Below are 115,343 nucleotides of genomic sequence, written 5' to 3' on the forward strand. Positions count from 1 at the left end.
AAAGAGTGTAGGATAAACTAGTCGGCAAAAGAGCCGGAGAGGACATTGAAAACTGAACAGAATCGAAAAGAACACACGTCAATTAATAGATAAAAAGAGAGCAGAAGCCGATAGGCTTTAAAAAGGATAAGACAATGGAGAGTTTGATCCTGGCTCAGGATGAACGCTGGCGGCGTGCCTAATACATGCAAGTCGAACGCGAGCCTTCGGGCTCGAGTGGCGAACGGGTGAGTAATACGTAAGCAACCTGGCCTTTACAGGGGGATAACTGATGGAAACGTCAGCTAAGACCGCATAGGTACAGAGATCGCATGATAACTGTATTAAAAGTGCTACGGGACTGGTAGAGGATGGGCTTACGGCGCATTAGCTTGTTGGAGGGGTAACGGCCCACCAAGGCGACGATGCGTAGCCGACCTGAGAGGGTGACCGGCCACACTGGGACTGAGACACGGCCCAGACTCCTACGGGAGGCAGCAGTAGGGAATTTTCGGCAATGGGGGGAACCCTGACCGAGCAACGCCGCGTGAAGGAAGAAGGAATTCGTTCTGTAAACTTCTGTTATAAAGGAAGAACGGCACATATAGGGAATGATATGTGAGTGACGGTACTTTATGAGGAAGCCACGGCTAACTACGTGCCAGCAGCCGCGGTAATACGTAGGTGGCGAGCGTTATCCGGAATTATTGGGCGTAAAGAGGGAGCAGGCGGCAGCAAGGGTCTGTGGTGAAAGGCTGAAGCTTAACTTCAGTGTGCCAGAGAAACCGGGCAGCTAGAGTGCAGGAGAGGATCGTGGAATTCCATGTGTAGCGGTGAAATGCGTAGATATATGGAGGAACACCAGTGGCGAAGGCGACGATCTGGACTGCAACTGACGCTCAGTCCCGAAAGCGTGGGGAGCAAATAGGATTAGATACCCTAGTAGTCCACGCCGTAAACGATGAGTACTAAGTGTTGGGAGTCAGATCCCAGTGCTGCAGTTAACGCAGTAAGTACTCCGCCTGAGTAGTACGTTCGCAAGAATGAAACTCAAAGGAATTGACGGGGGCCCGCACAAGCGGTGGAGCATGTGGTTTAATTCGAAGCAACGCGAAGAACCTTACCAGGTCTTGACATCCGGATAAAGGCTCCAGAGATGGAGAGATAGATATATCCGAGACAGGTGGTGCATGGTTGTCGTCAGCTCGTGTCGTGAGATGTTGGGTTAAGTCCCGCAACGAGCGCAACCCCTGTTGCTAGTTGCCATCATTAAGTTGGGGACTCTAGCGAGACTGCCGGTGACAAGCCGGAGGAAGGCGGGGATGACGTCAAATCATCATGCCCCTTATGACCTGGGCTACACACGTGCTACAATGGACGGATCAGAGGGAAGCGAAGCCGCGAGGCGGAGCGAAACCCAGAAACCCGTTCTCAGTTCGGATTGCACTCTGCAACTCGAGTGCATGAAGATGGAATCGCTAGTAATCGCGAATCAGAATGTCGCGGTGAATACGTTCTCGGGCCTTGTACACACCGCCCGTCACACCACGAGAGTTGATAACACCCGAAGCCGGTGGCCTAACCGAAAGGGAGGAGCTGTCTAAGGTGGGATTGATGATTGGGGTGAAGTCGTAACAAGGTATCCCTACGGGAACGTGGGGATGGATCACCTCCTTTCTAAGGAGAAAGCAAGTGTGGAGATTCTGTTTAGTTTTGAGTGGACCTTATTGAGGGAAACTCAGGAAGAGATCATTGAAAACTGGATAATAGAAAAGCGAAAGAGAGAAGATCGAGATAAAGAGATATCAAGGTCTTTCTAAGAAAGTCGAAGAAAACTAAGAAACAACGAGAAGAAGTTGAAGATAGAAAGTGATCAAGCGACACCGAAGAAGGTAAAGTAAGAAAGGGCGTATGGCGGATGCCTAGGCACAGAGAGGCGAAGAAGGACGCAGCAAACAGCGAAATGCGACGGGGAGCAGTAAGCATGCCAAGAGCCGTCGATATCCGAATGGGGGAACCCACCCGGGATAGAGACCGGGTATCCTGGAGTGAATAGATAGCTCCAGAGAGGCGAGACTCAGGGAACTGAAACATCTAAGTACCTGAAGGAAGAGAAAATAAAGAAATGATTCCCTAAGTAGCGGCGAGCGAAAGGGGAAGAGCCCAAACCGGCAAGAGCCGGGGTAGTAGGGCTGTCAAAAAAGGGCAAGAAGACATTATAGGCGAACGGAATGGGAAGTCCGGCGAAACAGGGTGACAGCCCCGTAGCCGAAATAGTGAGGAAGTCCGAGACAGTACCTGAGTACGGCGGGACACGAGGAATCCTGTCGGAAACAGCCAGGACCATCTGGCAAGGCTAAATACTACTCTGTGACCGATAGTGAACCAGTACCGTGAGGGAAAGGTGAAAAGAACCCCGGGAGGGGAGTGAAATAGAACCTGAAACCATATGCCTACAAGAAGTTAGAGCCCGTTAAAGGGTGATAGCGTGCCTTTTGTAGAATGAACCGGCGAGTTACGATATGGAGCGAGGTTAAGCAGGATATGCGGAGCCGAAGCGAAAGCGAGTCTTAAGAGGGCGAAAGTTGCATGTCGTAGACCCGAAACCGGGTGATCTAGCCATGGCCAGGTTGAAGTTGGGGTAAAACCCGATGGAGGACCGAACCGACCCCCGTTGAAACGTTGGCGGATGAGCTGTGGCTAGGGGTGAAATTCCAATCGAACCCGGAGATAGCTGGTTCTCCCCGAAATAGCTTTAGGGCTAGCGTCGAGGCAAGTGATGTGAAGGTAGAGCACTGAATATGTGATGGCCCCATCCCGGGGTACTGAATATAATCAAACTCCGAATGACACATAAACATCCTCGGCAGTCAGACAGTGGGTGATAAGGTCCAGTGTCAAGAGGGAAACAGCCCAGACCATCAGCTAAGGTCCCAAAATATATACTAAGTGGAAAAGGATGTGGAGATGTCGAGACAACTAGGAGGTTGGCTCAGAAGCAGCCATCCTTTAAAGAGTGCGTAACAGCTCACTAGTCGAATGACTCTGCGCCGATAATTTACCGGGGCTAAGTATATTACCGAAGCTATGGATTTGCGCAAGCAAGTGGTAGGGGAGCGTTCTATATGCGGCGAAGGCGTACCGGAAGGAGCGCTGGAGCGTATAGAAGAGAGAATGCCGGTGTGAGTAGCGGAACGTGGGTGAGAATCCCACGCACCGAAAACCCAAGGTTTCCAGAGGAAGGTTCGTCCGCTCTGGGTAAGTCGGGACCTAAGGCGAGGCCGAGAGGCGTAGCCGATGGACAACAGGTGGATATTCCTGTACTTACGGTATGAATGAAGGAGTGACGGAGAAGGCTAGGTGATCCTGCTGCTGGAAAAGCAGGTGCAAGCGAGGTAGCTGACAGCCAGGCAAATCCGGCTGTCATAAAGGCGAAGGCGTGATGCGTATGGAAAGCTGCGGCAAGTACAGAAGTCATTGAAGCCAGCTTCCAAGAAAAGCTTCTAGTGCCAATCATACAGTAACCCGTACCGAAAATGGACACACATGGGTGAGGAGAGAATCCTAAGGTGAGCGAGAGAACTATAGCTAAGGAACTCTGCAAAATGACTCCGTAACTTAGGGAGAAGGAGTGCTCATAGAGATATGAGCCGCAGTGAAACGGCCCAAGCGACTGTTTACCAAAAACACAGCTCTATGCTAAGTCGAAAGACGACGTATATGGGGTGACGCCTGCCCGGTGCTGGAAGGTTAAGAGGAAGTGTCAGCGCAAGCGAAGCACAGAATTGAAGCCCCAGTAAACGGCGGCCGTAACTATAACGGTCCTAAGGTAGCGAAATTCCTTGTCAGGTAAGTTCTGACCCGCACGAAAGGCGTAACGATTTGGGCGCTGTCTCAGCTGTAGACTCGGTGAAGTCTTAGTACCTGTGAAGATGCAGGTTACCCGCGACTAGACGGAAAGACCCCATGGAGCTTTACTGCAGCCTGATATTGGACTTTGATGCAGGATGTACAGGATAGGTAGGAGACTGAGAGACATGCACGCCAGTGTGTGAGGAGTCGCTGTTGGGATACTACCCTTTGTGTATTGGAGTTCTAACCGGATGCCATGGAACTGGTGACGGGACAGTGTCAGGTGGGCAGTTTGACTGGGGCGGTCGCCTCCCAAAGAGTAACGGAGGCGCCCAAAGATACCCTCAGCTTGGATGGAAACCAAGCGCAGAGTGCAAAGGCAAAAGGGTGTTTGACTGCGAGACCCACAAGTCGAGCAGGGACGAAAGTCGGGCTTAGTGATCCGGCGGTGCTGAATGGAAAGGCCGTCGCTCAACGGATAAAAGCTACCCTGGGGATAACAGGCTGATCTCCCCCAAGAGTTCACATCGACGGGGAGGTTTGGCACCTCGATGTCGGCTCATCGCATCCTGGAGCTGAAGTCGGTTCCAAGGGTTGGGCTGTTCGCCCATTAAAGCGGTACGCGAGCTGGGTTCAGAACGTCGTGAGACAGTTCGGTCCCTATCTGTCGTGGGCGCAGGAAGTTTGAGAAGAGCTGTCCTTAGTACGAGAGGACCGGGATGGACATATCAATGGTGGACCAGTTGTCACGCCAGTGGCACAGCTGGGTAGCTAAATATGGAAGGGATAAACGCTGAAGGCATCTAAGTGTGAAACCCACTTCAAGATGAGACTTCCCAATACGAAAGTATATAAGACCCCTTAAAGACGATAAGGTAGATAGGTCAGGAGTGCAAGCATGGTGACATGTTCAGCGGACTGATACTAATAGGTCGAAGACTTGACCAGAAGCGGTAGAAACTTGAAAGAGACGAAGAGCTTTGCTATTATCTAGTTTTGAGTGATCTTGAAAAAGACACTTGAAAAAAAGAAGATCTGGTGGCGATAGCATGATGGACACACCTGTACCCATTCCGAACACAGAAGTTAAGCATCATAACGGCGACGATAGTACTTACGTGCAACAATAGCTAGCTGCCGGTTCTTCTTTTTTATTATTAAATTCTATGAGGATAGTGTTATCTGATTACATCATCCTCTTTTTATTTTACTCTTCAAATTATCATATTTTAAAGATGCTTTATCATTAAACTATTTACGTATGTTTTTTGTTGGTATATTATTTAATTGATCATTGATATATATTATTACGTGAAAATGATCGATAAGAAGCGTTGAGTGCGGAAAATATGGCTGTAAAATAGATTTAAATGTATAACTCATATTGGTGCATATAAATTCAACAGCTTCTTTTTCTTTTTTTAAAATATGAAAGAACTAGTCTAAAGTCTTTTTTTGATTTCTAGATCTTATAAGATCAACTATAGTATTGCTTTTTAAATTCATTTATTAAAAGAACTGTTTTGTTAAATAGAATGATGATATAAAAAACTGATGCGCAAATTTTTTATAGTTGTCTAAGAATATGGAGCTATATAGTTTGAGTTTGTTTAGTGTTGCAATAATGGTGGGTTAGTATTCTTATATGAAGCTGGATTTTATGATTCCAGTTCTTACAAATAGATTTTTGGTCTTACATTCTATAATAGGTCCTCTATTAAAAGGACGGTCTAGTAATTTGCTTGTATAACAGCTTTAATTAATAATTAGACAACAGATAGTCAGACAATTACTTTATAACAAAAATGAAAAACAGAGATTTGATAAAATTTTAAAGATTATATACAATGTAATCACGTCAGATTTTATAATACTTTTTACACTATATTCATCTATGTCTTTTGCTAGTGTTTTATCAGCTTAAAGATTCTTTTTAGCTAGGATAAAGGATCCTGGGGATATATTATTTTATCATTGAATACGATGTATTTATGTAATGATAAATTGTCACTTTTTTATGAAAAAATGGTTGTATTTACATATATTAATTGCTTGTAAATTTTGTCGAAATATTTTTATAAATAAATTAAAAAAAGCCTTGCAATAAAGGCTTTTTTTTGCTAAAATACAACCGTTGACGTTGCAAAGAAGTGCAAGGTTGCTGAAACACCGAAAGGCGTTGTCATGAAACGGCATGTTTCAGGGAATTTGCATCGAGTAACTCACATCCTATAAATTGAAAGGAGAAAAAATCATGGCAAATAACAAAATTAGAATCAGATTAAAATCATTTGATCACAAAATTCTAGATAACTCAGCAGAAAAAATTATCGGTGCTGCTAAGAAATCTGGAGCTCAAGTAGTTGGTCCAGTACCACTACCAACAGAAAGAGAAGTTTATACAATCTTAAGAGCAGTTCATAAGTATAAAGATTCTCGTGAACAATTCGAAATTAGAACTCACAAACGTTTAATCGACATTGTGAACCCTACACAAGAAACAGTTGATATTCTAACAAGATTAGAATTACCAAGTGGTGTAGACATTGAAATCAAATTATAAGAAAGGTAAAGGTGTAACTCATGAAAGGAATCTTAGGTCGTAAGATCGGAATGACTCAAGTCTTTACAACTGATGGTGTATTAATTCCTGTAACTGTAGTTGAAGCTACTCCAAACGTAGTATTACAAAAGAAAACAGTTGCTACTGATGGATATGATGCAGTTCAAGTTGGTTTTGAAGACAAGAGAGAAAAATTAGCTAATAAAGCTGAATTAGGTATTGTTAAGAAAGCTAATACAGCTCCTAAGCGCTTCATTAAAGAATTTCGTTTTGACGAAATGATGAGTTATGAAGTTGGAGATAAAATTAGTGTTGATACCTTCGCTGCTGGAGAAGTAGTAGACGTAACTGGTACTTCAAAAGGTAAAGGATATCAAGGTGTAATCAAAAGACATGGACAACATATTGGTCCTAAAGGACATGGTTCTGGAGCGCACAGAATTGTTGGTTCAATGGGTCCAATCGCTCCAAATAGAATTGCTCCAGGTAAAAAATTACCAGGGCAAATGGGACATGTAACTAGAACAGTACAAAACTTAGAAATTGTAGCTGTTGATACAACAAATAATTTATTATTAATCAAAGGTTCTGTTCCTGGACCTAAAAAAGGATTAGTAATCGTTAAATCTGCAATCAAAGGTAACGGTAAAGTTAATGATGTATATGAATTAGTTGATTATACACCAGAAGTTGCAGAAGCAGATGTTACAACTGAAACTCCAGTTGAAGCAGCTGAATAATTTAGGAAGGAGGATTTAATATGCTTAAAGTTAAAGTATATAACCAAGAAGGTGCTGAAGTAAAAGACCTAGAATTAAATGAAGCAGTATTTGGAATCGAACCAAATAATCAAGCAATCTTCGATATGGTCTTATTACAAAGAGCGTCTTTAAGACAAGGTACTCATAAAGTAAAAAACCGTACTGAAGTAAGCGGTGGTGGAAAGAAACCATGGCGTCAAAAAGGTACAGGTAGAGCTAGACAAGGATCAATCAGAGCACCACAATGGCGTGGCGGAGGAGTTGTATTTGGTCCAACACCTAGAAGCTATAAATTCAAAATCAATCGTAAAGTTGGTCGTTTAGCACTTAGATCTGCTTTATCAACAAAAATCATTGATAATGAATTCATGGCATTAGATACAATCAAATTTGATGCACCAAAAACAAAAGAAATGGTGAAAGTATTATCAAATTTAGAAGCACCTGCAAAAACATTAATCGTTATGGATGAAATTGATGAAACAGTTGCAAGAAGTGCAAACAACATCCCAGGTGTTAAATTATTAGATGCAAGACGCGTAAATGTATATGACGTTTTAAACAGCAATAAGTTAATCATGACTGAAGCTGCTATCAAATCTGTTGAGGAGGTACTAGGATAATGGCACACATTACAGATGTATTAAAAAAACCAGTACTTACTGAAAAATCAATGACTCTAAGCGCAGAAGAAAATAAATATACATTCGATGTTGATGTTAATGCTAACAAAATTGAAATTAAACAAGCAGTTGAAGCTATGTTTGGTGTAAAAGTTGAAAGTGTTAATGTTATGAATGTAAAACCTAAGAAAAAAAGAATGGGTCGTTACGAAGGTAAAACAAACCGTAGAAGAAAAGCTATCGTTAAGTTAGCTGAAGGTGAATCAATTAATTATTTCGGTGAAGAATAATAAATGAAAATATTGGAATATATGATTCCAGATAAATTAGGAGGAAACTAAAGATGCCAATTAAAGCATATAAACCGGTGACTAATGGTCGTCGTAATATGACTTCATTAACATTTGAAGAAATTACAGCAAAAAAACCTGAAAAATCTTTAGTTGCAAAAGTTGGTAAAAACGGTGGACGTAATAATCAAGGTGTTATTACAACTCGTCATCACGGTGGAGGTCATAAACGTAAATATCGTATCATTGACTTCAAACGTAATAAAGATGATATCGTTGGTACAGTAGCAACTATCGAATATGATCCAAATAGATCAGCAAACATCGCATTAATTAATTATGCAGATGGTGAAAAAAGATATATCTTAGCTCCAAAAGGGTTAGAAGTTGGAAATAAAATCGTATCTGGTGAACATGCCGATATCAAAGTAGGAAATGCTTTACCAATGGCTAACATGCCTGAAGGTACAGTAATCCATAACATTGAAATGCAACCAGGTAAAGGTGGACAAATCGCACGTTCTGCTGGTGTGTCTGCTCAAATTTTAGGTAAAGAAGACAAATATGTAACTGTAAGACTTGCTTCTGGTGAAGTTCGTAAATTATTAGGTGTATGTAGAGCAACAGTTGGTGTTGTTGGAAACGAAGATCATGGCTTAGTAAATTACGGAAAAGCTGGTCGTATGAGATGGAAAGGTGTTCGTCCTACAGTACGTGGTTCTGTAATGAACCCTAATGATCACCCTCATGGTGGTGGTGAAGGTAGAACTTCAATCGGACGTAAAGCACCAATGACACCTTGGGGTAAAAAAGCTATGGGTGTTAAAACTAGAAAAACTAAAAAAGCGTCTAACAAATTAATTGTTCGTCGTAGAAATTCTAAATAATAAGAGGAGGAAGAAATAATGGCACGTAGTTTAAAAAAGGGACCATTCGTAGATGACCATTTAATGAAAAAAGTTGAAGCATTAAATGCATCAGGAAAAAAAGAAGTTATTAAAACTTGGTCTAGACGTTCAACAATCTTCCCTCAATTTATTGAGCACACATTTGCTGTGTATAACGGAAGAGAACATATCCCAGTTTATGTAACTGAAGATATGGTCGGACATAAATTAGGAGAATTCGCTCCAACAAGAACTTATCATGGTCATGGATCTGATGATAAGAAAGCTGGAAAATAAAGAGAGGAGATTTTAAAACATGGAAGCAAGAGCACAAGCTAAAATGATTCGTGTTTCACCTCAAAAAGCTCGTTTAGTTGTTGACTTAGTAAGAGGTAAGCAAGTTAAAGAAGCACTTGGTATGTTAGAATATGTAAATAAAAGTGCAACTCCTGCAATCATTAAAGTAATTAAATCTGCTGCTCAAAACGCTGTTTATAACGAAGGCGCTGAAGCAGAAAAATTATATATTAAAGAAATCTATGTAGACGAAGGTCCTACATTAAAAAGATTCGCTGCTAGAGCTAAAGGTAGCGGAACAAGAATTTTAAAAAGAACTAGCCACATCACTTGTGTGGTAGAAGAAAGATAGGAGGTTACATAATGGGTCAAAAAGTAAGTCCAGTTGGTTTACGTGTTGGAATCAATCGTGATTGGGATTCAAGATGGTATGCTAACAAGCAAGATTTTGCTAATTTGTTACATGAAGATATCAAAATTCGTGATTACATTTTAAAGAAACTTAAGACTGCATCTGTAGCTAGAGTAGAAATTGAAAGATCTAAAAAAAGAGTTACTATCTTCGTACATACATCAAGACCTGGTGTTGTAATTGGTAAAGATGGTGAATCTGTTGATAAATTAAGAAAAGAAGTAAGCAAAATGGTAAAAGATAAACAAGTGTTTATCAATATCGTTGAAATCAAAAACCCAGATGTTGTTGCTCAATTAGTTGCAAACAACATTGCTGAACAATTAGAAAATCGTGCTTCTTTTAGAACAGTTCAAAAACGTGCTATTCAAAGAGCAATGAGAGCTGGAGCTAAAGGAATTAAAACTAGTGTTTCAGGACGTTTAGGAGGAGCTGATATGGCTCGTGCTGAAGGTTATTCTGAAGGAAATGTCCCTCTTCATACTTTAAGAGCCGATATCGATTATGCTACTGCTGAAGCAGACACTACTTACGGTAAGTTAGGAGTTAAAGTTTGGATTTGTAAGGGTGAAATCCTTCCTGAAAAGAAGAAGGAGGTTAAATAATCATGTTAATGCCTAAAAGAACAAAATATAGAAGACCTCATCGAATTAAATATGAAGGTAAAGCTAAAGGTGGAACTAAAGTATCATTTGGTGAATTTGGTTTACAAGCAGCTGAAGGTGCTTGGATTACATCTCGTCAAATTGAAGCAGCCCGTGTTGCTATCAATCGTCGTATGAACCGTGGTGGACAATTGTGGATTAGAATTTTCCCTCATTTAGCTAAAACTAAAAAACCATTAGAAGTACGTATGGGATCTGGGAAAGGTTCTCCAGAAGAATGGGTAGCAGTTGTTAAAACTGGACGTGTTCTTTTCGAAGTTGCAGGTGTTGATGAAGAACTTGCAAGAGAAGCTTTAAGACTGGCATCTCATAAATTACCTATTAAATGTAAAATCATTGGAAAGGGTGAATAGTTATGACAGTTCAAGAAATGAGAGAATTAGATAACGCTACTTTATTAGATAAAGTAGAAGAATACAAAAAAGAGCTTTTTGGACTTCGTTTCCAACAAGCTACTGGACAGTTAGAAAACACAGCACGTATTAGAACGGTTCGTAAATCTATCGCTAGAATTAAAACAATTATTAGAGAAAGAGAATTGAACCAATAGGAGGAGATACAATGGAAAGAAATAATCGTAAAACGTATACAGGTACAGTTGTATCTACTAAAATGGATAAAACTATTACAGTGCTAGTAGAAACTCATGTTAAACATAAATTATATGGAAAACGTATGAAATCATCTACAAAATTCCATGCACATGATGAAAACAATATTGCTAGCGTAGGTGACACTGTAAAAATCATGTCAACTAGACCATTATCTGCAACAAAACGTTTCCGTTTAGTGGAAATTGTTAAAAAAGCAGAAACAGTTTAATTAAAATAAAACTCTAAAAGGAGGTAACCATAAATGATCCAAAACGAAAGTAGACTTAAAGTCGCTGACAATACTGGTGCTAAAGAAGTATTAGTAATCCGTAATTTAGGTGGATCTAATCGTAAATTTAGTAACATCGGTGATATTGTTGTTGCTACAGTTAAACAAGCCACTCCAGGTGGAACAGTAAAAAAAGGTGAAGTAGTAAAAGCAGTTATCGTAAGAACTAGATATGGAGTTGGTAGAGAAAACGGTTCTTATATCAAATTCGATGATAACGCTTGTGTAATTATAAGAGACGATAAATCTCCAAGAGGAACTCGTATCTTCGGACCAGTTGCAAGAGAGTTAAGAGATGCAGATTTCATGAAAATCGTATCATTAGCTCCAGAAGTATTATAGGAGGAACTTAAACATGAAAATCCGTGTAGGTGATACTGTAGAAGTTATTGCAGGTAAAGATAAAGGAAAACAAGGTGAAGTGTTACAAGTTCTTGCAAAACAAGACAAAGTAATCGTTGAAGGTGTTAATATGGTAACTAAACATATCAAACCTTCACAAGCAGATCCTGAAGGTGGAATTGTAACAAGAGAAGCACCTATTCATGTTTCTAATGTTGCATTCTATGATTCTAAAACAAAAGCGCCAGTTAAACTTGGATATAAATTCATCGAAGAAGATGGTAAAAAAGTAAAAGTTCGAGTTAACAGAAAAACTGGAGCTGAAGTAGATAAAAAGAAAAAGAAAAAATAGTTGGAAGGAGGATATAGAATGAACCGTTTAATGGAACGTTATCAAAACGATGTAGTAAAATCAATGATGGAAAAATTCAATTATTCTTCAAGAATGCAAGCTCCAAAAATTGAAAAAATCGTAATCAACATCGGGGTTGGTGATGCTGTATCTAATTCAAAATTATTAGATGAAGCAGTTAATGAATTAACATTAATTTCTGGGCAAAAACCAATTATTACAAGAGCAAAAAAATCTATCGCTGGATTCAAATTACGTGAAGGTATGCCAATCGGGTGTAAAGTAACTTTACGTGGTGAAAGAATGTATGAATTTTTAGATAAATTAATCAATATCTCATTACCACGAGTAAGAGATTTTAGAGGTGTTTCCAATAACTCATTTGATGGAAGAGGAAATTATACATTAGGTGTTAAAGAACAATTAATTTTCCCTGAAATCAATTTTGATAAAGTAAATAAGTTAAGAGGAATGGATATCGTATTCGTAACTACAGCTAAAACTGACGAAGAAGGTCATGAATTATTAGCTCAATTAGGAATGCCATTCAAGAAATAAGAAGGAGGACCCGCAAAAATATGGCTAAAACATCAATGAAGGTGAAACAACAACGTCCTCAAAAATACAAAGTGCGTGAATACACACGTTGTGAACGTTGTGGAAGACCACATTCAGTTATTAGAAAATTTAGACTTTGTAGAATTTGCTTCCGCGAATTAGCATACAAAGGTGAAATTCCAGGTGTAAAAAAATCAAGCTGGTAATAAATTTTATCCAGATGGAAGGAGGATTAGCAAATGGTCATGACAGATCCAATTGCAGATATGTTAACAAGAATCCGTAATGCAAACAGACAACATCACGATAACGTAATGGTGCCTGCATCAAAATTAAAAGTTGGAATTGCTGAAATTTTGAAAAACGAAGGATTCATTAATGGATATACAGTTGAGGGAGAAGCCCCAATTCAAAATATTAATATTTCTTTAAAATATAGAGGAAATGATAGAGTAATCACTGATTTAAAAAGAATTTCTAAACCAGGGTTACGCGTATATGCTAAAGTAGACGAAATTCCTAAAGTATTAAATGGATTAGGAATCGTAATCTTATCAACTTCTCAAGGGTTAATGACTGACAAAGAAGCTCGTGCTAAAAAAGTTGGTGGAGAGGTTCTAGCATATATTTGGTAATTAAAAATAACAATTCAGGAGGTGCAAACTGATGTCTCGTGTCGGTAATAAAATTATTAATGTACCTGAAGGAGTTACAGTTGATATCGCTGCGGATAACACAGTGACTGTTACAGGAGCAAAAGGGACTTTAGTAAGACAATTTTCACCAGTAATTACAATTAAAAATGAAGATAATGTAATTACTGTTAGTAGAAGTAGTGAACAAAAAACTCACAAACAATTACATGGTACAACAAGAGCATTACTTGCAAACATGATTGAAGGAGTTCATAATGGTTTCAAAAAAGAACTTGAAATCGTTGGGATCGGATACCGTGGACAAATGAAGGGAGATACATTAGTATTAAATGTAGGATTCTCTCATCCAGTTGAAGTTAAAGGTGAAGAAGGAGTTAAAATTGAAACTCCATCTAATACTAAAATCATCGTATCTGGAATCTCTAAAGAACGTGTAGGTCATGTTGCTGCTCAAATTAGAGAAGTTAAAAAACCTGAACCATATAAAGGTAAAGGTATTAGATATAGTGATGAAAGAATCATCAGAAAAGAAGGAAAAACTGCTGGTAAGAAGTAGTTGTGAAAGGAGCAAATTAAGATGTCAAAATTACAATCACGTAATGATGTTCGTTTAAAAAGACATGCTAGAGTTCGTGCTAAAATCAGTGGAACTCCTGAATGTCCACGTTTAAATGTGTTCCGTTCAAATGCTCATATTCATGCGCAAATTATTGATGATGTTAATGGTGTAACTTTAGCTAGTGCATCTAGTGTTAATATGAAATTAGAAAACGGTTCTAACATCGCTGCTGCAACTGCAGTAGGAAAAGCTATTGGCGAAGCAGCTTTAGCTAAAAATATTAAAAAAGTAGTATTTGATCGTGGTGGATATGTTTACCATGGTCGTGTAAAAGCTCTAGCAGATGCAGCTAGAGAAGCGGGATTAGAATTCTAGAAGGAGGTCAACATGGAACAACGTAAACCAAGAAATAATGGACCAAGAAATAACGGACCAAGAAGAGGTCAACGCAATAATGGACCTAGAAGAGAAGAAAAAGAATTTGAAGAACGTGTTGTTACAATTAACCGTGTTACTAAAGTAGTAAAAGGGGGACGTAAATTCCGTTTTGCTGCATTAGTTGTTGTTGGTGATAGAAAAGGACGTGTTGGATTCGGTACTGGTAAAGCTAACGAAGTACCTGATGCAATTAGAAAAGCGTCTGAAAATGCAAAAAGAAATATTATCAATGTACCTTTCGTTCATGGAACTATTCCTCATGAAGTAACTGGTATTTATGGATCAGGTAAAGTATTTATTAAACCTGCTAGCCAAGGTACTGGAATCATCGCAGGTGGTCCTGTTCGTGCGGTTGTTGAGTTAGCTGGATATACAGACATTTTATCAAAATGTATTGGTTCAAGAACTCCAATTAACATGGTTAGAGCTACAATGGAAGGTTTAGCTTCATTAAAAACTGTTAACCAAGTTGCTGAATTAAGAGATAAAAAAGTAGAAGAAATTTTCGGATAGGAGGGCGTAAATAATGGCAAAAACAGTTATGATTACGCTTAAAAAAAGTCCTATTGGTCGTTTACCAAAACAACGGGCTACTCTTAAAGCGTTAGGTTTAACAAAAATTAATAAAACAGTTGAAAAAGAATACAACGAATCTATTCAAGGAATGATTAAGGTTGTTGAACACCTAGTTACAGTAGAAGAAAAATAGGGAGGTGTAAACTAATGAAATTACATGAATTAAAATACACTGAAGGTGCACGTAAAGCAAGAAAACGTGTTGGACGTGGAACTAGTTCTGGTACTGGTAAAACTTCTAGCCGTGGTCAAAAAGGTCAAGGTGCAAGATCTGGTGGTGGAAAGAAACCAGGATTTGAAGGTGGACAAACTCCATTATTCATGCGTTTGCCAAAACGTGGATTTACTAACTTTAACCGGTTAGAATATGCAATTGTTAACTTAGAACAATTAAATAAATTCGAAGATGGGTCAACAGTTAGCCCTACAGATTTAAAAGAAGCTGGATTAATTAAAAAAGAATTAGATGGTGTTAAAATTTTAGGTAACGGAAAATTAGAAAAAGCAATTACTGTTAAAGCTCATAAATTTTCTAAATCAGCTGTTGCCGCAATTGAAGCTGCAGGTGGAAAAACTGAGGTGATCTAAAATGATTACATTTTTAAAAAATGTTTTCAAAAAAGGTGAATTAAGACAAAAAATAATTTTCACTTTAGGTATTCTATTTGTATACCGTTTAGGTGCAGCTATTACTATTCCTAGTGTTACTACAGGAGCTTTAAGTTCAAGTGATGCTACAAATGGAATTTTCGGAATAATGAATCTTCTTGGTGGGGGAACATTAGAAACTTTCTCTTTGTTTTCACTAGGAGTTTCACCTTATATTACTGCTTCAATCATCATCGAGTTATTGTCTATGGATGTTATTCCTGCTCTAACTCGCTGGCGTAAAGAAGGTAATACAGGTAAAAAGAAAAAAGACCGCGTGACTAGATTTGTAACATTATTTTTAGCAGCATTACAAGGTGGTGTATTAACTTACGCATTTGATAATGGCTATGGTATTTTAACAGATTCAAGTATCTGGACTTATATCTATGTCGTTTTAATAATGATGGCTGGAAGTATGTTAGCTGTATGGTTAGGTGATCAAATTACTAATCGTGGAATTGGTAATGGTGTATCATTATTAATTTTTACAGGTATTGTCTCTAGTTTACCAAATAGTTTTATAACAACATTTAATAATTTAGTTGATTTAACTGGTAACGCTGGTGATATTGCATTAGGTATTGCCTGGTATGTATTATTTGTTGTTGTATATTTATCTATCGTTATCTTCGTTGTATTTAATGAAGGTGCAGTTAGAAAAATTCCAATTATTTATGCAACAAGTTCTAATACAACAATGCGTACTAAAGATCAAACACATATGCCAATTAAGATTAATAGTTCAGGAGTTATTCCTGTAATCTTTGCCGCATCAGTGTTGGCAGCGCCTAGAACTATAGTAAGTTTTATGGAAACAAGTGATGTGACAAATTGGATAAATACAATATTTAATTATCAAGAACCGGTAGGATTTATCTTATATATCTTGATGATTATCGGATTTACATTTTTCTATTCTAACTTACAAATTGATGCTGAACAAATTAGTAAAGATTTGAAGAAAAATGGTGGCTCAATTCCTGGAGTTAGAACTGGGACTGATACAATGGTATATATTAAAACAGTATTAAATAGAATTACTGTTGTTGGATCTTTATCATTATGTATCATTGCAGCGATTCCAATTATTACGCCAGTTCTCTGGACGCAAACTGAAAATGCCTCACTTTCGCTTGGAGGTACCGGGTTAATTATCGTAACTGGTGTTGCGTTAGAGACGGTTAAACAAATTAAAACATACATTACAAGAAAAGAATATCATGGTTATATTCGTAGATAGTATAATAAGAAAGAAGGCGTAGATTATGAACATTATTTTAATGGGACCTCCTGGTGCAGGAAAAGGGACTCAAGCGGCAAATTTAGTTAAAGAATATGGATTAACACATATTTCAACTGGAGATATATTTAGAAAAGCACTTAAAGAACAAACGAAATATGGTGTGATTGCTAAATATTTTATGCAATTTGGGCATCTAGTTCCTGATGATTATACTATTCAAATGGTTAGGGAATATTTACAAGAAAATGAATTTCCAAATGGATTCATCCTTGATGGATTCCCACGTACTATTATTCAAGCTCGTGAATTAGAAAGTATTGCTAAAGAATTTGAATTTACAATCGATGCTGTAATTAATTTAGAAATTGAACTTGATCGTTTAATTCCAAGACTTTCTGGAAGAAGAACTTGTAAAGAATGTGGTGCAAGTTATCATATTGAATATAACCCACCTAAACAAGAAGGTATTTGTGATAATTGTGGTGGTGAATTATATCAACGTCCTGATGAAAGCGAAGAAGCTGTTAAAGTCAGACTTGATACTTATGAAAAACAAACTAGTCCATTAATTGATTATTATACAATGAAAGGACAAATCATTAATATTAACGGTGATCAATCTATGGAAGACGTCTTTAAGGATATCAAAGCTAGCCTGGAGGCCAAATAATGATTGTTACTAAAGATCATCGAGAAATTGAACTGATGAAAGAAGCAGGAAGAATTGTTGCGTTAGTACATCAAAAATTAAAAGAAGTGATTGTACCTGGTATTACTACTAAAGAGATTGATGAAATCTGTGAAAAAGTAATTCGTGAAAATAATGCAACTCCTTCATTTCTGCATCTTTATGGATTTCCTAATAGTGTTTGCACTTCAATTAATGAAGTAGTTGTACATGGAATTCCAAGTGATCGTGTTTTAAAAGATGGCGATATTATTTCAGTTGATGTAGGGGCTTGCTTTAAAGGATATCATGGTGATAGTGCGTGGACCTACGCAGTAGGTCAAATTAGTGATGAAGCTAAACATTTAATGGAAGTATGTGAAGCTTCATTATATGAAGGACTAAAACAAGTTAAACCAGGTAATCGTTTATCAGACATTTCTCACGCTATACAAGTATATTTAGAAGATCATGGCTGTTCAACACCACGTGATTATACAGGACATGGAATTGGAACAGCAGTTCACGAAGATCCAAGTGTACCAAATTATGGTAAACCAGGACGTGGACCTAGACTTAAAGCTGGTATGGCACTTGCAATTGAACCAATGGCACATCTTGGTGGATGTGAAACAGAGGTAATGCAAGATGAATGGACAGTTGTAACAAAAGACCGCTCATTAGCGGCTCATTATGAACATACTATTGTCATAACTGACGATGGTTATGAAATCTTGACAAAACTTTAATTAAAGGGAGTTGAAATCAATGGCAAAGAAAGATGATGTTCTTGAAGTAGAAGCAACGGTACTTGAAACATTACCAAACGCGATGTTTAAAGTAGCGTTAGAAAATGGAGTAGAAATCCTTGCTCACGTTTCTGGTAAAATCCGTATGCATTACATTCGCATTTTACCGGGGGACAGGGTTACGGTTGAAATTTCTCCATATGATTTAACACGTGGGCGAATTACATTTAGACATAAATAAAACTTAAATCTTCCCAAAGGAGGTAAACAAGATGAAAGTTAGAGCATCTGTAAAACCAATCTGTGATAAATGCAGAGTAATTAAAAGAAAAGGGCGCGTAATGGTTATTTGCGAAAACCCTAAACATAAACAAAGACAAGGTTAATTAGGAGGAAATTATATGGCTCGTATTGCTGGTGTTGATATCCCTCGTGATAAACGAGTGGTTATCTCATTGACTTATATCTATGGTATCGGTAAACCAACAGCTCAAAAAATCTTAAAAAATGTTGGAATTAGTGAAGATGTCAGAGTTAAAGATTTAACAGAAGATGAAATCGGTAAAATCAGAAAAGAAATCGAATCAATCAAAGTTGAAGGTGATCTTCGTCGTGAAGTAGCTTTAAACATTAAACGTTTAATGGAAATCGGAAGCTACAGAGGAATCCGTCATCGTAGAGGACTTCCTGTTCGTGGTCAAAAAACTAAAACAAATGCTCGTACTCGTAAGGGAAAAGCAAAACCAATCGCAGGAAAGAAAAAATAAAATAGGAGGTTGAATTAAGATGGCAAAAGTTAGACAAACACGTGGTAAAAGACGTGTAAAAAAGAATATTGCAAAAGGTGTAGCACATGTTCATTCAACTTTCAATAACACTATCGTGACTATTACTGATGAACATGGTAATGTAATTACATGGTCTAGTGCTGGAGCTTTAGGTTTCAAAGGTTCTCGTAAATCTACTCCATTTGCAGCACAAATGGCTTCAGAAGCTGCTGCTAAAGCATCAATGGATCATGGTATGAAATCTGTAGATGTTAACGTTAAAGGTCCAGGACCAGGACGTGAAGCTGCAGTTAGAGCTTTACAAGCTGCGGGATTAGAAGTAACTTCTATTACTGACGTTACCCCAATTCCACATAACGGGTGCCGTCCACCAAAACGTCCACGCGGATAATTATTGCATGATCTAATATAGTAATTCCTAGTGAGGAGGAAAATAAATGCAAAAGTTTGAAAAAGCAAATTTTAATATAGCTAATTATGATGAAACAGATAATTATGGTAAGTTTGTCATCGAACCTTTAGAAAGAGGGTTCGGGACAACTTTAGGTAACTCTTTAAGACGTGTTCTTTTATCATCATTACCTGGTTCGGCAATTTATGCAATTAAAGTACAAGGTGCAATTCATGAATTTTCGGCAGTTGATGGTGTTGTAGAAGACGTTACCTCAATTATCTTACGTCTAAAAAAGCTTGTATTTGATGTGGATAGTGATGAATCAGCAACAATGATCATTGATGTTGAAGGACCTGCTACTGTAACAGGTGCTGACATCCAATGTCCTTCTGAAGTAACAATGATTTCTAATGATATGGTAATCGCTCATGTTGCTCAAGGGGCACACTTATATATGGAATTATATGCTAAAAAAGACCGTGGTTATGTAAGTGCTGATCAAAATAAACAAGAAATTAATACAATTGGTATTATTCCAACTGATTCTATTTATTCGCCAATTGAAAGAGTATCTTATGCAGTTGAACCAACTCGTGTTGGTGAAAGTGCAAAATATGATCAATTAACTTTAGAAATTGAAACCAATGGGGCTTTAAAGCCTTATGAAGCTATCTCACTAGCTGCAAAGATTTTGGTGGAACATTTAAATATGTTTGTTGAATTGACTGATATGGCTGTTAACATGGAAGTTATGTCTGAAGCTCAAAGCGATACAACAAATAAAGTTTTAGATATGACAATCGAAGAACTTGATTTATCAGTTCGTTCATATAATTGTTTAAAAAGAGCAGGTATTCAAACTGTTCAAGATCTTGCCGCTAAGTCTGAAGATGATATGATCAAAGTAAGAAACTTAGGTAAGAAATCTTTAAAAGAAGTTAAAGAAAAATTAGTTGAATTAGGGTTAGGGTTTAAACCTATCGATTAATTCGCAATTACTAAGGAAGGAGCGCTAATCTCATGGCTAGAAATAGAAAATTAGGACGTACTTCTGATATTAGAAAATCAATGTTACGTTCTCTTGCAACAGAAGTAATTATGTACGGACAATTAGAAACTACAGTAACAAGAGCAAAAGAAGTTCGTTCAGTAGTTGAAGAATTAATTACTTTAGGTAAACGTGGTGACTTACACGCTAGACGTCAAGCTGCTGCTGTATTACATAATGTAGTTGATGCTGAAACAGGAAAAACAGCTGTACAAAAATTATTTGATGAAGTTGCCCCTAAATATAGCGATGTAAATGGTGGATACACTCGTATCTTAAAAACTTACAATCGTAAAGGTGATAATGCCCCAATGGCAATCATTACTTTAATTTAATAATAAAAGACCTTCGGGTCTTTTTATTTTTACTTGACTAAGTTAACTAATAATAATAGAATGTAAAAAACATGTAATCAAGGTGGTGGACAAATGGAAAAAATCATTGAAATAAAAGATTTGTTTTTCGAATACGATGATGGTTTAAAAACAATAGATCATATTTCTTTTGATATAAAAAAAGGTGACTATGTAGCAATATTAGGGCATAATGGTAGTGGAAAAAGTACAATTGCTAAATTATTGATTGGATTATTAGAAAAAAAAGGTGGCACAATTATTGTTAATGGTATTGAATTAACTCTAGAAAACCTATATAAAGTTCGTGATAATATCGGAATAGTTTTTCAAAATCCAGATAATCAATTTATAGGTGCGACAGTTAGAGATGATATTGCGTTTGGTTTAGAAAATAATTGTGTTCCTCAAGAAGAAATGGATGAAATAATTAATAATTATGCAGCCAAAGTTAAAATGCTTGATTTTTTAGATCATGAACCAACAAAATTATCTGGTGGTCAAAAACAGCGAGTTGCAATTGCCGGAATTCTAGCTATGGCGCCTAGTATAATTATTCTTGACGAAGCCACAAGTATGCTTGATCCTATGGGGCGTCGTGAAATCAATAGTCTAGTTAAAGAATTAAATCAAGAAAAAGACATTACTATTATCTCAATTACTCATGATATTGAAGAAGCTAAAAATGCAGATCAAGTAATTATATTAAATGATGGTAAAATAGTTGCTCAAGGTGAACCTGATAAAATACTTAAAGATGAGACTTCCTTGATTAAATCAGAATTAGATATTCCTTTTGCTTTAAAAGTAGCTAAAGGATTAGAAAAGATAAATATTAAAACAAGTATGTCGTTAAAAAAGGAGGTATTGATTAACGAATTATGTCAGTTACATTCAAAGAAGTAGAACATATTTATAGTCCCAATACCCCTTTTTCTTATCATGCTTTAAAGGGTGTAAATTTGGATATTAAGGATCAAAGTTTTACTGCTATTATTGGTCAAACTGGAAGCGGTAAGAGTACTTTGATACAACATATCAATGCTTTATTGTTACCTACTAATGGTAGCATTAACGTAGAAGAATATTTAATTACTGCTACTCAAAAACCTAGCAAATTAAAACCACTTAGAAAAAAAGCTGGTTTAGTTTTTCAATTCCCTGAGTATCAGTTATTTGAAGAAACAATTGAAAAAGATATTATGTTTGGGCCATTAAATTTTGGTGTTGACGAAAATGAAGCTAAACGAATTGCTAGCCAGGTATTAAACACAGTTGGTTTAGATGATAGTTATTTATCAAAGTCACCATTTGATTTATCTGGAGGGCAAAAAAGAAGAGTAGCTATAGCAGGGATCTTAGCCATGGATCCAGATATTTTAATTCTTGATGAGCCAACAGCTGGATTGGATCCACAAGGTACTAATGAAATGATGAGCTTATTTAAAAAGATTAATGATATGGGTAAAACAATAATTTTAGTAACTCATGATATGAATCACGTATTACAATATTGTGATGAAGTAGTAGTTATGAATCATGGTAAGGTTGAAAAACATGATACAGTGACTAACGTATTTAAAGATAGTGAATATTTAAATGGATTAGGAATCGATTTACCAATTATTACTGATTTTATTATTAAATTGAATCAAGGTGGTTTTAATATTGATACTTCAATTAATAATATTGAAGATTTAGTTGCGGCAATAGGTGGTGAGCTTAATGGATAGTATGACTTTTGGAAAATATATCCCAGTAAATTCACTTATCCATCGCCTTGATCCTCGTTTAAAAATAGGAGCATTATTAATATTTTTAATTGCTGTCTTTTTTGATGCTGGTTTTATTGGTTATGGTATTTTAGCTGTATTTGTTTTACTTGTAGCAATGTTATCAAATATTGCTATTAAACATATTTTAAAAGCAATTAAGCCGATGTTGTTTATGATGTTGTTTTTAATGGTGTTTAATATCTTTTTAGTTAATACTGGAGAAATAGTTTTAACAATAGGTTCATTTAATATTTACTCAGGAGCTTTAATCCAATCAGCATATATATTTATAAGGTTGATTTTAATTATTACGCTTACAACTATTTTAACTTCTTCAACTAAGCCTTTAGATTTAACATTGGGAATAGAAAGTATGTTATTACCATTTAAACGCTTTGGTTTTCCAGCTCATGAACTTGCAATGATGATATCTATTGCTTTGCGTTTCATTCCCGATTTACTAGATGAAGCTAAAAGAATTATGAAAGCTCAGGCTAGTCGTGGAGTTGATTTTAATGAAGGAACAATGAAAGAAAAGATTAAAGCAATTGTTTCTTTAATTATTCCATTATTTATCTCTGCTTTTCAACGCGCTGAAGATTTAGCTAATGCTATGGAAAGTCGTAATTATAATCCAGAAGCACCACGAACTCGCTATAAGTCTTTAAAATGGCAAACTAGTGATACAGTTGCTTTTGTTTTAACTATTGCTGTTTCTGGTTTTGTAATTGCAATGAGTTTTGTTTTATAATGGTACGAGTTAAAGCGACTGTTACTTATGATGGTAGTAAATTTCACGGTTTTCAGGTTCAAAATAATTTAAGAACTGTTCAAGGTGAAATTCAAAAAGCGTTGAAAAATATTTGTAAAGAGAAAATAATTATTCATGGTTCTGGTAGAACTGATGCTAAGGTTCATGGTGTTAAGCAGGTTTTTCATTTCGATACAACAAGCAATTTACCAGAAAAGCAATGGAAAAGAGCTATTAATCATTTTTTACCAAACGATATCTATATTACTGATACTGAATTTGTTTCAGAGGATTTTCATAGTAGATATAGTGCTGTAAAAAAAGAATATCATTATTTATTAAGTACTAATGAGTATAATCCATTTGAAACAAATTATATTTACCAGTATGGACGTCCTTTAGATATTGAATTGATGCAGCAAGCGGCAAAAATCTTTATTGGTGAACATGATTTTGCCTCATTTTGTAGTTATGACCAGTATGGTAATACAATTAGAACTATTTATAAAATTGATATTACTAATGAAAATGGTATCGTTAAATTTATATTAACCGGTAATGGTTTTAGACGTTATATGGTTCGCCATATTGTTGGTGGGTTAATTCAAGTTGGAGCTAAAAGAATCGATCAAGCCCGATTACAAGAGCTATTAGATAGTAAAGGTGAAAAAAAATGTTTATTTAAAGCTAAACCACAAGGTCTATATTTGTACGAGGTATCTTACGATGAAGACTAATTATCATACACATACTTTTCGATGTGGTCATGCTATTGGTGATGAAGAAGAGATGGTCATTTCAGCCCTTAATGAAGGGATTGAAGTTTTAGGCTTTAGTGAACATGTACCTTTACCACATTACCGAAAACATTTATTAAAGGGGATTACTTATACAATTGGTAATTTTCATTCTTTTGGATCAGCTTGTCTATCAATTTTAAAAAATGGGCCAGCAATGCGATTACCATATTCAAAAAAAGATATTCATATTGAAAAAGTTAAAGAGCTAAAGAAAAAATATAAAGATCAGATTACTATTTATCAAGGTTTTGAAGCTGAGTATTTTGAAGAATATTTAGATTATTATCAAGAGCTATTAGATAGTGGTGAAATTGATTATTTAATACTAGGAAATCATTTTGATAAATATTCGGTAGCAACTAAATATTATGGTAAACCGGCGATTAGTGATAAGGAAATAATTTCATATAAAGATAATGTTTTAAAGGCCTTGGATACTGATTTGTTTACATATATTGCTCATCCCGATTTATTTATGATCGGAAAAATCTATTTTGATGAGTTTTGTGAAAATATTACCCGGGAAATTTGTCAAAAAGCCTTGGAAAAAGATGTTCCATTAGAGATAAATGCTGGTGGAATTCGGCGCGGTTATCGTCGTGTTAACGATGAGTTACTATATCCTTACCCTAATTCACATTTTTTTGATATTGTAAGTGAGATGGATTGTAAAGTGATTCTAGGTATCGATGGACATAGTCCTGATCATTTTAATCAAGATGATTTTGAAGCATTAGAAAGATTTGCCTGGCGACATAATTTAAATGTTATTGAACAGCCAGTATTTAAAAAAGGGAAGATTAAGTAATAAGTATCTAAGCGAGAATTGGATACTTATTTTTTTTGTGTATTGGTTTTAAAGTTAGTCAAGACGTGGTAAAATATATTATAAGTAAAGTTAAAATAGGAGGTGAATTCATGGCGCGTGAATGTATTCATAAGTATTTAGAAGAACATCAAAGTAATTATCAGGGTAAATACCGTTGTCATAGTTGTGTTCAAACTAAAAAATTTGAGCATAAGTTTCACTATTATATTCGTGATATTCAATTTCGTGAAATTAATGTTTTTGTAACAGTCGATTATTCTGGTGATGAGGTAAAAACAACTTTTTCTGTAGATTTACACGAACAGGAACAAGAATATATTACTAAAGATGCTTTAAAGCAGATTTTATATTTTAATAAATATAAAACAATTTTACATTGTCATGTATTCCAACATTATATTAATAGTAAAAATACTAATAGCATGTTAGAACCATTAGATTATCGAAATATTCTTGATTACTTAGAATATCATCGAGGTACTAACCAGGAAACTGTTGATGAGTTTTATGAATTTTTCATGCCATACTTAGATCGGTTATTAAGTAATGGTAATTATAAAAAATATATGGATTCAGTCAGTTTATTGTTGGATAAAATACTTTATGAATATGAATGGGATGGGATGACAGCTAAGTATTTAGACACCCAGTACCAATATCATTTATATTATTTTAGATTGATTATTAAAGATGTATTTAAACATTTAGATGGTTTTTATAACACAGTTAAAGAGCCGTTATTAGATGCAATATGGCGTTTGTGTAATTCACAACGATTTGCTTTTGCAATCATGACCGATTTTGGTAATCTGGTTCTTTCTCATTATCGAATTACAAAAGCAATTTTTAATTATATCGATAATCGAATTCATGAAGAAGGGAAAACAAGTAATATTGTTATTCCATATCTAAAAGCTATTTTTGAAAATGATATTGAAGGTTATCAAAATGCGTCCATGGATGTAATTCGTTTTGTAATGAATGATATGCTTACTTTTGCTAATCATGATTTACAATTAGCAATAGGTAATTCAATTGTTCAAAGCGAAGGATATGATTTATTAATTAATTTATTTTCTAAAGATTATAATACATTCGTATTCGTATGTTTTCCAATATCAACTTTTCCACCAGAATATAAAGAAATTATTCGGGAAAATCTGGAAACTGCAATCCGTTTCTACGCTGGAAGAATGGAGCATGATGAATATCGATTAAGTTCTTTTGAACAAGTATGTAATATAAATAGATTATTAATGGAAAATTATAAGGAGTATGGAGGTAAACATGTATAAAAATCAAAAAAGAGTTGTTGCATCATTTGCATTAGTCGCTGGAATTGCCAGTAGTGTTAGTGCTGTAAATGCTTTTGCAAATAGGATGGTTAAAGCAATGGCTTATCGTCATCATAAAGAAGATGATAAACCAAGTATTTTAGAAACCAAATATGCAAGTAAAAATGTTTATTTAAAAAATCGTCAAGGAATACGGTTAAGAGGGATTTTATTAGAAGAACCAAATGCTGAAGTTACCTTAATGATATTACATCCTTTTGCTTTGGAAGCTAAAGATATGACAATGTATGTTCCATATTTTAAAGAACGCTATCCAGATTGGAATATATTATTAGTCGATGCTTGTGGACATGGACAAAGTGATGGTTATATTCGTGGTTTTGGTATTAAAGATGTTCGTGATTTAGTTTGCTGGAATCGATTTATCTTAAAAACATTTGGGAAAGATCATAAAATTGTATTATATGGAAAAGAAACTGGTGCCAATACGATTTTAAAAGCTGCTAGTGAACATTCATTAAAAAATGTTAAAGCAATAATTAGCGATGGAGCTTATACAAGTGTTTATGATATTTTAGGATATCGCTTAATTAAAGACTATAAAGTTCCTAAATTTCCAACGGTTAATTTGATTAAACGTAAAATAAGAAAACAAATTAAGATTGATATTAAAGAAGATTACGTGGAATTAGTTAAACATAATGATATTCCAACATTATATATTCATATGAAAGATGATGATTTTGTACCATTAAAGATGGTATATCCTTTATATAATGCTAATCGTGGTAGTAAAGCATTATTTGTTTTAAAAGAAGAACGTTATTTATATGATTTAAAAGAAACTGATGAATTTAAAAGCACATTAGTTAATTTTATTACTAAATATGTAAAGTAATTAAAAGGAATTATCTTATGGATCTTTGATTTATAAGTATAATAAATAAAAAAGGAGGAGAAAAAAAGATGTATTTTAAAGAAAGCAAAGGATTTCCAAAAGACTTTCTTTGGGGTAGTGCTTCAGCTGCTTATCAGGTAGAAGGTGGCTGGGATGCTGATGGTAAAGGTGTTTCTAACTGGGATAAATTTGTTAGAATTCCTGGAAAAACTTTTAAAGGAACTACTGGTGATAAAGCCGTAGACCATTATCATCGTTATAAAGAAGATGTTGCCTTAATGGCAGAATTAGGCTTAAAAACATATCGTTTTTCAATTGCCTGGACAAGAATCTATCCAAATGGAACAGGTGAAGTAAATGAAGCTGGATTACAATTCTATGATAATTTAATTAATGAATTATTAAAATATGGAATTGAACCAATGGTAACAGTATATCACTGGGATATGCCTCAAGCTTTAGAAGATCGATATCATGGCTGGGAAAATCGTCAAATCGTTGATGATTATGTAAATTATGCTAAGACTTTATTTAAAAGATATGGTGATCGTGTAAAATATTGGATTACAATGAATGAACAAAATATCTTTACCGGTCATGGATGGTTAGAAGGAATGCATCCACCAGGAAAAGTAGATGATATGCAAACATTCTGTCAGGTTAATCATCATGCTAATATGGCACATGCAAAAAGTGTAATTGCTTTAAAAGAAATGTGGCCAGATGCAAAAGTAGGAGCAAGTTTTGCTTACAGCCCAAGTTATGCTATTGACAATAAACCAGAAAACGCTATGGCTAAGGCTGACTATGATGACTTAAAAAATTATTTCTGGATGGACGTATATGCTTATGGACGTTATCCACGAGCTGCCTTAACTTATTTACAGTCACAAGGTATTACAATTAAAATGGAACCTGAAGATCAAGCTATTTTAAAAGAAGCAGCTCAATTAATTGATTTTATGGGTGTTAACTATTATCAAACTACTACAGTTGAATTCAATGATATTGATGGTGTTGGAACAACTCATGAAATGAATAACACTGGTAAAAAAGGTACTGCAACAGTGCAAGGAGTACCTGGATTATATAAAAATCCACCTAATGCTAATTTACCAACTACAGACTGGGATTGGACAATTGATCCAATGGGTCTTAGAATGTGCTGTCGTGAAATTACATCAAGATATGATTTACCAATCGTAATTAGTGAAAACGGATTAGGAGCTTTTGATAAATTGGAAGATGGTAAGGTTCATGATCCATATCGTATTGATTACTTACGTGAACATATTAAGGAACTTAAAAAAGCCTGTGATGATGGTTGTCGAGTATTAGCTTATTGTACATGGTCATATACAGATTTATTAAGCTGGTTAAATGGTTATCAAAAACGCTATGGATTTGTATATGTTGATAGAGAAGAAGACGAAAATAGCGGTACATTAAATCGATATAAAAAAGATTCATATTACTGGTATCAAAAGGTAATTGAAACTAACGGTGAAGAACTATAAAAGGAATAGCTAAGCTATTCCTTTTATGTTTAATCAGATAAATCTTCTCCATTAGAAGCGATAACTTTTTTATACCAATAGAAAGAATCTTTACGATAACGATCTAAAGTTTTTAAATCAAATTCATCACGGTCAACATAAATGAATCCGTAACGTTTAACCATACCTTCATGAGTAGAAATTAAGTCAATTGCAGACCAAGGGCAATATCCCATCATTTCAACACCATCTGTAATAGCTAACTTGATTTGTTCAATATGTTTTCTTAAATATTCAATACGGTATTGATCATGTACTTTACCGTCTTCAGTTAGCTTATCATAAGCTCCAAGACCATTTTCAGTAACAATCATTGGTAAACGATAACGAGAATACATTTCTCTCATAGTTGCTCTAAATCCCATTGGATCAATTTCCCATCCAAAATCAGTATGTGGTAAATTTTCATTAGCAGCACCTAGATAAACACCTGGTTCCATTCTTGTTTTTTGTTGATCATGTCCAAATGTTTCTTCAATATTTTCAGGACACCATTTTACTGTAGCAGTTGAATAGTAGTTGAAACCAATGAAATCAGGATGACCATTAGCTAAAATTTCCATGTCACCTTCTTCAATAACTGGTGTAGCATTACGTTCTTCCATAAATGCCCATGCAAGATTATTGTATTTTCCATATACAGCCATATCTAAGTATAACCAGTTTCTAATTGCATTTAGATTTTGAGCAGCTAATTGATCTTCTGGTTTACAAGAAGCTGGATAAGCTAAAGAAATATTTGGAGCTGGTCCGATTTTACCACCAGGTACCATTTCATGGCATAAAGCCATTGCTTTAGCTTGAGCTACTAACATGTGGTGATTTTGTTGATATAGGCTTTTATATTTATCTGGTCCTGTTAATTTAGTTGTTCCGATAATATCACCAGATAAAATTAAGACGTTTTGTTCATTGATAGTTAACCAGTATTTTACACGGTCACCAAAGTTTTCAAACATAACTTTAGCAAAGTTGACAAACCAGTCAATTGATTCTCTTTTTTCCCAACCTCCTCTTTCTTCTAATGCTTGAGGTAAGTCAAAGTGGAACATAGTAACTAATGGTTCAATGTTATATTTTAAACATTCATTAATTACATTATTATAGAATTCAATTCCTTTAGGATTTACTTCACCAGTTCCATTTGGTAAAATTCTTGACCATGAAATAGAAAAACGATAAGTTTTAAATCCCATTTCAGCCATTAAAGCAATATCTTCTTTATAGCGATGGTAATGATCAGCACATACTGTTAAATCTGAAGTTCCTTCTGGGATTACTTTAACATCTTGTACTGATGGTCCTTTACCATCTTCTAAGTTAGCTCCTTCTACTTGATAAGCAGATGTAGAAGCACCCCATAAAAAATCTTTAGGGAATGGTTTTAAATTTTTATGTAACATATTTTGTATCTCCTCCTTAAGCGATATTATAATCGAAATTAAAAAAAGTAATGGACTTTTCCAGAGAATGAAAAAGAAAATAAAAAGTGCTTTTATAAGCACTTTAGATAACTTGAAATTGTTTCCAGGTTCCTTTTACATATCTAACCATGATAAAGACAGCTTTAATTGCCCAATCGCCAACCATAGCTAAAGTAATACCAATAACTCCTAAATTTAAAGTAATACCAAATAAATATGATAAAATAACGCGGCAAACAACAGTACAGAAAATAGATGTGTACATTGTATATTTAACATCACCACAAGCTCGTAATCCATTAGAAAGAGCAGAAGAAATTGGACATAAGATAGCATTAAAGACATTATGGATCAAACATAAAATAATTACTAACTGAATTGTTTCATTTGGTAAATCATAAAGTATTAAAATAAGTGGTGTAATTGCAAAGAAGACAGCATTCCAGATAGTTCCGCCAATTAAAGTTATTTTAAGTAATTTTTGCATATAATAATTGGCAGCTTCAATATCTTTAGCTCCCATACATTGTCCAATTACAGTAATAAAGGCCGGCCCCATAGCAAGTGAAAATAAGGCAGCCATTGACCAGAAACTTTGAGCAACACCATTAGCAGCAATCTGGCTAGTACCAAATAAAGCAACAATACTGCTTAATACAACTTTAGATATTTGAAACAAACCATTTTCAATACTATTTGGAATAGCAATATTTAATATCCGTTTGATCATAGACTTAGACCATTTAAGAATATCGCTAAGACGAATATATAAAACATTTTTTTTTACTAGAAATCAAAATAAGTAAAACTATAGCTGCTACGGTTCTAGAAATAAGTGATGGATAAGCAACTCCGGCAACTCCAGCATGTAAAACAAAAATTCCAATAGCATTACCAGCAACATTAATAATATTCATTAAAAAAGATACATAAACAACTATATTAGCCTTAGACATACTTCTAAATAACCCAGCGCAGCTATTATATATAGCTAATGCTGGAAATGAAAAAGCAGAAATAATTAAATATGTAAGACAGGCACTCATAACATCACTTTCAACATCACCAAATAATAATGTTAATAGTTGTTCTCTTAAAAGGATGGCAAATAACATTAAGAAAACTGAAATTACAGTAGTAATCATTACTAATTGGCTTGCAGCAAGGTTACCATTTTTTTGATCTTTGTTACCAATATATTGACTAGCAACAACGGCACCGCCTGATGCTAAAGCATTAAAAATATAAAGAAAAACGTTATTAAGCTGATTGACTAAACTAACGCCGGAAACAGCTGCCTCGCCAGCATAACTAACCATTAGAGTGTCGGCAATTCCTACAAGTAGTACTAATAATTGTTCAATAATTAAAGGAATAATTAAATTTTTTAAATTCTTGTTAGTAAATATTTGTCTTTGTTTAGATATTTGTATTTTTGGCTCGATTATATTGATCATTAAATTCCCCCTTTAGTGTAAATTTATCATACATCTTAAAGTAAACTATAAGTCAAGGATAAAAAAAGAGATGATACAAATCATCTCTTAATAATTAATCTGATAAATCTTCTCCATTAGAAGCAATAACTTTTTTATACCAGTAGAAAGAATCTTTACGATAACGATCTAAAGTTTTTAAATCAAATTCATCACGGTCAACATAAATGAATCCATAACGTTTAACCATACCTTCATGAGTAGAAATTAAGTCGATTGCAGACCAAGGGCAATATCCCATCATTTCAACCCCATCAGAAATGGCAAGTTTAATTTGTTCAATATGATCACGTAAATATTTAATACGATATTGGTCATGAACTTTACCATCTTCAGTTAACTTATCATAAGCTCCAAGACCATTTTCAGTAACGATCATTGGTAAACGATAACGAGAATACATTTCTCTCATAGTTGCTCTAAATCCCATAGGGTCAATTTCCCAACCAAATTCAGTTGTTGGTAAATATGGGTTTTTATAACCACGATAGAAACCAGCTTCACCACGTGCAGTTTGTTGGTCAGCACCTGGATCAATTTCTTCAGTTCCATCACTAGCTTCACAAGTTGCAGTATTATAATAGTTAAATCCAATAAAATCAGGATGTCCATTAGCTAATGCTTCCGCATCACCAGGAGCAAAAGTAGGACAAGCATCATGTTCTTCTAAATAAGCCCATACTAAGTTATTATATTTACCATATACAGCCATGTCTAAGTATAACCAGTTTCTAATAGCGTTATAGTTTTGAGCGGCTAAAATATCTTCAGGTTTACAAGATGCAGGATATACTAGTGAAATATTTGGAGCTGGACCAATTTTAGCTCCAGGAAGCATTTCATGACATAATGCCATTGCTTTAGCTTGAGCTACTAACATATGATGGTTTTGTTGATAAACTTCTTTAGTAACATTTGTACATCCTTCAGGAATTGAAAGAGTACCAATTACTGGACCAACTAATGTTAACATATTTTGTTCATTGATAGTTAACCAGTATTTTACACGGTCACCAAAGTTTTCAAACATAACTTTAGCAAAGTTGACAAACCAGTCAACTGATTCTGGATTAGACCAGCTTCCTCTTTCATCTAATGCAGCAGGCATATCGAAGTGGAACATAGTTACTAATGGCTCGATGTTATATTTTAAACATTCATTAATAACATTATTATAGTATTCGATACCTTTTGGATTAACTTCTCCAGTACCTTGAGGTAAGATTCTTGTCCAGGCAATTGAAAAACGATAAGTTTTAAATCCCATTTCAGCCATTAAAGCAATATCTTCTTTATAACGATGATAATGATCAGCACATACTGTTAAATCTGAAGTTCCTTCAGGTACTTTTTTAACATCTTGGCATGATGGCCCTTTACCATCTTCTAAGTTAGCTCCTTCTACTTGGTAAGCTGATGTAGAAGCACCCCATAAAAAATCTTTAGGGAATGGTTTTAATTTTTTGTGTAACATCTTTTTTATTTTCCTCCTCATTATTTATGTCATATAGATTAATTATACTTTAAACTAAAAATAATTGAAACCGTTTTACAAAATATGAAAACTAAGACTTTAATAAGATAGCTTACCAATTTAGACAAATTATGTACTCATCAATCTGTATACTATTTAAAGCATAAACTATTTATCTTTACATATATATAAATAGTTAATGTGTTTAGGTACAAAGGAGGACATAAAATGCATTTAAAACCATTATTTCTACTATTATCAATAGATTTAGGTTTATTAGCATTAACAATAACAATTAGATTTTTTATTTATCCAATTTATTGCTGGAGTAAAGTTAAAATAAAGGAAAAGAAAAATCATGAAATAGAAAAGACTATTGAAATAAAAAAAGAAGAATTACAAGTATCTAAACAACATAAATTAATTCTAAAAAAATGAAGGGAGTTATTTGAATGTGTAATTTACAGGTTAAAAAGCAGTATTTTGATAAAATCTGTAATGGTAGTATAAAACACTTAATTGTTTGTAAAGAAGAAGGTATCCAAGTAGGCGATTGTATTTCTTTGTGGACTCATGATCATCATCGTTGTATTGTAAAAGTTGAATATATTGATTGCGAAGGGTCACAGTTAGCTGAGGATTATTGTATTGTAAAAGTTGAAAAAGTATAAAAAGCCCTTATTGAAGGGCTTCCCATTGTTCTAATAAATCATTTAACTGGTTTTCTAGATCAGTTATTTGATCACTAATCTGATTATATTTTTGATAATCGTTAACAACTTCGTCGCTATGTAATTCATTAGTAAGATCATTGATTTGTTGTTCTAAAGTAGAAATTTGATTTTCTACTTTTTTTATTTTATTTTGCTGTTTACGATACATAGCATTTTGCTGTTTCATATTGAGATAATCAGTATTTTCTTTTTTTACTGGTTTTATGGCTATTTTATGACTGATATATAAATCATAATTACCATCATAACTAATTGCTTTATTATTAGTAAGTTCAATAACCCTAGTAGCTACTTTATTTATAAAATAGCGGTCATGGCTAATAAAGAAGATTGTTCCTTCAAATTGATTTAAAGCATCTTCAAGTACCTCTTTTGAAGCAATATCTAGATGGTTGGTTGGTTCATCGAGAATTAAAAAGTTTGCTTGTTTCAATAAAATGCTAGTTAAAACAACACGGCTTTTTTCACCACCTGATAATAAAGATATTTCTTTAAAAACATCTTCACCTTTAAAATTAAATAACGCTAAACTGTTTCTAATTTCAGTGTTGGTCATATTTGGGAAATTATCACTAATTTCATCAAAAATAGTTTTATTTAAAGATAAGGTACTATGTTCTTGATCATAATAAGCTACATCTACTTTACTACCAAATTTAATTTTTCCCTGGTAGGGGATAATTTGATTTAATATTGTTTTAAATAATGTTGTTTTTCCAATCCCGTTATCACCAACTAAGGCTACTCGTTCTTGTTTTTTGATATCAATATTGATGTTTTGAAATAATGGTTCTTCAAATCTTACTGCTAAATCTTCTATTTTCAAGACATCAAAACCAGATTCACGTTTAGGTTTAAAATTAATAGTAATTGTATCTGGTAAGTTTTCTGGTTTTTCAATTAATTCCATCTTAGCTAATTGTTTTTCTTTAGATTCAGCTCGTTTAACTTGTTTTTCACGATTATATGATTTTAAAGTATCAATACTTTCTTGAATCCGTTTGATTTCTCGCTGTTGATTAATATAGTGTTTTAAATCAATAGCTCGTTGTTGTTTTTTTAATGATGAATATTCATCATATTTACATTTATATGTTTTTGCTTTACCATTTTCAATTTCAACGATTTTGTTAGAAATCTGATCAATAAAATAACGGTCGTGACTAACAACGACAATTGCATTAGGATAACTTTTTAAATAGTTTTCTAAAAAAGTAATTGCACTATTATCTAAATGGTTAGTTGGTTCATCTAATAATAACAGCTTTGGCTCTTGTAACAATATTTTCGCTAAAGCTAGTCGCGTTTTTTGACCACCAGATAGTATTTTAACTGGATCATCAAATTCATCTTCACTAAATCCTAATCCTTTTAAAACACCAGTGACCTTACTTGGATAACTATAACCGTTTTGATCATTAAATTGTTGCATTAAACGGTCATATTCTTCTAAAATCTGTTTACTGTGGTTATCAGCCATTATTGCTTCTAACTCTCTTAATCGCTCTTCAATTACCATTAAAGGTTTAAAAACATCCAAAGCACTTTGATAAACAGTACTGTTGATATCTAAATCATGCTGTTGTTTTAAATACCCTAAAGTTAAATCTTTGTTACTAAAAAGATTACCGCCATCATATTCTTCTTCACCAGCTATTATTTTTAAAATAGTAGTTTTACCAGCGCCATTGACCCCAATAATAGCAATTTTATCATGATTATCAACTTTAAATGTAATATCTTTTAATAATGGTATTCCTTGAAAAGATTTTTTTATATTCGAACATTCTATCAACATATTTATCACCGCTAGTAATTCTAACATATTTTAATAATTATTTATAGTCAACATCACTAGCTAAATCATTAGATTTAATAAGATCTTCTAAAGTATATGTTTCTAAATAATCATTAATAAGTTTATTTAATCCTTCATAAAAAGAAATTGTAGGACAAGATTTAAAGCGAGGACATTTATTTACTGGATCTTCTAAGCATGTAACACAGGCAATCGGTCCTTCAAGAACAGTTAAAATATCTTTTGCAGTATATTCACTAGGCTTTTTAGTAAGTGAATAACCCCCATGAGAACCACGAGTACTTTTAATTAATTTATGTTTAGTTAGTGGTTTTACAATCTGTTCCAAATATTTAATGGAAATATCCTGTCTTTTAGAAATATCTTTTAAAGAAATGTTTCCTTCATCTTGATGAATTGCCAGATCAATCATTAAACGTAAAGCATAGCGACCCCTAGTTGAAATTTTCATGCTTAATCACCTCAAATTCAATATATCATGATTATTATCATTTGTCATGACTGCTTTTAGATTTATAAAAATTAAGAAATAAATGTCTTAAAAAAGTGTCTTTTATAATTGTATTATAGCCATTATGTAAATAATAAATATATGATTAATTATTATTAAAATATCTTCTTTTAAAATTTTGTTTTAAGGGTTGTAATAAATATTGTTTTTTTGTATAATTGTATGCAACATTGAATGATTGGGGGTATAATCGTTATGGGTATGAATTTAGCATACAAAATTTTAAGCAGTAAACTTAAAGACGGAAAATTAGTTCCCGGAGAACAAATTGGAATTCAAATAGATCAAACATTGACTCAAGACTCGACTGGGACAATGGCATATTTACAATTAGAAGCGATGAATATTAAGCGTGTTGCAGTTGAAAAAGCAGTGGCTTATATTGATCATAATATGTTACAAACTGGATTTGAAAATATGGATGATCATGAGTTTATTCGTAGTGTAGCCAAAAAACATGGAATCACTTTTTCAAAACCAGGTAATGGTGTATGCCATCAATTACAGTTAGAAAATTTCGCAAAACCAGGTAAGACATTAGTTGGTTCTGATTCACATACACCAACTTGTGGTGCCATGGCAATGATTGCCATTGGTGCAGGTGGTCTAGATGTTGCAGTGGCAATGGCAACTGGAAAATATTATTTACAATGTCCAAGTGTGGTTAAGGTTAACTTAACCGGTACTAAAACACCATGGGTTAGTGCTAAAGATATTATCTTATATATATTAAAGCAGTTAACAGTTAAAGGTGGGGTCAATAAAATTATTGAATATACAGGTGATGGAATTGCATCTCTTTCTTTAACCGATCGAGCTACTATTTGTAATATGGGGGCAGAACTTGGAGCAACTACTTCAATTTTCCCAACCGATGAGCGAACTAAAGAATATTTGATTCAACAAGGTAGAGAAGAAGATTATATTGAAATGAAAGCTGATGAAGATGCAACATATGATCAAGAATTAACAGTTGATTTAAGTACATTAGTGCCAATGACTGCTAAGCCACATAGTCCTGATGCGGTAGTACCAGTTCAAGAATTAGAAGGAATGAAAATTAATCAGGTTGTAATTGGAAGCTGTACTAATTCATCATTTGCCGATATGATGAAAGCGGCTAAGATTTTAAAAGGTCATAAAGTAGCTGATCATGTGTCGTTAGTTATTGCACCAGGATCTAGTTCAATTTTAGCAATGTTATCAAAAAATGGTGCTTTAGCTGATATGATTCAAGCTGGTGCTAGAATTTTAGAATGTGGTTGTGGTCCTTGTATTGGTATGGGACAAGCACCACTTTCAAAAGGGGTTTCTTTAAGAACGATTAATCGTAACTTTAAAGGACGTTCTGGTACTAATGATGCTAGTGTTTATTTAGTATCACCAGAAATAGCTGCTTTAAGTGCTATTAAAGGATATTTATCACAAGAATTTGAAGATGATATGTATTTAGATGAAGTACCAAATACACCTTTTATTAAAAATCAGAATTTCTTTATTGACGAATATGATGAAAATAATGTAGTTTATATGGGGCCTAATATTAAGCCGGTTCCTCGTGGTGAAAAGATTAGCGATGAAATTAGTGGTAAAGTTGTATTAAAAGTTGGTGATAATATTTCTACTGACCATATTGTTCCTTCAGATAGTAAGTTGTTACCATATCGTTCAAATGTACCACATCTAGCTAAATATTCATTTAGTAAAGTAGATCCAGAATTTTATGATCGTGCTATAAAAAATAATGGTGGTTTTATTGTCGGTGGCGATAATTATGGTCAAGGAAGTTCTCGTGAACATGCGGCTTTAGTTCCTAATTATTTAAAAATAAAAGCTATTTTTGCAGTATCATTTGCACGTATCCATCGCTCTAATTTAATAAATAATGGTATTTTACCATTAGTAATTGAAGCTAAGGATCAAGATTTCTTTAATGATCACGATACTTATAAAATTGTTAATATTAAAGAAGTTGTAGCTAATAATGGTTTTGTTAAAGTAATTAATGAAACAACTAATGATTATATTGAAGCCAAATTAACACTATCACCTCGTGAAAAGGTAATGATTAATTATGGTGGGTTATTAAATGCAATTAAAGAATTAGGTGGTGATTTTTAATGAAGGCAGTTTTAATTCCTGGTGATGGAATTGGTAAAGAGATTTCTAAAAGTGTTGTTGATGTAAGTAAAGCGATGAATTTAGATATCGAATGGTTAGAATACCAGGCTGGTGCTGAATATGCTGCTAAAAATAAAGAGGTTTTTGAACCTGGTTTAGTTGATGCCATTAAAAAATATAAATGGGCTTTAAAAGGACCTACTGCAACACCAATAGGAACGGGATTTAGAAGTGTAAATGTTGCTTTAAGACAACAGTTTGCAACTTATGCAAATGTTAGACCAATCAAATCTTTTAAAGGAATTGATTCACGTTATGAAAATATTGATTTAGTAATCATTCGTGAAAATACAGAAGATTTATATAAAGGGATTGAATATATGATTAATCCTGATATGGCCAACGGTGTTAAGTTAATTACTCGCGGTGCTAGTGAAAAAATATGCCGTTATGCTTTTGAGTATGCTAAAAATAATGGACGAAAAAAAGTCACTGCAATTCATAAAGCTAATATTATGAAATATACTGATGGATTATTTTTAGAAGCTTTTAGAGATGTAGCTAAAGATTATCCAGAAATTGAAACCCAAGAAGTGATAGTCGATAATATGTGTATGCAATTAGTTATTCGTCCAGAAACGTTTGATGTATTAGTAGCACCAAATTTATATGGTGATATCGTATCTGATTTATGTGCAGGATTAGTAGGTGGATTAGGTTTTGCTCCTAGTGGTAATATTGGTGATGAGTATCAAATCTATGAAGCGGTTCATGGTAGTGCGCCTGATATTGCTGGTAAAGGAATTGCCAATCCAAGTGCTTTATTATTAGCTTTTGCATTAATGCTTGAAGCGTTAGGGAAATTAGAAGAGGCAAATAAATTGCGGGATGCTTTAGCTGCAGTTGTTGCTGATAAGAAAGTAATTACTCCTGATATTGGCGGTAAGGCAACAACAGAGCAATTTACAGCAGCAATAATTGAAAAGTTGAGGTAAGTTATGGCAAAGAATATCTTAGAAAATACGGGACATGGTTCGTTAGGGAATAAGATTTTTAATGTTTTAAGAGATAAAATATTAAATGAAGAATATGTTAAAGGACAAAAGTTAAATGAGGTAGCATTAGCTAAACAGTTAAATATTTCCAGAACACCAATTAGAGAGGCTTTAAAACAATTAGAGTTAGAAGGGTTAGTAAAAAGTATTCCTAATAAAGGTGTTTATGTACTAGGGTTTTCACATCGAGATATTGATGATATGTTAGAAATTCGATATGCCTTAGAAGGTTTAGCTATACAATTAGCAATTGAAAGAATAAATGATGAGCAGTTAGAAAAGATCAAAGAAGTTTATGATTTAATGGAATTTTATGCTGGTAAAAATGATCAGGAAAAATTCAATGAACTTAATATTGCTTTTCATGAAGCAATCTACTGCTGTACACAATCGAAATACTTTGAACAATTACTATCAGATATAAATTATTATATTCATGTAACTTCAAGACATTCGATCAAACAGCCTGATCGTTTAATTTCAGCAGCTCAGGAACATCGCGAAATTTATGAAGCAATTGTTGCTCGTGATAAAGAATTAGCTAAAGAAAAGATTCAAAAGCATATTCGTAAAACTCAAATGTTAGTACGAACTTATTATGAAAATAAAGCTAAGGAAGAAAATGTAAGTGAAGAATAAGTAAGACGATAAGGTCTTACTTATTTTTATAATAAAAAGTGGTATGAGCTGACCCATAGGGTCGAGTTCACTACCACTCTTTAATAATTCCTTTAATTAATGTTGCAAAGTTTTTTTCTGATTTTTCGGCAATTTCAATTACTTCATCATGACTTAGTTCTTGGCTTGATAATCCTGCAGCTTTATTAGTGATTAATGAGATGCCTAAAGTTTTCATATTACAATGACGGGCTACAATAGCTTCAGGAATTGTTGACATTCCTACAGCATCAGCACCTAAAACTTTTAAAGCTCTAATTTCAGCTGGTGTTTCATACATTGGCCCTTGGCAATAAGCATAAACACCATCTTTTAAAATAATATCATTTTCATCAGCTACTTTATGAGCAAGTTCACCAATTTCTTCATTATAAGCTTCACACATATCAGGGAAGCGAGGACCAAATTCGTCTAAATTAGGACCTCTTAATGGACTATCCATAAATAGACTAATATGATCTTTAATCAACATTAATTGACCAGGATTTAAGTCTTCACGAATACCGCCACATGCATTTGTTAAGATTAAATTTTCAATACCTAATCTTTTAAAGACTCTAATTGGTAAAGTGACAATTTGCATATCATTTCCTTCATAATAATGGAAGCGGCCTTTCATGGCTATGACAGTTTTACCTTCTAATGAACCAATAACTAATTTACCAATATGGCCTTTTAAATTAGTTAAAGGAAAGTGGGGGATATCGCGGTAATCCAATTCAATTGGGTTTTTGATTTCATCAACTAGATGCCCTAAACCAGAGCCTAAAATAATCGCAAGATCAATTTTACCATGATATTGCGACTTGATGTAATCAGTAGCTTCATTGATTTTAATGTGCATACATTATACCTCCTGCTTTCAATTATAGCATAAACTTATTAAATGTATTATAATGAAAGTACAAAAAACTAAAGATTATTGGTTTTTAAAATAATAATGGCTTTAAAATACTAAAATATGGTTTACATTAAGTAGTTATAATCGTTTTTAGTTTTTTTAACATAAGGAGTGATAATATGGATCGATCAACTTATCAATTAAATCAAACAAAACTACGTGATAGCAAAGTATTTCGTGATGCGATTCATAATTATATCCATGTTGACCAGCCAGTTATTTTAGATTTAATAAATTCTAAAGAAATGCAACGTCTTAGAAGAATAAAACAATTAGGTGGTGTTCATCAGGTTTATCAAAGTGCTGAGCATTCACGCTTTTGTCATTCATTAGGTGTTTATTATGTCGTAAGAAAAATGATATTCAATAGTGCTATTGGTCAGGCACTATGCGATTATGATAAATTAGTAGTCATGTGTGCAGCTTTATTACATGATATTGGTCATGGACCTTTTTCACATTGTTTTGAAGAAGTATATCAAATAAAACATGAAGACTATACAGTTAAAATAATCAATGGTCAAAGCGAGGTCCATCAAATCCTGGAAAATTTTAATAAAGGTTTTGCTAAAGAGGTAAGTAGTGTTATTGAAAAAAGACACCCTAATAAGATTTTGGTTCAAATGGTATCCAGTCAGTTAGATGGAGATCGAATGGATTATTTACTTAGGGATTCTTATTTTACCGGAACTACTTATGGCCATTTTGATATGGCTAGGATCTTAAGGGTGATGCAAGTATATGATGGAAAAATTGTATTTAAAGAAGCTGGAGTTCAAGCTATCGAAAATTATATCTTAGCGCGCTATCATATGTATTGGCAAGTATATTATCATCCAACAAGTCGCAGTTATGAACAACTATTGATGAGTATTTTTAGAAGAATCAAAGATCTTTATGATTCTGGTTATCAATTTGGTGATATTAACTATTTATTGCCTTTTTTAAAAGGAAATGTTAGTGAACAAGATTATGTTAAATTAGATGAAAGTATCATATTATATTATTTTATGGTATTTAGTGAGGGTAAAGATACTATTTTAGCGGATTTGTGTAATCGTTTTTTAAATCGGAAATTATTTAGTTATCGTGATTATAATAATGAAGATGATTTATGTGATGTAAAAGATTATGTTTTAAAGTGTGGTTATGATCTGCGGTATTATCTTGTTTTTGATGATCAAAAACAAATACCATATCTTTATTATGGTAATAGTGATGATATAAGTGAAATTGAAATTCTAGTTGATGGTAAACTAAAATTTTTACCCGAGGTTTCAGAAATTGTAGGGGCAATAATTAAATCAAAAAATAATAAAGATGATCGTAAAATATTTTATCCCGAAGTATAAACTTCGGGATATTTATTATTCCTTTTTAAACCAGTAGACTAAACCATTTTCATCATTTTCACCAGTTAGTGGATTTATGGCGATTTGTTGTAAAGAAGAAGTTGGCTGATACCAGTTAACTTCCTTGATTTTATTAGTGTATTGTAAAACATCAACGACGGTTTTTTTGGCGACTGTTTTATCATTAGTCGTAGTCATTTTACGATTATCATCATAACCTACCCAGCTAGCAACTAATACTTCAGGATTATAAGCGACCGCTAAATTATCAACATCGGTACTCCCAGTTTTACAAGCATTAATATTATCTAATTGATAACCAGCCATCGTAGCTTGTAAGTAGGTACTAAAAGTATCATTAAAAGTAGAAGTTAATAGTTGTGATAAAACAAGACAAGTATCCTGATTAAGCATTTTTTGATCTTCACGTTCGTGTTCATATAATACTTCACCGGCAGCGTTAGTAATTTTTTCAATCATATATATATGATTATAGGTTCCTTCGCTAGCAAGACAGTTATACATATTAGCTAGATTGTAAATATTAGTATTTAAGGTTCCCAGGGCTAGAGAAGCATTAGCTTCAACATTGTCGATACCAAATTTTTTAATTAAGGCGGCTAAATTCTCTTCTCCTAAAAATAAATGGGTTTTAACAGCATAGATATTATCAGATACTGCAATAGCCTGAGCAAGAGTAATATCATCATAAGCATATTTGTCATTAAAATTACCAGGACTATAGGTAGTATTATCATCAAGTTTAAAAGTTGTTGGCTCACATAAAAAAGTGGTTGTTGGGGTAAAGCCGTTTTCTAATGCTAGATAATAAAGCAATGGTTTAATTGTACTGCCGATTTGTCGATTGGTCTGGGTAGCTCGGTTATACTGTGATTGAGCATAATCTTTACCACCAATTAAAGCTAGTACTTTACTAGTATAAGGCTCAACAACAATACTAGCGGTTTCTACTTCACTATCTTGAGTGTATTCTTTAGCACTTTTAGTGATTATATCTTGATAGCCTTGATCAAAGGTAGTATAAACATTTAATCCTTGATTTAAATAAGTATTATTATAGAAACCAAGTGCTTCCAATTCTTCGATAACGGCATCTTTATAATAATTATTATCAATATTTTCATCAACTTGGTGTTCTTTAGCTAAGTTTAAATCACTATTTAAAACTCGCTGTTTTTCATTTTCCGTAATATTACCACAATCAATTAACGCATCTAAGACTAAACTTTGTCTTTTTCTAGCGGCAGTTTCATCATTTAAAGGCGAATAATAAGTTGGTCCATTAATTACTCCTGCCAACATGCTGCTTTCATTTAAATCAAGATTTTTAGCACTTTTACCATAGAAATACTGTGCAGCATTTTCAATGCCATAGATACCATGGCCAAAATAAACATTATTTACATATCCTTCAAGAATTTCATCTTTAGTTAAATGAGTTTCCAATTGCATTGTTAAAAAGGCTTCTTTTATTTTTCTAGACCAGGACTTTTCGTTTGTTAAATAGAGCAAACGTGCATATTGTTGAGTAATTGTACTTGCTCCTTGGGATTTATCCTGATTGATTAAATTAACTTTTATTGCTCTTGCAATACCAATTGGATCAAAACCACGATGTTGATAGAAATGCTGATCTTCAATAGCAACAATACTTTCTAAAAAATAATCACTGACGTTATCTAAAGTAACATAATGACCGGCATAATCATTAATAGATTGATAGAAAATATCTTGATTGTCGTCATAGAGTTTTAAGTATCGATTTTTATTTAAATCTGGTTCACCCATACAGTATGCAACTAAATAAAGTGAGAGAACAAAGGTAACTAAACTAGCAGCTATGATTACAAAGATTTTTATGACTTTTTTCATTTATTTGATCACCAAAAGTATTCTTGACGCTTTTGTGTTATAATATGCACTGATTAAATAGAAAAGAAAGATGGGATACGATGAAAAAATTAATTAAATTAAATTATCATAGTGTTTTTAAATATGAAAATGATAAAGAATCATTTAAGTATAATGGTGCTGCTTTTTTAGAAGAGTTAGATGATAAGACGATTATTAGTTATGAAGATAAAACTAAAATTAAATTTATTTTAAAAAAGGATGAAGTTTTTTTACATAATGATGCAAGTGTTTTGCACTTACATAAAAATCGAGTTATACTAAACCATTATCAAACAGAATATGGTATTTTAAAACTACAAACAAGATTAATTAATTATGAATATGATAATACTATCAAAATAAAGTATGCTTTATATGATGGTATGAATTTAATAAGTGAGGTTTATATTGTATTGAATTATCAGATTTTGGAGAATTAGAAATGAAAATTTTAAAGCTTTTACAAAATCGAATCTTTGTATCGGTTACCTTAATATTATTACAGATTATTTTAATTTTTTTATTCATGCAGTTTATCTTTTTAGATGCTAAGGCATTAAGATTTTGTTCGATGATTATTAGTGCTTTAGTAACGTTATATATTATTAATAAAGATGACGATGATCCTAATTATAAAATAATCTGGTTAATTCCTATTTTGGTTTTTCCCGTTTTTGGTGGTTTATTGTATTTAGTTTTTGGTAATAAAAAACCGGCTAAAAAATTACAGGAAGCATATCGAAAACAAGATCAAGCGGTTAAACCATATCGTTATTTTAATGAAGTTCATAAAACAATTGGTGATGAGGTAGTTAGGGGCCAAGTAAATTATATTGTTGATGAGCAGTTTCCGGTTTATAAAAATAGTGAGGTAAAGTATTATTCTTTAGGTGACAACGCCTTTCCTGATTTATTAGATGAATTAAAAAAAGCCAAGTATTTTATTTTTATGGAGTACTTTATTGTCGAAGAAGGGGAAATGTTTAATCAGGTATTAGAAATCTTAAAGCAAAAAGTTAAAGAGGGTGTCGAAGTTCGTTTTATGTATGATGATATGGGTTCTTTAACGATGCTGCCATATCACTATTATAAAAAACTAGAAGAATATGGTATTAAATGTATTGCGTTTAACCATGTTGTACCGTTACTTTCTATTGTAATGAACAATCGTGACCACCGTAAAATTACGGTTATTGATGGAAATGTAGGTTTTAATGGTGGTTTTAATTTAGCGGATGAGTATATTAATGCTAAAGTTAAATATGGTCATTGGAAAGATACTGGTGTTATGATTAAAGGTGAAGCAGTCTGGAATTTAACACTAATGTTTTTAACGACCTGGAATGCTTCATTAAATCAAACCGAAGAGTATGATCGTTATCATCCACGTCATTATCCTTTGCCTGATATTAAACCAAGCGGATATATTTTACCATATGGTGATTCACCGCTTGATGATAAGCCGGTTGGTAAAAATGTGTATTTAAATATTATCAATCAAGCTCAGCGCTACTTATATATTTATACCCCTTATTTAATTATTAATGATGAGTTAAAAAATGCATTATGCTTAGCGGTATTACGTGGTGTTGATGTTCGAATTGTTACCCCAGGGATCCCGGATAAAAAAACGGTATTTAAAGTAACTCGTTCTTATTATGAGCCTTTAGTATTAGGCGGTGTTAAAATATATGAGTATACTCCTGGTTTTATGCATGGTAAAAATTTTGTTTGCGATGATAAGATTGCTACCGTAGGTACTATTAATTTAGATTATCGTAGCTTGTATTTACATTTTGAATGTGGTGTATATATGTATGATGTTGCGGCCATTAAGGATATTAAAGAAGATTTTTTAAATACAATTGAACTTAGTAAAGAAATTACTTATGATGATGTTTTAAGAGGCCGATTTAGAGGCTGGTTTGAAGCAATATTAAGATTATTTGCACCATTATTATAAATGGATTAGTTAATAATAGGAAGAATTGAAAAAGTGTTCAATTCTTTTTATTTGGGTGTTTAAAAATTACTCTTGATTAATTTTATTTCAATGATATTATTTTACAGTAGATTTGTGATAAAATTTTTTAAAAACATTGACTTAATGAGGGTTTAATGGTAATTTAATGAAGATATGTAAAAAGATTAAAGGAGGACAATAATGGCAGTTAATAAAATAGAAGCAACTTTAAAAGAAACGTTGAAACAAGCGATAATTTCGTGTGGTTTTGTTGAAGAATATGATCAAAATAGTATTGTAATTGAAATTCCTAAAGATAAAGCTCATGGGGACTATTCAACAAATTTAGCGATGCAATTAACAAAATTATTAAAACGCAATCCACGACAAATTGCTCAAGAAATAGTAGATGCAATTGATAAAGATAAAGCTCAAATTGAAAAAATTGAAATTGCTGGACCGGGGTTTATTAATCTGTTTTTAGCTAAAGATGCGATGACATCAATAATAAAAGAAGTTTTAACAGAAAAAGAAGCTTATGGTAGAAGCAATTATGGAAATGGAACTAAATATAATGTTGAATTTGTATCTGCCAACCCAACAGGAGATTTACATTTAGGACATGCTAAAGGAGCAGCGGTTGGAGATAGTATTTGTAGAATCATGTCGGCTGCTGGCTATGATGTAACTAGAGAATATTATATCAATGATGCTGGTAATCAGATTTATAATTTAGCGTTATCTTTATATGCTCGTTATCGTCAAGCTTTTAATCTAGAAGCACAAATGCCTGAAGATGGTTATTATGGTCAAGATGTTAAAGATATTGCCGTAAAGATAAAAGAAAGCGAAGGCGATAAGTATTTAAATATGCCAGAAGATGAAGCGATTGCTTTCTTTAGAAAAAAAGGAACTGAATATGAATTACAAAAAATCAAAGATATTTTAAAACAATTTAGAGTATCATTTGATGTTTGGTTTTCAGAAACTTCATTATATGAAGATAATTGCGTTGTTCCAACTGTCGAAAAATTAAAAGCAGCTGGATATACTTATGAAAGTGATGGTGCTTTATGGTTTAAATCAACTGAATTTGGGGATGATAAAGACCGTGTTTTAATAAAAAGTGATGGCAGCTATACATATTTAACACCAGATATTGCTTATCATTTAAATAAACTTGATCGTGGATATGAATATTTAGTAGACTTATTTGGTGCTGATCATCATGGTTATATTAATCGAATGAAAGCCGCTATTCAAGCATTAGGATATAATGCTGATCAATTAAATATTGATATTATTCAAATGGTTAGAATGATGAATAATGGTGAACCAGTTAAAATGTCTAAAAGGACTGGTAATGCGGTAACGATTCAAGACTTAATTGATGAAATTGGTGTTGATGCTACACGTTATTTCTTTGTATCTAAAGCAGCAAATACAACTTTTGATTTTGACCTTGCCCTTGCAAAATCTAAGTCAAATGAAAATCCAGTATATTATGCTCAATATGCTCATGCTAGAATGTGTTCAATTAAAGCTCAAGCAGCTAAATTGAATTTAGAATATAGTGATCATTATGAATTGCTTGTAAATCCAAAGGAAATTGAACTTGTTAAGCATATTAATGAATTTAGAAACATAGTTATAGATAGTGCGGTAAATAGAACACCACATAAAATTGCAAATTATATTCAACGTTTAGCACAATTATTCCATAGTTTCTATAATGAATGTTATGTAATCGATAAAGATAATCTTGAATTAAGTAAACAGAGATTAGCATTGGTAGAAGCTAGTAGAGTTACACTTGCAAATGCATTAAACTTAATTGGTGTTAGCGCTCCAGAAAAGATGTAGGAGGATAGGTTAAATGGATAGTATGGATAAATATCGTGATATGTCAATGGTAGATGTTGCTTTTGAATTAATGTCAAAGAAAAAATCTGCAGTTAACTTCTTTAAGTTATGGGAAGAAGTTTGTCAGATGAAAAAATTTGATGAACAGCAACAAGCAGATAAAGAATCATTATTTTATACAAATATTACTTTAGATGGTCGTTTTATTACTGTAGGAGAAAATGCCTGGGATTTAAGAAGCCGTCATAAATTTAGTGATGTTCATATCGATATGAATGATATTTATAGCGATGATGAAGAAGATGATTCTGAAGAACCAGAAGATGATGTTGATTCTACAATTGAAGATGATTATAACTAGGGATTGAAGACAGATAAGAAAATAATTTCTTATCTGTTTTTTTAAATGCTATAATATAATTAAAAAGGAGGAACGAAAAATGAAGTATTCACAAAACAGGAAAGAATATCATCTTGATATTAAAAAAGGTGATGTTGGAAAATATGTTATCTTACCAGGAGATCCTAAACGCTGTCAAAAAATTGCCCAGTATTTTGATGATCCTCAATTAATAGCAGATAATCGTGAATATGTAACTTATACAGGATATCTCGATGGCATTAAAGTAAGTGTTACTTCAACTGGTATCGGTGGACCATCAACTGCGATTGCTATTGAAGAGTTAGTTAAATCAGGAGCAGATACCTTTATTAGAGTCGGGACATGTGGCGGTATGGAAATAGATGTAAAAAGCGGTGATATTGTTATTGCTTCTGGGGCTATTAGACAAGAAGGGACTAGTAAAGAATATGCACCAATTGAATTTCCAGCTGTTGGTAACTACACTATAATTAATGCTCTAGTAGATAGTGCTAAAAAAATGAAGAATATTAATTATCATGTTGGTGTTGTTCAATCTAAAGATTCTTTTTATGGACAGCATGATCCTTCAAGCAAGCCAGTAAGTTATGAATTAGAAAATAAATGGGAAGCCTGGTTAAGATTAGGGACATTGGCTTCAGAAATGGAAACAGCGGCTTTATACACAGTTTCTAGTTATTTAAAAGTTCGTAGTGCTACTGTACTTTTAGTTGTGGCTAATCAAGAACGAGAAAAAAAAGGATTAGATAATCCGGTTGTTCGTGATACTGATAAAGCTATTAAAGTAGCTATCGAAGCAATTAAATTATTAATTAAGCAAGATAAATTGGAGAGTGAATAATGATTCGAGAAGTAAAAGCTAGTGATTATCCAGCGATTGCGAAAGTTATGATGCGTGCTTTTGCTAATCCACCATGGAATGAAGATTGGGACTATTCAAGAGCGTATCAACGAATAGAACAACTAGATGATGGTAAGTATACTAGATGTTATGTTTATGAAGAAAATGAAAAAATCATCGGTGTTTTATGTGGAAAGTTAATTACTTATGTTAATGATTTAGAATTGATGATAGAGGATTGTTATATTGATCCTGATTATCAACGATTAGGAATTGGTGGTAAGTTGATGCAAGGAGTTGTTGATAGATTAAAAGAAGTAGATGCTTTTACCCTGCTTACTGGTCAAGGATTTTATAGTGTTGATTTTTATTTAAAAAATGGTTTTAAAATTGATAATAACTTAGTTTTAATGCGTAAAGAGTTAAAATAAATGCCATGGGGTTACCATGGCATAAATGTTTTTAAAGATGCTAGTAAAGTTAACCGATTATTTCATCTATCAAACCGTATTCTAAAGCTTCTATAGGTTCTAAGAAAAAATCACGGTCAGTATCAGCTTTAATTTTAGCTAAAGGCTGGTTAGTGTTTTGACTAAGAATTTTATTTAATTTTTCTTTTTGTTTTAAAATTCGCTTAGCGCTAATTTCGATATCGCTTGCTTGACCTTCATAAGCGCCTAGTGGCTGATGAATCATGATTTCACTATTTGGCAGACTACATCTTTTTCCTTTAGCACCGGCACTAAGTAAAAAAGCGGCCATACTAGCTGCCATTCCAATAACGATTGTAGATACATCACATTTAATAAAATTCATTGTATCATAGATAGCAAACCCAGCATTGATACTACCGCCTGGTGAGTTAATATACATATATATATCAGCAGTGTTATCAAGCGATTCTAAATATAATAGCTGTCCTACGATACTGCTTGCCATTTTATCATCAATGGTGCCAGTTAAAAGTATTATTCGATCTTCTAAAAGACGAGAATATATATCATAAGCATATTCACGCTGATTTGTTTTTTCAATTACTGTTGGGACTAAGTGCATTATTTAACCTCCTGTAATAAAGTATAGTTATTTAATTAGTAATTATTCATTTTTAATAAAGATTTTGATTAAGATTATTATTAATATTAAGTTTTTTATAAAATTTTGTAAGTTTTGAAAAAAAGATAGCAAAGATTAATTTTTGCTAAGAAAAAATTTTAACGAAACCCCTTTCACTGGTTGCTTTTCTTTAATTTCTGGAATATAATAATACCATAAAAGAACATTCAAGGAGGAATAAAAAGAATGGCAGTAAAAGTAGCAATTAATGGATTTGGACGTATTGGACGTCTTGCATTCAGACAAATGTTTGGTGCTGAAGGATATGAAGTTGTAGCAATCAACGACTTAACTGATCCTAAAATGTTAGCACACTTATTAAAATATGATTCAGCACAAGGTAAATATGCTTTAGCAGACACAGTAGAAGCTAAAGAATCTTCAATCGTAGTAGATGGAAAAGAAATCGAAATCTACAAAGAAGCAGATGCTTCTAAATTACCTTGGGGAGAATTAGGAGTAGACGTAGTATTAGAATGTACTGGTTTCTATACTTCTAAAGCTAAATCTCAAGCTCATATCGATGCAGGAGCTAAAAAAGTTGTTATTTCTGCACCAGCAGGAAATGACTTACCAACAGTAGTATTCGGTGTAAACGAAGGTACATTAACTGCTGATGATACTATTATCTCTGCAGCATCTTGTACAACTAACTGTTTAGCACCTATGGCTAACGCTTTAAATAAATTAGCTCCAATTAAATCTGGTATCATGTTAACAGTACATGCTTACACTGGTGACCAAATGGTATTAGATGGACCTCATAGAAAAGGTGACTTAAGAAGAGCTCGTGCAGCAGCTGTAAATATCGTGCCTAACTCAACTGGTGCAGCTAAAGCTATCGGATTAGTTATCCCTGAATTAAATGGAAAATTAATCGGTTCAGCTCAACGTGTACCTGTTCCTACAGGATCAACTACAATCTTAACTTCAGTTGTTGAAGGTGAAGTAACAGTTGAACAAGTTAACGAAGCTATGAAAGCAGCAGTAACTCCATCATTTGGATATACTGAAGAACAATTAGTATCTTCTGATATTATCGGAATGACTTATGGTTCATTATTTGATGCAACTCAAACTATGGTTAAAGCATTAGATAACGGAACTACTGAAGTTCAAACAGTTGCTTGGTATGACAACGAAAATTCATATACTTCTAACATGGTTAGAACTATCAAATATTTCGCTGAATTAACAAAATAATTAATTGAAACTTAATGCAAAGGCTGGTCGTTAGATCAGCCTTTTTCGTGGAGGTTAATAGGATGATTAAAAAAGTTGGAATTGTGGGCATGGGTGCTTTAGGATTGATGTATGGTAACTGGATCAAAGAAAATAATACTGATGTTGTAGTTGACTATATCATGGATAGTAAACGGCTAAAGCGTAACCAGGAAAAGACTTTTAGTATTAATGGAAATGTCGTTAACTGTAATATGATTGATGCTAATTTAGCCACTTGCTATGATTTATTAATTGTAGCGGTCAAAGCACCAGCTTTACAAAGTGCTTTGAAAGTAATGGAAAATGCAGTAGATAAAAATACAACAATCATCTCAGTGCTAAATGGAATAACAAGTGAAAAGATTATTGGTCAAAGATATAATGAACAGCAGGTTTTATATGCAATCGCTCAAGGAATGGATGCAGTAAAATTACAAACTGATTTAACTTATTCAACTAGAGGACATTTATTAATTGGAATAAAGGATGATAGCCAAAATGATAGATTAGAAGAATTAGCTTCATTTTTTGATCAATGTAAAATAGACTATTTTATCAAAGAAGATATATTGCATCATCTTTGGGCTAAATTTATGTTGAATGTTGGCATTAATCAAACATGTATGGTTTATAATACTAATTATGGTGGGGCTTTATTGCCAGGAAAAGCACATGAAACATTAATTAAAGCAATGCAAGAAGTAATCGAGTTATCTAGTTATGAAGGGATAGATTTAAGTGAAAAAGATTTAAATTTTTATTTGGATTTATTAGCTACCTTAGATCCTAATGGTTTACCTTCAATGGCCCAGGATGCTAAAAACAGGCGTTATAGTGAAGTAGAATTATTTTCAGGGACAGTAATTAAACTTGCTAGTAAACATCGCTTAGAAGTACCAATTAATCGTTTTTTGTATCAGCGGATAAAGGAAATTGAAAGTGAATATTAATTTTAACTAAGCATCGGTAATATTAACTGATGCTTTTATCATATTATAATGTTAGTTATTGAGATGATTATGTGTTATAATAGCTTATATGTCTAAAAATGCATTATTGTTCACTTTGATAGTTTTAATAAAACAATAGGCAGGGAACATATCAGGGAGAAACTTTAAACAGTTTGTGAAAGTGGCGGTGAATTAAAATGAGAATTATAAAGGTATTTAATAATAATAGTGTAGCAGCACTGTCTAATGAGTTAGGCGATATTATTGTAACTGGCTCAGGAGTTGGTTTTCAAAAGAAAATTGGGGATTTAGTTGATGAAAATAAAATTGAAAAAACTTATTTGTTTAAAGGTAAGGATCAAGAAAAATTAACAAAAGATATTGAAAATATGGCCCCTATTTATTATGAGATAACTAATAAAATTGTAAGTAAGGCTAATAAAGAGTTAGAAACAAAATTTTATGGTGAGATTTTTTTGGCGATAAGTGATCATATTGCTTTTGCGATAAAAAGAATTAGAGAAAATATCAATCTTCCTAATATTATTTTAAATGATATTAAAGCGTTGTATAAAAAAGAGTATCAAATAGGATTGTGGGCTCTTGATTATATTGAAAAGAAAACTAAAGTACGTTTGGAAGAGTCAGAAGCTGGATATATTGCTTTATATCTGGTTAATTTTTCAATGAGTGATAAAACTAATAATGTAGCTCAGGTTGTTACGTTAACTAAAGAGGTTTTAAGTATTATCAAAGAAACTATGGGAGTTGACTTTGAAGAAGATTCTATGAGTTATGCTCGAATAAGTATTCATTTAAAGTATCTAGCGGAACGTATTTTTCATGATGTAAAAGGTAATAGCAAAGATACAACCGCTAATATTCGCAAAATGTTAAAAGAAAATGAACGTTTAGCATTATGCATTGAAAAAATTGTAGCAATGATCAAGCAATGTTACAATTATGAATTATCGCCTGATGAACAGACTTTTTTAGCAATTCATATCAAAAATAATGCTGGAATATAAAAAATATGTTTGTTGACTAATGAAATTTGATTTGCTATAATTTTCAAAGAAAAGGATTGTTACTTTAAGTAGGCAAGACCAAATACAAAGTAAGTATGTTGAGACATGCTCTTTTGTGTTTGGTCTTTTCTTATGTTTTGTAACGATTCAAAAATTGAGAAAGGGACAATGGGAAAATGAAACTAAAAAAGAAAAGTTTGGCAGCGGTGTTAACATTTACCATACTATTCAGTTCACTTTTTAGCATTATTCCAGTAAAAGCAGAAGTAACAGATGGGACTAATTTAGCATTAAATAAAACAGTTACTGTTTCTGCTGAATATGGAGGTAATTTAGCTAAAGAGTATTTGACTGATGGTGATGAAGAAACACGCTGGTCAACCGAAGCAGACGTAACTCAATGGGCTTATGTCGATTTAGGTCAAGAGTTCGAAATGAACAAATTCCAAATGATTTGGGAAAGTGATAGCGTTTATGCTAAAGATTATAACATTTACGTATCTAATAATGTTGATGACTGGGGTGAACCAGTTATAACAAAAACAGATAATAACACAAAGACAAGTGAAGATATCTTAACTACAAAAGTAAGTGGAAGATACGTTAAGTTAGAAATTACTAGAATGCAAGGCTATCCAAATGTATCTTGTCGTGAATTTAAGATTTTCAATACTGATGAAAAATATCAAGATCCGACAACTAATGTTGCTTTAAATAAAACAGCGGTGGCTAGCTCTCAAGAAGCTGATAGTGTAAAAGCAGCTAATGCAGTTGATGGTGATACTACTTCAGGATCATCACGCTGGGGAAGTGCTATTGGTAATGGACCAGATTGGATCTATGTTGATTTAGGAGAATCTTTAAATGTTAATGTTGTTAAAGTTTTCTGGGAAAACCGTAAAGCAACAGCTTATAAGATTCAAATTGCTAATACCGAAAGTAGACCAAGTGAAGGTGATTGGCAAACAGTAAAAGAATTTTCTGATCATCCAGCATCAATTGATGAAAAAATTGTTTTAGATCAAGTATATAAAGCTCGCTATGTTCGTTTATATATTGATTCTCATACTTCACAAGATCCAGATGGTGGTGTTGCATGGAATACTGTTTCTATTTATGAATTAGAAGTATATGGTGGTAATCCAGATACTAAACCGCCTATTAGTGAAGTATTAAATGGTATTGAAGTTAAAACACCTGAAAAAGGTGATCAAAAATTAGAGGTAACTTTACCTGAAATTGAAGGTTATACAGTATCATATAACGGAACTGATTTTGAACAAGTTGTTGATGATGATTTGACTATCTATCAGCCAGTTGTTGATAAAGATGTCAAAGTTTCTTTCAAAGTTACAGATACTGATACAAATGATTATCGTTTTAAAGAAGTAAACGTAACGATACCAGGTAAGTATAGCAGTGATGAAAGTGATAATAGTGCTCCTAATGTTTTACCAGAGCTTGCTGAATGGAAAGGCGGTAATGGTGACTTTGTAATTGATGGAAGTACTAAGATTGTTTATCAAGATGATGCTTTAAAAGCTACTGCTGAAGCTTTAGCAAATGATTATGAAGAATTAACTGATAAGTCTTTAGAAGTTACTAAAGGTACAGCGGATAATGGAGATATTTCATTAGCATTAACATCTGATAAATCTCAAGGTTTACAAGATGAAGGATATTTAATGGAAATCTCAAATAATTCAGTTGCTATAACGGCACAAACAACAACAGGAGCTTATTGGGCAACTCGAACTATATTACAAAGCGTAAAACAAACAGGTGATATTCCTTGTGGAATTACTCGTGATTATCCTTTATATGAAATTAGAGGATTTATTTTAGATGTTGGTCGTAAAACATTTACGATGGACTTTTTAAAACAAGTAGTAAAACAAATGTCTTGGTATAAGATGAATGATTTCCAAGTACATTTAAATGATAACTTAATTCCAATTGAAAATTTAGAAGATCCAATGACTGCTTATTCAGCATTTAGATTAGAGTCTGATGTTAAAAAAGGTGGTAATGGTGGTTTAAATCAACAAGATTTAACAAGTACTGATTTATTCTATACTAAAGAAGAGTTTAAATCATTTATTAAAGAATCAAGAACATATGGTGTCAATATTGTACCAGAAATTGATACTCCAGCGCATTCTTTAGCTTTAACAAAAGTAAGACCTGACTTACGTCATGGTACTAATGGTCGTGAAAATGATCATTTAGCTTTACGAGATAAATATGATGAATCATTAAGTTTTGTTCAAAGTATTTTTGACGAATATATGAAAACAGATGATCCAGTATTCGATCAACAAACAACAGTACATGTTGGTGCTGATGAGTATAACGCTGATAAAGAATCTTATCGTAAATTCTCTGATGATATGTTGAAATATGTTCAAGATACTGGTAGAACAGCGCGTATTTGGGGAAGTTTAACACAATGTTCTGGAACTACTCCAGTTAGAAGCGAAAATGTTCAAATGAATTTATGGAACTTTGGTTATGCAAATATGGATCAAATGTATGAACAAGGTTATGATTTAATTAACTGTAATGATGGTAACTATTATATCGTACCAAATGCTGGTTACTACTATGATCGTTTAAATGATAGTACGCTTTATAATTTACCAATCAATAGTATTGGTGGTGTAACTATCCCAGCTGGTGATGAACAAATGATCGGTGGGGCTTTTGCAGTATGGAATGATATGACTGATTATTTAGAAAATGGTATTAGTCAATATGATGTTTATGATCGTATTGAAAATGCGATTCCATTATTTGGGGCTAAATTATGGGGTATCAATGATAACTCATTAGAAGAAGCTAATCAAATAAGAAATCAATTAGGTAGGGCACCAGGAACTAATTTTGATTATCAAGTTCCAACTGATGAAAATGGTGTTATTGCTCATTATAAATTAGATGATTTAAGTGGTTTAACAGCAGGTACTAACGCTGATATTACAAGTGTAGATGGTCGTAATGCTTTACAATTAAATGGTAAAGAAAGTTATGTAACATCTCCAATTGTAACTGCTGGTTTAGGTAATGATCTAAGAGTTAAAGTTAAAAGAACTTCTTCAAGTAGTGATGAGCAAATTTTATTTGAAAGTGATTATGGTTCAATTAAAGCAATTCAAAAAGATACTGGAAAAGTTGGATTTAGCCGTGAAGGTCGTGACTATTCATTTAGCTATGAACTACCAGTTAATGAATGGGTTGAGTTAGAATTTAAAAATGAAATAAATGTCACAAAACTATATGTTAATGGTCAGCTTATCGATACTTTGGGTGATGATGAACAAGTTGAAGGACGTCCATTAGTGGCAACAACTATGTTCCCACTTGAAAGAATTGGAAGTCAAAGTAATGCTTTTGTTGGATATGTTGATGATATTCGTTTATCAACAGAAAAAGAATTTAATTCAACAATGTCATTAGATTATGCAATGATTACAGCTCAATCAATTTTAGAAAATACTGAAAATGATGAGTTGCAAGCATTAGTTGCTGAAGGTAAAAAAGTAATCGATCAATTTGCACCAGAAGCAGCAGTTATTACAGATTTAACTACTAAGATAAATGATGTATTAAATACAATTGAATACAAAAAAGCTGATTATAGTCGTGTGGATAAATATTTAGCTTTAATAGCAGAAGATTTATCTATCTATACAGATGCTTCAATTAATAATTTAAATCAAGTAATTAATAGTATTCGTAGAGATTTACCGCTTGCAATGCAAGATATCGTAGATGGTTATGAAGCTAATCTAGCTAAAGCTTTAGCACAATTAGAATTAAAATCACAATTAAATATTAATTATGTAGATAATAAGCTATTAACAGCTTCAGCATCATCTTATCAAAAAGATGGTTCTAACCCAAGCAATGTTTTAGATGATAATCCTGCAACAATGTGGCATACTGATTGGAATATAACAACATTACCACATTGGATTGCTCTTGAAAGTCAAACACCAATTTCTATTAATGGATTAACTTATGTACCACGTCAAACTGGTACTAATGGAAATGTAACTTCATATGCTATTGAAGTTAGTGATGATGGAAATGACTGGCGAGTTATTAAAGAAGGCAAATTACCATCTGATTCAAGTACAAAAATCATAGGATTTGATGAAGTTACTACTACTCATGTTCGTCTTGTTTATAGAGAAGCTGAAAACGATAATGGTAGTGCTGCGGAAATTAAATTACATCGAGGTGATGTTCCGGCTGATTTAACTGGATTACAAGCAGCTATCGAAGCAGCTGAAGCGATTGAAAATATTGGTTATACAGGTGCTTCATGGCAAAATCTTCAAGATACTATAGCTGATGCTAAGGCATTATTGAATAGTGCAAATCCAGATCCTAATGATGTTGAAATTGCAAAACGTAATTTAAGTGCGGCTACAATGAAATTAGTATTAAAAGTTGATTCACGTCAATTAGAATCATTAGTTGACAGTTTTAAAGATTATAATGAAGATGACTATACTCCAGAGTCATGGGCTAATTTTAAAGCAGCTTTAGATGCAGCAAAAGCAGTTATTAATAACAGCGATGCTACTAAAGATGATGTTAATAAGGCATACCAAGACTTATTAGATGCTTCAAGTTTATTAGTAGAAGTCAATCATAAAGAAGGATTAGAATCATTGATTAATAAAGCTGAGTCTTTCGATTCTTCTAAATATACTGTGGAATCATGGGCTAAATTAGCAGAAGCTTTAAAATATGCAAAAGAAGTATTTAATAATGAACAAGCTACTAAAGAAGAAATTGCTACTGCAGTATTAAATCTAGAAACAGCAATTAATGGATTAAAAGAAATTGAAGGTAGTGAAGGTCAAAATCCATCAGACCCATCAACACCTTCAGTAACTCCAAAACCAGGAACAGATGATGATAAAGGTCAATCTGCAAAAACAGGTGATAATAGTCCAGTTTTAGCACTTGTAAGTATTAGTACTTTGGCTCTTGCAGGAATGTGGTTAGCTAGAAGAAAAGAAGATTAAAAAAAAGAAATCGGTTTATCCGATTTCTTTTGTCTATATAATTAAATTAACCACTAGTGGGGCAACGACTACAGTTAATAATCCTGCAATAACAATAGATAAACTACTCATAGCTCCCTCAATTTCACCAAATTCCAAAGCTTTAGAAGTACCAATAGCATGGGCACTATTACCTAAAGCTAAACCAATAGCAACCGGATGATGTATTTTAAAGATTTTAAAGATTCCTTTAGCAATAAGAGCACCGAGAATACCTGTGATAATAACTATTCCAACCGTGATAGTAGAATTCCCACCTAATTTATCAGAAATCCCGATTGCAATGGCTGTTGTGATTGATTTTGGTAATAGTGAATAAAAGATAACAGGTTTTGCTTTCATGATTAAACAAAGCACTGTAATTGAAATAATACCAGCTAAACAGCCACTAAATAAACTAATTAAAATAGCATCTAAATGCTTTATTAATATTTGGGTTTGTTTATATAGCGGTATTGCAAGACAGACAGTTGCTGGTGTTAATAGAAAAGTAATAAATTGCGCTCCTTGATTATAGGTTTCAAAATCAATATCAAAGATAATTAGAAAGACAATTAAAAAAATAGCACTAAGTAATAATGGGTTAATAAATGAATAAGGCAATTTTTTACGAATTTGCACAGCTAGCCAATAAGCTAACAAACTCATTACTAATCCAAAATAAGCTGTTTCAACAAAAAACTCATTCATGATTCTTTTCCTTTCTTTCAATGATTGTTTGCGCTACTTTTCCAGTAATAGTCATTACTACAATAGTACTAATAAGCGTTACAATACTAATTAATAATAAATCCTGTAATATTGCTTCACCAACGTTAATCAAACTAACAGCTGAAGGAACAAATAATACTGGCATAATTAAAATTAACCAGTCAGCAACATCTTCAACCTGCTTTAATTTTATAATTCCTGAAAATAAGCAAATTAGCATAATTGAAAGGCCGTATACACTAGCTGGAATTGGAATAGGTAAGGTCAAAGCTAATAACTCACCAATAAAACTAATAGTCATAATAATTAAAAATTGATTTATATATTTCATAATTACCTTCTTTCGAGGGGTATTATATCATTTATAATACTAAAGAAAAATAAAAATCGTATCAAATTGATACGATTTATCCAATATGTCTAATTGTAGAAATTCTACTATAATAATATGAACCAGGTTCAATACTAGAAATTTTTACACAAGCATTTGGATCATCACCAAAAGTTGATGAATTTCCACCACCGGCATGAATCATTGAACGAGTTCCATTACTATTAACAATAACAATGCCAATGTGATATGCTGGACTTCCAAAGCATACTAAATCTCCAGTTTGAGAATTAGCAAAGCTTACGCTAGACCACATTCTTGAATATCCAGCAGCAGTTGTTCTACCAACGCTAACCCCAGCTTGATTTAATGACCAGTATACAAATCCGGAACAGTCAAAATAATTAGGACCAGAGGCACCCCAATAATATCTAGAGCCAAGTTTAGAATAAGCGACACTATAAATTCTTTGTCCTAAATCGGTAGTTATATTAGAATTATCACCATTAGAACCAGAATCAGTATTACCATTATTTGAACCACTGTCGTTATTATTAGAAGGTGGTGTTGTAGGCACTTCTGATGGTTTAGGTGGTTCTGGAGTTGCTATTTCATAAGCGTTTTTATTAAACTCATCGATAGCAGCACTTAATTCTTCAGTCATTTCACCATAATCATAAATTGAGTTTTGAGTAGCGGCGATAGCATTATTTTGTTCTTGTAATAATGCAGTGTATTTTGTTTGTAATGCTTGTTGTTCTTCTTGTTGAGCTAATAAAACAGCTTTTGTTTCTTCTAATAAAACCTGTTGTTGTTCTACTTGTGCTTTTTGCGCGTTTAATTCTTCAATCAAGTCTTGATCGCTTTGAGTTAAAGTATTGAAACTATCGATTCTAGAAAACATATCAGTAAAATTAGAAGCTCCGAAAATAAAATTAATAAATGTATTTTCATTAGTATAAGATTGCATAGCATACATACGATCTTTTAGTAATTGGGTATTTTTTTCAATGTTTGCCTGCAAGTTAGAAATTGTCGTATTTAAATATGTAATTTCTGCTTCCTTTTCACTAATTTGATTATCGATATCATCAAGTTGAGCTTTAATACTTTCAAGCGTATCTTCAGTGTTGCTGGCTTCTTCTTTTTGAGAAGCTAACTGACTTGATAATTCACTATTTTTATTTTTTAAATATTGATTAAATTCTTCACAAGTTGATTTATTGCTATTTGATAAGTTAGCTGATGAACAAATATTCATATATTCGCTTTCTTTGCCTTCAAATTCAACAGCTGTTACTGGTCTAGCTAAATACATTGTTGAAGTAAGCATTGACAAAGATAATACAGCAATAAAAATTTTATTTTTCTTCATTTAATCACCTCGATACAATGTCATTATCCTATATTTAATCAAGGATGTAAATAACAAATTTAGCTGATTACTAAAGAAATAATTGTGTTTTCTAAAATATGTAATATTTTAAATAAAGATGTGATTTATAATTATCAATATTTAATTAAATTATAAAATATCAATAATATTTTTAATCAATTATAATATTTCACCATTACTTTCAATAACTTGTTTAAACCAATCGAAAGATTTCTTTTTTATACGTTTCATATCTTTTAAATCATGATTATCACGGTTTACATAAATCATACCATAACGTTTTTTCATTTGTGCCCGGCTGCTTAAAATATCAACAGGACCCCATACTAGATAACCGCGACAATCAACACCTTCTTTAACTGCTAATTTCATTTGTTCAATATGTTTTTTCATATAATCAATACGATAATCATCTTCGATTTTACCATCAACGATCTGATCATCATAACCAAAACCATTTTCAACAATATAAATTGGCATTTCATAGCGATCATATAATTGTCTTAGAGTAATTCTTAAACCAATTGGATCAATTGTCCATCCAAACTCAGACACTTCTAGATATGGATTCTTTTTAATAACAACATCATTAATATTAGTCAAGCTTTCTTCACCATAGTGTGAAATTGTAGACATATAGTAACTAATAGATAAAGAATCAGTGATTCCTTTTTTCAAAATTTCTAAATCACCATCAAGAATTTCTGGCATTGTTCCTTCATTTTGCATATTAGCATAATAATATGAATTATAGTGTCCTCTAGCAAAAACATCTAAGAAAACATATGCTTCACTTTGAGCTTTCATACTTTCAAGAGTATCTAATGGATGACAGGTTTCAGGATAACTTTGAACAACAGTTGCCATTCCCATAACTTTACCACCTTTTTGATGGATATATTCGTTTATTAAACTGTGAGCGATTAAGGTATTATGCATTAATTGATTATCAAATGTTTGTGGGTTCATGTTTTCAGGACAAACTGCTCCAAAAAACATTTTTGGTCCTTTTTGAAGAATACCGTTTTGTTCATTAAAGATAATCCATTGGAATACTTTTTCATGATAACGATCAACGATTTTTTTACATAGCTCAACAAAAATATCAACTACTTTACGACTATAAAAACCATTATATTTTTGATGTAAGAAAACTGGCATTTCAAAATGATATAATGTAGCAATAGGTTTGATTCCTCTTTTGATTAATGCATCAATAAAATGATCATAAAAAACAAATCCAGCTTCATTATAAGTGGTTTCGCTATCCATTAAACGTGACCAGTCAAAAGAAAAACGATAAGCATTAAATCCCATTTCCTGGAACATATTAAAATCTTCTTCATAACGATGATAAGCATCGATACCATCTTTAAAATCTGAAAATTCACCAGTGACAGTTAAATCACAAACTGCTGGTACTTTACCACCTTCACTGTAAGCACCTTCACTTTGATGAGCGGTTACTGCACCACCCCATAAAAAATCTTTTTTAAGCATTTATACTTCCTCCTGATTAAATAACTATATTTATAGGTTACAACAATATTATCTATAACGCTAACTGTAAAAACAACAGTAAATCACTTGAATTTTAAAGTAAATATAAAAAAACTTACTGAAAAATCAGTAAGTTTTGATAAATTGCATTAATATAATCTTCTTACCTGGTACCATGATGCCTGCCAGTAACTTGAACTTAAAGATGAAGTTTGAACTGGTTTACCACTACTAGGAGCGTGAACCATCATGTTATTTCCGATATAGATTCCAACGTGGTGAACACCACTTGCACTACCGTTGCTACTAAATAAAATAATATCACCAGGTTGCATATTGCTTCTTGATACTGCCGAACCAACATTTAATAATGTTTTAGTAGAATGACTACCAATATTAACACCAGCTTGATAATGAGCCCAGTTTACTAATCCAGAACAGTCAAAACGATTTGTATTTGGGTTAGCGATAGATGCCATATCATGACATGCTCCCCATAAATACATACATCCTTGTCTTGATAAAGCTTTGCTGGCAATTGCGTTTCCAACTGCTGAATCACCATTAGGTGTATATCCAGCACCTGGTGAAGTTTGAGATTGTTCAGTAGCGGCTGCAATTGCTGCCAAGTTATCACTAATTTCCTGACTGTTATCAGCAGCTTGAGCTGCTGCCTTTTCTTGAGCAATCAATTCAGCATTTTGTTGAGCATATAATGTTTGATATTCAGTTTGTAAAGCTTGTTTTGAAGCTCTTTGGCTTTCAATATTAGCTTTAGCAACTTCAACAGTTTCTTTTTGTTGTTTAACTTGTTCTTTTTCACTAGCTAATTCAGTAACTAGTTCATCGTCATATGCTGTGATTTCATTAACGCTTTCAATACGAGCAAACATATCAGAAAAATCACTAGCACCAAAAATAAAATCAACATATGAATTACTATTGTTATAAGATTGCATAGCATACATACGTTCCTTAACTTCTTCTTCTTTAGCTTGGATGCTTGCTTCTAAATTGCTGATAGAAGTTTCTAGATATGTGATTTCTTTTTGTTTTTCTTCGATTTGAGTATTTAAAGAATTAATTTCACTTGAAATACTATCAAGACTTGCTTGAGTTTGAGAAAGCTGATCTTTAGAATTGCTTACTTGTTCTTTTAAGTCCTGATTTTTTTCTTTCAAGTATGTATTAAACTCTTTACATGTTTGTAAATTACTTGATGATAAATTAGAAGAAGAACATAATTTCATATATTTATCTTCTTGACCGGAAAAATCAGTAGCCTCAACAGGAGCTGGAGTTGTAGTTATTCCTACAAGCATGCTTGTTGCTAAGGCGGTTAGAAAAATCCTTTTTAATTTCATTCCATCGACCTCCATTAGTTTACATTATATATTATTAAATTTTATATTAAATTTTGCAAGCTGATTTTTGTCAACCAAAGCAATTATAACACATAATTATCTTTTTCGCATTAAAATGATAAAAAAGTCGAGAAAGTCACACAATTTCTTTAAATGCACATATATTACTAGTGGGGGTGGAAAGATGACAACACATGGAATTGATGTATCGCAATATCAAGGCTTGATCGACTGGGAAGTGGTTAAGGATCGAATTGATTTTGCGATTATTCGTTGTGGTTTTGGTCAAGATCGTCCAGATCAAGACGATAAATTATTTAGACGAAATGCTGATGAATGTACACGACTAAATATTCCTTTTGGTGTCTATTTATATTCATATGCTAAAAATACTAATGATGCAAAAAAAGAAGCTGATCATGTTTTAAGATTAGTAAAAGATTATCAAATGGCTTATCCAGTCTATTATGATTTAGAAGATAATAATACTACTGGAAAACAATCAAATGAAGTCATTGGTGATATCGCTAAAACATTTGCTGATATATTAGAAGGTCAAGGCTATTATGTGGGGATTTATGCTTCTTTATACTGGTGGAAAACTAAGTTAACTAGTCCAGTTTTTGATCGTTATACTCATTGGATTGCTAATTATGCTGCTGAGTTGAATTATGATGGTACTTATGATATGTGGCAATACAGTTCAACTGGCTGGGTAGAAGGGGTACCAACAATTGTTGATTTGAATTATTGCTATGCTGATTTTCCAGCGATTATTAAACGAGCTGGAAAAAATAACTTTGATAAAGATATAAAAGCTAATATGTATAATATTGGGGATACAGTAAGATTTAACTATGTCTTTTTAACTAGTGAATCAGCTAATCCATTACGACCATATCGAAATATTGGAACAATAACAAAGATTGAAGAAGGGGCTCGTAATCCATATTTAATCGGTAATGATCAAGGCTGGGTCAATAATGAAGTAATTGAAGCTAAGATCAATTATTTATCTAATCCAGATTATATGGGTGATAGTTTGGTTGGAGCCTTACAACAAATAGATGTAGATACTAGTTTTCAAAATCGTCAGCGTTTAGCTAGATTAAATGGAATTAATAATTATGTTGGTAGTGCGATGCAGAACTTACAAATGTTGCAATTATTAAAAGAAGGGAAACTAATTAGTTAGATTTTCTAACTAATTTAGTTTCCCAGTTTTTTAAAATAATCAAGTGCTGTTTTTCATCACTGATGAGTTGATTTAAAACAGTTTTTATGCGGTTGTTTTTTGTTGAGATTATCTGGTTAGTGTATGTTTTGGTCGCTAAATAATTTTGTTTGATCAATGTATCAATAATAATAGCGATGCTAACAGGATAATTAAGATAGGCGGGAGACCAATAATCACATTGATCATTGTGATAAGTCCATAACCGTGGGTCGCCACCTAATGTTAATACCAGTTCCATTAGTATTTTTAACTGTTTTAATTCATCATTTAAAATATTTTCTAATGATGATGAAAGATCTGGTTCTTTGTGCTTTAAAATAGTTACGCTATAGAGAAACTGATTTACCATTGTCATTTTACCGTTGATACTGCTAATATCATCTAAAATCATCAAGAGATCGTCATTTATTGTTGTTTCAATAATATTATCACCTCATTGTTAATATAAATTAAAATGGGTGATTTATGTGTAGAAAAAAAGTCTAGCTGATTATTTTTTCAAATGCTAGACGTGTTTCTTTATTTTCTAAATAAATAATACCACAATAACTAAATCCATATTTTTGTAAAAAACGTTGCATTGATTTATTATCTTCATGGGTATCAATTCTTAAACTTGGTAAATCAAATAATTCAATTGCTTGATCAAAAATTATTTTAGCAAGCCCATTACCTTTTTGATCATCACGAATAGCAATTCGATGAATTACTAGATATTTACCATCAGTTAACCAATTACCTTCAATATAATTATAATTGTTTTCACCGTTAGCTGAAATCATCACCGTAGCAACAATATCACCATCATTATCTAATACGTATGATTCATTGCGCTGGATATCATTTACAATTGAAATTTCATTAGGATATCCATCTTGCCATTGGTTAATACCATGGCTTTTAAAATAAGCTTTTGCTTGATTAATAATAGCCATGATAGCAGCTAAATCACTATGTTTTGCTTTCCTTAATTTCATTTTCATCACTTCCTTGGCTAATAATATCATATCTTAATCTTTAAAGAAAAGCATTTTATCAAATATTTAATAAATCTTTTTTGATCAACATAGCCAAAATAAGATAAATAATTTATAATTGATTTTGGTGATAAAGATGATTGATTTAAAAAAAGCAAAATTAGTATTTAATGAATATGTTAATAATTATGATCAAAATGACGATAAAGTGATTTTAAAAATTAGTCATACATATCGGGTAATGGAACGTTGCCAGGAAATAGCTGTTAGTTTAAATTTAGATGATGAAAATATACAACTAGCTGGGTTGATTGGTTTGTTGCATGATATTGGTCGCTTTGAACAATTGAAGCGATATCAAAGTTTTATTGACAGTCAAACCATCGATCATGCTAATCTTGGAGTAATTATTTTATTTGATGATAATTTAATTGAAAAGTTTGAAATAGATAAAAAGTATTATCCAATTATCAAGACTGCGATATATAATCATAATAAATATGAAATTGAAACAGGATTAGAATCAAAAACGGATCTTCATTGTCGAATTATTCGTGATGGTGATAAAATTGATATTTTTAAAACTGGATTATTAGAAACGTTTGAAGCTTTTTTAGGGACTAGTCAATTTAAGTTAGAACATGATGTTGTTACTGTTAAGGTGTTTAGGACTTTTATGTCTTGTAAAACGGTTTTAAGTACTGATCGGAAAACAGATTTAGATCGTTGGGTTTCTTTTTTAGCTTTAGTATTTGGTTTGGAATTTGAATATAGTCTGGAATATGTTAATAGTCATCGTTATATCATTCGTTTAATGGATCGTTTAGATATTAAAGATGCTGATACTCGATTACAGATGCAACAAATGAAAAATTGTTGTATTGATTTTTTGTTTAGAAATACTAATGATTAAAAGAATTGTTTTAAGCAATTCTTTTTTTTGCTTTATTATAGCTATAAAAGGGAATAAATTTTGTAAAACTTTAAGCCTGGCAAGACTGTTGAATTTTGTCATTTTTATCAAAATGGGGATTATATAAAAAAATAAAACATAATTTATTATACGGAGGTGTTTTTTTAGATGAAGCTGGTAATTGATTGTTTATGGATGTGGGTACAAGATTATTTATACTCGAAAAAAACAAGAAATGGTCAAGGATACTAAATTAGAAGAATTGATTGAAGAGGGAATTGATGATTTAAAAGAATTACTAGAAAATAGTTATTTAATTAGTTAAAAATGTTTTAAGAATGGTAATATTTGTTTGATTATATAAATATTTTTTAAGAAAATCTAATGAAAAATTATTGATTTTACTAGTGTTTCAGAGCTTTTTTCATATTTTGATAAAAATTTTGAACATCAAACTATTTACAAATATTTATATTTTGATATAATGGGTGCGTAATAAACACGAGGAGGAAATATAACGTGGTATTTGAAAAAGTAAAAGAAATAATTGTAGATTCTTTAAGTTGTGATGAAGATAAAGTTACTTTAGAAGCTAACTTAAAAGAAGATTTAGAAGCTGATTCTTTAGATGCTGTTGAATTAATTATGGCAGTAGAAGAAGAATTTGATGTTGAAATTCCTGATGAAAAAGCAGCTGAAATGAAAACTGTTCAGGATATCGTTGATTATATCGAAGCAAATTCTTAATAATTTATTACCCAGAGTGACTGGGTAATAATTTTTTTAAAAAATTACTTTGATATTCAAAATAAAGGAGGACATTATGAATATTGATTTAGTTAAACAATTGATTACTGAGTTTGAAAACTCTGATGTTTTTAAAATGAAAGTGGAAATTGAAGATATAAAGTTAGAATTAGAAAAAGCACCTGTTGCCCCTGTAAACGTTGTTAGTGCTCCAGTTGCTTCTATGCCAGTAGCACCTGTTGCTCCTGCAGTTAGTCAAGTGCCAGAAGCACCAGTAAACAAGGAACCAGAAGTTAGTGGAACACCGGTTAAATCACCAATCGTTGGGGTTTTCTATGCTGCTAGTTCACCAACTGCTAAACCATATGTAGAAGTTGGAAGCAAAGTAAAAGCTGGTCAAGTATTATGTATTGTTGAAGCAATGAAAGTAATGAATGAAATTAAAGCTCCGATCGATGGAACAGTCACTGCGATTATGGCAAATAGTGAAGATTTAGTAGAATATGATCAAGTATTAATGATCATTGAAGGGAATTAACAATGTTTAAACGAATTTTAATTGCTAATCGTGGCGAAATCGCAGTTCGTATTATTCGAACTTGTCAAGAATTAGGAATTGAGGCAGTAGCTGTATATTCAGATGTTGACAGTACTTCATTGCATGTTCAATTAGCTGATTATGCCGTTTGTATTGGTCCGGCAAAAGCAGCTGATAGTTATTTAAATATGAAAAATATTTTAAGTGCTGCTACCGCTTTAGGGTGTGATGCCATTCATCCAGGTTTTGGATTTTTATCAGAAAATTCAACATTTGCTCGTTTGGTAGAAGAATGTGGAATGACATTTATTGGTCCTAGTGGTGATGTCATTGATATGATGGGAAATAAAAGTATGGCTCGTCAAAAAATGATTGAAGCTGGGGTACCAGTTGTACCAGGAAGTGATGGTAGTGTTAATACATTAGAAGAAGCTAAAGCTTGCGCTGATAAAATCGGTTATCCGGTATTGATCAAAGCTTCTGCTGGTGGTGGTGGACGCGGAATGCGTAAAGCTTTTAGTGAAGAAGAATTTGAAGATGCGTATTTAACTGCTAAGGCTGAAGCTAAAGCTTGTTTTGGTGATGATGATATGTATTTAGAAAAATTAATTTTAAATCCTAAACATATTGAATTCCAAATTTTAGCGGATAATTATGGTAATGTAATCCATTTAGGTGAACGTGATTGTTCAATCCAAAGAAGAAATCAAAAGATGATTGAAGAAGCACCTAGCAAAGCTTTAACACCATTATTAAGACAAAAAATGGGTGAAGATGCCATTAAGGCTGCTAAAGGAGCAGGATATCGTAATGCTGGTACCGTTGAATATGTATTAGATCAAAATGGAAATTATTATTTCATTGAAATGAATACTCGTATTCAAGTAGAACATCCAATTACAGAAATGGTTACTGGTGTTGATTTGGTAAGAGAACAAATCAGAATAGCAGCTAATCAAAAACTAACTTATAAACAAAGTGATATTCATTTAAATGGTCATGCTATTGAATGTCGTATCAATGCTGAAAATCCTAAAGAAGGATTTAGACCATGTCCAGGAGTTGTCAATAGTGTTCATCTACCTGGTGGACCAGGAGTTAGAATTGATACAACATTATATCAAGGATATCGAGTTTCTTCACATTATGATTCAATGATTGCTAAAGTAATTGTACATGGATCAAATCGATTAGAAGCGATTCGCAGAATGCGTCGTGTTTTAGCGGAACTGGTAATTGATGGAATTGATACTAATCAAGAATTACAATATTTAATTTTACATTCAAGTGAATATGTAAAGGGTAATTTCGATACTAGTTTCATTGAAAATAATTTAGATAAGCTGGTGAGATAGTAGATGGAAGAATTATTTAAGGAACGGAAAGCAAAATTAAATTTATTTAAATCATTCCGGCATAAAATACAAAATAATAAAAGAATCGAAGTACCTGATGGTCTATATACAAAATGTGATGATTGTGGGGAAACGGTTTTAACTGCTGATTTAAAAGAAAATTATTATGTATGTCCAAAATGTGGGGCACATTTAAAGATGCAGGCATATACGCGATTAAAACTTCTTTATGATGGGGGTAAATATAGAGAGTTATATCGTAATATTCAATCAAATGACCCATTAATGTTTCCAGGGTATAAAGATAAATTAAATAAATTAAAAGAAACTACAAAATTAAATGAGGCTGTAGTTTGCGCAACTGGAAAAATTGATGGTAAAAAAGTCGTTGTTTGTGTAATGGATTCGCGTTTTTTAATGGGAAGTATGTCCGGAGCAGTTGGTGAAAAAATCACTAGAGCAATCGAACATGCTACAAAAAGAAAAGCACCATTGATTATTTTTACTACTTCTGGTGGTGCAAGAATGCAAGAGGGAATTATTTCATTGATGCAAATGGCTAAAACAAGTGCTGCTTTAGCTAAACATCATGAAGCTGGTTTGTTATATATATCATATATTACTCATCCAACAACAGGTGGAGTTACGGCTTCATTTGCCATGTTAGGAGATATTATCATTGGTGAGCCTAAAGCATTAATTGGGTTTGCTGGACCACGTGTAATTGAATCAACAATCAAACAAAAATTACCTGAGGGGTTCCAAAGAACAGAGTTTATGTTGGAACAGGGATTTATTGATTTAATTGTTGAACGTCCTAAAATGCGGGAAACAATTATAAGGATATTAAAAATGCATAGTCGGGGGGTTCAATAATGTCATTACAAGAAAAAGAAGTTAAAATTAAAGAAATTGAACTTGAAATATTAAAGCTAAGAGAGGATCAGGAAGTTGATCATACATTACAAATTCAAGATCTTGAAAATACTAAGAAAAAGTTAGAATCTGAAGCATATAAAAATATTACAGCTTATGATCGTGTTTATTTAGCACGTAAACCTGATCGCCCTAATGTTTATGAATACATTGATAATTTATTTGATGATTTTATTGAACTACACGGTGATCGTTTATATAAAGATGATGGTTCTATTGTTGGAGGCTTAGCACTTTTTAATGACATTCCTTGTACTGTTATTGGTCATTTGAAGGGAAGATCTGTTGAAGAAAACATTAAATGTAATTTTGGGATGTCATCACCTGAAGGATATCGTAAAGCATTAAGATTGATGAAACAGGCTGAGAAATTTAATCGTCCAATTATTACTTTTGTTGATACTCCAGGTGCTTATCCAGGCTTAGAAGCTGAAAAAAATGGTATTGGTGAAGCAATTGCTAGAAATTTGATGGAAATGTCACAAATTAAAGTACCGATTATTGTTATTGTAATTGGTGAAGGTAATAGTGGTGGTGCTTTAGGTATTAGTATTGGTGATCGTATCGTAATGTTAGAAAACAGTGTTTATTCAGTACTTTCACCAGAAGGATTTTCTTCTATTTTATGGAAGGATAAAGAAGGAAAACGAGTACAGGAAGCTACCGAACTAATGAAATTGACAGCTTTAGATCTATATCAAATGAAAATCATAGATAAAATTATTCAGGAACCACAAGGTGGTATTACTAAAAAGCCTGAGTATGTTTATAAACGATTAAGAGTTTATATTCGAGATACTTTATCAGAATTAATGAAGTTATCTAAAAATTCATTAATTAATAAGCGTTATCAAAAATATAGAGAAATGGGTAGAGCAACGAATGACTAATCGAGATATTTTAAATCGCGAATTAATTAATCATCTTTTTGTACGCTTGTTCAATCAAATTCTTGACATTGAAAGTAAGTATATGGTTGCTCATGGTGTTGAGGATTTAAGTGTTTCAGAATTGCATATTATTGACGCGATTAGTTCTTTATCAAGTCCTACAATGTCAACTATAGCTTCAAAGGCAACACTTACTAATGGTACTATTACTACAGCGATAAAAAAATTAGAGGCTAAAGGCTATGTTAAACGTCATAAAGATCAAAATGATCGTCGTATAATTAGAGTTGAGCTGACAGCAAAAGGTACTCGTGTTTGTAAGGTACATAGTGAATTTCATGAAGAAATGGTTAGTCGTGTTTGTGAAGATAGTGACGCTTTAGATAATGAATTATTAATAAAATCGTTACAACAGTTGGTTTATTTCTTTGAGGATATCAAAGAAAAGTATTAGGAGATTATATGGATGGAATAAAGGTATTATCTACCGGTTATTATGCACCAGAAAATATTCTTGATAACTTCGACTTAGAAAAGATGGTTGAAACATCGGATGATTGGATCGTATCAAGAACCGGGATTAAAAAAAGACATATTAGTAAAGGTGAAGATTGCACAGAGATGGCTTATCAAGCAGCTTTGCGGGCAATTGAAAAAATAGATAAAAATAAAATTGGGATAATCATCTGTGCGACAATGACACCTGATTATTTTACACCAAGTACAGCTTGTTTATTGCAGGAAAGATTAGGGCTAAATGATCATGAAGTAATGTGTTTTGATTTAAGCGCAGCATGTAGTGGTTTTGTTTATGCTTTAACTGTTGCTCAGGCTTTACTAAAAAATAATAAGGATAAATATGCGTTAGTAGTTGGAAGTGAGGAATTATCAAAAATTATTGATTTTACCGATCGTAATACTTGTGTGTTATTTGGTGATGGAGCTGGAGCTGTTGTTGTCAGTCAAGGTGATGGTTTATTTGCAAGTTATTGTAATTCGGCAGGAAATATAGGAGCATTAAAAGCGCCAGCGATAAATAATAAAGAGGATAATCATTATTTAACGATGGCTGGACAGGAAGTCTTCAAGTTTGCAGTTAAAGTAATTCCTGAAAGTATTAATGCGATTTTAGAAAAAACAGGATTAGAATTTGATGATATTGCTTATGTTGTTTGTCATCAGGCTAATTATCGGATCATAAAAAATGTTTATAAAAAAATGAAAGCTGAACCTGAAAAGTTCTATATGAATTTGCAGGAATATGGAAATACTTCAGCGGCTAGTATTCCTTTAGCTTTAGGAGAAATGAATGCCAAAGGAATGTTAAAATCTGGTGATAAAATTATTTGTGTAGGTTTTGGTGGCGGTCTAACGTGGGGCGCAACATTAATAGAATGGAGTTAGAATATGAAGCTAAATGAATTATTAGGAATTAAATACCCGTTAATTCAAGGGGGAATGGCAAATATTGCTACAGGTGAATTTGCTGCAAGTGTATCTAATGCAGGAGCATTAGGGTTAATTGGTGCTGGTGGCATGGACACAGCAACATTGAAAAAGAATATTGAAATTTGCCGTAGTTTAACTGATAAACCTTTTGGGGTTAATATTATGTTAATGAATCCTTGTGCAGATGAAATGGCACAATTGGTAATTGATGAAAAAGTACCGGTAGTAACTACAGGAGCTGGTAATCCAGGTAAATATGTAGCAGCTTGGAAAGAAGCTGGTATCAAAGTTTTACCAGTAGTACCTAGTGTAGCTTTAGCTAAACGTTTAGAAAAATATAACGTTGATGCAGTTATTGTTGAAGGAACTGAAGCTGGTGGGCATATTGGAGATTTAACAACAATGGCTTTAGTACCACAAGTAGTTGAAGCTGTTAATATTCCTGTTATTGCAGCTGGAGGAATTGCTTCTGGTAAACAAGTATTAGCTGCTTATGCTTTAGGAGCATGTGGTGTTCAAGTAGGAACTTGTCTGTTAGCTAGTGAAGAATGTCCAATTCATGAAAATTATAAACAAGCTATTGTTAAAGCTAAAGATACTAGTACAACAGTTACAGGTCGAATTGGTGGAACACCAGTTAGAATTATTAAAAATAAAATGGCTAAAGAATACATTAAACGTGAAAAAGAAGGTGCTGGTATGGAAGAACTTGAAAAATATACTTTAGGTTCTTTAAGAAAAGCAGTACTTGAAGGTGATGTTGATAATGGTTCTTTAATGGCCGGACAAGTGGCTGGAATGGTAAATGAAATCCAACCAGTAGCTACAATTATTAAAAACTTATTTGATGATTGTAAAAATGAATTAAATAGATTAGAAAGTGAGATATAAAAATGAAAAGTGTTTGCATAGGTGATATGAAGTTAGAAGTACCAATAATCCAAGGGGGCATGGGAGTCGGTATTTCACTAGGAAACTTAGCAGGACACGTAGCAAAGAACGGTGGAATGGGGGTCATTTCCACAGCACATCCAGGTTATCGAGCAGAAGATTTTGAAAAAAATCCAACTGAAGTTAATAAAAGAGAGCTGGCAAAAGAAATCCAAAAAGCTAAGGAAATCGCTAAAGGTAAGGGAATGGTAGCTATTAATGCCATGGTGGCGATTACTGATTATGCTCAAATGGTTGAAGTAGCAATTAAAAATAAAATAGATGCTATTATTTCTGGTGCTGGATTGCCAATGAATTTACCTGGATTTGTTAAAGGAACTAAAGTTAAGATTGCACCAATCGTATCAAGTGGTAAAGCAGCGCGATTAATTTGTAAAACATGGGATCGTCGCTATCATGTTGCTCCAGATTTTGTTGTTATTGAAGGAAGCGAAGCTGGGGGACATTTAGGTTTTCATAAAGAAGATGTTTTAAATAAAACAACAGCTAAATTAGCCGATATTTTTAAAGAAGTAAAAGAAACATTACAACCTTTTGTTGAAAAATATCAAAAAGAAATACCTATTTTCGTAGCTGGTGGTGTTTATGACGCTGATGATATTAAACAATTTATGGATTTAGGTGCTGATGGAGTGCAAATGGCAACACGTTTTATTTGTACTGAAGAATGTGATGCTGATATTAAATATAAAGAAGCATTTATCAACGCTAAAAAAGAAGATATTGAGATCGTTAAATCACCAGTAGGTATGCCAGGAAGAGCAATTATGACAAAACTTACTGAACGTTTAAAAAATGATGAGCGTATTCCGGTTAAAAGATGTTATAATTGTTTAGTACCATGTGATGTTAAAACAACACCGTATTGTATTAGTTCGGCACTGATTAACGCAGCTAAAGGAAATCTTGATGAAGGTTTGGTTTTTAGTGGCAGCAATGGATATCGTAATGATAAAATTGTTACAGTGAAAGAATTAATGGATGAATTAAAGGAAGGGTTTAAATAATGGGTAAGATTGGATTTGTATATGCTGGTCAAGGAAGTCAAGTTGTTGGTATGGGAAAATCTTTCTATGACAACTATCAAGTAGCTAAAGATGTTTTTGATCAGATTGATTTAGATATTGATGTAAAAAAATTATGTTTTGAAGGACCAATTGAAGAACTTTCTAAAACAAGTAATACACAACCATGTATGGTTGCTGTTGCTGTAGTAGCAACTAAATTATTAAAAGAAAATGGTATTAACCCTGATTATGTTGCTGGTCTTAGTTTAGGTGAATACTCAGCTTTAAATGCAGCTGGAGTATTAGATGATCAAACAGCAATTAATTTAGTTCGTTTCCGTGGTCAAGCTATGGAAGAAGCAGCAGCTGGTATTGAAAGTAAAATGATTGCTATTATTGGTTTAGACCGTGATTTATTAAATGAAGCTGTTAATGAAGCTAGTGAATTAGGAGTTGTATCTATTGCTAATTATAATTGTCCTGGACAATTAGTAATTGGTGGTGAAGCTAAAGCAGTAACTAAAGCTAGTGAATTAGCATTAGAAAAAGGTGCTCGAAGAGCAATTCCTTTAAATACAAGTGGTCCTTTCCATACTAAATTACTTGAAGCAGCAAGTGTTAAGTTAAAAGAAAGATTTGAAACAGTAACTTTCAATGAAATGAAAGTACCAGTAATTTTTAATAGTACAGCTAAAGAATTAGCTGAAGATACAACAGTTGCTAAGATGTTAGAAAAACAAGTAATGTCATCAGTATATTTTGAAGATAGTATTCGTTATATGATAGCTAACGGTGTTGATACAATTATCGAAATTGGACCAGGTAAAGTATTAAGCGGTTTTGTTCGTAAAATTGATCGTAAAATTAAAACTTATCAGGTTGAAGACCAGGCGTCTTTAGAAAAAACATTAGCAGGATTAAAAGGAGAGTAACATGAAATTAAAAGATAAGGTAGTTTTAGTAACTGGTGGAGCTCAAGGAATTGGTAAAGAAATCTGTTTTGCATGTGCTCGTGAAGGTGCTAAAATTGTAGTAAACTATATTGATATTGGTGATAATAAAGAAATTGCCCAAAAAACTAAAGATGAACTTGAAGCTACTGGGGCAACAGTAATGTTAGCTCAAGCAAATGTTGCTTCTTTTGAAGAAACTGGGGCAATGGTTAAAGAAGTAGTTAAAGAATTTGGTAGAATTGATGTTTTAGTAAATAATGCCGGAATCACTAAAGATAATTTATTAATGAGAATGAAAGAAAGTGATTTTGATGCAGTTGTTGATGTAAACTTAAAAGGAACATGGAACTGCATGAAACATGTTACTAAAATCATGATGAAACAACGTTATGGTAGAATCATTTCAATGTCATCTGTAGTTGGTGTAATGGGAAATGCTGGACAAGTTAACTATGCAGCAACAAAATCAGGTATTATTGGAATGACAATGTCATTAGCTCGTGAAGTAGGTAGTCGTGGAATTACAGTAAATGCTGTTGCTCCGGGATTTATCAAAACTGCAATGACAGATGTATTACCAGATGATATTAAAGAAAATATGATTAAACAAATTCCATTAGGAACTTTAGGTGAAGTTAGCGATATTGCTAATACAGTTGTTTTTTTAGCTAGTGATGATGCTAAATATATTACAGGGCAAACTATTCACGTTGATGGCGGAATGGCGATGTAAGGAGAAAGATGATGAAAAGAAGAGTTGTTGTTACAGGTATTGGAGCAATTAATGCAATTGGTCATAATGTAGAAGAAACTTGGAAAAGTATTAAAGACGGTGTTTGTGGAATTGGAGAAATTACAAATTATGATAATTCCCTAACAAAAGTAAAAATTGCTGGAGAAGTAAAAGATTTTAATGTAGCTGATTATCTTGATAAAAAAGCTGCTCGTAAAATGGATCGTTTTACCCAATTTGGGGTTATCGCTGCTAGAGAAGCTTTTAAAGATTCTGGTTTAGAAATTGATAAAATTAATGCTGATCGTTTTGGAGTAGCTGTTTCTAGTGGAATCGGTGGAATTGGAACAATTGAAAAAGATCATAGTAAAGCTTTACAAAAAGGATATGATCGTGTTTCCCCTTTCTTTGTACCAATGGCTATTACTAATTTAGCTGCTGGTAATATTGCCATTGATTTAGGTGCTAAAGGAATGTGTACTTGTCCAGTAACAGCATGTGCTGGTGGTACTAATGCAATTGGTGATGCATTTAGAAATATTCGCGATGGATACCAGGATATTATGGTTGCTGGTGGTGCTGAAGCAAGTATTACACCACTTGGAGTTGGTGGATTTACATCAATGAAAGCACTTTGTGATAATAATGATCCAGCAAGAGCATCTATCCCATTTGATGCTGATCGTAGCGGTTTTGTAATGGGTGAAGGTGCTGGAATATTAGTTCTTGAAGAATTAGAACATGCTAAAGCTCGAGGTGCTCATATCTATTGTGAAATGGTTGGTTATGGTGCTAGTTGTGATGCTTATCATATTACTGCTCCATTATCTGATGGTTCTGGTGGTGCTAAAGCAATGGTTAACGCTTTAGAAGATGCTGGATTAAAACCAGAAGATGTAACTTATATTAATGCTCATGGAACAAGTACACCATTAAATGATAAAGGTGAAACTTTAGCTATTAAAGCTGCTTTAGGTGAAGCTGCTAAAAACGTAGCTGTTTCTTCAACAAAAGGAAATACAGGACATTGTTTAGGTGCTGCTGGTGGAATCGAAGGTGTAATCTGTGTTAAAGCAGTTGAAGAAGGTTATATTCCAGCAACAATCAATTATCAAAATCCTGATCCTGAATGTGATTTAGACATCGTTCCAAATGTTGGTAGAGAACAAGAAGTTAATGTTGCTATGTCAAATTCTTTAGGTTTTGGTGGACATAATGCAACAATTGTATTTAAGAAATATGGAGAATAGAGAGATGGAATTAAATAGTAATCAAATTCAAGAAATAAATCCTCATCGTTATCCTTTTGCCTTAGTTGATCGAATCACTGATTATAAACCAGGTGAATATGCAAAAGGAATTAAATGTGTAAGTGTTAATGAAATGCATTTTTGTGGTCATTTCCCACAACATCATGTAATGCCAGGGGTTTTAATTGTAGAAGCATTAGCACAAGTAGGGTGTATTGCTATTCTTTCTAAAGAAGAAAACAAAGGAAAAATTGCTTTCTTTGGTGGAATTAATAAATGTAAATTTAAAGGACAAGTTACACCTGGTGATGTTTTAGAAATGGAATGTCATTTAACAAAGCAAAAGGGACCAATTGGTATTGGTGAAGCTGTTGCTAAAGTTGATGGAAAAGTTGTTTGTAAGGCAGAATTAACATTTGCAGTACAATAATAAATATTGTGGTATGGCTATGGCGATACCACTTTTTTATTGAAGCAAAATGTTTGACAGGAAGACTTAATTCGTTATAATTCATATGGATATAATGGAGGCTTTTATGAATAACACTAAAAAAGGAATGATATATATAATTTTAGCGGCTTTTTTCTTTGCTGCTATGAATGTTTTTGTAAAGTTAGCAGGTGATATTCCTTCAATCCAAAAAAGTTTCTTTAGAAATTTAATTGCAGCTTTTTTTGCTTTTGGAATATTAGTAAAAAATAAAGAAGGATTTAAATATCATCGTAAAGATTTAAAAATGTTATTATTACGTTCAATATTTGGAACCCTAGGAATTTTATGTAATTTTTATGCTGTTGATCATCTTTTAGTTAGTGATGCATCAATGCTTAATAAATTATCACCATTTTTTGTAATTATCTGTTCATCGTTGTTTTTAAAAGAGAAGGCTACTACTGTTCAGAAAATATCAATAATAATTGCATTTATTGGTAGTTTATTTGTAATTAAACCATCTTTAAATATTTTAAATAATATTAATTCATTAATAGGGGTATTAGGGGCTTTAGGAGCTGGAATCGCTTATACTTGTGTTCGTCAATTAGGTAAGCAAGGTGTTTCTGGTCCTAAAATTGTCTTTTTCTTTTCCTGTTTTTCTTGTTTAAGTGTGGTACCATATTTAATTTTTAATTATCAGCCAATGACTTTATCACAAACTGCAATTTTAATTTGTGCTGGTTTAATGGCTGCTGGTGGACAATTTGCAATTACAGCTGCTTACAACAATGCCGCTGGAAAAGATATCTCAATTTTCGATTATAGCCAGATTGTTTTTGCAGCGATTTTAGGATTTGTTTTCCTAAATCAAATTCCAGATTTAATGAGTATTATTGGATATGTAATTATTATTTTAGCGGCTTTATTTAGTTATTTATATCAACGTAGAAAAACTGTGGAATTATAATAGTAAAGAGACTTGATTGTGCAAAAAATCAAGTCTTTTTAATAGATAATATTGATTTTATAAAAATAGTCTTGTATCGTGGAGAGGATTGATTTTTGATGTTAAAAAGTTTATTAAATTATGTTATATACTTGTTTGTAAAAAATGTTATTTATTTTTAAATTGGGTTAGAAGTTGATGATGAGATATATTTATTTATGTTGGTGCTAATAAGGATTTAAATGAGAATTTAGAGAAAATATGAGAAAGTTGATCTGCTGGTATAGAATTAATGACCTGGATTTAAATTATTAATCTTTATAATATTTTTATACGGATATGTAGCGAATTATTTGTTTAATCGGTAAGGTTGTATTATAATTAAAAGTATCTAGTGGGGTGGTAATGATGAGTTATATCGAATTAGATACAGTGGATTCAACTAATGAGTACGTAAAAAAAAATATTGACCGGTTAAATAATTTAAGTGTTGTACGTTGTAATTATCAAACTAGTGGTAAAGGGCGAAATGGTCATGTTTGGCAAAGCAAGCCGGGCGAAGATCTATTAATGAGTATTTTGGTTAAGGATTTTAAAAACCCTCAGGATTTACATAAAATGACACAAATAGCTGCTTGTAGCGTAGTAGGTTTATTAGAACGTTATGGGATCAAAGCAAAAATAAAATGGCCAAATGATGTTTATGTTGATGATTTGAAAATTTGCGGGATTTTAGTTGAGGCTGTTTTTGAATCAAATTTAAAGGGAATTATAGTAGGAATTGGCTTGAATGTTAATTCTATTAGTGGTAGTTTTGCATCGATGAAAATGAAAACAGGTCAAGAGTATCATGTGAAGTCTTTAATGATTGCAATGTTAACGTATTTTAATATTTATTATAATCTTTATCAACAAGGATGTTATAATAAAATTCTTGATTATGTCAATGATATTGCTTATTTAAAGGATAAAAAAGTTAACTTTGAAGATTATGGTTTAGTGACATTTACATCATTAAATGAAGATGGTACTGTTGATTTTATCGATAGTAATAATATAAAACATAATAAGCTGATTAATGAGATTTCATTACACAGTAAATAAAAGAAGCTAAACGAATAAAAAGGTTTATTCGTTATAGCTTCTTTTTTAATCAAATGTAACATAAGGATTATCTAGTGGTGGAACGACTTCAAGATGATCTACTGGTAATACTGGCACATCCATTTGATATTCAGTATCATATTCAACTTGTATTTTTCCTTCAACGCTAACCCATTCTTCAGGAATCAGTTTTTTAGCTAAAGGACTAATACAAATTAAACCTATTAAAGATGTATCTTGCTCACAACATACCATTGCTTGTCGTCCTAAGACAAATCCATTATCTAATACTCGGTCTAAACCAATAAATTTACCTTTGATTTTAATTGTCTTACCTTCATATTTTCGAGGATGATCCATAACATCCATACAAAAAATACCAAAATCATGATCAAGAATTTCAATTCGATCTTGATTAATATCAAAAGGCATTTCTTCTTCAGTGTTTAAAGTATCGATAGTACCATCAGGTAACTCATAGATGATTTGAGCATTAGAATTAATAGCTTTAATATTATTCCGTAATGATGATTTTTTGACATTACGATTATAACGATTAAAGATTACTAAATCGCTAAATACAACTTGCCCATATACTAAAGAACGCATATTACTTACATACATTGAAAAAGTAGTTGTATCAATAGTTGTTAAGACTTGAACAACATTCCAGTTTTCAGGAACAATTTCCTTTACAAATGCGTTCAAATCCATCATCCCGTTAGCTTCAATTAAAATTTGCGTAGGATGATATTTATTTTCTAATGCCATTAAATCATTAGATGTGTAGTTTTCATGATCAAGAATTTCTAAATTAGTATTTGCTCTTTTTAAGATACTTTCTTGATAAGGAACTTCGCCTTCTTCAAAACTAATTAACAAAGTATCCTCACCATTATAAAAATCAGGATTACTTAAAGTATCATTAATAAATGTAGTTTTACCACTATCTAAAAATCCTGCAAAAATATATACTCGAGTACTCATTAAGCCACTCCCTCAAATAAAGCATCTAATTTAGCTTCATCTAATTTTTCACCAATGACACAAATACGTCCAGTAAAATCAGCATTACCAGTTCTAATTTCATATTCGCCAGGTACTAAATCAAAATACCACCATTTATCTTCATTGCTATCAACATATCCTTTTGCTCTTAAGATATTGCCAAAGCTATTATCGCTACTTAACTCTTTTAAAATAGCTTCTAACTGTTCTTTAGTATATTTTTTAGGTGTTTGTTTACCCCAGCTTGTAAATACTTCATCAGCATGATGGTGATGGTGGTGATGTCCACAGCCACAATCATGATCGTGATGATGTTCATGGTGTTCGCAGCCACAGTCATGGTCGTGGTGATGTTCATGATGATGACCACATTCTGGACAAACATCTAATTCAGCTAGTAATTCATCTCGTAAATTATCACTATCACTAAATGCATTAACAAGAGTTTCTTTTGTTAGCTGATCCCATGGTGTAGTAATAATATTTGCTTTATCATTATGATCTTTAATGATTTTAATGCATTCATCTAATTGATATTCAGTAACATCTTGAGTTCTGCTTAAGATAATTAGTGAAGCATATTCAATTTGATTGTTGAAAAATTCACCAAAGTTTTTAGTATATAAACGACATTTTTTAGCGTCAATAACAGCAATATAATTATCAAGTTCTAATTCATCGCTGTTAACATCACCAACTGCTTTGATTACATCAGATAGTTTACCAACTCCTGATGGTTCAATAATGATGCGATCAGGATGATAAGTTTCTAACACTTCTTTTAATGAAGCTTCAAAATCTCCAACTAAGCTGCAACAAATGCAACCGGAATTGATTTCAGTTACTTCAATACCAGCATTGTTCATAAAAGTTCCATCAATACCAATTTCACCAAATTCATTTTCAATTAAAACTATTTGTTGACCTTGATATACATCATTAATTAATTTTTTTATAAAGGTTGTTTTACCAGCCCCTAAAAAACCAGAAATAATATCTACTTTTGTCATTAAATCATCTCCTATTCGTGACTATTATAGCATTAAGAATTTAATCGTTCAAATGATGTATCTTATCATAAAAGACAAAAGTAATATATAAATGGATGTTTTAAGTTTTGTAAGTAATTTGATGTTGAAAGTGATAAAAAGATAAGAAAAGTTGCTAATAAAATTTGATTATGTTATCCTTTTGTCAAAGAGAGTGATAGTTATGAATGAAAGACATACAAAGATATTAGATTTACTTACGAAATATAAAAAAGTAGAAGTAAGTAAGTTATCGCAATTATTAGGAGTATCCCAGGTTACAATTCGTAAAGATCTAGATCATTTAGAAAATACCGGTATTTTAATTAGAGAACACGGTTATGCTAAGCTAAATGAAAGTGATGATATTAATAATCGTTTAGCTTATCGCTATGATATTAAACAGAAAATAGCGAGCTATGGGGCAACAATGGTTAATGACGGGGAAACAATTATGATTGAATCTGGTTCATGTTGTGCTTTATTAGCTTTAGAGATTGCTAAGACTAAAAAAGATGTGACAATCATCACTAATTCAGCATTTATTGCTGATTATATTAGAAAAAACGGTCATGTTGATATTATTTTGCTTGGTGGTCAATATCAACAAGAATCTCAGGTTATGGTTGGACCAATTACTAAAAGATGTATGGAACCTTTTTTTGTGGATAAATTATTTATTGGAATCGACGGCTTTAATGAAAAAACTGGATTTACTGGTAATGATTTTATGCGAGGGGAAACGGTAAAAGATATGACTAAACAAGCTGATAAAGTTATCGTTGTTAGTGATTCAGGTAAATTTGGTCGGCTTGGTCTAATTAATTTAGTACCAACTAGTCAAGTTAGTTGTGTGATTACTGATGATAAAATAAATGAAAGTAGTAAATTGTATTTAGAAGAACAAGGAATTGAAGTAATCGCGGTATAGTATTTAATATCGTTTGATGAAAATAGTAATTGTAGTTATAATTTAAGTAGTTAAGATGAGTTGTGTTATCACGTAAATCCAATCGTGAGGCACAACTCTTTTTTTGTTAAGGAAGGGTGGATAAGATGAAATCAGTAAGTAAAAATGAATTAGTAAAATTATTATCAATTTGTGGCCAAGTGGCTAAACACAAGAGTGAAAAACTGCAAGAACATGGAAAAGATGAAAGTTTAATTTTATCGGCTTTATCAAAAGAAAAGCAGGATCAATTAAAATCTTTATTAGAAAAACTACAAAAACAATGGTTAGAAGACCATAAAAAACATCATCAAAAAATACAGACTAAATAAATGAAGTCTGTATTTTTTAAAAGAAACAATCAATTCCTTGATCGATAAATATTTGTTGATATTCTTTTAAATCTTCAGGATAAAGAGCTTTAATATTTTTTAAAGCATAATTACGATTTAAAAGTTCATACTTTTTTTCACCAAATTGATGAAAAGGTAATAATTGAGCTTTTTTAATTTTTATATTGGCTAAAAAACTAGCAATTTCTTTAGCGTCTTCATTACTGGCATTAAAATTAGGGATTACTGGGATTCTTGGTAATATAGAGATATTATTTTTTAAAGCCCAGATTAAATTAGTCTTAATCAAATCACAAGATACACCTGTTCCAGCGATATGTTTTTGATTATTTACATGTTTGACATCGAATAATAATAAATCAAATAGTTTAGCTAGTTCTTGAAATGTTGCCGATTCAACATAACCAGTAGTTTCGATTGCAAGATGAAGATTATGTTCTTTTAGTTTTAACACTAATTGTTTTAAAAAAGTTGGCTGACACATTGCTTCACCACCAGAAATGGTAATACCACCATTAGATTCTTCATAAAAAGCAACATCTTTTAAACATTCATCAACGATTTCATCGATATTTTTATATTCGCCTTCATTTGTCAAAGCACTATTTAAACAGTTATTAACACACTTTAGACATCCGATACATTTTTTATGATCGATAATAATTTTATCATTTACTAAACTAAGAGCCTTTACAGGACAGCTATTTAAGCAATTTAAACAATGAGTGCATTTAGTTTGATCATATAAAATTTGTATTTTATCTAATTGTGATTCCGGGTTAGAACACCATTTACATTTTAATGGACATCCTTTAAAAAAGACAGTCGTTCTAATTCCAGGACCATCGTGGATACTAAATTTTTGAATATTAAAAATGATTCCTTGGTTCATAATATTTGCTCCTTTAAAATTATCTTATCATAGGTTGTTATAAAAGTAAATAAATCAATTTCAAATGAAAGCAATTTTAATTATTTATGAAACATATTCTTGACTAAATGCTAATTAATGTTATGATGATATTGTAAATAAAACAATTATTAGTTTCAAACGAAACAACGGAGGAGATAATATGAAAAATGTCGAACATTTTGGCGATTTAACACCACGAATGAATAGTTTTAGAGAAGCAGTTTTAGATAAAAAACCATATATTGATGCAACTAGAGCATTGTTAGTAACTGAAGCTTATAAAAAGCATCAAAATCAACCAGCAGTAATGAAACGTGCATTAATGTTAAAAAATATTTTAGAAAAAATGCCTATTTATATTGAAGATGAAACTTTGATCGTTGGAAATCAAGCATCTTCTAATAAAGATGCGCCAATTTTTCCCGAATATACTATGAAATTCGTTATTGATGAACTTGATTTATTTGAAAAACGTGATGGGGATGTTTTCTATATAACAGAAGATACTAAAGAAGCATTAAGATCAATTGCACCATTTTGGGAAAATAATAATTTAAGAGCTAAAGGGGAAGCTTTATTACCAGATGAAGTTAGTGTATTTATGGAAACTGGTTTTTTTGGTATGGAAGGTAAATTAAATTCTGGTGATGCCCATTTAGCAGTAGACTATCAAAATGTTCTTGAAAATGGTTTGGTAAGCTATGAAAACAGGGTTTTAAAATTGAAAGCTGATTTAGATTTATGTAAACCAGAAAACATTGATAAATATCATTTTTATAAAGCGGTTTTAATAGTCATTGAATCAGTTAAAACTTTTGCTGCTCGTTTTAGTGAACTAGCAAAAAAACAAGCCGAAAATGCTAATGGTAAGCGAAAAGATGAATTATTAGAAATTAGCCGTATTTGCAAAAAAGTTCCTTATTTTAAAGCCGAAACTTTTAAAGAAGCCATTCAATCAGTATGGTTTATTCAATTAATATTACAAATTGAATCTAATGGACATTCTTTATCTTATGGTCGTTTTGATCAATATATGTATCCTTATTTGAAACATGATTTAGAAAACGGAATTTTAAGTGAAGATGATGTAGTTGAGTTATTGAATAATTTATGGATCAAAACTTTAACGATCAATAAAGTTCGTAGTCAGTCACATACTTTTTCAAGTGCTGGTAGTCCAATGTATCAAAATGTAACTATTGGTGGTCAAACTCGTGATAAAAAAGATGCAGTTAATAAATTATCATTTTTAGTTTTAAAATCAATTGCTCAAACTAGATTACCACAGCCTAATTTAACAGTAAGATATCATAAAAATATAAATCAGGAATTTTTAGATGAAGCAATCGAAGTTATGAAATTAGGAACTGGAATGCCGGCATTTAATAATGATGAAGTAATTATTCCTTCATTTATTGAAAAAGGTGTTAAAGAAGAAGATGCCTATGATTATTCAGCCATTGGCTGTGTTGAAACAGCAGTACCAGGTAAATGGGGTTATCGTTGTACTGGTATGAGTTATATGAATTTTCCAAGAATCTTATTAATTGCAATGAATAATGGCGTTGATATGACGAGTGGTAAACGATTTGTCGAAGAATGTGGTTATTTTACAGAAATGGATTCTTATGAAGATTTGATGAATGCCTGGGATAAAGTAGTACGCCAACTAACTAGAATGAGTGTTATTGTTGAAAATGCAATTGATTTAGCTTCAGAACGTGATGTCCCTGATGTTTTATGTTCAACATTAACAAATGATTGTATTGGTCGCGGAAAAACGATTAAAGAAGGTGGGGCTATCTATGACTATATTTCAGGTTTACAAGTAGGAATCGCTAATATGGCTGATAGTTTAGCGGCAATTAAAAAATTAGTCTTTGAAGAAAAGAAGATTACAAAACAGCAATTATGGGATGCTTTATTAGATAACTTTACAAGTGAAGAAAATCAAAAGATTCAAAAAATGTTAATCAATGAAGCTCCTAAATATGGTAATGATGATGATTATGTAGATCGATTAGTTGTTGAAGCTTATGATAGCTATATTGATGAAATGAAAAAATATCCAAATACTCGTTATGGACGTGGACCTATTGGCGGGATCCGTTATGCAGGAACTTCATCAATTTCTGCAAATGTTGGACAAGGATTTTCAACAATGGCGACTCCTGATGGTCGAAAAGCTCAGACACCGCTTGCTGAAGGTTGTTCACCAGCTCATAGTTGTGATAAAAGTGGACCTACAGCAGTATTTAAATCAGTTTCTAAATTACCAACCCATGAAATTACTGGAGGTGTTTTATTAAATCAAAAAGTAACGCCACAAATGTTATCAAGTGATGAAAATAAACAAAAATTAGAAATGTTAATTAAAACGTTCTTTAATCGATTAGAAGGTTATCACGTTCAATATAATGTTGTTTCTAGAGAAACATTAATTGATGCACAAAAACATCCTGAAAAGCATAAAGACTTAATTGTTCGGGTTGCTGGTTATTCTGCATTTTTCAATGTATTGTCAAAAGCTACACAAGATGATATTATAGAGAGAACAGAACAAACGTTATAAATGAAAGGAGTTTAAGACGTGGAATTTATAATTGATACAGTAGATTTAAAAGAAATTGAAGAAGCAGTAGAGTATTTACCAATTTCAGGAGTTACTAGTAATCCTTCAATAGTAAAAGCAACTAATCCTGAAAATTTCTTTGATCATATGCGTAAAATCAGAGAAATGATTGGAATGGAAAACAGTTTGCATATCCAGGTAACTGGTTTGGATTGTGAAACTATGGTTAAAGAAGCTAAACGAATTGTAAAGGAAATCGATGATTTAGTATATATTAAAGTACCTGTTTCATATGAAGGAATTAAAGCTATTAAAGAATTAAAAGCTCGTGGCATGAATGTAACGGCGACAGCTGTTTATGATTTAATGCAAGCCTATATGGCATTAGAAGCCGGAGCTGATTATATTGCTCCATATGTAAATCGTATCGGTAATCTAGGAAGTGATCCATTTGAATTGATCCATGAACTATCATCAAGGATTGAAGTAGATGGATATGATTGTAAAATATTAGCAGCAAGCTTTAAAGGGGTACAACAAGTTCGAGATGCTTTTAATAGTGGCTCACATGCAATAACAGCACCAGTAGCCGTATTAAATCAAATCTTCAAGAATCCAAACATTGAAAAAGCAGTAGCAGATTTTAATAATGACTGGTATGCAATGTATGGTGAGAATAAAGGAATTTGTGATTTATAATAATTAGCAGCACAACTAAGTGCTGCTTTTTTGAATGATAGGCAGCTGTAGATATATTACGTTAATAAGTATGTGGTATTTTCAATTTATAAAAGGTTATTTAAAGGAGAAAGATATGTGGCAATGTCCCAAGTGTAAAAGAGTATTTAAAAGAAAAAATCAGAGTCATTATTGTGGTGAAAAACCTACTACGATTGATGAATATATAGCTAGACAAGAAAAAGAAATTCAACCGCTATTAATTGAACTCAAAGACATTATTAATAAGGCAATACCAGAAGCAAAAGCAACGATTGCATGGGGAATGCCAACTTGGAAAAATAACGACAATATAATTCACTTTGCTGTTAATAAAAATGATATTAGTTTATATCCAGGCAAAGAAGCAGTTTTATTTTTTCATGATCATTTATCAGATTATAAAGTTCATAACGGTGTAATTAAAATTTTATTCACGCAACCTTTATCTGAAAAATTAATCACAAAAATAGCTAAGTGGTGTTATCTTCAAGATATTAATCAAGAATAATATTTTGCTATTATTAATTTTATAAAATAATAAATTTTGCTTAATTGCCGGCGTATAATTTATAGTGTAAAATATTTTTTAGGAAGTGATTACTAATGGAAAAATATGCAGTGATAACAGGGGCAAGTTCTGGTATTGGTAAGGAGTTTGCAAAATTATTAGCTAGGCAAGGTTATTATTTAGTATTGGTCGCTAGAAGGGTGGCTAGATTAGAGCAATTGGCAAAAGAATTAGATACTGATTGTTTGATAATTGAAGCGGATTTAAAGAATGAAAATGATTGTTATCAGTTGTTTGAGAAAGTTAAAGATTTAAATGTTGAAATTTTAATTAATAATGCTGGTTTTGGTATTAGTGGGAATTTCGATGAAATTGCTTTATTAAAAGAAATAGAGATGATTGAAGTTAACTGTGTAGCTTTACACATCTTAACAAAACTAATGTTGGAAAAAATGGAACATAATGATAATGGTTATATTTTAAATGTGGCTTCTTGTGCTGGATTAATGCCAGCAGGACCACATATGAGTACGTATTATGCCACTAAATCATATGTAACAAGTTTAACACAAGGAATTGCTCGAGAGTTAAAGGAAAAAAATAGTAATGTATATGTAGGCTGTTTATGTCCAGGACCTGTTGATACTGAGTTTAATGATGTGGCTCAGGTTAAATTTGCTTTAAAGGGAATTAGAGCTGATTATTGTGCTAAGTATGCTTTGTCTAAAATGAAAAAGCGTAAAGTTGTTATTATTCCAACTATAAAAATGAAATTAGCGATGACTTCAGGCCGTTATTTACCTAATTATTTATATATTATAATTGCATCATTTCAACAAAAGAAAAAACAATAAAAAACATCTAGGTATTATCTAGATGCTTTTTGTCGTCAATTTTTAATCATTATGGCGATGACGTAAAAAGATATTAATGCCAATGACTTCGATAATAGACATAATTACAATTGCTACTGCTGGATTCATTTTAACCCCTCCATTTTTTACACCATTATCATAGCAGAAAATTATTAATAAAACATTTAATAAATTATTAAGAATTATTAATTTATCTCTAAAATAAGAAATACTTATAAATATCATTAGTAATAAAAATTGTTTACAAATATATATCTACATATAATAAAACTATAAAAAGGGGTGAATAGTTTTGGAATATGTAACATTAAATAACGGTATTAAAATGCCGACATTAGGATTTGGTGTGTATCAAATAAAAAAGGATGAATGTAAACAATGTGTAATAGAGGCTATTAAAGCTGGTTATCGACTTATTGATACTGCAGCAATTTATATGAATGAAATTGAAGTTGGTCAAGCTATTAAAGAATGCGAAATCCCACGTGAAGAATTATTTATTACTACTAAATTATGGGTTCAGGATGCTGGATATGAAAAAGCTAAATTAGCTATTGATGCTGCTTTAAAAAGATTGCAATTAGATTATGTGGATTTATTGTTGATTCATGAACCAATGGGTGATATCTATGGTATGTGGAAAGCTATGGAAGAAGCTTATCACGAAAGTAAGATACGGGCTTTAGGGGTTAGTAATATGTATGCTGATCGACTTATGGATTTTATAATGCATGTGGAAATTCAACCGGTAATTAATCAAATTAGGACAAACCCGTATTTTCAACATCAAGATACTAATGCTTTTATGAAACAATATCAAATTATTCATGAAGCCCATTCACCTTTTAGTCAAGGTAATAGTGAGTTGTTTAAAGAAAAGATTTTAATTGATTTAGCTAATAAATATCATAAAAATGTTGGGCAGATTATTTTACGGTGGTTGGTGCAACGAAAAATTGTAATATTGACAAAAAGTCATAATCTAAAAAGAATTAAAGAAAATATAGAAATATTTGATTTTAAGTTGACTGATCAGGAAATGGAAGCAATAAGCAGTCTTGATAGGATCGATGGCAATATTTTTGATAATCTTGATTTAAAAGCTATAAAAAGAATTTATTTAAATTGTTATCAATATTAAAATGTAATGGTTTTATAACAGAAGTTTAATGCTATAGTTTTTTATCGCTTATTTTTAATAATTGATGTATCATAAAATTAACTAATTTTATAAAGGAAATTTTAAAATGAAAGATTTATATTATGTTTTAATGAAAAATAATTTAGGAAATGCCTCGACTTGTCGTAAACTGATAAAACAAGGTAAGATAACAGTTAATGGTGAAGTTATAAAAGATCATAAATATCCTGTTAAATTTAGTGACCAGATTATTTATCAACAAACTATTTTAAAAGCCCAGCCTTTTACTTATATTATGTTAAATAAGCCCAAAGGTTATATATGTGCTAATCATGATCTAAAATATCCTTGTGTAATTGATTTGATAACTAATAAAGATTGTTATTGTTTAGGACGTTTAGACAAAGATACCACTGGTTTATTGATTTTAACCGATGATCATAGTTTATCAAAAAAGCTGCTTTTACCTAGTAATCATGTTATTAAAAAATATTTGGTGGAAGCCCAAAAGAAAATTACTAATAATTTAAAGGAAGTATTTTTACAAGGAATTATTATTGATCATAATATCAAATGTTTACCTGCAGAATTTGAAATGATCGATGATTTTCATTGTTATTTATCGATTAGTGAGGGTAAATATCATCAAATTAAAAAGATGTTTAAAAGTCTAGATAATGAAGTTGTAAAATTAAAACGAATTGAATTTGGAGCTTTAAAATTAGATGAACGATTAAAAGAAGGCGAGTTTCGAGATCTGACTAATCAAGAAATCTTAAGCTTATTATAAATTGTGATATAATAAAAAAAGGAGGTATAGTATGCTTGAATTTCGATATGATACCCAGTTATTAATAGAGGGTAAAAACCTTGATGAAGATGCTATCAATGAATATTTTACAAATAATTTTAAAGGGGATTGTTTATTGGCTGTAGGTGATAAAGATTTAATCAAAATTCATTTCCATACTAATGAGCCTTGGAAGGTATTAGAGTATTGTGCTTCTTTAGGAGAAATTTACGATATTGTTGTTGAAGATATGGATCGCCAATCAAGAGGATTAAAAGGTTAGACTAGGGTTAACAAATGTTAGCTCTTTTTTGATAAATAATATTAAAAATTCATAAAAAAGGAGGAAATGGATTTGTTATTAGCTAGTGATTTTGATGGAACATTATTTTTTGAACATCAATTAGAAAATTATCGAAGAGATGATATTAAAGCAATTCAAAAATTCCAGTCTTTAGGACATAAATTTGGAGTTTGTACTGGTAGACCATTAATTGGGGTTACTGATTTTGCTTCACCTGATTTTAAATTTGATTTTTATATTGTAAATAGTGGAGCTATTGTTTTAGATCGGGATTTTAAACTAATTAGTAAAAAAGAGATAACTTTGACAACAGTTGAAAAAGTTATGGATAGTTATAATGATGTTGAAATGTTAATTGCTACTGAAAATGAAATTTATTTTGTAAATAGTAAGAATGATTTTTCATCAGATTTTATTATTAATCTAACTTCCAAAAAACAACTGTTAGACAAAACAATTATTAGTTTTTCTTTAATGTTCAAAACTGAAAAGGAAGCTTTTAGTGCTAAACAGGATTTACAACAATACGTAGATATTGAAATTTTTCAAAATAAAACAGCATTAGATGTTGTCGCTAAAGACTGTTCTAAAAAAAGCGGTCTTGAAGCAATTGCCAATTACTATCAGTTAGATAAAAACGATTTGGCTTGCATTGGAGATTCATATAACGATATTTCCATGCTTGAATTTGTTGATAATAGTTTTACATTTGATTATAGTCCTTTAGAAGTACAACAAGTAGCAAACAATGTTGTTAGTCATTTAGATCAATGTATTGAACAATTATTACAAAAGGATTAGGAGGTTATCATGAAAATAGAAGTTAAAGAATATACTTATGAAACCATGCCAGACTACATTTGTAATCTAGATAATATACCTGAAATAAAAATGACTGGAGAAGAAATTGGTGTTGATTATCTTCCAGATATTGTCTATGATCGAAAAGATGGTGTTGATTTGCATTTACAACTGTTAGTACCTTCAATATTTAATCACCCTAATAAAAAGTTTCCTGGGGTAATATTTATTCAAGGATCTGCTTGGAAAAAACAAAATATTTATCGTAATGTTGCCAATATTGGAGCATTGGCAAAAAGAGGCTATGTTTGTGCTATTGTTGAATATCGTCATAGTGGCATCGCTCATTTTCCAGCTCAGATCATTGATGGTAAAAATGCAATTCGTTATTTAAAAGCCCATCATGCTCAATATCATTTAGATAGTGATAACATTATTGTCATGGGTGATTCTTCGGGAGGTCACACTAGTGCGATGATTGGGATGACTGCTAAAACAGATTTGTTTGATCAGCCAATTAATCAATATGATTGTTTTGTTAAAGGGATTATTGATTTATATGGTGCTGTTGATATTACAATGCCTGATGGTTTTCCTTCAACTTTAAATCATCAGCTTCCTGATAGTCCTGAAGGAATGTTAATGGGATATAATATTCGTGAAAATATTGAGGAAGCAAAGGTAGCTAATGTTAAAAGTTATGTTGATTTAGATTATCCAGCGATGCTTATTTTACATGGTACTAAAGATAAAACAGTATTTTGTAAACAAAGCGTGGAATTATATCAGGCGATAAAAAATGCCGGTAAAAGTGTTAAACTGTATTTAGTTCGTGGCAGTGATCATGGTGGGGCAGTTTTTTGGAAAGAAGAAGTAATTGATTTGTATGATGATTTTATAAAATCGTGTCTTTAAAACAGTAAGTAAAAACGATTCAATTAAATGAATCGTTTTTACTTGTTTGTTTCAATGTAATTTTCAACATTCTTTTCAACAATTGTAAATGGAGCACAACCACTAGTTAATAAAGCTTCGTGAAATTCAATATCATTAAATTTATTTCCTAGCTCTTCTTTAGCAGTAGTTTCTAAATTACTAAATTGAAGATAACCATAATAATAAGGAACAAAGATTGTCGGATTGTCTTTTAACTGATTGTATTGTAATTCTAGCGAATCATCATCATTAATGACAAAACCTAAATCTGCTAAGTTATCTTTAAATTCATCTAAATCCCAGCCCTCATAGTGAATACCAATATCACATAAAATCATTGCATAATAAGAATAAATGTTATTATATTTCATTAATTCTAAAATATCTGAATTAACTTGCTGAGATAAATATTTGTTACAATAATATTGCACATAAACAGCCCAGCCTTCTTGATATGATGGATTTGATGCTAAAACTTTACGATAATTATTATCAAGGTTTAAATAACTGTAATTAACCTGATACATATGACCAGGTAAACCTTCATGAGCAATGGTTTGAAAAGTATCAACAGCACTTATATCAATTTCATTATTATCAGAATTAACACGAATTTGATTTGCTGCTTTGCTATCTAATGCTGGTAAATTATAATAAGCAGCAACACTGTTATTGGCTAAAGAAGGATCGATTTGAGCTATTTGATAATCAATAGTTCCAATGTCTGGAAAATCTTCTTGTATTTCAGTTGCTAAATCTTGCATCATTTCTTCGTAACTGTTGTAATTGGTTTTAATGGAACCAAAGTTATTTTGAACAACAGATGAGATACTTGGATTGGAAATTATTAAAGATTGCATTTCTTTTAAACAATCATCCATCGCATCTTCAAATTCTGATTGAATTTCTGTAACTGTTTTAGAACTTGCAGTAGCATTTTGTAATAATAACTGATAATATTCTTTACCATTTTCGATATTCGCTAGACCACCATCATTTATTTTATTTTTATCAAGTCCATTTACGGTATCAATGATATTTTGATAAGCTGTAATAAATGAATCATTAAAGGTAGTAGAAAGCTGTTGTTTATAAGTATTTTTTTGATTTTCATCAAGATTCAAAGCATCAATTTTTTCATTCAAGGCTTGTAAGATAGGACTATTATCTTTAGCATCAATTATCCCTTGGCAATATTCAACAACATCATTAACATTGATAGAAAGGGTATCTTTTTCTTCTTGAACCTTTAAATAATCTAATAGACTTTGAATATATCGATCAGTGTCATCAACTAATGTAATTAAATCCTTAACATCCTGTTCATTTCTTACTGTCCAATCGGTTAACATTGTTGGAATTTGACAATAAGCACCAGTTGCAGTTTCAAAAGCTGGGGCGATGTAATCATATTTATCATCATTTGACTCTAGTGCTAATTCTAATGTGTTTTGATAAATATCGTAAGTTTCCTGTTGTTTTGCAGTTAATAGATCTCGGTCAAATTCAGCAAATCTTTCAGCAGTTTCTTCGGTTGTTTTTTTAGCTTCTTCAAGTTCTTCTTCGCTATAACCAGAACCAAAGCCGATTTCAACATTATTTAAGTCAATTCCAAAATTTTCAGGATTTTCAATAAATGAATGTAATGATGTATAATCACTTTCCATTGTATCAATAAATTCCTGTTCAATAAATTGATCAAATTCGGTTTGCATTTTATCAGCATCACCAGAATTTTGATTACTGCAGCCGCTAATAGAAATCGTCAAAATTAGGGCTAATAAAATAGTGGTTAATTGTTTTATTTTATTCATAAAAAACTCCTTCCAATACAATATATTATAGCCATTTTAGAGTTATTAAACAATTTGTTCGTTAAAAGAAAGTTAGCAATATTTATTCAAACAATATTAACTATGACCTATAGGTTTAAATTTATAGTCTAAATCTGCATATATTAATATTTTGTATGTTTTAGTATTAACTAATAGGTGATACTATGTGAACTTTTTAAGAATTCTCAACTAGTGTTTTACTAGGTAAAATATAGCTGTAAATAGAAGGGAGAATGATTATGAAAAAAGAACAAGTATTAAAATATTCGTTATTGTCAGCATCTTTATTAGTTGGTAGTGCACCAGCAATCAACGCTAATATTCCAGCTATGGCAAGCGCTTTTGATACAATTCCATTAGCAATGATTGAAATGTTGACAACTGTACCATCATTATTTTTAATGATTTCAGTATTAATTAGTAGTTTTATCGCAAAAAAGATTGGTTATAAACAAACAGCTTCATTAGGGTTGTTAATTGTCGCTGTTTCAGGGATACTGCCAGTATTTGTTTCTAATTTTTATTTAATTTTAATTAGTCGAGCAATGCTTGGATTTGGGATTGGTTTATTCAATTCTTTAACAGTAGCTTTAGTAAATAGTTTTTATCAAGGGAAAGATCGAGCTAAAATGTATGGATTACAAAGTGCTTTTGAAGGAGCAGGAGGGATCTTTATAACATTTATTGCTGGTCAATTGTTGAAAATTGGTTGGCAGGCACCATTTTTAGCCTATGCTATAGCAATTCCGGTATGTATTGTTTTTATCAAGTTTATTCCTAAGGTAGCTACAGCAAATGATATTTCGGTTGATAAAAATGTAATTGTAAAAGAAAATAGATTTAAAAAAGATAATATAATGTTAATTAGTTTTATCGCATTGTTATTTGTAGCAGCATCTTTATATATGACAATGGGCATTAAAGTATCAACATTAATTACAACGGCTGGATATGGAAATGCTAGTGATGCTAGTTTAGTAATTATATTATTATCACTAGGAGCAATTACAGCTGGAACATTATTTAGTAAGATAATTAAAATCTTTAAGCAGCTAACACCAATTATTGGTTTGTTGATTTTAGCATTAGCAATGTTTTTAATAGGAATTTCTAATTCAATGATAATTACATTTGCTGGTGGTTTTTTAACCGGATTTGGATTTAAAATTTTTATGCCATACTTAATCGGTCGTATTAATAATTCACAAATAAAAAATACACCACTAGCAACTTCATTATTATTAGTAGGTTTTAATTTAGGTGCTTTTATTTCACCATATAGTAGTATTTTTATGCAAAATATCGCATTAAGTGATAGTCTTAATAGGTTATTTATAGTTTTAAGCGGTGGCTTTATTTGTTTAGCAGTTATAATGTTAGTATTAAATAATATTTTTACTAATAAAGAAGTTAATTATGTTTCAATGGAGTTAGCTGATAATTAATATTTTAAATCTTAACTAGACAAAATTTTGTAGACAAGATAAAATTTAGATGACAAAATATGTCTAGAAAGGAAGTAAGATATAATGGCTAAAAAATTAGGTTTTGGATTAATGAGACTACCTTCTTTAGACCCTAATGATCCTTCAAAAATTGATCTTGAGGAAACTAAAAAAATGGTAGATACTTTTTTAGAAAGAGGATTTACGTATTTTGATACAGCTTGGATGTATTGTGGATTTAATAGTGAAAATGCAACTAAGGCAGCACTAGTAGATCGTCATCCTCGTGATAGCTTTACTTTAACAACTAAATTACATTCTAATTTTATTAAAACAAAAGAAGATCGTGATAAAGTCTTCAATGAACAATTAAAGAAAACTGGTGTAAGTTATTTTGATTATTATTTATTACATGATATCAATACTCATAGTATTGAAGTTTATAATAAATTAGATTGCTTTAATTGGATTATTGAAAAGAAAAAACAAGGTTTAGTTAAACATATTGGTTTTTCTTTCCATGATGGTCCTGAATTATTAGATCAAGTATTAACAGAACATCCAGAATTTGAATTAGTTCAATTACAAATCAATTATTTAGATTGGGATAGTGCTGGAGTCCAATCAAGAAAATGTTATGAAGTAGCAACTAAACATAATAAACCAGTTATTGTAATGGAACCTGTTAAAGGTGGAACATTAGCTCAAGTACCAGAAAAAGTGGAAACAATGTTTAAAGAATATCATCCTGATATGTCAGTTCCATCTTGGGCAATAAGATTTGCAGCTAGTTTAGATAATGTCATGATGGTTTTAAGTGGTATGTCAAACATGGAACAATTACTTGATAATACTAGCTATATGATGGATTTCAAACCATTAAATGAAGAAGAATATCAATTAATTGATAAAGCAGTTGATGCAATTAATGCCAATATTGCAATTCCTTGTACTGGTTGTGCTTATTGTGTAGATGGTTGTCCAATGAAGATTGCAATTCCTAAGTATTTTTCATTGTATAATGCTGATTTACAAGAAGTTGAAGAAAAAGGCTGGACACCACAAGGTGAATATTACGACAACTTAACTAAAACATTTGGTAAAGCTAGTGATTGTATTGCTTGTGGTCAATGTGAACAAGTATGTCCACAACATTTATCAATTATTGAGTATTTACAAGATGTAGCTAAACATTTTGAATAAAATTATGAGGTTAAAGGATATTTAATGATATACTTTAACCTTTTATATTTTAATGTAAAAAGTACTAAAATAATAAATGATACTCAATTATTGAGTATCATCATAGTTTTATAGAAGATTAAATACGATGTTTCCAATATTCAAATACTGAAATTTCTGGAGCATCTTTATCCCAAGGCATTTCATGTCTTTCAAAATACCCAATAACTTCTCCTTGTTTGTTTCTTACAGGAACAAAAAATTCACGTTCACCAGTTTTCTTATTATAAGTTTCAAACATTTCGTCTTCACCATTATCAGCTCTTTTTAAAAATTCTTCAATTTTATGCTTAGAATTTTCATTGTGACAGTTAAATAAACTATTACCGATGACAACACGATTACCATATCGTTGTTTTGCGGTCTTATTCATATATTGAACGATATGATTGCGATCAACAAAAACAATTTCATAAGCATAAGCATCCAAAATACTCTCTAATATTTCTTTTGTAATGTCCATATTTATATTACCTCACTATTCATTTTATATATTCTATCAAATTATTAGAATATCGTAAATAATGGGTAATATCCAAGAGATTATATTGTAAATATAAAACATTAAATATTTTTATTATTTTTAGAAAAAGACTAAGGGAGCCTTAGTCTAATTAATTATTTTTTCATAAATTCCATACCTGAATCCCAAGCCTGTCCAACTTTTTCTCCGATTGCATAATAACCATTTTGGAATTGATCGAAGACAAAAGCATTTAATTTTGTTGGATCAACTTTATTATTTTCGTCTAATACTTTTTCATCTGCCAACACATTAACGATTTTTCCTAATACTCTAAAACCATAAACTGTATTTTGACATTCGACTACTTCACATTCTAAAGTTAAAGGAAATTCTGTAACGATTGGAGCATCTACATTTTTACTTTTGATGGCTGTTAAGTTAGATTTTTCGAATTTATCATCCATTTGATTGCCAGAAGCAATACCAAAGAAGTCAGCTTCTTTAAGATGGTCGATATCTGCAATACTTAAAGTGAAGGCTTGACGTAATTTAATATTTTTAGCGGTTTTATGTCCTTCACTAATATTCAAAGCGACCATATTATTTGCACAAATACCACCCCAGGCCATATTCATTACATCTACTTTGTCTTTTTCGTCATAACTAGCAATTAATAATACTGGCATTGGGAATACAAAAGGTTTAACACCAAGATCTTTTAACATTTTCTTATCCTCCATTTTTATGTTTTCTAGACATTGTTTATATTTTTTATTATAATCTTGCTATAAATATTTACAAGTACCATCTTTTAAGTTAGGTACTTACCTAGGAGAAAGTTATGATTGAAAATTATATTGAAAATGCTAATTTTGAAGAAACTGGTTTTAGTTATACTTTATCTTTGATATCAGGAAAGTATAAAATGATTATTTTATATTGTTTAATGGAGTATAAAATTGTTCGCTTTAATCAGTTGCAAAGGTATATAAAAAAGATTTCTGATAAAACTTTGAGTCAGAATTTAAAAGAATTGGAAAGAGATGAACTGATTCATCGGGAGGTTTATAATCAAATCCCACCTAAAGTTGAGTATTCACTTACTAAGCGTGGTGAATCTTTAATGAAAGTATTAGATGAATTGTGTCGCTGGGGTGAAGAAAATAGAAAATAAGCAAAAGAGATTCATTTTGAATCTTTTTTTTGTAGTAAAATTAAGATATCTAAATTACAATAATAGTAAGTGAATGTTAGTGGAGGGATTTCGATGAGTGTTATTGAAATAAATGGCTTAACGAAAGATTATGGTAATCAAAAAGGATTATTTGATGTTAGTTTTACAATCGAAAAGGGAGAAATATTAGGTTTTTTGGGTCCTAATGGCAGTGGTAAAACAACGTTAATTAGACATCTAATGGGTTTTATTAAACCAGATCAGGGAAGTGTATCAATTATGAATTTAGATTGCTTTGCTCAAAGTCCAAAGATACAAGAAATGGTAGGTTATTTACCTGGTGAAATTGCGTTTATGGATGAGATGCGAGGAATTGATTTTATTAAATTTATTGCTGAAATGAAAAAAATCAAAGATTTAACACGGGCTAAAGAGTTGATAGATTTTTTAGAATTGGATCCAACTAATAAAATTAAACGGATGTCTAAAGGGATGAAGCAAAAAATAGGATTAGTGATAGCTTTTATGCAAGATTGTCCAATTTTAATATTAGATGAACCAACTAGTGGTTTAGATCCGTTAATGCAAAATAAATTTGTTGAATTAATAAAACGTGCTAAGGCTGAAGGGAAAACAGTTTTAATGTCATCACACATATTTGAAGAAATTGAAAATACTTGTGATCGAATAGTTATGATAAAAGATGGTAAGATTGTTGCCAGTAAAGAAATGGCGCTGTTAAAAAAAGATCGGCATAAATGCTATGAAATTAGTTTTAATAACTTAGAAGATGCGATTTCTTTTAATCAGCTTTTTCCAAATGGAAAGTTAAAAGACAAAACAGTTACTTTGATCATGCAAGGGCAAATCAATGATATTTTAAAAAGTTTAACACAGTATTCAATTGATGATATTAGTATTCGAGCGCAGTCTTTAGAAGAATTATTTTTACATTATTATGGTGGGGGTAATTAACAATGATACTACCTTTATTTAAAAAAGAAATAAAAGCTAATTATAAAATATTTATTATTTTTATTATGATTATTAGTTTATATGCTGGAATAATTGTAGCTATGTATGATCCTGAATTAGGAAAAAGTTTGGAAATGATGGCTGAAAGTATGCCAGAGTTATTTGCGGCTTTTTCAATGACCAATGCTGGTTCGTCGTTGATAGAATTTGTTACTAACTATTTATTTGGATTTATTATGATTATTATTCCTTTTGTTTTTATGTTGATAATGATTAGTCGTTTAATTTGCAGATATATTGATAAAGGGTCTTTTGCTTATTTATTGGCAACCCCACGAAATCGAAGCCAAATAATATTGACACAGTTATTAACAGTGTTATTAGGGGTTTTATTATTAATAGTTTATGAAACGGTACTAGTAATTGTTTGTGGTAAAGTTATGTTTAATGAGTTAGTACCAATTAAGGAATTCTTAGTTTTAAATTGTGGTCTTTTTGGATTGCATTGTTTTTTTAGCACTTTAGTATATTTAACAGCTTGTAGTTTTAATGAAACCAAATGGTCAATGGGACTAGGTGGTGGATTAGGAATGATTTTTATTTTAATACAAATGTTATCTCAAGTTAGTGATAAGTTTGATTTTTTAAAGTATTTAACACCATTAACTTTATTTGATACTAATGGATTGATTGAATTGGATTTACAGGCAATCCTGTTTGCTGGGGTGTTATATTTATTAGCATTTGTTTTTATTATTGTAGCAGTAAATATATTTAAAAAACGTGATCTATCTTTATAATTTTAGACAGGAGATAAAAAAATATTGCTCTATGAACAAATTGTTGAAATATTTATGTTTTTTCTAATATTTTATTGACCTTAGAGCTAGTCTAAAGCTTATATTGGATTTAGAAAGAGAGGTATTTATCATGTTAGTTAAAGAAGTTCAAGAGCAATTGCATATAAGTAGTCATACATTACGTTATTATGAAAAAATGGGTTTAATAAAACCTGAACGTAATCAAAATGGTTATCGTAATTATGATGATAATGATATCCGGAAAATTAAAAAAATCATCTACTTAAGGGAGTTAGAAATACCAATTGAGGAAATAAAAGCTATCTTAAATAATGAAAAAGATTTTCAAAATGTTTTAGAAAGTCATTTGAAAAAATTAGATTATCAGATAAAATCATTAAAATATATTCAGGAAATATGCAACGATTTAAAAGAAAAAGATCTTCCTTTATTAGATGTAATAACTAATGAAAATACATTAATTAATGAAAATATTAATCAAACAGAATTAAAAACAGATATAAAAAAAATATTTGATTATTTTAAACCAATTAAAACAGTAGTATTAGGATACCGGGTTGATCCAAATAATTTTTTCTCAGCTTTTCCTTTGGTTTTATTTGCTTCATTTTTAGCTAGTTTAGGAATTGCAGTTGGATTGCCTAAGGCAATTGATTACTTAAATCAACAATTGGTAGCTAGTAATTTAGATCCATTACCAAATTTTGAAACTACGGTCATGACGGTTGTAGTTATAATGATTATTTCTTTAATAATATTTTCAATCTTGATTACGTTTCATTGTGGTAAACAAAAATATATTGAATTAACAGATAATCAATTGTCAATTTGTTCTTTGCAAACTCAAAGTCGGTTATCGATTTTAAAAGGAATGATACTTAAAGATTCAAAGCGATATAATCGCAATTATCAATATAGTGATCTTGATTATGTAAAGATAAATTTGATTTTTTCAACGACATCAGCTGGTCGTGCTGGAATTTGGCGAACATATATTTTACAATTTGTTTTTCATTTTCAGGATGATTTTGAATTTATAACTGATTCTGGTCAATATTTCGGTGAGGATTTGAAATTGGCATATCAAATATTAAAACAAAAAGATGTAAAAATTATTAGTGATAATATTGTTGTTGAAGCTTTGAAACAAGATGGTAAACTGTTTGATTTTTTTGAAGATCATTTTCATTTGAATTCTAAGAAGTGATATTGGTAAATCCAGTATCATTTTTTTTTAATTTATAAATCATTGATTTAAATATTATCAAATGAAAAGTGATAGTTCATTACAAACTATCACTTAACTATTTTTATTACTTACCTAAGCTTTTTAATAATTTTTCATCATCTTCAATATTACCTGTAATTTGGAAAGACTCATCAGTATATTGCATCATTTCAATACGATTTCCATCAGGGTCATGAATCCACATTTGCCAAGTATGAGAATTTCCGATTTTAGGTTCGATATCAATGTCAATACCCGCTGCAATTAATTCATCACGTGCTTTGAAAATATCATCAACAGTTAATGAAAAATGACTATATCCTAAATGCTGGTTATATTCAGGATGCTCTTTTTGACCATCAGCTTTTGGAAATAATTCGATAAATTGCCCATTGGCAATTTCAATATAAATTAAACAGATATCTAATGGTCTTTCTTTAGCAACTTTAGCCCATGGATGTCTTTCTTTATTTTTATAAGCTTCATAACGGACAATCATCTTAGCTTTTAAACCAAGTTTATTTTCATAAAAATCGCGCATTGCATCCATTTGATCAGTAAAGAAAGAAACGTGCATTATATTATTAAATTTCATAATAATAGCCTCTTATTTAATACTTTTTCTTATTTTTTCAATTGTTTCAATTAAATATTTTGAATCATTTAATGAATGAATCTCATTTTCATTTTTATTATTTTTAACATCATCAATTAGTGCTTGGATTTCCATTGTCATATCATCACCAGTGATAGGATAATGGCGATTAATGGTTGAATCATTAGTTTTAATAGTATAATCAATTATTCGATTATAATTTGGAATATAGATTTCACCATTAGTTCCTTTAATTAAAGCATAACGCTCTTTATTATAATCAATAGAACCTTCACCAATACCAATAATCCCATTTTTAAAATAAAGATGTGTTTTAAATTCTAATTCAATTTCATTTTCAATTTTCATCTTTGTTTCAATTTTATCAATTGAACTATCAACAAGACCTAAAATAAAACCAATTACATAACTTCCAACATCATTTAAAGCCCCGCCTTGTTTAGGATCAAAGAGATAAGAATCCTTTCTGCCATTTATTGCATCAAAACAAAAATTAGCTTCAATTGATTTGATTTCACCGATTAGTGATAAATCCTTTTTTAATGCTTGAAAACCATCATTAAATTTAGTTTTAAAGGCTTCTAGACAGTATCCATTATTACAATATACAGCATCTTTGATTTGATCGATATCTTGACTGTTTAAAACAATTGGTTTTTCAGATAGGACAGCTTTATGATTATTTAAAGCCTTGATAATCCATTCTAAATGATAATAATGTGGTAAAGCAATATAGACAGCATCAATATTTTCATCACTTAATAACATATCATAGTCATGATAAACTTTAACTTCGGGATGTTTTATTAAATACTCATCATCATTACTAATACTAAAAGAGCCAATAGCATAAATCGAACCGTCACTGGTATTTTCAATACTTTTAACAAATTTTCTAGCAATATTACCAAAACCAATAATACCAAATCTCATATTTAATCCTCCAATAAATAATAAAACCTAATTTAATTATAGTTCTATTTGATAAAAAAACAAAGTTATGATTTGTTAAAACAGGATAAATGCAAGATATTTAGTTATCTTGCATTTATAAACTATTACTCACTTGCTAGCTGGGCTTGTTGTTTTTCGTAAATTTTAACAAATGGCAGATATACTAAAGCAGATAATATTATTCCTAGTAATTGGCAAATTGGTCCCATAATATTACCGCCTGAACCTAAGAAACTAATAATCAAAGGTGGCATTGTCCATGGTAAATCAACATACATTACTGGACAAATGTGAAGCATAGTTAGAACATAACCAAAAATTACAGTTACTAATGGTGCGATAATAAATGGTATTACAAGGGTAGGATTAAGGACAATTGGAACACCAAACATACTAACTTCACCAATATTAAATAATTCAGGAACTAATGCTAATTTCGCGATAGATTGATTTTCAGGACGTTTACAAATAAGTTAATAAAAATTGGAAAGTTTTTTTATATTGTAACTGATAATAGGGAAGAGGTAGCTTTTTCAATGGGGGCAACTGAAAATGATGTTGCATTGTTTATTGCTTATTCTAAGCATTATCTTTATAAAGATTGTTTACGAATTTTATTACATAATCATTGTCCAATTATTACAATTACATCATCATCTACCGGTATTTTATATAAATATAGTAATTATCATATTTTCCTCCATTTCCGTCCGCCTTCGTCGGTCGGACACAAACATACAATAAAAATTTTAATTTATCATTAATCTAAATAAATTTAGGATATTACTATTCGATTTACTTTTTTCATAAGCAATATCTACTATGTCTTTATTTTTTTCGATTAATAACAAATTTTATTTTCACATTTAGTTCCTCAAAAAGAGAGTAATGAAAAAATTGCTACATTTTATTCACAGTTATCTTTTCAATATGTTTTAAGTATTATTTATTCGTTGTTATACAAAAAATATCAGAATCGATTATTAAAAAAATAGGGTATTATGATAAAATATTAAAGATAATAGAAACAGGAGTGTAATAATGGAAGATATTAAATTAATATTAGTAGATATTGATGGTACTTTATTAAATGACGATGGAATAATAACCCCAAAAACAAAAGAAGCTATTGCTAGAATAAAGGAAAAAAATATTATGTTTGGAATAGCGACTGGTAGAACTCCTTATGCTGTTAAACATTTGGTTAAAGATTGGCAAATTGATAAATATGTAGATTTGATCATGGGATTTAATGGTGGTTGTTATTTGGATTTAAAAAATAATCGGACAAAATCGCATTATTTATTAGATGGAAAGCTTATACCAGAGATATTGAATGAGTTTAATAGATTTAATTTTAATGTGGGGATTTATGATAAAGAATCTTTACATGTTTTAGAAGATGAAAAAATTGCTAAAGCTATTGCAAAACGTAATAAATTGCCATTGATTATTGATGATTTGAGTCAATACTATAATCGTCAGATTGAAAAAATATTATTTATGGCTGATACTGAAGAACTTGATAAAATAGATCAGTATTATCAAACTTTAGTTGATCGAGATTATCGGCTTGTTCGTTCAACACCAATAATTATCGAATGCTTAAATCCACAATTATCTAAATCTTTGGGAATTAGAAAAATGTGTGAAGATATCAAAATTGATACAGCCAATATTATTGTATTTGGGGATGAATTAAATGATTATGAAATGATTAGAGATTATATTGGTGTAGCTATGGGAAACGCAAATCCAGCTATCAAAGAAATTGCAAATTATATTACTAAAAGTAATAATGAAGATGGAATTGCTGATTTTTTGATTAAATATAAAATTATTTAAATAAACAAGGAGTAATTTAATAATAAACTTCTTGTTTATTTTTTATAAATAACAAATTTTACTTTGATAAAGTTACTATGATAATTATAAATAGATTTGGATATATTAATTAGACTTTTTAATATTGTTAATTATTGGAAGTAGTAAAGATTATTTTTATAAGTTTTACTTATAAATGCGATTAGTAATTGAAATTGTTTATCTTATCAATAGATAATAAAATATTGGTGTAAAGAAAAGAGGTAAGGTAAATGAGTAAAAATTTGATTGTGTATTTTTCTCATGATAAAGAAAATTATGTTGCTGGAAAGATTGTAAAATTAGATATTGGTAATACAAAAGTAGTTGCTAAAAAGATTCAATCAATAATAGGTGGTGATACTTTTGAAATATTACCATTACATGAATATCCTTTTGAATATCATCGTTGTACTGAAGTAGCAAAAAAAGAGTTAGAAAATAATGAGCGACCAAAAATATTAAATATTGTTTCTCATTTTGAAGATTATAATAATATTTTTATTGGTTATCCTAACTGGTGGTCAACAATGCCAATGTGTATGTGGACATTTTTAGAAAGCTATGACTTTAAGTCTAAACATATTTATCCTTTTTGCACGCATGAAGGAAGTGGCTTAGGGCAAAGTGTTGCTGATATTAAAAAACTCTGTCCTCAAAGTATCATCCACTATGCTTTAGCAATCAGAGGAAGTCAAGTAAATAATAGTGATGATGCAATAAAAAAATGGTTAGAGGAGGTTTTATAAATGGCGATTAGTAAAGAGGCAAAAGCATATCATGAAAAAATGTTTCCTGGATATGAGTCACAATTATTAAAAACAGATCCTGAATTTATAGAGTTGTTTGATAATTTTGCTTTTGATGAAGTAGTAAATAATGATGATTTAGATGATCATACGCGTTTTATTGCCATTTTAGCGACATTGCTTGGAAGTCAAGCTATTGATGAATTTAAAGCTATGTTAACAGCTGCTTATAACTTTGATGTAACACCAGTTGAAATGAAAGAAATTGTTTATCAGGCGGTTGCTTATCTAGGAATAGGACGAGTTTTCCCATTCCTCCATGCTGTTAATGATTTTTGTTTAGCTAATGGAGTTGATTTGCCATTAAAGTCTCAAGGAACAACTACAACAGCTAATCGTTTACAAAAAGGCATTGAAGCTCAAGTTGCTATTTTTGGTGAAAATATGCGAGATTTTCATTGTTCAGGATCAGAGGAATCAAAGCATATTAATCATTGGTTAACAGATAATTGTTTTGGCGATTATTATACAAGAAATGGTTTAGACTATCGACAAAGAGAAATGATTACTTTTTGTTTTTTGGCAGCACAAGGTGGCTGTGAACCTCAATTAGTATCACACGTCCAAGCTAATATTAAAGTGGGCAATGATAAAGAATTTTTGATCAAGGTTGTTTCACAGTGTTTACCATATATTGGTTATCCAAGAAGTTTAAATGCTCTAAACTGTATTAATAAAGCAGTAAAAAGGAGGTAATGAAAATGAAAGATGTAATGATTGTAACTGGAGCTGGTCAAATTAGTATGGCTATTGCTCGAAGAATGGGTTATGGGATGAAAATTATTATTGGTGATAAAAAAGTTGAAAATGCCAATAATATTTGTCAGATCATGAATAATGCTGGGTATGATTGTATGCCTTTTGAAATGGATCTTTCTTCAAAGGAATCAATATTAGCGATGATTGCAGAAGCTAAAAAATATGGTGAAATTTCGATGTTAGTTAATGGAGCTGGGGTATCACCTAGCCAGGCTCCAATCGAAGCTATTTTGAAAGTTGATTTATATGGAACAGCTGTTTTATTAGAAGAAGTCGGTAAGGTGATTAAAAAAGGTGGTGTTGGAGTAACTATTTCTAGTCAATCTGGACATCGAATGCCAGCTCTTAGCAGTAAAGAAGATGAATTACTAGCAACAACACCAGTTGAAAAATTATTAGATTTAGAAATGTTGCAAGAAGAAAACATTAAAGATACTTTACATGCTTATCAGCTTGCTAAAAGATGTAATGAAAAAAGAGTTATGGCTGAAGCTGTAAAATGGGGACAAAGAGGGGCTCGAATAAATTCTATTTCACCAGGTATTATTGTTACTCCGCTGGCAATAGATGAATTTAATGGACCGCGTGGTGACTTTTATAAAAATATGTTTGCTAATTGTCCAGCTGGTCGACCAGGGACTGCTGATGAAGTAGCTAATGTTGCTGAACTGTTGATGAGTAATAAAGGGATATTTATTACTGGATCAGATTTCTTGATCGATGGTGGTGCTACAGCTTCATATTTTTATGGACCATTAAAGCCGGAATGAGATAATTGCAAAAATTTAGTAAAAATTTTGTAAAATACAATTTACCCAAATATTACTTGACGTTAACATGTTTTAAAGATAATTTTGTTAAAATACCCTTGTAATATCAAGGGGGAAAAAAGATGACGAAGAAAAAATCAAGTAAAGTAATTAAAGTCACGATGGCAACCTTGGCGACAACTGTTGCAGTAGGTGGCAATAGTATTGTTTCATTACAAGCAATTAATAATGATAATAGTGACACAGCCATCTTAGATGAAAATAGTGTTACATCACCAATTATTATTAGTGAAATAGTTGCTGATAGCCACCAAAGTGATCTGACAACTACAAGTGGTAGTGATGCATTTGAGTATTTTGAATTATATAATACTAGTAATCAAAGTATTAATTTAGATGATTATCAAGTATTATACAATAATGGTAGTACTATTAGTGAGTGGGATTTACCGGCTAATACAATTTTACCAGCTAATGAAGCTTTGATTGTTTGGATTCAAAATGAAGAAAGTAAAGATTTGGATTTAGCATTGTTTAGAGAATATTATAATTTGTCAGCTGATGAAGGACAAATTGTTAAAACTGAAAATATTGTTAGTGGTTTTTCTAATAGTGGTCAAAGAGAACTACGAGTTACCGTAAAAAATACTAAACAAATTTTAAGTTCAGTTATTTATAATGATGAAGATGTTAAAGCACAAACAAAAAAAGGAATTAATTTTATTTACAATTCTGGTAGAATTCAAGAAAGTACTTATAGTTATGACTTAGATCCTACCCCAGGTAGTTTGATTGAACAACAAAAATTAGAAAGCAAGTATCAATTTGTAACAGTAAGTGATGGAATTGTTACCATTAATACTGCTCAAGAAATCAATGCTGGCGAAGCTTTGGTTGTAAAAGCTACGACTAATTTACCAGGAGTTATTTTAAAAGCAACTTTAAAGGTAAATGATAAAGAATATGATATGACATATGATAATGACGGTAATTATGTTTATAGTGTCCCTGCTAGTGAGATTAGTAATGAGGAGCTTTTAAATATTACTGCTACTTTTAATGATGGTATCAATGAAATTACTAGTGCAACGCAAACAGTCACTGTTAATAAAGGAGCAGTTGAATTTGCTTCACCGCTATTAATTAGTGAATTGTCACCAAACAGTGCTAATGTTTCTGGTAGTGATGCCTATGAGTATTTACAAATTTTTAATGTTAGCGATCAAAGTGTAGCTGTAAATAATTATCAGCTTGTTTATGTTAATGGTGATAAAGAAACACTCTGGCAATTAGATGATGATATTGTTTTAGATGCTAAAGAAGTATTAACTGTTTGGATTGTCAATGATGCTGTAGAACAAGCAGGCTTAACAGTTGCAGATTTTAATAATAATTATGGCACTAATTTTGTCACTGGTGATAATTTTACAACTATTCATAGTGATGGAATGAGTAATAGTGGTACGCGAGGATTTAAAATTATTACTAATACTAATCAAGAATTAACAGCTGTTAATTATAGTGCTAGTGATTCTAATAATGGTAAAATCGATACTGATGAAGCTATTTATTATAATTACACTTCTGATTCTGGAGTGCCAGTTTATGATAATGAAGTAACATTAGGAAAGTTAAATAGTCAACAATTAATTACTGGTAGTTATATAACACCAGCAATTGTCGAAAACCCTGAAGTTGAAATTGAAGCAGATAGTTTTGTAAGTGCAAATGCTAATTTTACTGTAAGGGTAGAAAATACTAATCTTACTAATATGATTATTGATGCTAAATTAAATCTATATCAAGATGAAAACGTAGTAGCTAGCTATGATTTATTATATATTGATGGAATTTTGAAGGTAGATGTACCAGCTCAAGATTTAACAGGTTATTCAAATTTAACATATGATGTTACTATTACTGATGGTCTTAATACGGTAACTTCTGCTAAGAACACGGTAGTAATTGAACAGCCTGGAATGATTGATCAAAGTAAGGTTGCTCCTTTGGTTATTAGTGAAATTATGCCAGATAGTTCTAATGTTGGTGGTAGTGATGGTTATGAATTTATTGAAATTTATAATAATTCAAATTTAGATATTAATTTAAAAGATTATAAATTATATTATAATTATCCTGATCAAGGTACTGATGGTGATGTTATCTGGTATGAAACTAATGAAGATAAAATTATTAAATCACATGATACATTAGTTTTCTGGATTAAAAACGGTGCTAATGATGATTTACAAATTAGTGATTTTAACAATAAGTTTAATACTAATTTAGACAGTGATCATTTAATTTCAATCTATAATGCAGGAATGGCTAATGGTTCAGCTCGTGGGTTGAAAATAACTTCTAACATTAAAGATGTTTTAGATTATGTTTTATATAATATGGATGGTGTTGATGATACTACAGCTGATAAATCAATTGTATATCAAAATAGATATGATGGTTCAACTTTTACTAGTGTAATAGTTGACAATAGTGCTGAGCCATCACCTGGAACAGTAACTGAAAAACCAATGTACGAAGCTGTTTTACCAGAAACTGTTTCTTTGCCGGTATATCAAGATCAAACACCAGCTGCATTTAATGAAGATAATGATTTAACTTTTTCACTTGATGTTAAATCTAACGATACAACAATTAAAAGTGTTTATTTGTATTTAAAAGATAATAATAGTGAAGATTATGAAGTTTATAATTTATTACGTAATTCTGGCGATAATTTTTCTAAAACATTACCAGCAGTAGATTTGTATAATAAATCATCATATACATATTATTTTGTTATTAGTGATGGCTATCAACAAATAACAACACCTGTTAACACAGTTAATAATGAAAATCCGGTATCTGCTGGTGATCAAATCAATATTAGCGAAGGTGCGATTATTAACCAGACTGAACAAATTATAGGTACTGGTAATAATTTAATAATTGATGATCAGGACGTGACTGATAAAGCAGTTAAATCAATTAATGGAAACGCAAGAATTGTGTTTGATACTACTCAAACTGATGTTTTCTTTAAAAATGCAGTTGCTATTGGAAATGATGTAATTGGTGTTTTCAATGAAGGTACTTATAGTGATTGGCGAACATATGCTTATGATATAAATGCCAGCTACTTTGATAGTGAAACAAAAACAATAACGATTGCTTTCCATGCTGGTAATAAAGCTAATGCTTTAGAACATAATGTTGAAAATAATGATGACTTTACTTTAAAAAATATTAGATTAACATTACCAGATGGCACAACTTTAAGAGCTAGTCAATATAGCGCAGTTTATGGCTTAGGAGCAGTTGAACATACTGAAGATAACTGGAAACCAGATAGCCCGGTTGAAGTAAATGATATTACTCCTGAAAAAGAAATTAGTATGGGTGATGGTACAAGCAAAGTTGAAATTTTATATGCTACGTTTACATTAGATGAACAAAACTTTAACGCTTTACGTTATGATCTTGATACAACTAAATTAGAAGATGGTACTCATAGTGTAACAAGTGGTAGTAAGACAGTATCATTTGTTAGTGATAATACGGCCCCTGTTATTGAAACTAATATGGTTGAAGGTCAAATTTATCATAATGGAACTATTGAAGCTAGTGCACAAGATGCTATTTGTGATACAAGTACTTTAATTGCTACCCTTGATGGACAAGGAATTGAATTGCCTTATGATTTTCGTTCATTAGAAATGACTCCTGGTAATCATCAATTAGTATTAACTGCTTCAGATATGATTGGAAATGTTACTAGTAAGGTAATAAATTTTGTAACTCCAGAAGAAAATGCAGCAATTAATGGGGAAATAACACCTGTAAGTGGAACAACTGTTAATGGTGATCCAACATTTAAAGTTACTGTAAGTGATAGTACTGATGATTTGATGCAGGTTGCTTTCAAAAGGGGTGAACGTTACCTATTAGGTGATGCTAATATTACTTTGTCTAGTGGTATTAGTCAGATTTCTGGTAATAATACTCAAGATTTCAGTGGTGATTCTGGTGATGGTTTCCCTTATCAACAGTTTGATGTTAAAGTAAGTGGTAATATTAGTGATGAGGCAACGGTTAAGATTGATTGGGAAGGTAAATCTAATAATCAAAAGACTTTTATGTATGCTTATAATTATGCAACTAATACTTTTGATAAATTAGATACGGTTATGGAAATTGATGGCGAAACCATGAAATTAACCGGTGAAGTAATATTGAAAGATCACTTATTTGATCAAACAATTAAAATTATGGTTCAAAATGGTGAAGGGTATACTCCTGATCAATATGGAGAAGATGTTACTGGTACAATGTCTAATCCAGCAGATACTCCAAGAGAAAACTATGATTTTACATTTGCAATTGAAAGTGATACTCAATATTATAATGAAGACTTTGATGGTAATCCGGTTCAAGATGTTGATGGAAACTATCAATATCAATTAGATATTCATAATTGGTTGATAGCTAATCGTGAACGAATGAATATTCAGTATTTATTCCATGATGGTGATATTATTGATGACGAAGATCAAGGACAAGAATGGATCAATGCTGATAATGCTTATAAAATGCTTGATGATGCTAATATACCTTATGGTATTTTAGCTGGTAATCATGATGTTGGGCATCTAAGTGGCGATTATACTTCTTTCTCTAAATATTTTGGTGAAGATCGTTATAATCAAAATCCATGGTATGGTGAAAGTTATCAAGATAATCGCGGACATTATGATTTAATTACTGTTGATGGTATTGATTTTATCATGCTATATATGGGTTGGGGTATTGGTGATCAAGAAATTCAATGGATGAATGATGTTTTAGCAAGATATCCAGAAAGAAAAGCAATTTTGAATTTCCATGAATACCTATTAGCTAGTGGTGGTTTAGGTGAAGAACCACAACGAATTTATAATGAGGTCGTAGCTGTTAACCCTAATGTTTGTATGGTTCTATCTGGTCATTACCATAATGCTCAAACAGTAGTGTCACAATTTGATGATAATCACGATGGTGTTAATGATCGTAATGTTTATCAAATGTTATTTGATTATCAAGGTTTAGCTCAAGGTGGTATGGGTTATATGCGTTTGATGCATTTTGATAACACCAATGGCCAAATAATTATTAGAACATATTCACCTTCTTTAGATGATTATAATGCTAAAGATGAAAGTAATATTGGTGATGTAGCTAATATTAATGGTGAGGAAGAGTTTGTAATTAATTACAGTGATTTAGGAATTACACCAGTTCAAAAACAAATTGAAACAACAAATTTAGATGTTAATATTTATAATGATGATACTTTTGGCACAGTTAATGATGTAAGAAGTAATCAAGAAATCAGCTATACATTAGAAAATGCTCCTCATGGATTATTTGGCTGGTATGTTGAAATTAGTGATGCTAATGGTGGTTTAACAAGATCAAATGTTAATTATGTTAATATTGATAAGCACAATATTAAACCAACAATAGTATTACCTGATGATGAATTTAATAAGATTGCTGTAGGAACAGATTTTGATCCATTGAAAGATGTTAAAGCATATGATAGTCAAGGTAATGATTTGACTAGTCAAATTGTTGTCTTAGGCAGTGTCGATGTTGATAAAGCTGGTAGATACGAGTTGACATATCAAGTAGCTGATAGCTTTAATAATGTTACTATTGTAACTCGAGTAGTAGAAGTTGTTGAAAATGATGATGATCAAGATATCAATGTTCAACCAGGAGACGATAGTAATCCAAATGGAACTACAGGTACTAATGGAACTACTAGTGCATCTGTCAATACACCATTTACAGGTGATCTAGTAAATAGTAATTATTTAACATTAGCAATTGCTAGCTTGATGACTTTTATTCTAATGATTAAAAAATATTTAAAAGATTTAAAAAATAATCATTAATAATATTAATTTTCAAATTAAGTTAAAATGCCTAGAAAGATTATTTTCTAGGTATTTTATTATCATCATTAAGACTAGAGAAATAGTATGAATATTAAAAACAAGTTAATATCGTTATAAAATAGCTAAATGATAAGCCATTTTTTGTATTATCATTACTTTTCATTTATAATTAGAAATAAGACAATATTTATTAATTGAAATCATAAAAGGAGCGATTGCTATGTATAATCATTTATTAGATACATTTATTAAAGTGGCTGATGCTGGTAGTTTTAATAAAGCAGCAGAAGAACTTTTTATTTCTCCTAATGCAATTATGAAACAGATTAATTTATTAGAAGATAATCTGGGTTTTGAACTTTTTAAGCGGACTCATCGAGGAATCAAATTGACAGCAGCGGGTAAATCATTATACAAAGATGCTAAATATATAATTGAATATAGCCGTTATGCAATAATTAGAGCTAAAGCCCAGATAAATCCGGCCAATGAATTACTTAGAATTGGAACTTCTTTAACAACACTAGTCCAGTTTTTAGTAGATTTATGGCCACAAATTTTAACACTTGCACCGTCATTAAAATTTGAGTTAGTTTCATTTGAAAATACGCCAGAAAACGCTAGAGAAATCATGCGTAATTTTGGTAGTAATATTGATTTTGTCGCTGGGATTTATAGTGAAAATTTATTAAAAGAAAGACAATGTCAGGCTTTAAAGTTATATGATGCACCAATTTATTGTGCCATGTCTAAAAATCACCCTTTAGCTAGTAAGGATAAATTAGAAATTACAGATTTATTTAATCAAAATGTAATGATGATTCGTCAAGGTTATTTAAAAGATTTTGATACAATTCGTAAAGACATTGTTACCAATTATCATGATATTAATATTGTTGATATTCCATTTTTTAACGTTGATGTTTTTAATAGATGTGAAAATGAAAAAATGTTTTTACTGACAATTAAAGAATGGGCTAATATTCACCCGTTATTAAAAATAGTACCTATAAAATGGGATTATAAAGTGCCTCTTGGTATTTTATATTCAAAAGAACCTAGTGCTAAAGTGCAATTGTTTTTAAAAGCAATCAAGGAAGTATATCATTTACAATATAAATAAAGACGGTCTTAGCCGTCTTTTTGTTGAGTAAGTAATTTTTGATAACTAATATCCATTCCAATTGCCCCTAGTGGCGCAGTAATTAAGATTGCTAGAACAGCAACAGAAAGAACAATTTGACCACAGGCTAGCCCCATTGCTAAAGGAACAGAACCAATAGCTGCTTGTACTGTGGCTTTTGGAATGTAGGCAATGATACAAAAGCAGCGTTCTTTGAAATTCAATTGTGTTTTTAAAAGACATAAACTAACCCCAATCGCTCTAAAGCATAAAGCAATGAAAATCATTA

123 protein-coding genes and 3 rRNA genes (1 of these 126 running past the window's edge) are annotated in these 115,343 nt (G+C 31.6%); 99 read left to right on the forward strand and 27 right to left on the reverse strand.

All coding sequences use genetic code 11. The annotated features are described in order from the left end of the window. Nucleotides 1-131 precede the first annotated feature (131 nt). From B5E92_RS01805 to rrf, 3 genes are all read left to right on the forward strand, one after another. Nucleotides 132-1,656, forward strand: a 16S ribosomal RNA gene (locus B5E92_RS01805). Between the two features lie 214 nt (nucleotides 1,657-1,870). Beyond that, a 23S ribosomal RNA gene (locus B5E92_RS01810) occupies nucleotides 1,871-4,779 on the forward strand. Between the two features lie 86 nt (nucleotides 4,780-4,865). Further along, nucleotides 4,866-4,974: ribosomal RNA gene (gene rrf, locus B5E92_RS01815) — 5S ribosomal RNA — on the forward strand. Together the 16S, 23S and 5S rRNA genes form the textbook arrangement of a ribosomal RNA operon. A gap of 108 nt (nucleotides 4,975-5,082) precedes the next feature. On the opposite strand, the gene B5E92_RS15995 is transcribed toward rrf, so the two are convergent. Next, nucleotides 5,083-5,259 carry a transposase gene (locus B5E92_RS15995; RefSeq protein ID WP_394337366.1) on the reverse strand — a complete coding sequence of 59 codons (177 nt, stop codon included), beginning with the start codon at nucleotides 5,257-5,259 and terminating at the stop codon, nucleotides 5,083-5,085. Nucleotides 5,260-6,085: 826 nt separating this feature from the next. Here B5E92_RS15995 and rpsJ point away from each other — a divergent pair. The 38 genes from rpsJ (at nucleotide 6,086) to B5E92_RS02010 (ending at nucleotide 28,450) form a co-directional block, all read left to right on the forward strand. After that, a complete protein-coding gene (rpsJ, locus tag B5E92_RS01825; protein ID WP_087298716.1) occupies nucleotides 6,086-6,394 on the forward strand; it encodes a 30S ribosomal protein S10 in 309 nt (102 codons plus the stop codon). A 20-nt stretch (nucleotides 6,395-6,414) separates the two neighbouring features. Beyond that, nucleotides 6,415-7,134, forward strand: a complete 720-nt coding sequence (gene rplC, locus B5E92_RS01830; RefSeq protein WP_087298717.1) for a 50S ribosomal protein L3 — start codon at nucleotides 6,415-6,417, stop codon at nucleotides 7,132-7,134. 20 nt (nucleotides 7,135-7,154) lie between these two features. Next, on the forward strand, nucleotides 7,155-7,778 hold the full coding sequence (gene rplD / locus B5E92_RS01835) for a 50S ribosomal protein L4 (protein ID WP_087298718.1): 624 nt from the start codon (nucleotides 7,155-7,157) through the stop codon (nucleotides 7,776-7,778). Beyond that, the gene (rplW, locus tag B5E92_RS01840) at nucleotides 7,778-8,068 is read left to right on the forward strand and encodes a 50S ribosomal protein L23 (protein WP_087298719.1); all 291 of its coding nucleotides are present in this window, start codon (nucleotides 7,778-7,780) and stop codon (nucleotides 8,066-8,068) included. The genes rplD and rplW overlap by 1 nt, the downstream gene beginning before the upstream one ends. 53 nt (nucleotides 8,069-8,121) lie before the next feature. Next, nucleotides 8,122-8,955, forward strand: coding sequence for a 50S ribosomal protein L2 (gene rplB / locus B5E92_RS01845; RefSeq protein ID WP_087298720.1), 834 nt, complete (start codon nucleotides 8,122-8,124; stop codon nucleotides 8,953-8,955). Nucleotides 8,956-8,973: 18 nt separating this feature from the next. Further along, nucleotides 8,974-9,252, forward strand: a complete 279-nt coding sequence (gene rpsS / locus B5E92_RS01850; RefSeq protein WP_087298721.1) for a 30S ribosomal protein S19 — start codon at nucleotides 8,974-8,976, stop codon at nucleotides 9,250-9,252. Between the two features lie 19 nt (nucleotides 9,253-9,271). Next, on the forward strand, nucleotides 9,272-9,604 hold the full coding sequence (gene rplV, locus B5E92_RS01855; protein WP_087298722.1) for a 50S ribosomal protein L22: 333 nt from the start codon (nucleotides 9,272-9,274) through the stop codon (nucleotides 9,602-9,604). 11 nt (nucleotides 9,605-9,615) lie between these two features. After that, nucleotides 9,616-10,269, forward strand: a complete 654-nt coding sequence (gene rpsC, locus B5E92_RS01860) for a 30S ribosomal protein S3 (RefSeq protein ID WP_087298723.1) — start codon at nucleotides 9,616-9,618, stop codon at nucleotides 10,267-10,269. 2 nt (nucleotides 10,270-10,271) lie between these two features. Next, the gene (gene rplP / locus B5E92_RS01865) at nucleotides 10,272-10,682 is read left to right on the forward strand and encodes a 50S ribosomal protein L16 (RefSeq protein ID WP_087298724.1); all 411 of its coding nucleotides are present in this window, start codon (nucleotides 10,272-10,274) and stop codon (nucleotides 10,680-10,682) included. 2 nt (nucleotides 10,683-10,684) lie between these two features. Then, nucleotides 10,685-10,879, forward strand: coding sequence for a 50S ribosomal protein L29 (gene rpmC / locus B5E92_RS01870; protein ID WP_087298725.1), 195 nt, complete (start codon nucleotides 10,685-10,687; stop codon nucleotides 10,877-10,879). Nucleotides 10,880-10,890: 11 nt separating this feature from the next. Beyond that, nucleotides 10,891-11,151 (forward strand): 30S ribosomal protein S17, encoded by a 261-nt coding sequence (rpsQ, locus tag B5E92_RS01875; RefSeq protein ID WP_087298726.1) that lies wholly within the window; start codon nucleotides 10,891-10,893, stop codon nucleotides 11,149-11,151. Nucleotides 11,152-11,184: 33 nt separating this feature from the next. Beyond that, a complete protein-coding gene (rplN, locus tag B5E92_RS01880) occupies nucleotides 11,185-11,553 on the forward strand; it encodes a 50S ribosomal protein L14 (protein ID WP_087298727.1) in 369 nt (122 codons plus the stop codon). A 13-nt stretch (nucleotides 11,554-11,566) separates the two neighbouring features. Then, nucleotides 11,567-11,905: a 50S ribosomal protein L24 gene (gene rplX, locus B5E92_RS01885; protein ID WP_087298728.1), complete on the forward strand. Its 339-nt coding sequence runs from the start codon at nucleotides 11,567-11,569 to the stop codon at nucleotides 11,903-11,905. Nucleotides 11,906-11,923: 18 nt separating this feature from the next. Beyond that, a complete protein-coding gene (rplE, locus tag B5E92_RS01890; RefSeq protein ID WP_087298729.1) occupies nucleotides 11,924-12,463 on the forward strand; it encodes a 50S ribosomal protein L5 in 540 nt (179 codons plus the stop codon). Nucleotides 12,464-12,483: 20 nt separating this feature from the next. After that, complete coding sequence (locus B5E92_RS01895; protein ID WP_087298730.1) at nucleotides 12,484-12,669, forward strand: type Z 30S ribosomal protein S14; 186 nt, start codon at nucleotides 12,484-12,486, stop codon at nucleotides 12,667-12,669. 33 nt (nucleotides 12,670-12,702) lie between these two features. Continuing rightward, nucleotides 12,703-13,098, forward strand: coding sequence for a 30S ribosomal protein S8 (gene rpsH / locus B5E92_RS01900; protein ID WP_087298731.1), 396 nt, complete (start codon nucleotides 12,703-12,705; stop codon nucleotides 13,096-13,098). A 31-nt stretch (nucleotides 13,099-13,129) separates the two neighbouring features. Beyond that, entirely contained in the window at nucleotides 13,130-13,675 is a 546-nt protein-coding gene (gene rplF / locus B5E92_RS01905; RefSeq protein WP_087298732.1) for a 50S ribosomal protein L6, read from the forward strand. 21 nt (nucleotides 13,676-13,696) lie between these two features. Then, on the forward strand, nucleotides 13,697-14,053 hold the full coding sequence (rplR, locus tag B5E92_RS01910) for a 50S ribosomal protein L18 (RefSeq protein ID WP_087298733.1): 357 nt from the start codon (nucleotides 13,697-13,699) through the stop codon (nucleotides 14,051-14,053). 12 nt (nucleotides 14,054-14,065) lie between these two features. Beyond that, entirely contained in the window at nucleotides 14,066-14,629 is a 564-nt protein-coding gene (rpsE, locus tag B5E92_RS01915) for a 30S ribosomal protein S5 (protein WP_087298734.1), read from the forward strand. A gap of 13 nt (nucleotides 14,630-14,642) precedes the next feature. After that, nucleotides 14,643-14,825, forward strand: coding sequence for a 50S ribosomal protein L30 (gene rpmD / locus B5E92_RS01920; RefSeq protein WP_087298735.1), 183 nt, complete (start codon nucleotides 14,643-14,645; stop codon nucleotides 14,823-14,825). A 14-nt stretch (nucleotides 14,826-14,839) separates the two neighbouring features. Further along, nucleotides 14,840-15,280, forward strand: coding sequence for a 50S ribosomal protein L15 (gene rplO / locus B5E92_RS01925; protein WP_087298736.1), 441 nt, complete (start codon nucleotides 14,840-14,842; stop codon nucleotides 15,278-15,280). Nucleotide 15,281: 1 nt separating this feature from the next. Further along, a complete protein-coding gene (gene secY, locus B5E92_RS01930; RefSeq protein ID WP_087298737.1) occupies nucleotides 15,282-16,583 on the forward strand; it encodes a preprotein translocase subunit SecY in 1,302 nt (433 codons plus the stop codon). A gap of 25 nt (nucleotides 16,584-16,608) precedes the next feature. Then, nucleotides 16,609-17,256 (forward strand): adenylate kinase, encoded by a 648-nt coding sequence (locus tag B5E92_RS01935; RefSeq protein ID WP_087298738.1) that lies wholly within the window; start codon nucleotides 16,609-16,611, stop codon nucleotides 17,254-17,256. After that, nucleotides 17,256-18,002: a type I methionyl aminopeptidase gene (map, locus tag B5E92_RS01940; RefSeq protein ID WP_087298739.1), complete on the forward strand. Its 747-nt coding sequence runs from the start codon at nucleotides 17,256-17,258 to the stop codon at nucleotides 18,000-18,002. Before B5E92_RS01935 ends, map begins: the two co-directional genes overlap by 1 nt. A 19-nt stretch (nucleotides 18,003-18,021) precedes the next feature. Next, entirely contained in the window at nucleotides 18,022-18,243 is a 222-nt protein-coding gene (gene infA, locus B5E92_RS01945) for a translation initiation factor IF-1 (RefSeq protein ID WP_003536851.1), read from the forward strand. A 31-nt stretch (nucleotides 18,244-18,274) separates the two neighbouring features. After that, on the forward strand, nucleotides 18,275-18,388 hold the full coding sequence (gene rpmJ, locus B5E92_RS01950) for a 50S ribosomal protein L36 (protein WP_004801833.1): 114 nt from the start codon (nucleotides 18,275-18,277) through the stop codon (nucleotides 18,386-18,388). 15 nt (nucleotides 18,389-18,403) lie between these two features. Beyond that, nucleotides 18,404-18,769, forward strand: coding sequence for a 30S ribosomal protein S13 (gene rpsM, locus B5E92_RS01955; RefSeq protein ID WP_087298740.1), 366 nt, complete (start codon nucleotides 18,404-18,406; stop codon nucleotides 18,767-18,769). A 19-nt stretch (nucleotides 18,770-18,788) separates the two neighbouring features. Further along, the gene (gene rpsK, locus B5E92_RS01960; RefSeq protein WP_087298741.1) at nucleotides 18,789-19,181 is read left to right on the forward strand and encodes a 30S ribosomal protein S11; all 393 of its coding nucleotides are present in this window, start codon (nucleotides 18,789-18,791) and stop codon (nucleotides 19,179-19,181) included. A gap of 46 nt (nucleotides 19,182-19,227) precedes the next feature. Continuing rightward, the gene (locus B5E92_RS01965; RefSeq protein ID WP_087298742.1) at nucleotides 19,228-20,172 is read left to right on the forward strand and encodes a DNA-directed RNA polymerase subunit alpha; all 945 of its coding nucleotides are present in this window, start codon (nucleotides 19,228-19,230) and stop codon (nucleotides 20,170-20,172) included. A 32-nt stretch (nucleotides 20,173-20,204) separates the two neighbouring features. Further along, on the forward strand, nucleotides 20,205-20,567 hold the full coding sequence (rplQ, locus tag B5E92_RS01970) for a 50S ribosomal protein L17 (RefSeq protein WP_087298743.1): 363 nt from the start codon (nucleotides 20,205-20,207) through the stop codon (nucleotides 20,565-20,567). Between the two features lie 93 nt (nucleotides 20,568-20,660). After that, entirely contained in the window at nucleotides 20,661-21,491 is an 831-nt protein-coding gene (locus B5E92_RS01975) for an energy-coupling factor transporter ATPase (protein WP_087298744.1), read from the forward strand. Further along, a complete protein-coding gene (locus B5E92_RS01980) occupies nucleotides 21,467-22,318 on the forward strand; it encodes an energy-coupling factor transporter ATPase (RefSeq protein WP_087298745.1) in 852 nt (283 codons plus the stop codon). The genes B5E92_RS01975 and B5E92_RS01980 overlap by 25 nt, the downstream gene beginning before the upstream one ends. Beyond that, a complete protein-coding gene (locus B5E92_RS01985) occupies nucleotides 22,311-23,111 on the forward strand; it encodes an energy-coupling factor transporter transmembrane protein EcfT (RefSeq protein WP_087298746.1) in 801 nt (266 codons plus the stop codon). Before B5E92_RS01980 ends, B5E92_RS01985 begins: the two co-directional genes overlap by 8 nt. Then, nucleotides 23,111-23,848, forward strand: a complete 738-nt coding sequence (gene truA / locus B5E92_RS01990) for a tRNA pseudouridine(38-40) synthase TruA (protein WP_087298747.1) — start codon at nucleotides 23,111-23,113, stop codon at nucleotides 23,846-23,848. Before B5E92_RS01985 ends, truA begins: the two co-directional genes overlap by 1 nt. Then, a complete protein-coding gene (locus tag B5E92_RS01995) occupies nucleotides 23,838-24,719 on the forward strand; it encodes a PHP domain-containing protein (protein WP_087298748.1) in 882 nt (293 codons plus the stop codon). The genes truA and B5E92_RS01995 overlap by 11 nt, the downstream gene beginning before the upstream one ends. A 110-nt stretch (nucleotides 24,720-24,829) precedes the next feature. Next, complete coding sequence (locus B5E92_RS02000; RefSeq protein WP_087298749.1) at nucleotides 24,830-26,035, forward strand: hypothetical protein; 1,206 nt, start codon at nucleotides 24,830-24,832, stop codon at nucleotides 26,033-26,035. Further along, nucleotides 26,028-26,933, forward strand: coding sequence for an alpha/beta hydrolase (locus B5E92_RS02005; RefSeq protein WP_087298750.1), 906 nt, complete (start codon nucleotides 26,028-26,030; stop codon nucleotides 26,931-26,933). Before B5E92_RS02000 ends, B5E92_RS02005 begins: the two co-directional genes overlap by 8 nt. Nucleotides 26,934-27,001: 68 nt before the next feature. Then, nucleotides 27,002-28,450 carry a glycoside hydrolase family 1 protein gene (locus B5E92_RS02010; RefSeq protein ID WP_087298751.1) on the forward strand — a complete coding sequence of 483 codons (1,449 nt, stop codon included), beginning with the start codon at nucleotides 27,002-27,004 and terminating at the stop codon, nucleotides 28,448-28,450. A gap of 29 nt (nucleotides 28,451-28,479) precedes the next feature. Here B5E92_RS02010 and B5E92_RS02015 read toward each other — a convergent pair whose 3' ends face one another. The 4 genes from B5E92_RS02015 to B5E92_RS02025 all read right to left on the reverse strand — a co-directional run bounded on the left by B5E92_RS02015 (nucleotide 28,480) and on the right by B5E92_RS02025 (nucleotide 32,883). Then, nucleotides 28,480-29,892: a glycoside hydrolase family 1 protein gene (locus B5E92_RS02015; RefSeq protein ID WP_087298752.1), complete on the reverse strand. Its 1,413-nt coding sequence runs from the start codon at nucleotides 29,890-29,892 to the stop codon at nucleotides 28,480-28,482. 103 nt (nucleotides 29,893-29,995) lie between these two features. Next, the gene (locus tag B5E92_RS15775) at nucleotides 29,996-30,643 is read right to left on the reverse strand and encodes an MATE family efflux transporter (RefSeq protein WP_239406372.1); all 648 of its coding nucleotides are present in this window, start codon (nucleotides 30,641-30,643) and stop codon (nucleotides 29,996-29,998) included. 25 nt (nucleotides 30,644-30,668) lie between these two features. Continuing rightward, on the reverse strand, nucleotides 30,669-31,370 hold the full coding sequence (locus B5E92_RS15780) for an MATE family efflux transporter (RefSeq protein WP_239406373.1): 702 nt from the start codon (nucleotides 31,368-31,370) through the stop codon (nucleotides 30,669-30,671). A 94-nt stretch (nucleotides 31,371-31,464) separates the two neighbouring features. Continuing rightward, nucleotides 31,465-32,883 (reverse strand): glycoside hydrolase family 1 protein, encoded by a 1,419-nt coding sequence (locus B5E92_RS02025; protein WP_087298753.1) that lies wholly within the window; start codon nucleotides 32,881-32,883, stop codon nucleotides 31,465-31,467. 228 nt (nucleotides 32,884-33,111) lie between these two features. Between B5E92_RS02025 and B5E92_RS02030 the strand changes: the two genes are divergently transcribed. Together B5E92_RS02030 and B5E92_RS02035 are read left to right on the forward strand one after the other, a co-directional pair. Then, nucleotides 33,112-33,321: a hypothetical protein gene (locus B5E92_RS02030; RefSeq protein ID WP_087298754.1), complete on the forward strand. Its 210-nt coding sequence runs from the start codon at nucleotides 33,112-33,114 to the stop codon at nucleotides 33,319-33,321. Between the two features lie 14 nt (nucleotides 33,322-33,335). Further along, nucleotides 33,336-33,554, forward strand: coding sequence for a DUF3850 domain-containing protein (locus tag B5E92_RS02035; protein WP_087298755.1), 219 nt, complete (start codon nucleotides 33,336-33,338; stop codon nucleotides 33,552-33,554). A gap of 7 nt (nucleotides 33,555-33,561) precedes the next feature. Here B5E92_RS02035 and abc-f read toward each other — a convergent pair whose 3' ends face one another. After that, a complete protein-coding gene (gene abc-f / locus B5E92_RS02040; RefSeq protein ID WP_087298756.1) occupies nucleotides 33,562-35,415 on the reverse strand; it encodes a ribosomal protection-like ABC-F family protein in 1,854 nt (617 codons plus the stop codon). Nucleotides 35,416-35,452: 37 nt separating this feature from the next. After that, nucleotides 35,453-35,887 carry an Rrf2 family transcriptional regulator gene (locus B5E92_RS02045; protein WP_087298757.1) on the reverse strand — a complete coding sequence of 145 codons (435 nt, stop codon included), beginning with the start codon at nucleotides 35,885-35,887 and terminating at the stop codon, nucleotides 35,453-35,455. 255 nt (nucleotides 35,888-36,142) lie between these two features. Between B5E92_RS02045 and B5E92_RS02050 the strand changes: the two genes are divergently transcribed. From B5E92_RS02050 to B5E92_RS02060, 3 genes are read left to right on the forward strand one after another with little or no spacing between them, the layout of a single operon-like run. Next, nucleotides 36,143-38,068 (forward strand): aconitate hydratase, encoded by a 1,926-nt coding sequence (locus B5E92_RS02050; RefSeq protein ID WP_087298758.1) that lies wholly within the window; start codon nucleotides 36,143-36,145, stop codon nucleotides 38,066-38,068. Next, entirely contained in the window at nucleotides 38,068-39,063 is a 996-nt protein-coding gene (locus B5E92_RS02055) for an isocitrate/isopropylmalate dehydrogenase family protein (RefSeq protein ID WP_087298759.1), read from the forward strand. The genes B5E92_RS02050 and B5E92_RS02055 overlap by 1 nt, the downstream gene beginning before the upstream one ends. Nucleotides 39,064-39,066: 3 nt before the next feature. Beyond that, nucleotides 39,067-39,762, forward strand: a complete 696-nt coding sequence (locus B5E92_RS02060; protein WP_087298760.1) for a GntR family transcriptional regulator — start codon at nucleotides 39,067-39,069, stop codon at nucleotides 39,760-39,762. A gap of 70 nt (nucleotides 39,763-39,832) precedes the next feature. On the opposite strand, the gene B5E92_RS02065 is transcribed toward B5E92_RS02060, so the two are convergent. Further along, nucleotides 39,833-40,645, reverse strand: a complete 813-nt coding sequence (locus B5E92_RS02065; protein ID WP_087298761.1) for a purine-nucleoside phosphorylase — start codon at nucleotides 40,643-40,645, stop codon at nucleotides 39,833-39,835. A 176-nt stretch (nucleotides 40,646-40,821) separates the two neighbouring features. Between B5E92_RS02065 and B5E92_RS02070 the strand changes: the two genes are divergently transcribed. Beyond that, a complete protein-coding gene (locus tag B5E92_RS02070; RefSeq protein ID WP_087298762.1) occupies nucleotides 40,822-42,054 on the forward strand; it encodes an HD domain-containing protein in 1,233 nt (410 codons plus the stop codon). Between the two features lie 15 nt (nucleotides 42,055-42,069). Here B5E92_RS02070 and B5E92_RS02075 read toward each other — a convergent pair whose 3' ends face one another. Then, on the reverse strand, nucleotides 42,070-43,947 hold the full coding sequence (locus B5E92_RS02075) for a transglycosylase domain-containing protein (protein WP_087298763.1): 1,878 nt from the start codon (nucleotides 43,945-43,947) through the stop codon (nucleotides 42,070-42,072). A gap of 80 nt (nucleotides 43,948-44,027) precedes the next feature. Between B5E92_RS02075 and B5E92_RS02080 the strand changes: the two genes are divergently transcribed. The 6 genes from B5E92_RS02080 (at nucleotide 44,028) to B5E92_RS02105 (ending at nucleotide 49,448) form a co-directional block, all read left to right on the forward strand. Continuing rightward, nucleotides 44,028-44,408 carry a DUF1934 family protein gene (locus B5E92_RS02080; protein ID WP_087298764.1) on the forward strand — a complete coding sequence of 127 codons (381 nt, stop codon included), beginning with the start codon at nucleotides 44,028-44,030 and terminating at the stop codon, nucleotides 44,406-44,408. A gap of 2 nt (nucleotides 44,409-44,410) precedes the next feature. Next, the gene (gene cls / locus B5E92_RS02085) at nucleotides 44,411-45,931 is read left to right on the forward strand and encodes a cardiolipin synthase (RefSeq protein ID WP_087298765.1); all 1,521 of its coding nucleotides are present in this window, start codon (nucleotides 44,411-44,413) and stop codon (nucleotides 45,929-45,931) included. 201 nt (nucleotides 45,932-46,132) lie between these two features. Next, complete coding sequence (argS, locus tag B5E92_RS02090) at nucleotides 46,133-47,794, forward strand: arginine--tRNA ligase (RefSeq protein WP_087298766.1); 1,662 nt, start codon at nucleotides 46,133-46,135, stop codon at nucleotides 47,792-47,794. A 13-nt stretch (nucleotides 47,795-47,807) separates the two neighbouring features. Then, nucleotides 47,808-48,155 (forward strand): DNA-directed RNA polymerase subunit delta, encoded by a 348-nt coding sequence (gene rpoE / locus B5E92_RS02095; RefSeq protein WP_087298767.1) that lies wholly within the window; start codon nucleotides 47,808-47,810, stop codon nucleotides 48,153-48,155. Between the two features lie 79 nt (nucleotides 48,156-48,234). Next, complete coding sequence (gene udp, locus B5E92_RS02100; RefSeq protein WP_087298768.1) at nucleotides 48,235-49,017, forward strand: uridine phosphorylase; 783 nt, start codon at nucleotides 48,235-48,237, stop codon at nucleotides 49,015-49,017. After that, nucleotides 49,017-49,448 carry a GNAT family N-acetyltransferase gene (locus B5E92_RS02105; protein ID WP_087298769.1) on the forward strand — a complete coding sequence of 144 codons (432 nt, stop codon included), beginning with the start codon at nucleotides 49,017-49,019 and terminating at the stop codon, nucleotides 49,446-49,448. Before udp ends, B5E92_RS02105 begins: the two co-directional genes overlap by 1 nt. Nucleotides 49,449-49,497: 49 nt before the next feature. Here the strand turns inward: B5E92_RS02105 and B5E92_RS02110 are convergent, their stop codons facing one another. Next, complete coding sequence (locus B5E92_RS02110; RefSeq protein ID WP_087298770.1) at nucleotides 49,498-50,073, reverse strand: ATP-dependent Clp protease proteolytic subunit; 576 nt, start codon at nucleotides 50,071-50,073, stop codon at nucleotides 49,498-49,500. 246 nt (nucleotides 50,074-50,319) lie between these two features. Between B5E92_RS02110 and gap the strand changes: the two genes are divergently transcribed. The 4 genes from gap to B5E92_RS02130 all read left to right on the forward strand — a co-directional run bounded on the left by gap (nucleotide 50,320) and on the right by B5E92_RS02130 (nucleotide 58,374). After that, nucleotides 50,320-51,336, forward strand: a complete 1,017-nt coding sequence (gene gap / locus B5E92_RS02115) for a type I glyceraldehyde-3-phosphate dehydrogenase (RefSeq protein ID WP_087244524.1) — start codon at nucleotides 50,320-50,322, stop codon at nucleotides 51,334-51,336. Between the two features lie 62 nt (nucleotides 51,337-51,398). Then, entirely contained in the window at nucleotides 51,399-52,307 is a 909-nt protein-coding gene (locus tag B5E92_RS02120) for a ketopantoate reductase family protein (protein ID WP_087298771.1), read from the forward strand. A 197-nt stretch (nucleotides 52,308-52,504) separates the two neighbouring features. Continuing rightward, nucleotides 52,505-53,335, forward strand: a complete 831-nt coding sequence (locus B5E92_RS02125; protein WP_087298772.1) for a PRD domain-containing protein — start codon at nucleotides 52,505-52,507, stop codon at nucleotides 53,333-53,335. Between the two features lie 176 nt (nucleotides 53,336-53,511). Continuing rightward, nucleotides 53,512-58,374 carry a discoidin domain-containing protein gene (locus B5E92_RS02130; RefSeq protein ID WP_087298773.1) on the forward strand — a complete coding sequence of 1,621 codons (4,863 nt, stop codon included), beginning with the start codon at nucleotides 53,512-53,514 and terminating at the stop codon, nucleotides 58,372-58,374. Nucleotides 58,375-58,407: 33 nt separating this feature from the next. On the opposite strand, the gene B5E92_RS02135 is transcribed toward B5E92_RS02130, so the two are convergent. The 5 genes from B5E92_RS02135 to B5E92_RS02155 all read right to left on the reverse strand — a co-directional run bounded on the left by B5E92_RS02135 (nucleotide 58,408) and on the right by B5E92_RS02155 (nucleotide 63,715). Beyond that, nucleotides 58,408-59,103, reverse strand: a complete 696-nt coding sequence (locus tag B5E92_RS02135; RefSeq protein ID WP_087298774.1) for an LrgB family protein — start codon at nucleotides 59,101-59,103, stop codon at nucleotides 58,408-58,410. After that, nucleotides 59,096-59,455: a CidA/LrgA family protein gene (locus B5E92_RS02140; RefSeq protein ID WP_087298775.1), complete on the reverse strand. Its 360-nt coding sequence runs from the start codon at nucleotides 59,453-59,455 to the stop codon at nucleotides 59,096-59,098. Before B5E92_RS02140 ends, B5E92_RS02135 begins: the two co-directional genes overlap by 8 nt. Nucleotides 59,456-59,531: 76 nt before the next feature. Further along, nucleotides 59,532-60,830 (reverse strand): NlpC/P60 family protein, encoded by a 1,299-nt coding sequence (locus B5E92_RS02145; RefSeq protein ID WP_087298776.1) that lies wholly within the window; start codon nucleotides 60,828-60,830, stop codon nucleotides 59,532-59,534. A gap of 180 nt (nucleotides 60,831-61,010) precedes the next feature. Further along, nucleotides 61,011-62,351 (reverse strand): glycoside hydrolase family 1 protein, encoded by a 1,341-nt coding sequence (locus tag B5E92_RS02150; protein WP_087298777.1) that lies wholly within the window; start codon nucleotides 62,349-62,351, stop codon nucleotides 61,011-61,013. A 149-nt stretch (nucleotides 62,352-62,500) separates the two neighbouring features. Next, nucleotides 62,501-63,715: a C40 family peptidase gene (locus B5E92_RS02155; protein ID WP_239404307.1), complete on the reverse strand. Its 1,215-nt coding sequence runs from the start codon at nucleotides 63,713-63,715 to the stop codon at nucleotides 62,501-62,503. A gap of 184 nt (nucleotides 63,716-63,899) precedes the next feature. Here B5E92_RS02155 and B5E92_RS02160 point away from each other — a divergent pair, with 184 nt between their 5' ends. Next, nucleotides 63,900-64,910, forward strand: coding sequence for a glycoside hydrolase family 25 protein (locus B5E92_RS02160; RefSeq protein WP_087298779.1), 1,011 nt, complete (start codon nucleotides 63,900-63,902; stop codon nucleotides 64,908-64,910). Here B5E92_RS02160 and B5E92_RS02165 read toward each other — a convergent pair. Together B5E92_RS02165 and B5E92_RS02170 are read right to left on the reverse strand one after the other, a co-directional pair. Next, nucleotides 64,903-65,343: a rubrerythrin family protein gene (locus tag B5E92_RS02165; RefSeq protein ID WP_143357495.1), complete on the reverse strand. Its 441-nt coding sequence runs from the start codon at nucleotides 65,341-65,343 to the stop codon at nucleotides 64,903-64,905. The two genes, B5E92_RS02160 and B5E92_RS02165, sit on opposite strands and share 8 nt — an antisense overlap. Before the next feature lie 91 nt (nucleotides 65,344-65,434). Further along, a complete protein-coding gene (locus B5E92_RS02170) occupies nucleotides 65,435-65,929 on the reverse strand; it encodes a GNAT family N-acetyltransferase (protein WP_087298781.1) in 495 nt (164 codons plus the stop codon). 136 nt (nucleotides 65,930-66,065) lie between these two features. Here B5E92_RS02170 and B5E92_RS02175 point away from each other — a divergent pair, with 136 nt between their 5' ends. The 17 genes from B5E92_RS02175 to B5E92_RS02250 all read left to right on the forward strand — a co-directional run bounded on the left by B5E92_RS02175 (nucleotide 66,066) and on the right by B5E92_RS02250 (nucleotide 80,137). Next, nucleotides 66,066-66,842, forward strand: coding sequence for an HD domain-containing protein (locus B5E92_RS02175; protein ID WP_087298782.1), 777 nt, complete (start codon nucleotides 66,066-66,068; stop codon nucleotides 66,840-66,842). Between the two features lie 181 nt (nucleotides 66,843-67,023). Then, nucleotides 67,024-67,167, forward strand: a complete 144-nt coding sequence (locus B5E92_RS15455) for a hypothetical protein (protein ID WP_158095179.1) — start codon at nucleotides 67,024-67,026, stop codon at nucleotides 67,165-67,167. A gap of 194 nt (nucleotides 67,168-67,361) precedes the next feature. After that, nucleotides 67,362-67,589 carry an acyl carrier protein gene (acpP, locus tag B5E92_RS02180; RefSeq protein WP_087298783.1) on the forward strand — a complete coding sequence of 76 codons (228 nt, stop codon included), beginning with the start codon at nucleotides 67,362-67,364 and terminating at the stop codon, nucleotides 67,587-67,589. Between the two features lie 76 nt (nucleotides 67,590-67,665). Beyond that, nucleotides 67,666-68,127 (forward strand): acetyl-CoA carboxylase biotin carboxyl carrier protein, encoded by a 462-nt coding sequence (gene accB / locus B5E92_RS02185; protein WP_087298784.1) that lies wholly within the window; start codon nucleotides 67,666-67,668, stop codon nucleotides 68,125-68,127. A gap of 2 nt (nucleotides 68,128-68,129) precedes the next feature. Further along, complete coding sequence (locus B5E92_RS02190; protein ID WP_087298785.1) at nucleotides 68,130-69,482, forward strand: acetyl-CoA carboxylase biotin carboxylase subunit; 1,353 nt, start codon at nucleotides 68,130-68,132, stop codon at nucleotides 69,480-69,482. A 3-nt stretch (nucleotides 69,483-69,485) separates the two neighbouring features. Beyond that, nucleotides 69,486-70,358, forward strand: a complete 873-nt coding sequence (gene accD, locus B5E92_RS02195; protein WP_087298786.1) for an acetyl-CoA carboxylase, carboxyltransferase subunit beta — start codon at nucleotides 69,486-69,488, stop codon at nucleotides 70,356-70,358. Then, on the forward strand, nucleotides 70,358-71,308 hold the full coding sequence (locus B5E92_RS02200) for an acetyl-CoA carboxylase carboxyltransferase subunit alpha (protein WP_087298787.1): 951 nt from the start codon (nucleotides 70,358-70,360) through the stop codon (nucleotides 71,306-71,308). Before accD ends, B5E92_RS02200 begins: the two co-directional genes overlap by 1 nt. Beyond that, a complete protein-coding gene (locus B5E92_RS02205) occupies nucleotides 71,301-71,762 on the forward strand; it encodes a MarR family winged helix-turn-helix transcriptional regulator (RefSeq protein WP_087298788.1) in 462 nt (153 codons plus the stop codon). The genes B5E92_RS02200 and B5E92_RS02205 overlap by 8 nt, the downstream gene beginning before the upstream one ends. Nucleotides 71,763-71,770: 8 nt before the next feature. Next, nucleotides 71,771-72,712 carry a beta-ketoacyl-ACP synthase III gene (locus B5E92_RS02210; protein ID WP_087298789.1) on the forward strand — a complete coding sequence of 314 codons (942 nt, stop codon included), beginning with the start codon at nucleotides 71,771-71,773 and terminating at the stop codon, nucleotides 72,710-72,712. 3 nt (nucleotides 72,713-72,715) lie between these two features. Further along, nucleotides 72,716-73,648: a DUF561 domain-containing protein gene (locus B5E92_RS02215; protein WP_087298790.1), complete on the forward strand. Its 933-nt coding sequence runs from the start codon at nucleotides 72,716-72,718 to the stop codon at nucleotides 73,646-73,648. A gap of 2 nt (nucleotides 73,649-73,650) precedes the next feature. Continuing rightward, entirely contained in the window at nucleotides 73,651-74,715 is a 1,065-nt protein-coding gene (locus B5E92_RS02220; RefSeq protein ID WP_087298791.1) for a nitronate monooxygenase family protein, read from the forward strand. Beyond that, on the forward strand, nucleotides 74,715-75,647 hold the full coding sequence (fabD, locus tag B5E92_RS02225) for an ACP S-malonyltransferase (protein WP_087298792.1): 933 nt from the start codon (nucleotides 74,715-74,717) through the stop codon (nucleotides 75,645-75,647). Before B5E92_RS02220 ends, fabD begins: the two co-directional genes overlap by 1 nt. Before the next feature lies 1 nt (nucleotide 75,648). Further along, on the forward strand, nucleotides 75,649-76,401 hold the full coding sequence (fabG, locus tag B5E92_RS02230) for a 3-oxoacyl-[acyl-carrier-protein] reductase (RefSeq protein ID WP_087298793.1): 753 nt from the start codon (nucleotides 75,649-75,651) through the stop codon (nucleotides 76,399-76,401). 8 nt (nucleotides 76,402-76,409) lie between these two features. Then, entirely contained in the window at nucleotides 76,410-77,651 is a 1,242-nt protein-coding gene (gene fabF / locus B5E92_RS02235; RefSeq protein ID WP_087298794.1) for a beta-ketoacyl-ACP synthase II, read from the forward strand. 4 nt (nucleotides 77,652-77,655) lie between these two features. After that, complete coding sequence (gene fabZ / locus B5E92_RS02240; RefSeq protein ID WP_087298890.1) at nucleotides 77,656-78,081, forward strand: 3-hydroxyacyl-ACP dehydratase FabZ; 426 nt, start codon at nucleotides 77,656-77,658, stop codon at nucleotides 78,079-78,081. A 106-nt stretch (nucleotides 78,082-78,187) separates the two neighbouring features. Next, complete coding sequence (locus tag B5E92_RS02245; protein WP_087298795.1) at nucleotides 78,188-79,054, forward strand: DMT family transporter; 867 nt, start codon at nucleotides 78,188-78,190, stop codon at nucleotides 79,052-79,054. Nucleotides 79,055-79,441: 387 nt separating this feature from the next. Beyond that, entirely contained in the window at nucleotides 79,442-80,137 is a 696-nt protein-coding gene (locus B5E92_RS02250; protein WP_087298796.1) for a biotin--[acetyl-CoA-carboxylase] ligase, read from the forward strand. A 45-nt stretch (nucleotides 80,138-80,182) separates the two neighbouring features. Here B5E92_RS02250 and B5E92_RS02255 read toward each other — a convergent pair whose 3' ends face one another. Together B5E92_RS02255 and B5E92_RS02260 are read right to left on the reverse strand one after the other, a co-directional pair. Next, nucleotides 80,183-81,124: a GTP-binding protein gene (locus B5E92_RS02255; protein ID WP_087298797.1), complete on the reverse strand. Its 942-nt coding sequence runs from the start codon at nucleotides 81,122-81,124 to the stop codon at nucleotides 80,183-80,185. Further along, nucleotides 81,124-82,155 (reverse strand): GTP-binding protein, encoded by a 1,032-nt coding sequence (locus B5E92_RS02260; protein WP_087298798.1) that lies wholly within the window; start codon nucleotides 82,153-82,155, stop codon nucleotides 81,124-81,126. The genes B5E92_RS02255 and B5E92_RS02260 overlap by 1 nt, the downstream gene beginning before the upstream one ends. A gap of 202 nt (nucleotides 82,156-82,357) precedes the next feature. On the opposite strand from B5E92_RS02260, the gene B5E92_RS02265 reads away from it, so the two are divergent. Both B5E92_RS02265 and B5E92_RS02270 read left to right on the forward strand, forming a co-directional pair. Then, on the forward strand, nucleotides 82,358-83,104 hold the full coding sequence (locus tag B5E92_RS02265; protein ID WP_087298799.1) for a DeoR/GlpR family DNA-binding transcription regulator: 747 nt from the start codon (nucleotides 82,358-82,360) through the stop codon (nucleotides 83,102-83,104). A gap of 125 nt (nucleotides 83,105-83,229) precedes the next feature. Next, complete coding sequence (locus tag B5E92_RS02270; protein WP_087298800.1) at nucleotides 83,230-83,454, forward strand: hypothetical protein; 225 nt, start codon at nucleotides 83,230-83,232, stop codon at nucleotides 83,452-83,454. Between the two features lie 16 nt (nucleotides 83,455-83,470). Here the strand turns inward: B5E92_RS02270 and B5E92_RS02275 are convergent, their stop codons facing one another. Continuing rightward, nucleotides 83,471-84,367 (reverse strand): glycyl-radical enzyme activating protein, encoded by an 897-nt coding sequence (locus tag B5E92_RS02275; protein WP_087298801.1) that lies wholly within the window; start codon nucleotides 84,365-84,367, stop codon nucleotides 83,471-83,473. A gap of 181 nt (nucleotides 84,368-84,548) precedes the next feature. Here B5E92_RS02275 and B5E92_RS02280 point away from each other — a divergent pair, with 181 nt between their 5' ends. The 9 genes from B5E92_RS02280 (at nucleotide 84,549) to B5E92_RS02320 (ending at nucleotide 93,014) form a co-directional block, all read left to right on the forward strand. After that, the gene (locus tag B5E92_RS02280) at nucleotides 84,549-86,960 is read left to right on the forward strand and encodes a glycyl radical protein (RefSeq protein ID WP_087298802.1); all 2,412 of its coding nucleotides are present in this window, start codon (nucleotides 84,549-84,551) and stop codon (nucleotides 86,958-86,960) included. A gap of 18 nt (nucleotides 86,961-86,978) precedes the next feature. Further along, nucleotides 86,979-87,659, forward strand: a complete 681-nt coding sequence (locus B5E92_RS02285) for a fructose-6-phosphate aldolase (RefSeq protein WP_087298803.1) — start codon at nucleotides 86,979-86,981, stop codon at nucleotides 87,657-87,659. Nucleotides 87,660-87,774: 115 nt separating this feature from the next. Continuing rightward, nucleotides 87,775-88,188: an iron chaperone gene (locus B5E92_RS02290; RefSeq protein ID WP_087298804.1), complete on the forward strand. Its 414-nt coding sequence runs from the start codon at nucleotides 87,775-87,777 to the stop codon at nucleotides 88,186-88,188. 95 nt (nucleotides 88,189-88,283) lie between these two features. Then, entirely contained in the window at nucleotides 88,284-89,042 is a 759-nt protein-coding gene (locus B5E92_RS02295) for an SDR family oxidoreductase (protein ID WP_087298805.1), read from the forward strand. Between the two features lie 313 nt (nucleotides 89,043-89,355). Next, entirely contained in the window at nucleotides 89,356-90,204 is an 849-nt protein-coding gene (locus B5E92_RS02300) for an aldo/keto reductase (RefSeq protein WP_087298806.1), read from the forward strand. 106 nt (nucleotides 90,205-90,310) lie between these two features. Then, a complete protein-coding gene (locus B5E92_RS02305) occupies nucleotides 90,311-90,994 on the forward strand; it encodes a pseudouridine synthase (RefSeq protein WP_239406374.1) in 684 nt (227 codons plus the stop codon). A gap of 31 nt (nucleotides 90,995-91,025) precedes the next feature. Further along, nucleotides 91,026-91,277 carry a kinase to dihydroxyacetone kinase gene (locus B5E92_RS02310; RefSeq protein WP_087298807.1) on the forward strand — a complete coding sequence of 84 codons (252 nt, stop codon included), beginning with the start codon at nucleotides 91,026-91,028 and terminating at the stop codon, nucleotides 91,275-91,277. 66 nt (nucleotides 91,278-91,343) lie between these two features. Further along, on the forward strand, nucleotides 91,344-92,099 hold the full coding sequence (locus tag B5E92_RS02315; protein ID WP_087298808.1) for an HAD-IIB family hydrolase: 756 nt from the start codon (nucleotides 91,344-91,346) through the stop codon (nucleotides 92,097-92,099). Nucleotides 92,100-92,108: 9 nt separating this feature from the next. Continuing rightward, on the forward strand, nucleotides 92,109-93,014 hold the full coding sequence (locus B5E92_RS02320) for an alpha/beta hydrolase (RefSeq protein WP_087298810.1): 906 nt from the start codon (nucleotides 92,109-92,111) through the stop codon (nucleotides 93,012-93,014). 38 nt (nucleotides 93,015-93,052) lie between these two features. Here the strand turns inward: B5E92_RS02320 and B5E92_RS02325 are convergent, their stop codons facing one another. Then, complete coding sequence (locus tag B5E92_RS02325; RefSeq protein WP_087298812.1) at nucleotides 93,053-94,849, reverse strand: DUF885 domain-containing protein; 1,797 nt, start codon at nucleotides 94,847-94,849, stop codon at nucleotides 93,053-93,055. A 260-nt stretch (nucleotides 94,850-95,109) separates the two neighbouring features. Between B5E92_RS02325 and B5E92_RS02330 the strand changes: the two genes are divergently transcribed. Further along, nucleotides 95,110-96,315, forward strand: a complete 1,206-nt coding sequence (locus B5E92_RS02330) for an MFS transporter (RefSeq protein WP_087298814.1) — start codon at nucleotides 95,110-95,112, stop codon at nucleotides 96,313-96,315. Nucleotides 96,316-96,399: 84 nt separating this feature from the next. Then, complete coding sequence (locus tag B5E92_RS02335) at nucleotides 96,400-97,518, forward strand: aldo/keto reductase (RefSeq protein ID WP_394337362.1); 1,119 nt, start codon at nucleotides 96,400-96,402, stop codon at nucleotides 97,516-97,518. A gap of 118 nt (nucleotides 97,519-97,636) precedes the next feature. Here the strand turns inward: B5E92_RS02335 and B5E92_RS02340 are convergent, their stop codons facing one another. After that, nucleotides 97,637-98,020, reverse strand: a complete 384-nt coding sequence (locus B5E92_RS02340) for a PAS domain-containing protein (protein ID WP_087298818.1) — start codon at nucleotides 98,018-98,020, stop codon at nucleotides 97,637-97,639. A 155-nt stretch (nucleotides 98,021-98,175) separates the two neighbouring features. Further along, complete coding sequence (locus tag B5E92_RS02345; protein ID WP_087298820.1) at nucleotides 98,176-98,748, reverse strand: flavin reductase family protein; 573 nt, start codon at nucleotides 98,746-98,748, stop codon at nucleotides 98,176-98,178. 116 nt (nucleotides 98,749-98,864) lie between these two features. On the opposite strand from B5E92_RS02345, the gene B5E92_RS02350 reads away from it, so the two are divergent. The 4 genes from B5E92_RS02350 to B5E92_RS02365 all read left to right on the forward strand — a co-directional run bounded on the left by B5E92_RS02350 (nucleotide 98,865) and on the right by B5E92_RS02365 (nucleotide 102,200). Continuing rightward, nucleotides 98,865-99,197 carry a helix-turn-helix domain-containing protein gene (locus tag B5E92_RS02350; RefSeq protein WP_087298822.1) on the forward strand — a complete coding sequence of 111 codons (333 nt, stop codon included), beginning with the start codon at nucleotides 98,865-98,867 and terminating at the stop codon, nucleotides 99,195-99,197. A gap of 93 nt (nucleotides 99,198-99,290) precedes the next feature. Then, the gene (locus tag B5E92_RS02355) at nucleotides 99,291-100,172 is read left to right on the forward strand and encodes an ABC transporter ATP-binding protein (protein WP_087298824.1); all 882 of its coding nucleotides are present in this window, start codon (nucleotides 99,291-99,293) and stop codon (nucleotides 100,170-100,172) included. A 2-nt stretch (nucleotides 100,173-100,174) separates the two neighbouring features. Next, complete coding sequence (locus B5E92_RS02360) at nucleotides 100,175-100,972, forward strand: ABC transporter permease subunit (protein ID WP_087298826.1); 798 nt, start codon at nucleotides 100,175-100,177, stop codon at nucleotides 100,970-100,972. A 130-nt stretch (nucleotides 100,973-101,102) separates the two neighbouring features. Continuing rightward, the gene (locus tag B5E92_RS02365; RefSeq protein WP_087298828.1) at nucleotides 101,103-102,200 is read left to right on the forward strand and encodes a MerR family transcriptional regulator; all 1,098 of its coding nucleotides are present in this window, start codon (nucleotides 101,103-101,105) and stop codon (nucleotides 102,198-102,200) included. A 106-nt stretch (nucleotides 102,201-102,306) separates the two neighbouring features. Here the strand turns inward: B5E92_RS02365 and B5E92_RS02370 are convergent, their stop codons facing one another. The 3 genes from B5E92_RS02370 to B5E92_RS02380 form a co-directional block, all read right to left on the reverse strand. Further along, the gene (locus B5E92_RS02370) at nucleotides 102,307-102,816 is read right to left on the reverse strand and encodes a VOC family protein (RefSeq protein ID WP_087298830.1); all 510 of its coding nucleotides are present in this window, start codon (nucleotides 102,814-102,816) and stop codon (nucleotides 102,307-102,309) included. A gap of 12 nt (nucleotides 102,817-102,828) precedes the next feature. Then, nucleotides 102,829-103,770: a Gfo/Idh/MocA family protein gene (locus tag B5E92_RS02375; RefSeq protein WP_087298832.1), complete on the reverse strand. Its 942-nt coding sequence runs from the start codon at nucleotides 103,768-103,770 to the stop codon at nucleotides 102,829-102,831. Nucleotides 103,771-103,895: 125 nt separating this feature from the next. After that, entirely contained in the window at nucleotides 103,896-104,261 is a 366-nt protein-coding gene (locus B5E92_RS02380) for a PTS transporter subunit EIIC (protein WP_308697618.1), read from the reverse strand. Nucleotides 104,262-104,327: 66 nt separating this feature from the next. On the opposite strand from B5E92_RS02380, the gene B5E92_RS02385 reads away from it, so the two are divergent. The 7 genes from B5E92_RS02385 (at nucleotide 104,328) to B5E92_RS02415 (ending at nucleotide 115,054) form a co-directional block, all read left to right on the forward strand. Continuing rightward, a complete protein-coding gene (locus tag B5E92_RS02385; RefSeq protein ID WP_087298834.1) occupies nucleotides 104,328-104,555 on the forward strand; it encodes a hypothetical protein in 228 nt (75 codons plus the stop codon). A gap of 277 nt (nucleotides 104,556-104,832) precedes the next feature. Further along, nucleotides 104,833-105,636: a Cof-type HAD-IIB family hydrolase gene (locus tag B5E92_RS02390; RefSeq protein ID WP_087298837.1), complete on the forward strand. Its 804-nt coding sequence runs from the start codon at nucleotides 104,833-104,835 to the stop codon at nucleotides 105,634-105,636. Nucleotides 105,637-105,887: 251 nt separating this feature from the next. Then, nucleotides 105,888-106,403: a flavodoxin gene (locus B5E92_RS02395; RefSeq protein WP_087298839.1), complete on the forward strand. Its 516-nt coding sequence runs from the start codon at nucleotides 105,888-105,890 to the stop codon at nucleotides 106,401-106,403. Continuing rightward, nucleotides 106,404-107,159, forward strand: a complete 756-nt coding sequence (locus B5E92_RS02400) for a carboxymuconolactone decarboxylase family protein (protein WP_087298841.1) — start codon at nucleotides 106,404-106,406, stop codon at nucleotides 107,157-107,159. Nucleotides 107,160-107,164: 5 nt separating this feature from the next. Continuing rightward, nucleotides 107,165-107,992, forward strand: coding sequence for an SDR family oxidoreductase (locus tag B5E92_RS02405; protein WP_087298843.1), 828 nt, complete (start codon nucleotides 107,165-107,167; stop codon nucleotides 107,990-107,992). A gap of 122 nt (nucleotides 107,993-108,114) precedes the next feature. Next, a complete protein-coding gene (locus B5E92_RS02410; RefSeq protein WP_087298844.1) occupies nucleotides 108,115-113,928 on the forward strand; it encodes a lamin tail domain-containing protein in 5,814 nt (1,937 codons plus the stop codon). Between the two features lie 223 nt (nucleotides 113,929-114,151). Next, nucleotides 114,152-115,054 carry a LysR family transcriptional regulator gene (locus tag B5E92_RS02415; protein WP_087298846.1) on the forward strand — a complete coding sequence of 301 codons (903 nt, stop codon included), beginning with the start codon at nucleotides 114,152-114,154 and terminating at the stop codon, nucleotides 115,052-115,054. Between the two features lie 8 nt (nucleotides 115,055-115,062). Here B5E92_RS02415 and B5E92_RS02420 read toward each other — a convergent pair whose 3' ends face one another. Next, nucleotides 115,063-115,343: the final stretch of a sodium:proton antiporter gene (locus B5E92_RS02420; protein WP_087298848.1), read on the reverse strand. 925 nt of this gene lie beyond the right edge of the window; 281 of the gene's 1,206 nt are visible here — the last part of the coding sequence; its start codon lies beyond the right edge, outside the window; its stop codon occupies nucleotides 115,063-115,065.

The organism is Erysipelatoclostridium sp. An15, from assembly GCF_002160675.1.
In the GTDB taxonomy this organism is placed as follows: Bacteria; Bacillota_I; Bacilli_A; order Erysipelotrichales; family Coprobacillaceae; genus Thomasclavelia; species Thomasclavelia merdavium.

Bases quoted from the DNA above. Each gene is read 5' to 3' on its own strand.
- rpsJ (WP_087298716.1), top strand. From the start codon at position 6,086: ATGGCAAATAACAAAATTAGAATCAGATTAAAATCATTTGATCACAAA.
- rplC (WP_087298717.1), top strand. From the start codon at position 6,415: ATGAAAGGAATCTTAGGTCGTAAGATCGGAATGACTCAAGTCTTTACA.
- rplD (WP_087298718.1), top strand. From the start codon at position 7,155: ATGCTTAAAGTTAAAGTATATAACCAAGAAGGTGCTGAAGTAAAAGAC.
- rplW (WP_087298719.1), top strand. From the start codon at position 7,778: ATGGCACACATTACAGATGTATTAAAAAAACCAGTACTTACTGAAAAA.
- rplB (WP_087298720.1), top strand. From the start codon at position 8,122: ATGCCAATTAAAGCATATAAACCGGTGACTAATGGTCGTCGTAATATG.
- rpsS (WP_087298721.1), top strand. From the start codon at position 8,974: ATGGCACGTAGTTTAAAAAAGGGACCATTCGTAGATGACCATTTAATG.
- rplV (WP_087298722.1), top strand. From the start codon at position 9,272: ATGGAAGCAAGAGCACAAGCTAAAATGATTCGTGTTTCACCTCAAAAA.
- rpsC (WP_087298723.1), top strand. From the start codon at position 9,616: ATGGGTCAAAAAGTAAGTCCAGTTGGTTTACGTGTTGGAATCAATCGT.
- rplP (WP_087298724.1), top strand. From the start codon at position 10,272: ATGTTAATGCCTAAAAGAACAAAATATAGAAGACCTCATCGAATTAAA.
- rpmC (WP_087298725.1), top strand. From the start codon at position 10,685: ATGACAGTTCAAGAAATGAGAGAATTAGATAACGCTACTTTATTAGAT.
- rpsQ (WP_087298726.1), top strand. From the start codon at position 10,891: ATGGAAAGAAATAATCGTAAAACGTATACAGGTACAGTTGTATCTACT.
- rplN (WP_087298727.1), top strand. From the start codon at position 11,185: ATGATCCAAAACGAAAGTAGACTTAAAGTCGCTGACAATACTGGTGCT.
- rplX (WP_087298728.1), top strand. From the start codon at position 11,567: ATGAAAATCCGTGTAGGTGATACTGTAGAAGTTATTGCAGGTAAAGAT.
- rplE (WP_087298729.1), top strand. From the start codon at position 11,924: ATGAACCGTTTAATGGAACGTTATCAAAACGATGTAGTAAAATCAATG.
- B5E92_RS01895 (WP_087298730.1), top strand. From the start codon at position 12,484: ATGGCTAAAACATCAATGAAGGTGAAACAACAACGTCCTCAAAAATAC.
- rpsH (WP_087298731.1), top strand. From the start codon at position 12,703: ATGGTCATGACAGATCCAATTGCAGATATGTTAACAAGAATCCGTAAT.
- rplF (WP_087298732.1), top strand. From the start codon at position 13,130: ATGTCTCGTGTCGGTAATAAAATTATTAATGTACCTGAAGGAGTTACA.
- rplR (WP_087298733.1), top strand. From the start codon at position 13,697: ATGTCAAAATTACAATCACGTAATGATGTTCGTTTAAAAAGACATGCT.
- rpsE (WP_087298734.1), top strand. From the start codon at position 14,066: ATGGAACAACGTAAACCAAGAAATAATGGACCAAGAAATAACGGACCA.
- rpmD (WP_087298735.1), top strand. From the start codon at position 14,643: ATGGCAAAAACAGTTATGATTACGCTTAAAAAAAGTCCTATTGGTCGT.
- rplO (WP_087298736.1), top strand. From the start codon at position 14,840: ATGAAATTACATGAATTAAAATACACTGAAGGTGCACGTAAAGCAAGA.
- secY (WP_087298737.1), top strand. From the start codon at position 15,282: ATGATTACATTTTTAAAAAATGTTTTCAAAAAAGGTGAATTAAGACAA.
- B5E92_RS01935 (WP_087298738.1), top strand. From the start codon at position 16,609: ATGAACATTATTTTAATGGGACCTCCTGGTGCAGGAAAAGGGACTCAA.
- map (WP_087298739.1), top strand. From the start codon at position 17,256: ATGATTGTTACTAAAGATCATCGAGAAATTGAACTGATGAAAGAAGCA.
- infA (WP_003536851.1), top strand. From the start codon at position 18,022: ATGGCAAAGAAAGATGATGTTCTTGAAGTAGAAGCAACGGTACTTGAA.
- rpmJ (WP_004801833.1), top strand. From the start codon at position 18,275: ATGAAAGTTAGAGCATCTGTAAAACCAATCTGTGATAAATGCAGAGTA.
- rpsM (WP_087298740.1), top strand. From the start codon at position 18,404: ATGGCTCGTATTGCTGGTGTTGATATCCCTCGTGATAAACGAGTGGTT.
- rpsK (WP_087298741.1), top strand. From the start codon at position 18,789: ATGGCAAAAGTTAGACAAACACGTGGTAAAAGACGTGTAAAAAAGAAT.
- B5E92_RS01965 (WP_087298742.1), top strand. From the start codon at position 19,228: ATGCAAAAGTTTGAAAAAGCAAATTTTAATATAGCTAATTATGATGAA.
- rplQ (WP_087298743.1), top strand. From the start codon at position 20,205: ATGGCTAGAAATAGAAAATTAGGACGTACTTCTGATATTAGAAAATCA.
- B5E92_RS01975 (WP_087298744.1), top strand. From the start codon at position 20,661: ATGGAAAAAATCATTGAAATAAAAGATTTGTTTTTCGAATACGATGAT.
- B5E92_RS01980 (WP_087298745.1), top strand. From the start codon at position 21,467: ATGTCAGTTACATTCAAAGAAGTAGAACATATTTATAGTCCCAATACC.
- B5E92_RS01985 (WP_087298746.1), top strand. From the start codon at position 22,311: ATGGATAGTATGACTTTTGGAAAATATATCCCAGTAAATTCACTTATC.
- truA (WP_087298747.1), top strand. From the start codon at position 23,111: ATGGTACGAGTTAAAGCGACTGTTACTTATGATGGTAGTAAATTTCAC.
- B5E92_RS01995 (WP_087298748.1), top strand. From the start codon at position 23,838: ATGAAGACTAATTATCATACACATACTTTTCGATGTGGTCATGCTATT.
- B5E92_RS02000 (WP_087298749.1), top strand. From the start codon at position 24,830: ATGGCGCGTGAATGTATTCATAAGTATTTAGAAGAACATCAAAGTAAT.
- B5E92_RS02005 (WP_087298750.1), top strand. From the start codon at position 26,028: ATGTATAAAAATCAAAAAAGAGTTGTTGCATCATTTGCATTAGTCGCT.
- B5E92_RS02010 (WP_087298751.1), top strand. From the start codon at position 27,002: ATGTATTTTAAAGAAAGCAAAGGATTTCCAAAAGACTTTCTTTGGGGT.
- B5E92_RS02015 (WP_087298752.1), bottom strand. From the start codon at position 29,892: ATGTTACATAAAAATTTAAAACCATTCCCTAAAGATTTTTTATGGGGT.
- B5E92_RS15775 (WP_239406372.1), bottom strand. From the start codon at position 30,643: ATGATCAAACGGATATTAAATATTGCTATTCCAAATAGTATTGAAAAT.
- B5E92_RS15780 (WP_239406373.1), bottom strand. From the start codon at position 31,370: ATGATCAATATAATCGAGCCAAAAATACAAATATCTAAACAAAGACAA.
- B5E92_RS02025 (WP_087298753.1), bottom strand. From the start codon at position 32,883: ATGTTACACAAAAAATTAAAACCATTCCCTAAAGATTTTTTATGGGGT.
- B5E92_RS02030 (WP_087298754.1), top strand. From the start codon at position 33,112: ATGCATTTAAAACCATTATTTCTACTATTATCAATAGATTTAGGTTTA.
- B5E92_RS02035 (WP_087298755.1), top strand. From the start codon at position 33,336: ATGTGTAATTTACAGGTTAAAAAGCAGTATTTTGATAAAATCTGTAAT.
- abc-f (WP_087298756.1), bottom strand. From the start codon at position 35,415: ATGTTGATAGAATGTTCGAATATAAAAAAATCTTTTCAAGGAATACCA.
- B5E92_RS02045 (WP_087298757.1), bottom strand. From the start codon at position 35,887: ATGAAAATTTCAACTAGGGGTCGCTATGCTTTACGTTTAATGATTGAT.
- B5E92_RS02050 (WP_087298758.1), top strand. From the start codon at position 36,143: ATGGGTATGAATTTAGCATACAAAATTTTAAGCAGTAAACTTAAAGAC.
- B5E92_RS02055 (WP_087298759.1), top strand. From the start codon at position 38,068: ATGAAGGCAGTTTTAATTCCTGGTGATGGAATTGGTAAAGAGATTTCT.
- B5E92_RS02060 (WP_087298760.1), top strand. From the start codon at position 39,067: ATGGCAAAGAATATCTTAGAAAATACGGGACATGGTTCGTTAGGGAAT.
- B5E92_RS02065 (WP_087298761.1), bottom strand. From the start codon at position 40,645: ATGCACATTAAAATCAATGAAGCTACTGATTACATCAAGTCGCAATAT.
- B5E92_RS02070 (WP_087298762.1), top strand. From the start codon at position 40,822: ATGGATCGATCAACTTATCAATTAAATCAAACAAAACTACGTGATAGC.
- B5E92_RS02075 (WP_087298763.1), bottom strand. From the start codon at position 43,947: ATGAAAAAAGTCATAAAAATCTTTGTAATCATAGCTGCTAGTTTAGTT.
- B5E92_RS02080 (WP_087298764.1), top strand. From the start codon at position 44,028: ATGAAAAAATTAATTAAATTAAATTATCATAGTGTTTTTAAATATGAA.
- cls (WP_087298765.1), top strand. From the start codon at position 44,411: ATGAAAATTTTAAAGCTTTTACAAAATCGAATCTTTGTATCGGTTACC.
- argS (WP_087298766.1), top strand. From the start codon at position 46,133: ATGGCAGTTAATAAAATAGAAGCAACTTTAAAAGAAACGTTGAAACAA.
- rpoE (WP_087298767.1), top strand. From the start codon at position 47,808: ATGGATAGTATGGATAAATATCGTGATATGTCAATGGTAGATGTTGCT.
- udp (WP_087298768.1), top strand. From the start codon at position 48,235: ATGAAGTATTCACAAAACAGGAAAGAATATCATCTTGATATTAAAAAA.
- B5E92_RS02105 (WP_087298769.1), top strand. From the start codon at position 49,017: ATGATTCGAGAAGTAAAAGCTAGTGATTATCCAGCGATTGCGAAAGTT.
- B5E92_RS02110 (WP_087298770.1), bottom strand. From the start codon at position 50,073: ATGCACTTAGTCCCAACAGTAATTGAAAAAACAAATCAGCGTGAATAT.
- gap (WP_087244524.1), top strand. From the start codon at position 50,320: ATGGCAGTAAAAGTAGCAATTAATGGATTTGGACGTATTGGACGTCTT.
- B5E92_RS02120 (WP_087298771.1), top strand. From the start codon at position 51,399: ATGATTAAAAAAGTTGGAATTGTGGGCATGGGTGCTTTAGGATTGATG.
- B5E92_RS02125 (WP_087298772.1), top strand. From the start codon at position 52,505: ATGAGAATTATAAAGGTATTTAATAATAATAGTGTAGCAGCACTGTCT.
- B5E92_RS02130 (WP_087298773.1), top strand. From the start codon at position 53,512: ATGAAACTAAAAAAGAAAAGTTTGGCAGCGGTGTTAACATTTACCATA.
- B5E92_RS02135 (WP_087298774.1), bottom strand. From the start codon at position 59,103: ATGAATGAGTTTTTTGTTGAAACAGCTTATTTTGGATTAGTAATGAGT.
- B5E92_RS02140 (WP_087298775.1), bottom strand. From the start codon at position 59,455: ATGAAATATATAAATCAATTTTTAATTATTATGACTATTAGTTTTATT.
- B5E92_RS02145 (WP_087298776.1), bottom strand. From the start codon at position 60,830: ATGAAGAAAAATAAAATTTTTATTGCTGTATTATCTTTGTCAATGCTT.
- B5E92_RS02150 (WP_087298777.1), bottom strand. From the start codon at position 62,351: ATGCTTAAAAAAGATTTTTTATGGGGTGGTGCAGTAACCGCTCATCAA.
- B5E92_RS02155 (WP_239404307.1), bottom strand. From the start codon at position 63,715: ATGAAATTAAAAAGGATTTTTCTAACCGCCTTAGCAACAAGCATGCTT.
- B5E92_RS02160 (WP_087298779.1), top strand. From the start codon at position 63,900: ATGACAACACATGGAATTGATGTATCGCAATATCAAGGCTTGATCGAC.
- B5E92_RS02165 (WP_143357495.1), bottom strand. From the start codon at position 65,343: ATGATTTTAGATGATATTAGCAGTATCAACGGTAAAATGACAATGGTA.
- B5E92_RS02170 (WP_087298781.1), bottom strand. From the start codon at position 65,929: ATGAAATTAAGGAAAGCAAAACATAGTGATTTAGCTGCTATCATGGCT.
- B5E92_RS02175 (WP_087298782.1), top strand. From the start codon at position 66,066: ATGATTGATTTAAAAAAAGCAAAATTAGTATTTAATGAATATGTTAAT.
- accB (WP_087298784.1), top strand. From the start codon at position 67,666: ATGAATATTGATTTAGTTAAACAATTGATTACTGAGTTTGAAAACTCT.
- B5E92_RS02190 (WP_087298785.1), top strand. From the start codon at position 68,130: ATGTTTAAACGAATTTTAATTGCTAATCGTGGCGAAATCGCAGTTCGT.
- accD (WP_087298786.1), top strand. From the start codon at position 69,486: ATGGAAGAATTATTTAAGGAACGGAAAGCAAAATTAAATTTATTTAAA.
- B5E92_RS02200 (WP_087298787.1), top strand. From the start codon at position 70,358: ATGTCATTACAAGAAAAAGAAGTTAAAATTAAAGAAATTGAACTTGAA.
- B5E92_RS02205 (WP_087298788.1), top strand. From the start codon at position 71,301: ATGACTAATCGAGATATTTTAAATCGCGAATTAATTAATCATCTTTTT.
- B5E92_RS02210 (WP_087298789.1), top strand. From the start codon at position 71,771: ATGGATGGAATAAAGGTATTATCTACCGGTTATTATGCACCAGAAAAT.
- B5E92_RS02215 (WP_087298790.1), top strand. From the start codon at position 72,716: ATGAAGCTAAATGAATTATTAGGAATTAAATACCCGTTAATTCAAGGG.
- B5E92_RS02220 (WP_087298791.1), top strand. From the start codon at position 73,651: ATGAAAAGTGTTTGCATAGGTGATATGAAGTTAGAAGTACCAATAATC.
- fabD (WP_087298792.1), top strand. From the start codon at position 74,715: ATGGGTAAGATTGGATTTGTATATGCTGGTCAAGGAAGTCAAGTTGTT.
- fabG (WP_087298793.1), top strand. From the start codon at position 75,649: ATGAAATTAAAAGATAAGGTAGTTTTAGTAACTGGTGGAGCTCAAGGA.
- fabF (WP_087298794.1), top strand. From the start codon at position 76,410: ATGATGAAAAGAAGAGTTGTTGTTACAGGTATTGGAGCAATTAATGCA.
- fabZ (WP_087298890.1), top strand. From the start codon at position 77,656: ATGGAATTAAATAGTAATCAAATTCAAGAAATAAATCCTCATCGTTAT.
- B5E92_RS02245 (WP_087298795.1), top strand. From the start codon at position 78,188: ATGAATAACACTAAAAAAGGAATGATATATATAATTTTAGCGGCTTTT.
- B5E92_RS02250 (WP_087298796.1), top strand. From the start codon at position 79,442: ATGAGTTATATCGAATTAGATACAGTGGATTCAACTAATGAGTACGTA.
- B5E92_RS02255 (WP_087298797.1), bottom strand. From the start codon at position 81,124: ATGAGTACTCGAGTATATATTTTTGCAGGATTTTTAGATAGTGGTAAA.
- B5E92_RS02260 (WP_087298798.1), bottom strand. From the start codon at position 82,155: ATGACAAAAGTAGATATTATTTCTGGTTTTTTAGGGGCTGGTAAAACA.
- B5E92_RS02265 (WP_087298799.1), top strand. From the start codon at position 82,358: ATGAATGAAAGACATACAAAGATATTAGATTTACTTACGAAATATAAA.
- B5E92_RS02270 (WP_087298800.1), top strand. From the start codon at position 83,230: ATGAAATCAGTAAGTAAAAATGAATTAGTAAAATTATTATCAATTTGT.
- B5E92_RS02275 (WP_087298801.1), bottom strand. From the start codon at position 84,367: ATGAACCAAGGAATCATTTTTAATATTCAAAAATTTAGTATCCACGAT.
- B5E92_RS02280 (WP_087298802.1), top strand. From the start codon at position 84,549: ATGAAAAATGTCGAACATTTTGGCGATTTAACACCACGAATGAATAGT.
- B5E92_RS02290 (WP_087298804.1), top strand. From the start codon at position 87,775: ATGTGGCAATGTCCCAAGTGTAAAAGAGTATTTAAAAGAAAAAATCAG.
- B5E92_RS02295 (WP_087298805.1), top strand. From the start codon at position 88,284: ATGGAAAAATATGCAGTGATAACAGGGGCAAGTTCTGGTATTGGTAAG.
- B5E92_RS02305 (WP_239406374.1), top strand. From the start codon at position 90,311: ATGAAAGATTTATATTATGTTTTAATGAAAAATAATTTAGGAAATGCC.
- B5E92_RS02310 (WP_087298807.1), top strand. From the start codon at position 91,026: ATGCTTGAATTTCGATATGATACCCAGTTATTAATAGAGGGTAAAAAC.
- B5E92_RS02315 (WP_087298808.1), top strand. From the start codon at position 91,344: ATGGATTTGTTATTAGCTAGTGATTTTGATGGAACATTATTTTTTGAA.
- B5E92_RS02320 (WP_087298810.1), top strand. From the start codon at position 92,109: ATGAAAATAGAAGTTAAAGAATATACTTATGAAACCATGCCAGACTAC.
- B5E92_RS02325 (WP_087298812.1), bottom strand. From the start codon at position 94,849: ATGAATAAAATAAAACAATTAACCACTATTTTATTAGCCCTAATTTTG.
- B5E92_RS02330 (WP_087298814.1), top strand. From the start codon at position 95,110: ATGAAAAAAGAACAAGTATTAAAATATTCGTTATTGTCAGCATCTTTA.
- B5E92_RS02335 (WP_394337362.1), top strand. From the start codon at position 96,400: ATGGCTAAAAAATTAGGTTTTGGATTAATGAGACTACCTTCTTTAGAC.
- B5E92_RS02340 (WP_087298818.1), bottom strand. From the start codon at position 98,020: ATGGACATTACAAAAGAAATATTAGAGAGTATTTTGGATGCTTATGCT.
- B5E92_RS02345 (WP_087298820.1), bottom strand. From the start codon at position 98,748: ATGTTAAAAGATCTTGGTGTTAAACCTTTTGTATTCCCAATGCCAGTA.
- B5E92_RS02350 (WP_087298822.1), top strand. From the start codon at position 98,865: ATGATTGAAAATTATATTGAAAATGCTAATTTTGAAGAAACTGGTTTT.
- B5E92_RS02355 (WP_087298824.1), top strand. From the start codon at position 99,291: ATGAGTGTTATTGAAATAAATGGCTTAACGAAAGATTATGGTAATCAA.
- B5E92_RS02360 (WP_087298826.1), top strand. From the start codon at position 100,175: ATGATACTACCTTTATTTAAAAAAGAAATAAAAGCTAATTATAAAATA.
- B5E92_RS02365 (WP_087298828.1), top strand. From the start codon at position 101,103: ATGTTAGTTAAAGAAGTTCAAGAGCAATTGCATATAAGTAGTCATACA.
- B5E92_RS02370 (WP_087298830.1), bottom strand. From the start codon at position 102,816: ATGAAATTTAATAATATAATGCACGTTTCTTTCTTTACTGATCAAATG.
- B5E92_RS02375 (WP_087298832.1), bottom strand. From the start codon at position 103,770: ATGAGATTTGGTATTATTGGTTTTGGTAATATTGCTAGAAAATTTGTT.
- B5E92_RS02385 (WP_087298834.1), top strand. From the start codon at position 104,328: ATGGGGGCAACTGAAAATGATGTTGCATTGTTTATTGCTTATTCTAAG.
- B5E92_RS02390 (WP_087298837.1), top strand. From the start codon at position 104,833: ATGGAAGATATTAAATTAATATTAGTAGATATTGATGGTACTTTATTA.
- B5E92_RS02395 (WP_087298839.1), top strand. From the start codon at position 105,888: ATGAGTAAAAATTTGATTGTGTATTTTTCTCATGATAAAGAAAATTAT.
- B5E92_RS02400 (WP_087298841.1), top strand. From the start codon at position 106,404: ATGGCGATTAGTAAAGAGGCAAAAGCATATCATGAAAAAATGTTTCCT.
- B5E92_RS02405 (WP_087298843.1), top strand. From the start codon at position 107,165: ATGAAAGATGTAATGATTGTAACTGGAGCTGGTCAAATTAGTATGGCT.
- B5E92_RS02410 (WP_087298844.1), top strand. From the start codon at position 108,115: ATGACGAAGAAAAAATCAAGTAAAGTAATTAAAGTCACGATGGCAACC.
- B5E92_RS02415 (WP_087298846.1), top strand. From the start codon at position 114,152: ATGTATAATCATTTATTAGATACATTTATTAAAGTGGCTGATGCTGGT.